This window comes from Cronobacter universalis NCTC 9529 (assembly GCF_001277175.1).
Lineage (GTDB): Bacteria > Pseudomonadota > Gammaproteobacteria > Enterobacterales > Enterobacteriaceae > Cronobacter > Cronobacter universalis.
On the sequence record NZ_CP012257.1, the window covers coordinates 3,712,083 to 3,826,358 of the forward strand.

The 114,276-nt window shown below is 57.5% G+C and carries 105 protein-coding genes and 4 tRNA genes (2 of these 109 running past the window's edge); 39 read left to right on the plus strand and 70 right to left on the minus strand.

The features are described 5' to 3' along the window. The 4 genes from rpsR to yjfP form a co-directional block, all read right to left on the minus strand. Positions 1 to 115: the 5' portion of a 30S ribosomal protein S18 gene (gene rpsR / locus AFK65_RS17080; RefSeq protein WP_000135199.1), read on the minus strand. The gene continues 113 nt to the left of window position 1, outside the view; only the first 115 of its 228 coding nucleotides appear in the window; it begins with the start codon at positions 113 to 115; its stop codon lies beyond the left edge, outside the window. A 4-nt stretch (positions 116 to 119) separates the two neighbouring features. Then, positions 120 to 434, minus strand: a complete 315-nt coding sequence (priB, locus tag AFK65_RS17085; RefSeq protein ID WP_004385309.1) for a primosomal replication protein N — start codon at positions 432 to 434, stop codon at positions 120 to 122. Between the two features lie 5 nt (positions 435 to 439). Next, complete coding sequence (gene rpsF / locus AFK65_RS17090) at positions 440 to 835, minus strand: 30S ribosomal protein S6 (protein ID WP_001216673.1); 396 nt, start codon at positions 833 to 835, stop codon at positions 440 to 442. 178 nt (positions 836 to 1,013) lie between these two features. After that, positions 1,014 to 1,742, minus strand: coding sequence for an esterase (yjfP, locus tag AFK65_RS17095; RefSeq protein ID WP_007702059.1), 729 nt, complete (start codon positions 1,740 to 1,742; stop codon positions 1,014 to 1,016). A gap of 202 nt (positions 1,743 to 1,944) precedes the next feature. On the opposite strand from yjfP, the gene bsmA reads away from it, so the two are divergent. The 3 genes from bsmA (at position 1,945) to AFK65_RS17110 (ending at position 4,742) form a co-directional block, all read left to right on the plus strand. Then, positions 1,945 to 2,253, plus strand: a complete 309-nt coding sequence (gene bsmA, locus AFK65_RS17100; protein WP_007702067.1) for a biofilm peroxide resistance protein BsmA — start codon at positions 1,945 to 1,947, stop codon at positions 2,251 to 2,253. Positions 2,254 to 2,387: 134 nt separating this feature from the next. Continuing rightward, positions 2,388 to 2,663: a YdgH/BhsA/McbA family protein gene (locus AFK65_RS17105; RefSeq protein ID WP_007702069.1), complete on the plus strand. Its 276-nt coding sequence runs from the start codon at positions 2,388 to 2,390 to the stop codon at positions 2,661 to 2,663. 147 nt (positions 2,664 to 2,810) lie between these two features. Next, the gene (locus AFK65_RS17110; RefSeq protein ID WP_007702072.1) at positions 2,811 to 4,742 is read left to right on the plus strand and encodes a methyl-accepting chemotaxis protein; all 1,932 of its coding nucleotides are present in this window, start codon (positions 2,811 to 2,813) and stop codon (positions 4,740 to 4,742) included. Here AFK65_RS17110 and AFK65_RS17115 read toward each other — a convergent pair whose 3' ends face one another. The 18 genes from AFK65_RS17115 to nnr all read right to left on the minus strand — a co-directional run bounded on the left by AFK65_RS17115 (position 4,743) and on the right by nnr (position 24,844). Beyond that, entirely contained in the window at positions 4,743 to 6,377 is a 1,635-nt protein-coding gene (locus AFK65_RS17115; RefSeq protein ID WP_007702076.1) for an isovaleryl-CoA dehydrogenase, read from the minus strand. Positions 6,378 to 6,466: 89 nt separating this feature from the next. Further along, positions 6,467 to 7,654 (minus strand): glutathionylspermidine synthase family protein, encoded by a 1,188-nt coding sequence (locus AFK65_RS17120; RefSeq protein WP_038856211.1) that lies wholly within the window; start codon positions 7,652 to 7,654, stop codon positions 6,467 to 6,469. Beyond that, positions 7,655 to 8,311 (minus strand): DUF1190 domain-containing protein, encoded by a 657-nt coding sequence (locus AFK65_RS17125; protein WP_007702084.1) that lies wholly within the window; start codon positions 8,309 to 8,311, stop codon positions 7,655 to 7,657. A gap of 21 nt (positions 8,312 to 8,332) precedes the next feature. Then, positions 8,333 to 8,731: a DUF350 domain-containing protein gene (locus tag AFK65_RS17130; protein WP_007764406.1), complete on the minus strand. Its 399-nt coding sequence runs from the start codon at positions 8,729 to 8,731 to the stop codon at positions 8,333 to 8,335. 156 nt (positions 8,732 to 8,887) lie between these two features. Continuing rightward, complete coding sequence (gene rlmB, locus AFK65_RS17135; RefSeq protein WP_007778372.1) at positions 8,888 to 9,619, minus strand: 23S rRNA (guanosine(2251)-2'-O)-methyltransferase RlmB; 732 nt, start codon at positions 9,617 to 9,619, stop codon at positions 8,888 to 8,890. Between the two features lie 81 nt (positions 9,620 to 9,700). Further along, entirely contained in the window at positions 9,701 to 12,169 is a 2,469-nt protein-coding gene (gene rnr / locus AFK65_RS17140) for a ribonuclease R (protein WP_007702092.1), read from the minus strand. Between the two features lie 36 nt (positions 12,170 to 12,205). Then, entirely contained in the window at positions 12,206 to 12,631 is a 426-nt protein-coding gene (nsrR, locus tag AFK65_RS17145; RefSeq protein ID WP_004385299.1) for a nitric oxide-sensing transcriptional repressor NsrR, read from the minus strand. 155 nt (positions 12,632 to 12,786) lie between these two features. After that, positions 12,787 to 14,085 carry an adenylosuccinate synthase gene (locus tag AFK65_RS17150; RefSeq protein ID WP_007702096.1) on the minus strand — a complete coding sequence of 433 codons (1,299 nt, stop codon included), beginning with the start codon at positions 14,083 to 14,085 and terminating at the stop codon, positions 12,787 to 12,789. Positions 14,086 to 14,187: 102 nt separating this feature from the next. Then, complete coding sequence (locus tag AFK65_RS17155; RefSeq protein WP_032805691.1) at positions 14,188 to 14,385, minus strand: DUF2065 domain-containing protein; 198 nt, start codon at positions 14,383 to 14,385, stop codon at positions 14,188 to 14,190. 62 nt (positions 14,386 to 14,447) lie between these two features. Beyond that, positions 14,448 to 15,452, minus strand: coding sequence for a protease modulator HflC (hflC, locus tag AFK65_RS17160; RefSeq protein ID WP_007702109.1), 1,005 nt, complete (start codon positions 15,450 to 15,452; stop codon positions 14,448 to 14,450). Between the two features lie 2 nt (positions 15,453 to 15,454). Next, positions 15,455 to 16,699 carry an FtsH protease activity modulator HflK gene (gene hflK, locus AFK65_RS17165; protein WP_007702112.1) on the minus strand — a complete coding sequence of 415 codons (1,245 nt, stop codon included), beginning with the start codon at positions 16,697 to 16,699 and terminating at the stop codon, positions 15,455 to 15,457. A gap of 166 nt (positions 16,700 to 16,865) precedes the next feature. After that, positions 16,866 to 18,146, minus strand: coding sequence for a ribosome rescue GTPase HflX (gene hflX, locus AFK65_RS17170; RefSeq protein WP_038856209.1), 1,281 nt, complete (start codon positions 18,144 to 18,146; stop codon positions 16,866 to 16,868). Between the two features lie 73 nt (positions 18,147 to 18,219). Further along, positions 18,220 to 18,528 carry an RNA chaperone Hfq gene (gene hfq / locus AFK65_RS17175; RefSeq protein ID WP_007702119.1) on the minus strand — a complete coding sequence of 103 codons (309 nt, stop codon included), beginning with the start codon at positions 18,526 to 18,528 and terminating at the stop codon, positions 18,220 to 18,222. Positions 18,529 to 18,628: 100 nt separating this feature from the next. Then, the gene (miaA, locus tag AFK65_RS17180; RefSeq protein WP_007702122.1) at positions 18,629 to 19,579 is read right to left on the minus strand and encodes a tRNA (adenosine(37)-N6)-dimethylallyltransferase MiaA; all 951 of its coding nucleotides are present in this window, start codon (positions 19,577 to 19,579) and stop codon (positions 18,629 to 18,631) included. Then, positions 19,572 to 21,491 carry a DNA mismatch repair endonuclease MutL gene (gene mutL / locus AFK65_RS17185; RefSeq protein ID WP_038856207.1) on the minus strand — a complete coding sequence of 640 codons (1,920 nt, stop codon included), beginning with the start codon at positions 21,489 to 21,491 and terminating at the stop codon, positions 19,572 to 19,574. The genes miaA and mutL overlap by 8 nt, the downstream gene beginning before the upstream one ends. A 9-nt stretch (positions 21,492 to 21,500) precedes the next feature. Continuing rightward, positions 21,501 to 22,847, minus strand: coding sequence for an N-acetylmuramoyl-L-alanine amidase AmiB (amiB, locus tag AFK65_RS17190; protein ID WP_038856206.1), 1,347 nt, complete (start codon positions 22,845 to 22,847; stop codon positions 21,501 to 21,503). Between the two features lie 16 nt (positions 22,848 to 22,863). Further along, on the minus strand, positions 22,864 to 23,322 hold the full coding sequence (gene tsaE / locus AFK65_RS17195; protein WP_007702130.1) for a tRNA (adenosine(37)-N6)-threonylcarbamoyltransferase complex ATPase subunit type 1 TsaE: 459 nt from the start codon (positions 23,320 to 23,322) through the stop codon (positions 22,864 to 22,866). Next, positions 23,315 to 24,844, minus strand: coding sequence for a bifunctional ADP-dependent NAD(P)H-hydrate dehydratase/NAD(P)H-hydrate epimerase (nnr, locus tag AFK65_RS17200; RefSeq protein WP_038856204.1), 1,530 nt, complete (start codon positions 24,842 to 24,844; stop codon positions 23,315 to 23,317). Before nnr ends, tsaE begins: the two co-directional genes overlap by 8 nt. Here nnr and queG point away from each other — a divergent pair. Beyond that, the gene (queG, locus tag AFK65_RS17205; protein WP_007702134.1) at positions 24,843 to 25,982 is read left to right on the plus strand and encodes a tRNA epoxyqueuosine(34) reductase QueG; all 1,140 of its coding nucleotides are present in this window, start codon (positions 24,843 to 24,845) and stop codon (positions 25,980 to 25,982) included. The two genes, nnr and queG, sit on opposite strands and share 2 nt — an antisense overlap. A gap of 269 nt (positions 25,983 to 26,251) precedes the next feature. Here queG and AFK65_RS17210 read toward each other — a convergent pair. The 4 genes from AFK65_RS17210 to orn all read right to left on the minus strand — a co-directional run bounded on the left by AFK65_RS17210 (position 26,252) and on the right by orn (position 27,308). After that, a tRNA-Gly gene (locus tag AFK65_RS17210) sits at positions 26,252 to 26,327 on the minus strand. Between the two features lie 33 nt (positions 26,328 to 26,360). After that, positions 26,361 to 26,436, minus strand: a tRNA-Gly gene (locus AFK65_RS17215). Positions 26,437 to 26,519: 83 nt separating this feature from the next. Next, a tRNA-Gly gene (locus AFK65_RS17220) sits at positions 26,520 to 26,595 on the minus strand. Between the two features lie 167 nt (positions 26,596 to 26,762). Then, a complete protein-coding gene (gene orn, locus AFK65_RS17225; protein ID WP_004385284.1) occupies positions 26,763 to 27,308 on the minus strand; it encodes an oligoribonuclease in 546 nt (181 codons plus the stop codon). A gap of 111 nt (positions 27,309 to 27,419) precedes the next feature. Between orn and rsgA the strand changes: the two genes are divergently transcribed. The 3 genes from rsgA to mscM all read left to right on the plus strand — a co-directional run bounded on the left by rsgA (position 27,420) and on the right by mscM (position 32,875). Further along, complete coding sequence (rsgA, locus tag AFK65_RS17230) at positions 27,420 to 28,466, plus strand: small ribosomal subunit biogenesis GTPase RsgA (RefSeq protein WP_007702137.1); 1,047 nt, start codon at positions 27,420 to 27,422, stop codon at positions 28,464 to 28,466. A 96-nt stretch (positions 28,467 to 28,562) separates the two neighbouring features. Then, positions 28,563 to 29,525 (plus strand): archaetidylserine decarboxylase, encoded by a 963-nt coding sequence (gene asd / locus AFK65_RS17235; RefSeq protein WP_038856201.1) that lies wholly within the window; start codon positions 28,563 to 28,565, stop codon positions 29,523 to 29,525. Between the two features lie 17 nt (positions 29,526 to 29,542). Further along, positions 29,543 to 32,875, plus strand: a complete 3,333-nt coding sequence (gene mscM / locus AFK65_RS17240; RefSeq protein WP_038856200.1) for a miniconductance mechanosensitive channel MscM — start codon at positions 29,543 to 29,545, stop codon at positions 32,873 to 32,875. A 150-nt stretch (positions 32,876 to 33,025) separates the two neighbouring features. Here mscM and epmA read toward each other — a convergent pair whose 3' ends face one another. Then, positions 33,026 to 34,003 carry an elongation factor P--(R)-beta-lysine ligase gene (gene epmA, locus AFK65_RS17245; RefSeq protein WP_007887508.1) on the minus strand — a complete coding sequence of 326 codons (978 nt, stop codon included), beginning with the start codon at positions 34,001 to 34,003 and terminating at the stop codon, positions 33,026 to 33,028. Positions 34,004 to 34,305: 302 nt separating this feature from the next. On the opposite strand from epmA, the gene frdA reads away from it, so the two are divergent. The 5 genes from frdA to AFK65_RS17270 all read left to right on the plus strand — a co-directional run bounded on the left by frdA (position 34,306) and on the right by AFK65_RS17270 (position 38,256). Next, positions 34,306 to 36,096 carry a fumarate reductase (quinol) flavoprotein subunit gene (gene frdA / locus AFK65_RS17250; RefSeq protein WP_038856197.1) on the plus strand — a complete coding sequence of 597 codons (1,791 nt, stop codon included), beginning with the start codon at positions 34,306 to 34,308 and terminating at the stop codon, positions 36,094 to 36,096. Continuing rightward, entirely contained in the window at positions 36,089 to 36,835 is a 747-nt protein-coding gene (locus AFK65_RS17255; protein WP_007702154.1) for a succinate dehydrogenase/fumarate reductase iron-sulfur subunit, read from the plus strand. Before frdA ends, AFK65_RS17255 begins: the two co-directional genes overlap by 8 nt. Beyond that, a complete protein-coding gene (gene frdC, locus AFK65_RS17260) occupies positions 36,835 to 37,230 on the plus strand; it encodes a fumarate reductase subunit FrdC (protein WP_007702155.1) in 396 nt (131 codons plus the stop codon). Before AFK65_RS17255 ends, frdC begins: the two co-directional genes overlap by 1 nt. A 10-nt stretch (positions 37,231 to 37,240) precedes the next feature. Then, the gene (gene frdD / locus AFK65_RS17265) at positions 37,241 to 37,600 is read left to right on the plus strand and encodes a fumarate reductase subunit FrdD (RefSeq protein ID WP_038856194.1); all 360 of its coding nucleotides are present in this window, start codon (positions 37,241 to 37,243) and stop codon (positions 37,598 to 37,600) included. Between the two features lie 122 nt (positions 37,601 to 37,722). Then, positions 37,723 to 38,256, plus strand: a complete 534-nt coding sequence (locus AFK65_RS17270; protein WP_032805693.1) for a lipocalin family protein — start codon at positions 37,723 to 37,725, stop codon at positions 38,254 to 38,256. Here the strand turns inward: AFK65_RS17270 and sugE are convergent. Next, positions 38,253 to 38,570, minus strand: a complete 318-nt coding sequence (gene sugE, locus AFK65_RS17275) for a quaternary ammonium compound efflux SMR transporter SugE (RefSeq protein ID WP_007702160.1) — start codon at positions 38,568 to 38,570, stop codon at positions 38,253 to 38,255. The two genes, AFK65_RS17270 and sugE, sit on opposite strands and share 4 nt — an antisense overlap. 277 nt (positions 38,571 to 38,847) lie before the next feature. On the opposite strand from sugE, the gene AFK65_RS17280 reads away from it, so the two are divergent. Beyond that, complete coding sequence (locus AFK65_RS17280; RefSeq protein ID WP_007702166.1) at positions 38,848 to 39,453, plus strand: response regulator transcription factor; 606 nt, start codon at positions 38,848 to 38,850, stop codon at positions 39,451 to 39,453. A 40-nt stretch (positions 39,454 to 39,493) separates the two neighbouring features. On the opposite strand, the gene ecnB is transcribed toward AFK65_RS17280, so the two are convergent. The 3 genes from ecnB to efp form a co-directional block, all read right to left on the minus strand. Next, the gene (gene ecnB, locus AFK65_RS17285) at positions 39,494 to 39,640 is read right to left on the minus strand and encodes a lipoprotein toxin entericidin B (RefSeq protein WP_007678873.1); all 147 of its coding nucleotides are present in this window, start codon (positions 39,638 to 39,640) and stop codon (positions 39,494 to 39,496) included. 102 nt (positions 39,641 to 39,742) lie between these two features. Then, a complete protein-coding gene (locus tag AFK65_RS21345; RefSeq protein ID WP_007702168.1) occupies positions 39,743 to 39,874 on the minus strand; it encodes an entericidin A/B family lipoprotein in 132 nt (43 codons plus the stop codon). Between the two features lie 58 nt (positions 39,875 to 39,932). Beyond that, positions 39,933 to 40,499: an elongation factor P gene (gene efp / locus AFK65_RS17290; RefSeq protein WP_004386068.1), complete on the minus strand. Its 567-nt coding sequence runs from the start codon at positions 40,497 to 40,499 to the stop codon at positions 39,933 to 39,935. A gap of 41 nt (positions 40,500 to 40,540) precedes the next feature. On the opposite strand from efp, the gene epmB reads away from it, so the two are divergent. Continuing rightward, positions 40,541 to 41,569, plus strand: coding sequence for an EF-P beta-lysylation protein EpmB (gene epmB, locus AFK65_RS17295; RefSeq protein ID WP_032804964.1), 1,029 nt, complete (start codon positions 40,541 to 40,543; stop codon positions 41,567 to 41,569). A 146-nt stretch (positions 41,570 to 41,715) separates the two neighbouring features. Here the strand turns inward: epmB and AFK65_RS17300 are convergent, their stop codons facing one another. The 4 genes from AFK65_RS17300 to AFK65_RS17315 all read right to left on the minus strand — a co-directional run bounded on the left by AFK65_RS17300 (position 41,716) and on the right by AFK65_RS17315 (position 44,911). Beyond that, entirely contained in the window at positions 41,716 to 42,069 is a 354-nt protein-coding gene (locus AFK65_RS17300; RefSeq protein WP_007702174.1) for a DUF4156 domain-containing protein, read from the minus strand. 243 nt (positions 42,070 to 42,312) lie between these two features. Further along, positions 42,313 to 43,956, minus strand: a complete 1,644-nt coding sequence (gene groL, locus AFK65_RS17305) for a chaperonin GroEL (protein ID WP_007764515.1) — start codon at positions 43,954 to 43,956, stop codon at positions 42,313 to 42,315. 49 nt (positions 43,957 to 44,005) lie between these two features. Beyond that, entirely contained in the window at positions 44,006 to 44,299 is a 294-nt protein-coding gene (locus AFK65_RS17310; protein WP_004387018.1) for a co-chaperone GroES, read from the minus strand. Between the two features lie 135 nt (positions 44,300 to 44,434). Further along, the gene (locus AFK65_RS17315; protein WP_038856189.1) at positions 44,435 to 44,911 is read right to left on the minus strand and encodes an FxsA family protein; all 477 of its coding nucleotides are present in this window, start codon (positions 44,909 to 44,911) and stop codon (positions 44,435 to 44,437) included. 337 nt (positions 44,912 to 45,248) lie between these two features. On the opposite strand from AFK65_RS17315, the gene aspA reads away from it, so the two are divergent. From aspA to yghU, 8 genes are all read left to right on the plus strand, one after another. Beyond that, positions 45,249 to 46,685 carry an aspartate ammonia-lyase gene (aspA, locus tag AFK65_RS17320; RefSeq protein ID WP_038856188.1) on the plus strand — a complete coding sequence of 479 codons (1,437 nt, stop codon included), beginning with the start codon at positions 45,249 to 45,251 and terminating at the stop codon, positions 46,683 to 46,685. A gap of 112 nt (positions 46,686 to 46,797) precedes the next feature. Beyond that, positions 46,798 to 48,099: an anaerobic C4-dicarboxylate transporter gene (locus AFK65_RS17325; RefSeq protein ID WP_038856187.1), complete on the plus strand. Its 1,302-nt coding sequence runs from the start codon at positions 46,798 to 46,800 to the stop codon at positions 48,097 to 48,099. A gap of 123 nt (positions 48,100 to 48,222) precedes the next feature. After that, positions 48,223 to 48,570, plus strand: a complete 348-nt coding sequence (gene cutA / locus AFK65_RS17330; RefSeq protein WP_007702196.1) for a divalent cation tolerance protein CutA — start codon at positions 48,223 to 48,225, stop codon at positions 48,568 to 48,570. Beyond that, a complete protein-coding gene (locus AFK65_RS17335; protein ID WP_038856185.1) occupies positions 48,546 to 50,270 on the plus strand; it encodes a protein-disulfide reductase DsbD in 1,725 nt (574 codons plus the stop codon). Before cutA ends, AFK65_RS17335 begins: the two co-directional genes overlap by 25 nt. Before the next feature lie 50 nt (positions 50,271 to 50,320). Then, positions 50,321 to 50,896: a transcriptional regulator gene (locus AFK65_RS17340; RefSeq protein WP_007702207.1), complete on the plus strand. Its 576-nt coding sequence runs from the start codon at positions 50,321 to 50,323 to the stop codon at positions 50,894 to 50,896. Between the two features lie 116 nt (positions 50,897 to 51,012). Continuing rightward, positions 51,013 to 51,088 (plus strand) — tRNA-Phe (locus AFK65_RS17345). 498 nt (positions 51,089 to 51,586) lie between these two features. Continuing rightward, entirely contained in the window at positions 51,587 to 52,549 is a 963-nt protein-coding gene (locus tag AFK65_RS17350; RefSeq protein WP_038856184.1) for a nickel/cobalt transporter, read from the plus strand. A 111-nt stretch (positions 52,550 to 52,660) separates the two neighbouring features. Next, entirely contained in the window at positions 52,661 to 53,527 is an 867-nt protein-coding gene (gene yghU, locus AFK65_RS17355; protein ID WP_007701757.1) for a glutathione-dependent disulfide-bond oxidoreductase, read from the plus strand. 50 nt (positions 53,528 to 53,577) lie between these two features. Here yghU and kduI read toward each other — a convergent pair whose 3' ends face one another. Then, positions 53,578 to 54,414: a 5-dehydro-4-deoxy-D-glucuronate isomerase gene (kduI, locus tag AFK65_RS17360; protein ID WP_007702210.1), complete on the minus strand. Its 837-nt coding sequence runs from the start codon at positions 54,412 to 54,414 to the stop codon at positions 53,578 to 53,580. A 396-nt stretch (positions 54,415 to 54,810) separates the two neighbouring features. On the opposite strand from kduI, the gene kdgT reads away from it, so the two are divergent. Then, positions 54,811 to 55,812 carry a 2-keto-3-deoxygluconate transporter gene (gene kdgT, locus AFK65_RS17365; protein ID WP_007702212.1) on the plus strand — a complete coding sequence of 334 codons (1,002 nt, stop codon included), beginning with the start codon at positions 54,811 to 54,813 and terminating at the stop codon, positions 55,810 to 55,812. Positions 55,813 to 55,863: 51 nt separating this feature from the next. Here the strand turns inward: kdgT and AFK65_RS17370 are convergent, their stop codons facing one another. Both AFK65_RS17370 and crfC read right to left on the minus strand, forming a co-directional pair. Continuing rightward, positions 55,864 to 56,715: a diguanylate cyclase regulator RdcB family protein gene (locus AFK65_RS17370; protein ID WP_007702214.1), complete on the minus strand. Its 852-nt coding sequence runs from the start codon at positions 56,713 to 56,715 to the stop codon at positions 55,864 to 55,866. 5 nt (positions 56,716 to 56,720) lie between these two features. Beyond that, complete coding sequence (crfC, locus tag AFK65_RS17375) at positions 56,721 to 59,081, minus strand: clamp-binding protein CrfC (protein WP_032804967.1); 2,361 nt, start codon at positions 59,079 to 59,081, stop codon at positions 56,721 to 56,723. Positions 59,082 to 59,644: 563 nt separating this feature from the next. On the opposite strand from crfC, the gene AFK65_RS17380 reads away from it, so the two are divergent. Continuing rightward, the gene (locus AFK65_RS17380; RefSeq protein ID WP_007702221.1) at positions 59,645 to 59,980 is read left to right on the plus strand and encodes a zinc ribbon domain-containing protein YjdM; all 336 of its coding nucleotides are present in this window, start codon (positions 59,645 to 59,647) and stop codon (positions 59,978 to 59,980) included. A gap of 712 nt (positions 59,981 to 60,692) precedes the next feature. Further along, on the plus strand, positions 60,693 to 61,289 hold the full coding sequence (gene phnH / locus AFK65_RS17385) for a phosphonate C-P lyase system protein PhnH (RefSeq protein ID WP_032804969.1): 597 nt from the start codon (positions 60,693 to 60,695) through the stop codon (positions 61,287 to 61,289). On the opposite strand, the gene yjdP is transcribed toward phnH, so the two are convergent. The 3 genes from yjdP to AFK65_RS17400 all read right to left on the minus strand — a co-directional run bounded on the left by yjdP (position 61,286) and on the right by AFK65_RS17400 (position 65,885). Further along, complete coding sequence (gene yjdP, locus AFK65_RS17390; protein ID WP_007702223.1) at positions 61,286 to 61,606, minus strand: DDRRRQL repeat protein YjdP; 321 nt, start codon at positions 61,604 to 61,606, stop codon at positions 61,286 to 61,288. The genes phnH and yjdP overlap by 4 nt on opposite strands. A 107-nt stretch (positions 61,607 to 61,713) precedes the next feature. Next, positions 61,714 to 64,029, minus strand: a complete 2,316-nt coding sequence (locus AFK65_RS17395; protein WP_038856182.1) for an ATP-binding protein — start codon at positions 64,027 to 64,029, stop codon at positions 61,714 to 61,716. Further along, positions 64,029 to 65,885, minus strand: coding sequence for an ATP-binding protein (locus AFK65_RS17400; RefSeq protein WP_007702225.1), 1,857 nt, complete (start codon positions 65,883 to 65,885; stop codon positions 64,029 to 64,031). The genes AFK65_RS17395 and AFK65_RS17400 overlap by 1 nt, the downstream gene beginning before the upstream one ends. A 540-nt stretch (positions 65,886 to 66,425) precedes the next feature. Between AFK65_RS17400 and AFK65_RS17405 the strand changes: the two genes are divergently transcribed. Both AFK65_RS17405 and AFK65_RS21350 read left to right on the plus strand, forming a co-directional pair. After that, positions 66,426 to 66,578, plus strand: a complete 153-nt coding sequence (locus AFK65_RS17405; RefSeq protein ID WP_007778465.1) for a Hok/Gef family protein — start codon at positions 66,426 to 66,428, stop codon at positions 66,576 to 66,578. Positions 66,579 to 66,950: 372 nt separating this feature from the next. Then, complete coding sequence (locus AFK65_RS21350; RefSeq protein ID WP_015742631.1) at positions 66,951 to 67,103, plus strand: Hok/Gef family protein; 153 nt, start codon at positions 66,951 to 66,953, stop codon at positions 67,101 to 67,103. 151 nt (positions 67,104 to 67,254) lie between these two features. On the opposite strand, the gene gltP is transcribed toward AFK65_RS21350, so the two are convergent. Further along, complete coding sequence (gene gltP / locus AFK65_RS17410; protein ID WP_032805695.1) at positions 67,255 to 68,568, minus strand: glutamate/aspartate:proton symporter GltP; 1,314 nt, start codon at positions 68,566 to 68,568, stop codon at positions 67,255 to 67,257. A 424-nt stretch (positions 68,569 to 68,992) separates the two neighbouring features. Here gltP and acs point away from each other — a divergent pair, with 424 nt between their 5' ends. The 4 genes from acs to AFK65_RS17430 all read left to right on the plus strand — a co-directional run bounded on the left by acs (position 68,993) and on the right by AFK65_RS17430 (position 74,445). Then, the gene (gene acs, locus AFK65_RS17415) at positions 68,993 to 70,951 is read left to right on the plus strand and encodes an acetate--CoA ligase (RefSeq protein ID WP_038856180.1); all 1,959 of its coding nucleotides are present in this window, start codon (positions 68,993 to 68,995) and stop codon (positions 70,949 to 70,951) included. A gap of 93 nt (positions 70,952 to 71,044) precedes the next feature. Then, on the plus strand, positions 71,045 to 71,359 hold the full coding sequence (locus AFK65_RS17420) for a DUF485 domain-containing protein (RefSeq protein WP_032805696.1): 315 nt from the start codon (positions 71,045 to 71,047) through the stop codon (positions 71,357 to 71,359). Further along, positions 71,353 to 73,002 (plus strand): cation/acetate symporter ActP, encoded by a 1,650-nt coding sequence (actP, locus tag AFK65_RS17425; protein ID WP_071602479.1) that lies wholly within the window; start codon positions 71,353 to 71,355, stop codon positions 73,000 to 73,002. The genes AFK65_RS17420 and actP overlap by 7 nt, the downstream gene beginning before the upstream one ends. A gap of 147 nt (positions 73,003 to 73,149) precedes the next feature. Then, positions 73,150 to 74,445, plus strand: a complete 1,296-nt coding sequence (locus AFK65_RS17430) for a Gfo/Idh/MocA family protein (RefSeq protein WP_007702239.1) — start codon at positions 73,150 to 73,152, stop codon at positions 74,443 to 74,445. Positions 74,446 to 74,478: 33 nt separating this feature from the next. Here AFK65_RS17430 and AFK65_RS17435 read toward each other — a convergent pair whose 3' ends face one another. The 4 genes from AFK65_RS17435 to soxR form a co-directional block, all read right to left on the minus strand. Beyond that, positions 74,479 to 76,125, minus strand: coding sequence for a Na+/H+ antiporter (locus tag AFK65_RS17435; RefSeq protein WP_007702241.1), 1,647 nt, complete (start codon positions 76,123 to 76,125; stop codon positions 74,479 to 74,481). Positions 76,126 to 76,263: 138 nt separating this feature from the next. Then, positions 76,264 to 77,613, minus strand: coding sequence for a guanine/hypoxanthine transporter GhxP (ghxP, locus tag AFK65_RS17440; RefSeq protein WP_007702244.1), 1,350 nt, complete (start codon positions 77,611 to 77,613; stop codon positions 76,264 to 76,266). Between the two features lie 314 nt (positions 77,614 to 77,927). Further along, positions 77,928 to 78,596 carry a glutathione S-transferase family protein gene (locus tag AFK65_RS17445; protein ID WP_007702246.1) on the minus strand — a complete coding sequence of 223 codons (669 nt, stop codon included), beginning with the start codon at positions 78,594 to 78,596 and terminating at the stop codon, positions 77,928 to 77,930. A gap of 77 nt (positions 78,597 to 78,673) precedes the next feature. Next, entirely contained in the window at positions 78,674 to 79,132 is a 459-nt protein-coding gene (gene soxR, locus AFK65_RS17450; RefSeq protein WP_004386207.1) for a redox-sensitive transcriptional activator SoxR, read from the minus strand. 86 nt (positions 79,133 to 79,218) lie between these two features. On the opposite strand from soxR, the gene soxS reads away from it, so the two are divergent. Beyond that, a complete protein-coding gene (gene soxS / locus AFK65_RS17455) occupies positions 79,219 to 79,542 on the plus strand; it encodes a superoxide response transcriptional regulator SoxS (RefSeq protein ID WP_004386206.1) in 324 nt (107 codons plus the stop codon). Here the strand turns inward: soxS and AFK65_RS17460 are convergent. Further along, a complete protein-coding gene (locus tag AFK65_RS17460) occupies positions 79,530 to 81,137 on the minus strand; it encodes an EAL domain-containing protein (RefSeq protein ID WP_144421408.1) in 1,608 nt (535 codons plus the stop codon). The genes soxS and AFK65_RS17460 overlap by 13 nt on opposite strands. Before the next feature lie 586 nt (positions 81,138 to 81,723). Here AFK65_RS17460 and AFK65_RS17465 point away from each other — a divergent pair. Continuing rightward, positions 81,724 to 82,002: a YjcB family protein gene (locus AFK65_RS17465; protein WP_004386205.1), complete on the plus strand. Its 279-nt coding sequence runs from the start codon at positions 81,724 to 81,726 to the stop codon at positions 82,000 to 82,002. A 62-nt stretch (positions 82,003 to 82,064) separates the two neighbouring features. On the opposite strand, the gene AFK65_RS17470 is transcribed toward AFK65_RS17465, so the two are convergent. The 3 genes from AFK65_RS17470 to ssb1 all read right to left on the minus strand — a co-directional run bounded on the left by AFK65_RS17470 (position 82,065) and on the right by ssb1 (position 84,527). Next, positions 82,065 to 82,409 carry a hypothetical protein gene (locus AFK65_RS17470; protein WP_032805698.1) on the minus strand — a complete coding sequence of 115 codons (345 nt, stop codon included), beginning with the start codon at positions 82,407 to 82,409 and terminating at the stop codon, positions 82,065 to 82,067. A 175-nt stretch (positions 82,410 to 82,584) separates the two neighbouring features. Beyond that, positions 82,585 to 83,631: a GGDEF domain-containing protein gene (locus AFK65_RS17475; RefSeq protein WP_007702261.1), complete on the minus strand. Its 1,047-nt coding sequence runs from the start codon at positions 83,629 to 83,631 to the stop codon at positions 82,585 to 82,587. Between the two features lie 353 nt (positions 83,632 to 83,984). Continuing rightward, positions 83,985 to 84,527: a single-stranded DNA-binding protein SSB1 gene (ssb1, locus tag AFK65_RS17480; protein WP_007702264.1), complete on the minus strand. Its 543-nt coding sequence runs from the start codon at positions 84,525 to 84,527 to the stop codon at positions 83,985 to 83,987. 230 nt (positions 84,528 to 84,757) lie between these two features. Between ssb1 and uvrA the strand changes: the two genes are divergently transcribed. The 3 genes from uvrA to AFK65_RS17495 all read left to right on the plus strand — a co-directional run bounded on the left by uvrA (position 84,758) and on the right by AFK65_RS17495 (position 88,543). Next, positions 84,758 to 87,583, plus strand: a complete 2,826-nt coding sequence (uvrA, locus tag AFK65_RS17485; RefSeq protein ID WP_038856175.1) for an excinuclease ABC subunit UvrA — start codon at positions 84,758 to 84,760, stop codon at positions 87,581 to 87,583. A gap of 90 nt (positions 87,584 to 87,673) precedes the next feature. Then, positions 87,674 to 88,186 carry a hypothetical protein gene (locus AFK65_RS17490; protein WP_007702268.1) on the plus strand — a complete coding sequence of 171 codons (513 nt, stop codon included), beginning with the start codon at positions 87,674 to 87,676 and terminating at the stop codon, positions 88,184 to 88,186. Positions 88,187 to 88,198: 12 nt separating this feature from the next. Further along, on the plus strand, positions 88,199 to 88,543 hold the full coding sequence (locus AFK65_RS17495; protein WP_007702271.1) for a hypothetical protein: 345 nt from the start codon (positions 88,199 to 88,201) through the stop codon (positions 88,541 to 88,543). Positions 88,544 to 88,571: 28 nt separating this feature from the next. Here the strand turns inward: AFK65_RS17495 and AFK65_RS17500 are convergent, their stop codons facing one another. From AFK65_RS17500 to dnaB, 7 genes are all read right to left on the minus strand, one after another. After that, positions 88,572 to 90,788, minus strand: coding sequence for a filamentous hemagglutinin N-terminal domain-containing protein (locus tag AFK65_RS17500; protein ID WP_007702273.1), 2,217 nt, complete (start codon positions 90,786 to 90,788; stop codon positions 88,572 to 88,574). 373 nt (positions 90,789 to 91,161) lie between these two features. Beyond that, on the minus strand, positions 91,162 to 91,515 hold the full coding sequence (locus tag AFK65_RS17505) for an MmcQ/YjbR family DNA-binding protein (RefSeq protein WP_038856174.1): 354 nt from the start codon (positions 91,513 to 91,515) through the stop codon (positions 91,162 to 91,164). Beyond that, on the minus strand, positions 91,512 to 91,934 hold the full coding sequence (locus AFK65_RS17510; RefSeq protein WP_007702284.1) for a secondary thiamine-phosphate synthase enzyme YjbQ: 423 nt from the start codon (positions 91,932 to 91,934) through the stop codon (positions 91,512 to 91,514). Before AFK65_RS17510 ends, AFK65_RS17505 begins: the two co-directional genes overlap by 4 nt. A gap of 127 nt (positions 91,935 to 92,061) precedes the next feature. Next, on the minus strand, positions 92,062 to 93,744 hold the full coding sequence (locus tag AFK65_RS17515) for a ShlB/FhaC/HecB family hemolysin secretion/activation protein (RefSeq protein WP_007702287.1): 1,683 nt from the start codon (positions 93,742 to 93,744) through the stop codon (positions 92,062 to 92,064). 443 nt (positions 93,745 to 94,187) lie between these two features. Then, complete coding sequence (gene tyrB, locus AFK65_RS17520) at positions 94,188 to 95,381, minus strand: aromatic amino acid transaminase (RefSeq protein ID WP_007702290.1); 1,194 nt, start codon at positions 95,379 to 95,381, stop codon at positions 94,188 to 94,190. Between the two features lie 330 nt (positions 95,382 to 95,711). Then, the gene (gene alr, locus AFK65_RS17525) at positions 95,712 to 96,791 is read right to left on the minus strand and encodes an alanine racemase (protein ID WP_038856172.1); all 1,080 of its coding nucleotides are present in this window, start codon (positions 96,789 to 96,791) and stop codon (positions 95,712 to 95,714) included. A gap of 160 nt (positions 96,792 to 96,951) precedes the next feature. After that, positions 96,952 to 98,358 carry a replicative DNA helicase gene (dnaB, locus tag AFK65_RS17530; RefSeq protein ID WP_007702295.1) on the minus strand — a complete coding sequence of 469 codons (1,407 nt, stop codon included), beginning with the start codon at positions 98,356 to 98,358 and terminating at the stop codon, positions 96,952 to 96,954. Between the two features lie 120 nt (positions 98,359 to 98,478). Here dnaB and AFK65_RS17535 point away from each other — a divergent pair, with 120 nt between their 5' ends. Continuing rightward, a complete protein-coding gene (locus tag AFK65_RS17535) occupies positions 98,479 to 99,462 on the plus strand; it encodes a quinone oxidoreductase (protein WP_007702297.1) in 984 nt (327 codons plus the stop codon). A 181-nt stretch (positions 99,463 to 99,643) separates the two neighbouring features. Here the strand turns inward: AFK65_RS17535 and pspG are convergent, their stop codons facing one another. The 4 genes from pspG to AFK65_RS17555 all read right to left on the minus strand — a co-directional run bounded on the left by pspG (position 99,644) and on the right by AFK65_RS17555 (position 103,056). Next, on the minus strand, positions 99,644 to 99,904 hold the full coding sequence (pspG, locus tag AFK65_RS17540; RefSeq protein WP_007702299.1) for an envelope stress response protein PspG: 261 nt from the start codon (positions 99,902 to 99,904) through the stop codon (positions 99,644 to 99,646). 130 nt (positions 99,905 to 100,034) lie between these two features. After that, the gene (gene dusA, locus AFK65_RS17545) at positions 100,035 to 101,030 is read right to left on the minus strand and encodes a tRNA dihydrouridine(20/20a) synthase DusA (protein ID WP_038856169.1); all 996 of its coding nucleotides are present in this window, start codon (positions 101,028 to 101,030) and stop codon (positions 100,035 to 100,037) included. 90 nt (positions 101,031 to 101,120) lie between these two features. After that, a complete protein-coding gene (locus tag AFK65_RS17550) occupies positions 101,121 to 102,401 on the minus strand; it encodes a conjugal transfer protein TraF (protein WP_038856168.1) in 1,281 nt (426 codons plus the stop codon). A 148-nt stretch (positions 102,402 to 102,549) separates the two neighbouring features. After that, positions 102,550 to 103,056 carry a cupin domain-containing protein gene (locus tag AFK65_RS17555; protein ID WP_007702304.1) on the minus strand — a complete coding sequence of 169 codons (507 nt, stop codon included), beginning with the start codon at positions 103,054 to 103,056 and terminating at the stop codon, positions 102,550 to 102,552. A gap of 110 nt (positions 103,057 to 103,166) precedes the next feature. Between AFK65_RS17555 and zur the strand changes: the two genes are divergently transcribed. Beyond that, positions 103,167 to 103,682, plus strand: coding sequence for a zinc uptake transcriptional repressor Zur (gene zur, locus AFK65_RS17560; protein ID WP_007702306.1), 516 nt, complete (start codon positions 103,167 to 103,169; stop codon positions 103,680 to 103,682). Between the two features lie 82 nt (positions 103,683 to 103,764). On the opposite strand, the gene AFK65_RS17565 is transcribed toward zur, so the two are convergent. The 4 genes from AFK65_RS17565 to AFK65_RS17580 form a co-directional block, all read right to left on the minus strand. After that, complete coding sequence (locus tag AFK65_RS17565; protein WP_004388591.1) at positions 103,765 to 103,974, minus strand: CsbD family protein; 210 nt, start codon at positions 103,972 to 103,974, stop codon at positions 103,765 to 103,767. Positions 103,975 to 104,181: 207 nt separating this feature from the next. Next, complete coding sequence (gene dinF, locus AFK65_RS17570) at positions 104,182 to 105,489, minus strand: MATE family efflux transporter DinF (protein WP_038856167.1); 1,308 nt, start codon at positions 105,487 to 105,489, stop codon at positions 104,182 to 104,184. A 125-nt stretch (positions 105,490 to 105,614) separates the two neighbouring features. Beyond that, positions 105,615 to 106,223, minus strand: a complete 609-nt coding sequence (gene lexA, locus AFK65_RS17575; RefSeq protein ID WP_007702314.1) for a transcriptional repressor LexA — start codon at positions 106,221 to 106,223, stop codon at positions 105,615 to 105,617. Positions 106,224 to 106,331: 108 nt separating this feature from the next. Continuing rightward, entirely contained in the window at positions 106,332 to 106,700 is a 369-nt protein-coding gene (locus tag AFK65_RS17580; protein WP_004388588.1) for a diacylglycerol kinase, read from the minus strand. 132 nt (positions 106,701 to 106,832) lie between these two features. Here AFK65_RS17580 and plsB point away from each other — a divergent pair, with 132 nt between their 5' ends. Continuing rightward, entirely contained in the window at positions 106,833 to 109,259 is a 2,427-nt protein-coding gene (gene plsB / locus AFK65_RS17585) for a glycerol-3-phosphate 1-O-acyltransferase PlsB (protein WP_007702318.1), read from the plus strand. A 208-nt stretch (positions 109,260 to 109,467) separates the two neighbouring features. Here the strand turns inward: plsB and ubiA are convergent, their stop codons facing one another. From ubiA to malK, 5 genes are all read right to left on the minus strand, one after another. Next, positions 109,468 to 110,340 carry a 4-hydroxybenzoate octaprenyltransferase gene (gene ubiA / locus AFK65_RS17590; RefSeq protein WP_038856164.1) on the minus strand — a complete coding sequence of 291 codons (873 nt, stop codon included), beginning with the start codon at positions 110,338 to 110,340 and terminating at the stop codon, positions 109,468 to 109,470. Then, positions 110,340 to 110,849, minus strand: a complete 510-nt coding sequence (ubiC, locus tag AFK65_RS17595; RefSeq protein WP_007702330.1) for a chorismate lyase — start codon at positions 110,847 to 110,849, stop codon at positions 110,340 to 110,342. The genes ubiA and ubiC overlap by 1 nt, the downstream gene beginning before the upstream one ends. A gap of 182 nt (positions 110,850 to 111,031) precedes the next feature. Beyond that, positions 111,032 to 111,973 carry a maltose operon protein MalM gene (gene malM / locus AFK65_RS17600; protein ID WP_007702332.1) on the minus strand — a complete coding sequence of 314 codons (942 nt, stop codon included), beginning with the start codon at positions 111,971 to 111,973 and terminating at the stop codon, positions 111,032 to 111,034. A 124-nt stretch (positions 111,974 to 112,097) separates the two neighbouring features. Beyond that, a complete protein-coding gene (locus AFK65_RS17605) occupies positions 112,098 to 113,414 on the minus strand; it encodes a maltoporin (protein ID WP_007702334.1) in 1,317 nt (438 codons plus the stop codon). Positions 113,415 to 113,457: 43 nt separating this feature from the next. Then, a protein-coding gene (malK, locus tag AFK65_RS17610) for a maltose/maltodextrin ABC transporter ATP-binding protein MalK (RefSeq protein ID WP_007702337.1) crosses the window boundary here: on the minus strand, positions 113,458 to 114,276 show its 3' portion. Its footprint extends 291 nt past the window's final position; only the last 819 of its 1,110 coding nucleotides appear in the window; the start codon falls outside the window, past its right edge; its stop codon occupies positions 113,458 to 113,460.

Sequence of the window (114,276 nt, forward strand, 5' to 3'; positions counted from 1 at the left end):
TCTTACCGCTTTCGGTGATGTAGTTTTTCAGCGTAGCGATATCTTTATAGTCGATCTCTTGAACGCCTTCCGCGGTGAAACGGCAGAACTTGCGACGACGGAAATAACGTGCCATTTGGCTAGTCTCCAGAATCTATCAATTCAATCTGCTCGGCATGCAACACCATTTTGCTCAGTCCGTTCTTTGCCTTGTGGCAACTGATGAACCCCTGAACGGTGATTTGCGTGCCGACCGTTATACTGTGAGTAACGGCCTGGTTCTCGTGCCCGCTGATTATTACAGGCATCTGACACCACGCCTGCCGGTGGAAACCGGCCTCCTCCTGCACAGAACGATGCTCAAGCACGAACTGGCAATGAGGAATTCCTGATGGGCTGACCTTACGAAGGGGTGCCCTGCACACGGTGCCGGACAACACCAGACGGTTGGCCATCAGAATTACTCTTCAGAATCCCCAGCTTCAGCATCATCAGCGGTTTCGTTAGCGAAATCATCGCGACGCTCACGGCGCTCGTCTTTCGCTTTAACCATCGGAGAGGCTTCAGTTACGGCGTGTTTGGTGCGCATAACCATGCTGCGGATAACGGCATCGTTGAAGCGGAAGGTAGTTTCCAGCTCATCGATAACTTCCTGCGGCGCTTCAACGTTCATCAGAACGTAGTGTGCTTTGTGCAGTTTGTTGATCGGGTAAGCCAGCTGACGGCGGCCCCAGTCTTCCAGACGGTGGATCTTGCCTTCTGCACCAGTGATGGCAGCAGAGTAGCGCTCGATCATGCCCGGAACCTGTTCGCTCTGGTCAGGATGGACCATAAAAACGATTTCGTAATGACGCATCGAATTGCTCCTTACGGATTATTCAGCCTCCTGTCTGGGTCAGCCGCGGCCCGGGGAGGCAAGGAACGTGATTAAAGGGCGGCTGAAAAATTGACGCGTCATTCTAATGGCGGACCATGACAAACTCAAGGGCGCTGGTAAAAAAAACCGCAATCCTGGTTTATGCGCTGCGCCTCATCTAAAGGTGACGGCGGAAAAACGCCACCGTCGGCTCCAGCGCCTCGGGCGTAATCCGGTGCTTCACGCCCGGCTGCCACTGGCAGGTCAGGTTTTTATCAAGCGCCCGTTCGCGCAGCGCGTCGGCTAAACGCTGGCTCTGCGCCGCCGGCACGACGTCGTCCTCTTCGCCATGCCATAAAAAAAGCGGGCGATCCGAAAGAGGCGACAGGCGCGTTTGCGCATCCCAGGGCGCCAGCGCGGCTCTCACCGCGTCAGCTTCAGCGGCATCCGGCGGAAAGAGCGTATGCGAAAGCGAGCTAAACCAGCCGGAGCCCATCAGGCTCGCGACGCATTTTACTTCCGGGTGCTGCGTCATGATGCCAAGCGCGGTCATCCCGCCCATCGACGCGCCGCCTACAGCGAGTCTGCCGTCCGCCACCAGTCCTTCATCGATAATCGCGTCGCGCAGCGCCGGGTATTCCGTGAGCGTCGCATGAAGGATTTGCCAGAACTGCGTCATCCGCCGTTGCGCATCGCCGCTAAAACGCGCGCCGTGGTCGGGCGCGTCCGGCATGATCACGCGAAAACCGGCCTGCGCCAGCGCGACGGCGAAATAGCTGTAGACCGTTTTGGATGAGGTGAAGCCGTGATAAAAAATTACCGTCGGCAGCGCCTTATCACCTTTCGCCGCCGGCACCGCATGCAGCGCCTCATTATCCGCAAAACGCCGGGTCGAAATTTCAATCATACTTATCTCCTGCAAAACGTCTTTCCGGCAGAGGCCCCATGATGCCGGAACCAGCGCAACGCGCGGATTTTTATCGTGTTGAGAGCCAGATTACGCTTTTGCGATTTTTCATGACCAAAACCGCGCCCTGGTCGGCAAAACCGGCACAGGGCAAGTCCTTATTCCCTTACACTTACTACAATTAATGCCTGAGGTAACGAGAATGCATATGCGACGGCTTATTCCAGTATTCATGGTAGCGACCCTGACCGCCTGTAGCGCCCTGCAGGGCACGCCGCAGCCTGCGCCGCCGGTGGCGGATCATCCGCAGGAGATCCAGCGCTACCAGACGCAGGGGCTCGTCAAAATGGGCACCGTCACGACGCTACAGTATGGGTCACCGGATGACGCGCTGCGCGATATCGCCGCACAGGCAGGCGCCGCAGGCGCAGATTACTATCAGGTCATCTCCAATGACGACACCCTGTTGCCTGGCCGCTGGCATGCGCAGGCCATTTTGTACCGAAAGTAAGCGTAAGCCGCCGTTTTATTTAGCGAAATTTACACTGCTTTGCGTGCATTGATCGTACCTGCTGCACAATAGCTTTCGGACTGCGCCGGGAACCGGAGCGCTGCATTTATCGAAAAGGTGTAAGGGAGCTGACAATGAAACGATCGCTGGCTTTAACGTCGCTGTTGTTATCGGCGGGTCTGATTACCACTTCTGCGCAGTCTGCCGAAGAGGTGAATGCCGACAGGGTCACGGGCTTAAATGAAATTGGCGTGATTTCGGTGAACGATATTTCCGGCACGCCGCAGGAGATTGAAAAAGTCATCGCCTATAAAGCGGACGAACAGGGCGCTGCGTATTATCGAATTATTCAGATGCATGAAAATCAGCGCCCTGATAACTGGCATGTGCAGGCAATTATCTATAGTTGAACGTTCTTTAGCTAAATTCTGCTTTTTATTTGGCCTTGCCATGATCTAAATCAAAATATATTGAAACAAATATTTACATTTATCCACTAAATATTAGCTCATTGCTGCCGTTGAAGGTGCGGAATACTCGCCTATAAGAGCTTATTTATGACACTTTCAATTCAACGCTGGGGACTGGGCGCGAAGCTCTCATTCCTTACGGGCGTCGCGGTAGCGGCCCTTTTTTTATTGTTCACGTTCGCATTAAGCCACAAAGCCAGCCAGCAGCTGGAAGCGCTGGCGCTTGAAGATCTGCATAACCAGACCACAAGCGTGGTGGATATGGCGCAGATGTTCGACAGCAGCCTCAATGAAGAGGTGGCAAGCTTCACGAAACTCTTCAACAGTTTTATTCCGCAACCCATCAGCCGCGATGAAAGCCAGCTGCAGAGCATCAACGGCATCAGCGTGCCCACGCTCAAGGGCGCTGACACCTCCCTGCATGAAAACAACGCGCTGCCCGATGATTTCCTGACCCGCACCGGCGCTATCGCCACGCTGTTTGTCCGAAGCGGCGATAACTTTGTGCGCGTGGCGACCTCGCTGCGTAAAGAGGACGGCAGCCGCGCTATCGGCACGCAGCTCGATACCGCAAGCCCGGCGTTCGCGCCGGTCATGAAAGGCGAAACCTACCGCGGCCTGGCGCTGCTGTTCGGCAAACGCTACATCACGCAGTACGAGCCGGTGAAAGACGCCAGCGGCCAGGTTATCGCTATTCTGTTTGTCGGGGTGGATATCACCCGCTCCTGGCAGGTGATGCGCAATAAAATCCTTAATCGCCGCCTGGGCGACAGCGGGCATTTTTACGTCATTAACCGCGCGCCGGGTAAAACCTACGGCCAGTTCCTTTTCCATTCGAGCGATGAAGGCAAACGCCCGTCATGGCCGGACGCTGTCTTAAAACCGGTGCTGACCGAGCCGCAGGGAACGCTGGAGATGGAAAAAGACGACGGTCGCACCGCCCTTCTCAGCTTTACCCAACTGCCGGGCTGGAACTGGGCGATTGTCGGCGAAGTGGATAAAGCGACGCTGCTCAGCGGTGTGACGAACATGCGCAATCAATTCCTTGCCGCGGGCGTTATCCTCTCCCTGCTGTTTGCCGCCGCCTTTGTCTGGACCGTACGCCGCTGGCTCACCACCCCGCTGCGCAACGTCATTACGCTTGCGCGTCAGTACGCCGCAGGCGATCTGCGCGAAACCATCGACACGCGTCGCCAGGATGAAGTCGGCCAGCTTATCGACGCCATTAACGGCATCGGCAACGGCTTACAGCAGATTGTGAATCAGGTGCGCGATGCCGCAGGCGATATCAGCCACGGCACCCGCGCGCTGGCGTCCGACAGCGGCGAGATTAGCGAGCAGATTAACAAGCAGGCGAGCAGCGTGGAGGAAACCTCCGCGAGTATGGAACAGCTGGCGGCCACCGTGTCGCAAAACGCCGCCAACATGGAACAGACCCAAAGCCTGGTGAAAGAGGCGTCCGACGCCGTTCAGCACGGCGGCGAAACGGTCAGCAACGCGGTCAACACCATGAACGATATTCGCAGCGCCTCGCAGCGCATCGCGGATATCACGCATGTGATCGAGTCTATCGCCTTCCAGACCAACATCCTGGCGCTGAACGCCGCCGTGGAAGCGGCGCGCGCGGGCGAGCACGGTAAAGGCTTCGCGGTCGTGGCGCAGGAAGTCCGTGCGCTGGCGGCACGCAGCGCCAACGCGGTGAAAGAGATAGAACAGCTTATCAGCGACACGCTCGCTAAAGTCAGCGAAGGCCACGCGCTCTCCGAGCAGACGCGCAACGCGATGGAAGCCATCATCAGCCGTATCGGCCAGATTAATCAGCTGGTGACGGAAATTAACCACGCCTCGCACGAGCAGTCTGCCGGTATTGGTCAAGTGAATATCGCCATGCATCAGATTGGCGAAGCCACCCATATCAACGCCGAGCGCGTGACGCGCAGCGAGCAGACCGCGCAAATACTGCGCGAGAAAGGCAATCACCTGAACGAGCTGGTGAGCCTGTTCCGCCTGAAGGCGTAATCAGCCCGCCCCGCCCGTGGCGCGCAGTAGCGCCTGCGCCAGCACCGGCTCCGCCAGCGGGCTGTCGCCACGGGTATCCAGCATCATCCGGCACCAGGCCTGCGCCAGCGGCGGCGTCAGCGAACGCAGCACCTGGGCGCCGGTCGCCAGGAAAAAGAGCTGGGTGGTCATAGCGCGTCCGGCCGCTTCATCGGGCCTGCGCAACTGCCCCGCCAGCTGTCGCCAGGCGCGGTCGAAATGCCGGTCCTGTCCTTTTACCGCGTCAAACTCATCGCTCAGCATCTCCAGAACGCCCGGCTGGCGCGTCAGCACGCGCAATACATCAAGGCACATGATGTTGCCGGAGCCTTCCCAGATACTGTTGACCGGCATTTCACGATAAAGCCGCGGCAGTTCGCTCTCTTCGCAATACCCGATGCCGCCGAGCGCTTCCATCGCCTCCGCCACAAACGGAATGCCGCGCTTGCAGACGCCATATTTCGCGGCAGGCGTAAAGAGGCGGGCAAACGCCACTTCATGCGGCGATTCGCGCTGCTCCCAGGCGCGCGCCAGACGAAACAGCAGCGCGGTCTGCCCTTCCAGCTCCAGCGCCATGCGCCCGAGCACCTGACGCATCAGCGGCTGCTCAATAAGATTTTTGCCGAACGCCTGACGCTGATGGGTATGGTAAAGCGCCACCGCCAGCGCGCGGCGCATCAGCCCGTGGCTGCCGAGCGCGCAGTCAAAGCGCGTCATGCCGCCCATCCGCAGGATCTGGCGCACGCCTTCTCCCTCTTCGCCAAGCAGCCAGCCGAGCGCGTCGAGAAACTCCGCCTCGCTGCTGGCGTTCGAGCGGTTGCCGAGTTTATCTTTCAGGCGTTCAAGGCGCACCGCGTTGCGCTGACCGTCCGGCAAAAAGCGCGGCACGAAGAAACACGAAAGACCGCCTTTCGTCTGCGCCAGCACCAGATGCGCGTCGCTTTGCGGCACTGAGAAAAACCACTTATGGCCCACCAGCCGGTACGCCTCGCCGGGGCCGCGCGCCGCGACGGGTTCCGCACGGGTGGTATTACTGAGCACATCTGAACCACCCTGTTTTTCCGTCATGCCCATGCCGATAAGCAGCCCGCGCTTCTGCGCGCCGGGCAGCAGGTGGGAATCGTAGCGATCGCTTGCCAGCGGAGTCTGCCAGTCGGCGAACAGCGGCGGCAGATGGGCCTGTAACAGCGGTGTCGCGGCAAACGTCATGGTAATCGGGCATAACGTGCCTGCTTCCACCTGCGCGTGCAGAACGAAACGCGCGGCGCGGGCGACCAGCGCTCCCTCGCGCGCCGTCGCAAGCCACGGCAGATTATGAACCCGGTTAGCGAACAGCCCCTGCATCAGCAGGTGCCACGCCGGATGAAAACGCACGTCGTCAAGACGTTCGCCGCGCGCGTCATAGCGCAACAGTTCTGGCGGATTGGCGTTCGCCAGTCGCCCTAACTCCAGCGACTCCGCCGTGCCAAGCTGCTGGCCGATGCTTGCGAGCAGCTCAGCGTCCCAGCCCGCGCCTTCGCGCAGCACCGCCTCGCGCAGCGCGGTATCGGAAAGAAACAGATTGCTGTTATTGAGCGCGACGGGCTGGTTAAACACCGTGTGGGTTTGCCAGTGCATAATCCCTCTCCTTACCTGTGACAACAGCGTTAAGTATGGAGGGAGAGGGAAAAGAAACTGCCCGTCTGCTTCACAAAAGCGAAAAGCCGTCAGCCGGCGATATAGTGAGGAATGAAGCGTGAGGTGTCTTTGGTGATAAGCGAGACATCTTCGCGAATGCCGATGCCCGCAGGCTCATCGCCGACGATCCAGCTGCCGAGCAGCGTATAGCTGTCGCCAAAGCGCGGCAGCGCCTGAAACGCCTGCCAGATAACGGGCTCGTTGCCGTAATCGCCCTCTTCGTGAGCCAGCACCTGGTCGGCGTTATCAAACAGCGTCACGTTGCCGCCTTCGCGCGAAAACAGCGGCTTGCGAACGTAGCCTGCATAGCCCGCAAGCGCCTGCGCGACATCATGCCGCTCGCGCGCGAAATCGTCGTTGAACCACGCCGGTAACAGGTTGGGATGGCCGGGAAACTGCGCCCAGAGCAGCGGCAGCAGTCCTTTATTGCTGAGAATGCTTTTCCACAGCGGCTCATACCAGCGCTCGGCGCGCTTACAGAGCAGCGGGCCGTTGTCGTCGCGCATCATCCACTCCAGCGGATAGAGCTTAAACGCCTGCCGGATGACGTTATCGTCCAAATCCGTCAGCACGCCGCCAAGTCCCAGACCGATCTCTTCGATATAGATAAAACGCGTCTCAAGGCCCGCCTGCCGCGCGCAGTCTTCCAGGTACAGCACCGTGCCGCGATCCTCGTCGGACTCCTGGCAGCAGCTGAAATAGAGCGGCTCAGGCGTCGCTATCTCCGCCAGACGCGCGATGAGCTTCTCCTGGAGGCTGTTGAATTGATCGGCATCGCGCGGGATACCCCCCTGGCGGCGCGCATCCTCCAGCCACTGCCACTGGAAGTAAGCAGATTCATACAGCGAGGTGGGCGTATCGGCGTTGTATTCCAGTAACTTTACTGGCCCCTGCCCGGTCCAGACAAAATCCATGCGCCCGTAGAGCGACGGATCCTGGTCTTGCCAGCTTTGGGCGATGGCGTCCCAGTACAGCTCAGGAATGGCGAGTTGCTCAAGCAGGCGCGCATCGCGCGCGGCACTATCCACCACGTCAAGGCACATCTCGTGCAGCTCTGCGGTAGGCGCTTCTATCTGCTCTTCAATCTGGCGCAGCGTAAAGCGGTAGGCGCGGCTTTCATCCCAGTAGATTTCATCGTCGATGATATGAAAGTGAAAGCCGTGTTCGTGCGCGATACGCGCGAGATCCGGGCGCACCGGCGTCTGATGGCGCAGCATTTAGCCTCCCCAGCTACTGCGGGAGCTGGATGAACGGCCAAAGCCGCCGCGGGAAATCGTCGTGGCGCTGCGAGTGACGAGGCTGTGGCTGCTGGCGCTGGCGCCGGAACGATTGCCGCCGCGCCAGACATAATCGCCAGACGCGTTTTGCCAGACAGGGCGCGTGTAGTAGTAGTGATAGCCGGAGCCTGAGGTGTAATACGACGACGAGGAGTCATCCAGCTCGCGCTTTTTGTCTCTGTTGCTCGCCAGCAGGAAGCCCGCCATCATCGGCACCCAGGTTTTCGCCACGCCGTCGTAATAGCAGTTATTGCCATACGCGGTGCTACAGGCGTCCCAGGTGAGCTTCGGCGGGATATCTTTTTCAAACTCGGCTTTAGCGGTATTCCAGGCGTTGGTGCAGAGATCTGCCGGGTTCCCGTCCTCACGGCACTCCTCGGGCGTCGAGTAATAGACCCCGTCGCCGTCATTGTCGTTATCGCCGGTATCCTGACAGGCTTTGAGGCCGAAAAACGCCGCGCCGCCCATGATGGCGAGGGTCAGTATTTTCGGCCCTTTGCGTTCCGGCTCCGGGCGTGGAAGAAATTTCAGATCCGAGGTGTTAGCAACCGGATGACCGCCTTTTTTCTTTCCACGTCTTTTCCTTGCTGCCGACATAGCCTTCCTTGTTATTACGTTTTACCAGGTCATGCAGGCCGCGTTCAGAATACCGCCCGCCAGCGACGCCACGCCCATAAATATTGCGGCCGCAACGTTGCGGTTAATAATTTTCTCGCTCAGTTTCGGCATGTACAAACGCACGCCGCCGTAGATTATAAGCTGGACGACGAGCGCGATCGCCCCCCAAATCAGATAGTCCGTGATGCTGACTGAGTTGATCGCCGCGCTGGCGAGCGGCACCACATAGCCTAAAATCGCGCCGCCGAAGGTAATCGCCGCCGCGCTGTTATTCTCTTTGATTAATGTCCACTCATCGTGAGCGGTAATGCGGGTGTAGATGAACATGAAACAGTTGATCATCGCCAGCCCGATAAAAAAGTAAGCGCAAAACGCCATCAGTCCGTGGAATGTCTGCACGGTTGCATCTCCTGAGTCCAGTTAGAGGTATTGATTAAACAGGCAAACAGCCTGTGGCGCTTATAGTAGCAGCGGAGTTTAGGGTTTCTGGCGCTTTAATAAAACTTTACACAGGAACTGGACGCAATAAAAAACCCTCCGCAGAGGGTTTTACGATTAGCTGCGCTGACGCACGGCTTCGAAGAGACAGATACCGGTCGCCACCGAGACGTTCAGCGAGGAGACGCTGCCCGCCATCGGGATGCTGATAAGCTCATCGCAATGTTCACGGGTGAGACGGCGCATCCCTTCCCCTTCCGCGCCCATCACCAGCGCCAGAGGGCCGGTCATTTTGCTCTGGAAGAGGGTGTGATCCGCTTCGCCCGCCGTGCCGACGATCCAGACGTTCTCTTCCTGCAACAGACGCATGGTGCGCGCGAGGTTGGTCACGCGGATCAGCGGCACGCTTTCCGCCGCGCCGCAGGCGACTTTTTTAGCGGTCGCGTTAAGCTGCGCGGAGCGATCTTTTGGCACGATCACCGCATGTACGCCCGCCGCGTCAGCGCTGCGCAGGCAGGCGCCGAGGTTATGCGGATCGGTCACGCCGTCCAGGATCAACAGGAACGGCTGCGCGTGCGCCGCCAGCAGATCCGGCAGATCGTTTTCGCCATACTGACGCCCCGGCTTGACGCGGGCGACGATACCCTGGTGCACCGCGCCATCCGCTTTTTCATCCAGCCACTGGCGGTTTGCCACCTGCACCGGCACGCCCTGCGCTTCCAGCGCGTGGATCAGCGGCAGCAGACGTTTATCTTCACGCCCTTTCAGAATAAACACTTCCTGAAAACGCTCGGGAGCGCGCTCCAGCAGGGCCTGCACCGCGTGGATGCCGTAAATCATTTCACTCATGAATGGTACTCGTTATGGGCGGCGAGCCGCCCGGTGTTAGGCAATACGTAATAAATCGGGCCTGGCTCGCAGGCCCCGCGATTACTCGTCGCGCTTTTTCTTCGCCGCGCGCTTCGCTTTGGTGGCGGCCGCGATTTTCTGCGTTTTTGCCGACGGTTTTTTACTGCTTTTCGCCGGCTTGTCGCTCTTCTCAGCGCGTGCCGCGCTGTCTTTCTTCACCTTTCCACGGCCTTTTTCGCTGCGAAACGCCTCGTTGGGTTCGAAATTCTGGCGCTTGCCGACCTGACGACGGCTGCGGTTTTTACCACCACCGCCGCCTCGTTTCTCGCGCTCGCGTGCGGTTTTACCCACGTTACGCGGCCCGCGCTCGCTGGAGATGAGCGAGAAATCGATTTTGCGCTCGTCCATGTTAACCGCTTCGACTTTGACTTCGACGCGGTCGCCCAGACGATACGTCTGGCCGCCGGATTCGCCAATCAGACGCTGGCCGACCTGATCAAAGCGGTAGTAGTCGTTATCCAGCGACGAGACATGCACCAGACCGTCGATAAAGAGATCGGTCAGGCGCACGAAGAATCCAAAGCCGGTGACGCTTGAAATCACGCCGGAGAAGGTCTGGCCGACCTGATCCTGCATGAAGTCGCACTTCAGCCAGTCCGCCACTTCACGGGTAGCTTCATCGGCGCGGCGTTCGGTCATGGAGCAGTGCTGGCCCAGTTGCAGCATCTCTTCCATGGTGTAGTGCCAGCCGCCGCTCTCGGTGGTGTTGCCTTCGTGACCCTGCTCTTTGGCGATCAGGTATTTAATCGCGCGGTGCAGCGTAAGATCCGGGTAGCGGCGAATCGGCGAGGTAAAGTGCGCGTAGGATTGCAGCGCGAGGCCGAAGTGGCCGCGGTTTTCCGGATCGTAAATCGCCTGTTTCATCGAGCGCAGCAGCATGGTTTGCAGCATCTCGTGATCGGGACGATCGGCGATGGAATCGAGCAGCTCGGCGTAATCGCGCGGCTCCGGCTTGTTGCCGCCCGGCAGCTCAAGGCCCAGCTCCGCCAGTACAGAGCGGAACGAGGTGATCGCTTCATTGGTCGGACGGTCGTGAATACGGAACAGCGCCGGCTCTTTGTGTTTCTCGACAAAGCGCGCCGCCGAGATGTTGGCGAGGATCATGCACTCTTCGATGAGCTTGTGCGCGTCGTTACGCTGGGTCTGCTCAATACGATCGATACGGCGCTCGGCGTTGAAGATAAACTTCGCTTCTTCGCTCTCAAACGAGATGCCGCCCCGCTCGGTGCGCGCCTCTTCCAGCGCTTTATACAGCGTGTGCAGCTCTTCGAGATGCTTCACCAGCGGCTGATACTGGCTGCGCAGATCTTCATCGCCCTGGAGAATATGCCACACCTTGGTGTAGGTCAGGCGGGCGTGCGAGCTCATCACCGCTTCATAGAATTTATAGCCAGTGAGACGGCCTTTGGCGGAGATGGTCATCTCGCAGACCATACAGAGGCGATCCACCTGCGGGTTCAGCGAGCACAGGCCGTTGGAGAGCACTTCCGGCAGCATCGGGACGACCTGTGACGGGAAGTAAACCGACGTGCCGCGGTTGCGCGCTTCGTTATCAAGCGGCGTCGGCGGGCGCACATAGTAGCTGACGTCGGCGATAGCCACCCACAGGCGCCAGCCGCCGCCGCGTTTTTTCTCACAGAATACGGCGTCGTCAAAGTCGCGGGCGTCTTCGCCGTCGATGGTGACGAGCGGCAGATTGCGCAAATCGACGCGCCCCACTTTGGCCTCTTCCGGCACTTCTTCTTTCAGGTGCGCAATCTGTTCTTCAACGGCTTTCGGCCAGACGTAAGGGATTTCATGGGTGCGCAGCGCCATATCCACGGCCATGCCGGTGCCCATGTTGTCGCCGAGCACTTCAACAATTTTACCGATCGCTTTGGTGCGCCGCGTCGGGCGCTGGGTCAGCTCGACAACCACGACATAGCCCATGCGGGCGCCCATCACCTCTTCCGGCGGGATCAGGATATCGAAGCTCAGACGGCTGTCGTCCGGCACCACGAAGCCGACGCCCGCGTCGGTGAAATAGCGCCCGACAATATTGCTCTGCTTCGGCACCAGCACGCGTACGATGCGCGCTTCGCGGCGGCCTTTGCGGTCTGAACCGAGCGGCTGCGCCAGCACGATATCGCCGTGAATGCAGGTTTTCATCTGCTCAGAAGAGAGATAGAGATCGTCTTTGCGTCCTTCGACGCGTAAAAAACCGTAACCGTCGCGATGGCCGATGACGGTGCCTTTTTGCAGATCAAGACGTTCCGGCAGCGCATAGCACTGGCGGCGGGTAAAGACTAACTGGCCGTCGCGCTCCATGGCGCGCAGGCGGCGACGCAGCGCTTCCAGCTGCTCCTCGCCTTCAATGCCGAGTTCGGACGCCAGTTCATCGCGGTTAGCCGGTTTTTCACGTTTGGTTAAATGCTCAAGGATAAATTCCCGGCTCGGGATAGGGTTGGCGTACTTCTCAGCTTCTCGTTCCTGAAAAGGATCGTGTGACATAGCGGTTCCTCCGTTGTCATCAGTGGCGCGAATGCGTCATTCCACCAGCAATAATTTGTAGAGCGGCTGGTTTTCCTGCACTAAATCGGCCAGCGTGTAGTTATCCAGTTCCTGAAGAAAGCGCGCCACCGCGTCGCCCAGCACCTGTTTCAGGCGACACGCGGGGGTGATGTGACAGAACGCGCTACTACAGTTCACTATAGACAGGGGCTCCAGCTCACGCACGACATCCCCAATGCGGATGGTTGCGGCTGGTTTGCCAAGGCGGATCCCGCCGTTTTTGCCCCTCACGGCGGTGACATAGCCCGCACGACTAAGCTGGTTGATAATTTTGACCATATGATTGCGGGAGACGCCATACACCTCGGTGACTTCAGAAATGCTGGTCATGCGGCCTTCCGGCAAGGACGCCATATAGATCAAAGCCCGTAGCCCGAAATCGGTAAAACTCGTTAACTGCACATCAACCTCAGAATATGGGAGGGGAAAAACGCGGTTCGCCCAGAGGGCGATATATTGATGATAAACCAGCCATATGTCAGGCGGCTAATTTATTTGAAAAAGGCGGGTAAAAACCGGGAAAAACAAAGGGCGCGTTTGCCGCGCCCCTGGTCACATTATGCGTCGAACGGATCGCGCAGGATCATGGTTTCGGTACGATCCGGACCGGTAGAGATGATGTCGATCGGCACGCCGGTGACTTCTTCAATACGTTTGATGTAATTCAGCGCCGCCTGCGGCAGGCCGTCACGCTCTTTCACGCCGAAGGTGGATTCAGACCAGCCCGGCATGGTTTCGTAAATCGGCTCGATACCTTCCCAGTCATCCGCCGCCATCGGGGTGGTGGTGACTTCGCGGCCATCCGGCATACGGTAAGCGACGCAGATTTTCACCTCTTCCAGAGCGTCCAGGACGTCCAGTTTGGTCAGGCAGAAGCCGGACAGGGAGTTGATCTGCACGGCGCGGCGTACCGCGACCGCATCCAGCCAGCCGGTACGACGGCGACGGCCGGTGGTAGCGCCGAATTCATTGCCTTTTTTGCACAGGAATTCGCCGATGTCGTCGAACAGCTCGGTCGGGAACGGGCCTGCGCCCACGCGGGTGGAGTAGGCTTTGATAATGCCGAGCACGTAGTCCACATAACGCGGGCCAATGCCGGAGCCGGTCGCTACGCCGCCTGCGGTGGTGTTGGAGGAAGTCACATACGGGTAGGTGCCGTGGTCGATATCCAGCAGCGTGCCCTGCGCGCCTTCAAACATGATGAAGTCGCCGCGCTTACGCGCCTGATCCAGCAGATCGGAAACGTCCACCACCATGCTGGTCAGCACGTCGGCAATCGCCATCACGTCGTCCAGCACTTTCTGGTAGTCAACGGCTTCAACTTTGTAGAAGTTCACCAGCTGGAAGTTGTGGTATTCCAGCACTTCTTTCAGTTTTTCAGCGAAGGTGGCTTTATCGAAGAGATCGCCCACGCGCAGACCGCGACGTGCGACTTTGTCTTCATAGGCCGGGCCAATGCCGCGACCGGTGGTGCCGATGGCTTTGGCGCCGCGCGCTTTCTCACGCGCGACGTCGAGCGCAACGTGGTAGTCGAGGATCAGCGGGCAGGCTTCGGATAACAGCAGACGTTCGCGAACCGGGATGCCACGGTCTTCCAGTTCCTTCATCTCTTTCATCAGCGCGGCAGGCGACAGCACGACGCCGTTACCAATGATGCTGGTGACGTTATCGCGAAGAATGCCCGAGGGGATAAGATGGAGGACGGTTTTTTCACCGTTGATTACGAGAGTATGGCCTGCGTTGTGACCGCCCTGGTAGCGTACAACATATTTAGCCCGTTCAGTCAGAAGATCGACGATCTTCCCTTTACCTTCGTCACCCCATTGGGTGCCCAGTACGACGACGTTGTTACCCATTTTTCAAAATCACCGTTTGCTTAAAAAAGGATTCTAACACCAGCTTTGCTGATGTTCAGCCCTTTTTGTATACAAATTTCGTCGATTTTGCCCGATTTTTATTCAGTTAATCGTTTTCCTCAACATGTAGTAGATCACAATCCCGGCAACCACAAGACCCCCGCCGAAACGGCGTAATAAAGTGTCCGGCATTTGCGCCACAGAGACGATCATCCGCCGCCATACGCGCGGAAAAAGCAGCGGGCCGAGCCCTTCAACCACCAGCACCAGCGCAAGCGCCAGCAAAACCGTTGTATTCATTGTGCGTAAAACCTGCATAAAAAAAGAGCCGGCAATCACCGGCTCTTGTTAAGGGTCAGGGCTTAGCGTGCGCTATTGGCCGGCGTTTTCATATAGCGGAAGAAATCGCTGTCCGGGCTTAACACCATTACGTCCTGATTGGAGTTAAAGCTGCTCTCGTAGGCACGCAGGCTGCGGATAAAGGCGTAGAAATCCGGATCCTGGCTGAACGCGTCGGCGAACAGTTTCGCGGCTTCGGCATCGCCTTCACCCCGCAGGATACGCGCCTGACGCTCAGCTTCCGCAAGCGTACGGGTCACTTCGTAATCCGCCGCCGCGCGCAGTTTCTCGGCCTCTTCCTGGCCCTGCGAACGGTGACGACGGGCGACCGCTTCACGCTCGGCGCGCATACGGTTGAAGATAGCTTCCGAGACTTCCGCCGGCAGGTTGATCTGCTTGATACGCACGTCAACCACTTCAATACCGAGCGCCGCCATGCTGTTCGGGTTGATCACCGGCACTTTGCCGTTGGTCTCTTCGGTCACACGTTTCGCCGCAGAAGCGATAGCGTCATCCGCCGCCGGGGTTTCGACTTCATCTTCGGTGCCCGCAGAGCCGGAGTTCAGCGCTTCGCGCACTTCAGAAGTCAGACGACCACGGGAATCGGTGACGATGTCTTTCACGTCGAGACGACCGATTTCAGAACGCAGACGGTCCGAGAACTTACGTTTCAGCAGGACTTCCGCCTGAGAGAGATCGCCGCCGCCTGTCGCCAGGTAGTAACGGCTGAAATCGCTGATACGCCACTTAATGTAAGAATCGACGATCAGGTCTTTCTTCTCTTTGGTGACGAAACGATCCGCCTGGTTATCCATGGTCTGGATACGGGCGTCCAGCGTCTTCACCGACTCGATAAATGGCATTTTAAAGTGCAGGCCAGGCTCATACACTTTCGGCTTGTTATCGTTGTCGCGCACAACTTTACTGAATTGCAGGATGATGCCGCGCTCACCCTCTTTCACCACAAAAATCGAGGTGTAAAGCACCACCAACGCGATGATGATTACCGCAATGACTGACTTACGCATCGTTATTCACTCCCTTCGCGCTGGTAATCGTTACGCTGCGCGTTGGCACGGCGTTGATCCATAATATCGCCACGGCCAGAAGACGCGCTGTTGCTCGCGCCGCTGTTGCCGCTGCCTGAGACCGGCGGCAGACGCAGCAGCGGGTTGCCGCTGTTGTTGTCGTCGCTCGCGGCAGGCGCGGAGCCGCCTTTCAGCATCTGATCCAGCGGCAGCACCATCAGGTTTCCGCCTTTATCGTTGACCAGCACTTTACGGGTGTGGCTCAGCACTTTTTCCATGGTTTCGATATACAGACGCTCGCGGGTGATTTCCGGCGCGGCTTTGTATTCCGGCAGGATCTTCGCAAAGCGCGCCACTTCACCCTGGGCTTCCAGGACAGTCTGCGTTTTATACGCGCGGGCCTCTTCCAGAATACGCTGCGCCTGACCGTTCGCACGCGGCTGCACTTCGTTGGTGTACGCTTCCGCTTCACGAATGTACTGCTGCTCGTTTTCACGGGCGGCAATCGCGTCGTCAAACGCGGCTTTCACCTCTTCCGGCGGGCGAGCAGCCTGGAAGTTAACGTCCAGCAGCGTGATGCCCATGTTGTACGGACGAATGGTCTCTTCCAGTTCGCGCTGAGTATCGCTACGGATAACGGTACGGCCTTCCGTCAGAATGCGGTCCATGGTGTATTTGCCGATAACGCCGCGCAGGGCGCTGTCGGTGGCCTGACGCAGGCTGTCGTCCGCGTTGGCGACGCTAAAGAGATAGCGCTGCGGATCGGTGACGCGGTACTGCACGTTCATCTCAACGCGCACTACGTTTTCGTCAGACGTCAGCATGATGCCGGAGGCGGCCAGCTCGCGCACGGCTTCCACGTTCACCGGCACCACTTCATCGATAAAGGTCGGTTTCCAGTTAAGACCAGGCTCAACCAGATGACTGAATTTGCCAAAACGCGTCACAACGCCGCGCTCAGCTTCTTTAATGGTATAGAACCCGGTGACGGCCCATAAGATGACCGCAGCCGCCGCGACGATACCCACAATGCGTCCGCCGACCGGGCTGCGCGGCTCCTGCGAAGAGCCGCCGCCTTTACCACCGCCAATGCCGCCCAGCTTTTTACTGAGCTTACGGAAGATATCATCCAGATCCGGCGGCCCCTGCTCGCGACCGCCTTTATTTCCCCCAGAGTTGCCGCCAGGCTTGCTGCTTCCCCACGGGTCGCGGTCCTGTCCGTTATTACCGGGCTGATTCCACGCCATGTTTATGCTCCATATTTGTTATGCGGTGATATACCTTTCGTCCTTCAGGCGGCGTGATGTTGTGCGCTTTTACAATGCTAAAAAGAAAAGCGCGGCCGCCATCATGCCGCCTGAGTCCATCCGGGTACCCCCCAAAGGGGAATATTTTCAGGCTTCGGCCAGCCGGTTAGACCACGTAGTCAACCAATGCCGGTTCCTGTTTACAGAGGCGACGCCAGTCAACGATAGGCATGCGAACCTGCAGCCCGACGCAACCGTCCTCCTCCATCCACTCTTTTTCGATCGCCTGAAGCTGGTAAAACCGGCTCCGCAGACGCCCCGCTTCCGGCGGAAGACGCAGCGCACGCTGGACTATTTCGCCGGAGAGACGTTCCGTCAGTGCCTGGAAAAGCAGTGGCACGCCCGCCCCCGTCTGCGCGGAAAGCCACACGCGGATGGGCAAATTCTCATCGTTCCTGTCGATACGCGGCTCGAAATCCTCCAGCATGTCGACTTTATTCATCACCAGCAGCGTCGGGATCTCGTGGGCGTCTATCTCTTCGAGCACGGTATTAACCGCCTCGATGTTTTCCGCCATGCGCACATCCGCGGCGTCGATCACATGCAGCAGCAGCGTCGCCTGACGCGTCTCCTGCAGCGTGGCTTTAAACGCGGCGACGAGATCGTGCGGCAGATGGCGGATAAACCCGACCGTATCCGCCAGCACCGTTTCGCCGACATCCGCGACATCTATGCGGCGCAACGTCGGGTCAAGCGTGGCGAACAGCTGATCCGCTGCATACACCTCAGCCGTGGTGATTTGGTTAAACAGGGTGGATTTGCCGGCGTTGGTGTAGCCCACCAGAGAGACGGTGGGAATATCGGCTTTGGTGCGCGACCGACGTCCCTGCTCTCGCTGCTTCTCGACGCGCTCCAGCCGCGAGAGGATCTGAGTAATACGGTTACGCAGTAAACGACGGTCGGTTTCCAGCTGGGTTTCACCCGGGCCGCGCAGGCCGATACCGCCTTTCTGGCGTTCAAGGTGGGTCCAGCCGCGCACCAGTCGCGTGGCTAAATGGCGCAGCTGCGCCAGCTCAACCTGCAGCTTACCTTCATGGGTACGCGCACGCTGGGCGAAAATATCAAGAATCAGGCCGGTGCGGTCGAGAACGCGACACTCGCACAGACGCTCCAGGTTACGTTCCTGGGCCGGGGTCAACGCATGATCAAAAAGGACAACTGACGCCCCAGTGGCTTTGACTGCATCGGCAATCTCAACGGCTTTACCTTCACCAACAAAATACTTTGGGTGCGGCGCTTTACGGCTACCGGTAATCACCTGTAATGCTTCGACACCGGCGGAAGAGACCAGGGATTCGAACTCCTGGAGGTCTTCCATATCTTTGTCTTGCGTAAAATAGATGTGTACCAGCACCGCCTGCTCACCGGCATCATAACGGTCAAACAAGCGTAAACCCTCTTAAAATACCAGCGGGGAACACAGACGAACTGGTCCCCCGACATGGAGCAACAGCCAGGCCTTACTCGGCGTCTTCGCTATCCTGAGAGGCAGCGGAAGATGGCTGTGCGTTGTTGCTGTGATGGTAGTTACTGGAACCGCCACCCGCGTTGTTGCTATGGTGAGAAACCGGACGAGACGGCACCACGGTCGAGATCGCGTGCTTATAAACCATCTGGCTGACCGTGTTTTTCAACAGGATCACGAACTGATCGAAAGATTCAATCTGACCTTGCAGCTTAATACCATTCACCAAATAAATAGAAACTGGAACACGTTCCCGACGCAGCGCGTTGAGGAACGGATCTTGCAAAGATTGCCCCTTAGCCATTCTATCTTTTCCTTATATGCTTGTTGTTTATACTCTTGAACCCTTGGGCTCTGAAAAACTGCGTAAAAATCCGCGCACGATACGGTTCAATTGTACACATTCATTGTTGCTTCGCACCAATAACCTGTAACACATCGCTGTACGCCTGTTCAGGCATTTCACTGTCGAGCCAGTGTACGCCTTCCCAACCGCGCAGCCAGGTCATTTGCCGCTTCGCTAACTGTCTCGTGGCGCAAATACCTCGATAAACCATTTCGTCGTATGAGATTTCGCCCGCCAGATAAGACCACATCTGCCGGTATCCCACGCAACGAACGGAAGGCATGTCCGTATGCAAATCTCCACGGGCAAATAACGCCCGGACTTCTGCCTCAAAACCTGAAGCTAACATCTGGTGAAAACGCTGCTCAATGCGCTGATGGAGCAGTTCACGGCTCGCCGGGGCGATGGCGAACTGATGCACCTGATAGGGCAGAGCTTCTCCTGACGTCTGCGTCAGTTCCGTTAAAGTTTTACCCGAAATGAAAAAAACTTCCAGTGCCCGGGAAAGCCTTTGCGGATCGTTGGGATGGATTCGCTGCGCCGCGACAGGGTCGATATCCTGAAGCTTGCGGTGTAATGCGTCCCACCCCTGCTCTGCTGCCTGTCGTTCAATTTCCGCTCTGATGGCCGGATCCGCTGACGGAAGCGGCGAAAGCCCTTCCAGCAGCGCCTTAAAGTAGAGCATGGTGCCGCCTACCAGCAGCGGTATGCGCCCGGCGGCGACAATCTCCGCCATCGCTTTTAGCGCATCGCGGCGGAAATCGGCCGCGGAGTAAGCCTGCGCGGGATCGATAATATCCAGCAAGCGGTGCGGCGCCTGCGACAATTCGTGCGCATCAGGCTTGGCGGTGCCGATATCCATGCCCTTATAAACCAGCGCGGAATCCACGCTAATCAACTCCACCGGCAGCGTCTGGCGCAGGCGAATGGCTAACGCCGTTTTGCCGGAAGCTGTCGGCCCCATCAGAAAAATCGCCTTCGGAAGGCCGGTATTACTTACATCATTCATGTGTCAGGGCATTCATCGCCGGTTGTAAATCAATAAGTTGCAATAAACCACCCGGCGGCGTTTTCACCATCTGCGGACACAGCCTTTCGAGCTCCGCCAGCGTCGCGATGGCTTGCGCGACGCTCCACGGTTGCGCGATGACCAAATGGCGGGCAAGCCATCCGGCAACAGCGGCATCGTCAGCGTTTGGTTGCTGCGCCAGGTAGCCTATCAGTTCAGGAATCAAGATTTGTAAATTTTGTTGGCGTAAGGGTAAAGGCACTGCACGAATTGTCACATGATGCCCATCGAGCACGGTTTCAATCCCCAGACGCGCCAGTTGCGGCTGCGCGCGCGTCATCACCTCGCGCTCATCGCCGGAAATTTTCAGACGAACCGGAATCAGCAGCGGCTGCGCGCAGGGCGCTTCATCACCTGGCAACAGCTGCGCCTGTTTGAGACAACGCTCCGCCACGCTTAAGGCCAGCAGCATTAGCTTACCGTCGCGCTCCAGTAGCGCCACGTTTTCCGACACCAGCGTCAGTACGCGTCCAAAACTGTGCGAATGCCCGTCCAGCGCAGGCACAGGCGGCACTGCTTCACGCGTCGCGGCAGTCGCGGGCGCGGCAGGCGGCGGCGTCACCGCGGGCGTCTCCAGCAATTGCTTATACAACGCGCCTTGCTGTTTCTGGTAGCCCGGCGTCGCATTCGGCCAGCCGCCGTTGCTGGCGCCGCTGCGCCCGGCGCCTGTACCGCCGCCCGCTGACGCACCGCCGGAAGCATAGCGCGGCGCGTCGCTTTCGCGAATGGTTGCGCGCTCACGCTCGCGCGGCGCCGGGTCGGCAAACTGGTTTTTGCCCGCCGCGACGCGGTTTTCCGGCTGCCAGCGCGGCGCGTCTTCGGCAGGTTCATCAAGCGAGAGCGGGTTTGCCGCCCGCTGCTGCAGCACGCTCACCACACCCTGATAGATAAAATCGTGCACCAGCCGCGACTGGTGGAAACGCACCTCATGCTTGGCCGGATGCACATTCACATCCACCTGATGCGGATCGATTTCCAGATACAGCACATAGGCAGGCTGCTGATCGATGCCGAGCTTATCTTCGCAGGCCTGGCGAATCGCGTGATTAATCAACCGGTCGCGCATCATACGGCCATTCACATAGCAGTACTGGATTTCGGCCAGCGCCGCCGTGGTGGCTTTCGGCTCCGCCACCCAACCGCGCAGCGCCAGATCGCCGTGCTGCCACTCGATAGCCAGCGCCTGCTCAAGAAACGCCGGGCCGCAAATGCTGCCAAGACGGCGTTCGCGCGGCGCATTGCCCTGCACGGCCCGATACTGGCGCATCATTTTGCCGTTGTGGCTGAGATTAATCGTCACGTCAAAGCGCGCCAGCGCGATACGCCGCACCACTTCGTCAATGTGCGTGAATTCGGTTTTCTCGGTGCGCATAAATTTGCGCCGCGCGGGGGTGTTGTAGAACAGATCCAGCACTTCCAGCGTCGTGCCGACCGGGTGCGCCGCCGGTTTGACGGTCACCTCCATATCGCGGCCTTCGGCGTACGCCTGCCAGGCTTCCTGCTGGTCGGCGGTGCGTGAGGTCAGCGTGAGACGCGATACCGAGCTGATACTGGCCAGCGCTTCGCCGCGAAAGCCGAGGCTGATAATGGCTTCGAGATCGTCCAGCGAGGCGATTTTACTGGTGGCGTGACGCGCCAGCGCCAGCGCCAGCTCGTCTTTTTTAATGCCAGCGCCGTTATCGCGAATGCGGATAAGCTTCGCGCCGCCACGCTCGATATCGATGTCAATACGCGTGGCGCCCGCGTCGAGGCTGTTTTCCACCAGCTCTTTCACGACCGACGCAGGGCGCTCCACCACCTCGCCCGCGGCGATCTGGTTCGCAAGCTGCGGCGGCAGAACCTGAATCGGCATGAACTCTCCTTACTGAATCACGGTGACCTGGCTTGTGGCGTTGTCAGCGGAGCGGGCGGTCTGCCCCGTTCCGCCGTCACCCTTTGGCGCGGCCTGGAGCGGATGCGCAATAAAGTAGTTACGCAGCCCCTGATAAATGGCTTCGGCGATTTGCTGCTGATAATCATCGCTTGCCAGCAAACGCTCTTCGCCGGTGTTGCTGATAAAACCGGTCTCCACCAGGAGCGACGGGATATCCGGCGAGCGCAGCACGCCGAGGCTTGCGTGTTCCGGCCGCCGCTTATGTAACGCGCCCACCCGCTGAAGCTGACCCAGCACGCTGGTGGCGACATCATACCCGACGCGCTGCGAATGGCCGAACTGCAAATCCAGCACCGCCTGGCTCAGGTACGGGTCCGCCTGGCTGTTAGCCAGCACGTCGCCTGCGCCGCCGAGCAGCTCCGACTGCTTCTCGTGCTGCTCCAGCCAGCTCGCCATTTCGCTGTTGGCGCGACGGTTAGAGAGCACCCAGACAGAGGCGCCGGTAGCGTCGCGGTTAGGCGCGGCGTCGGCGTGAATCGACACTAACAGGTTCGCGTTTTGCTGACGCGCCACGTCGGAGCGGCCCATCACCGAGATAAAATAGTCGCCGTCGCGGGTCAGCACGCCTTTGAACATAGGATCGTCATTGAGCAGCGTCCGCAGCTTACGGGCGATAGCGATGGTGACGTTTTTCTCACGCACGCCGCCGGGGCCGATAGCGCCGGGGTCTTGTCCGCCATGCCCGGCGTCGATAGCCACCACCACGCGATCGGATGTTGTCGCCCGGCTGACGCTGCGCCCCGGCCGCGTGACGGTATTGCTGCCGACGACGCTGGTGATACGGTCGTTATCGGTGCGAAACGGGTTACGCGCAGGCCCGGACGATCGAACGGGCGCAGCGACGGGCTCGCGCTGCGCCACAACGGGCGGCGGCGGCGGAGGCGGCGGCTCGTCGGCGTCTATCGTAAAGACGACGTTATAGCCCGCGCCCTTTTGCTGCTTCGCCGCGCGGGCTTTGCCATCTTTGGTTAAATCGACCACCAGGCGCAGCGACTGATTATCTTTCGGCTGCCCGGCGCGAATGCTTTTGACCAGGTTTTCTCCGCTGAACACCAGCGGCAAACCCTGGATCACGCCGGTCTGTTTAATATCAAGGGCGACGCTGCGCTTACCCTGCTGCGAATAGGCGTATTCAGGATCGCCCATAAAACTTAAGGTGATCCGCGCCTGGCCGTCGCCGTTGGACACCTGAATATCGGACAGCGTCGCCCCGAACGCGGGCGCGCATACCGCCAGCAGAAGCGCCACTACCCAGTTTTTCATGCGTGTGATCATCCTGTCGTCCTTGCGTTCAGGCGAGGCGGGCCAGCAGCGCGTCGCCGGCGGCGGAGACCGCTTTCACCCGCGCTTCACGCCCCTGATCCTGCCATGACAAGTGGATTTCGATATCGGGCGGCGGCAACACGCCCGCCCCCTGCTGCGGCCACTCGACAAGGCAAATGGCGTCGTCGGTGAAGTAATCGCGGATACCCATAAACTCCAGCTCTTCCGGATCGGCCAGACGATAGAGATCGAAGTGGTAGACCATTCTGTTTTCCAGCGTATAAGGCTCTACCAGCGTGTATGTCGGGCTTTTGACATTGCCCTGATGACCACACGCCTGCAGGAAGCCTCGGCTGAACGTGGTTTTGCCCGCGCCCAAATCGCCATACAGATGGATAACGGTCGCGCCGGTACAGGCACGCGCCACGCGCGCGCCAAGATCGAGGGTGGCCTGCTCTTCGGGTAAAGGTATAACGCGATTAATCATGATTCTGGTCTGTGTCTATATCCGGGTTAACAAAACGATAGAGCGTGGAAAACAGATCGGTCGCCAGCATGCCGCGCGTGCCAAAGCGCTGCGCGAGCGCATCCGCCGCCGCGCCGTGGGCCACGCCGCCTGCGCAGGCGGCGTCAAAAAGGTTAAGCCCCTGCGCCAGCAACGCGCCGATAATCCCTGAAAGCACGTCGCCCATGCCGCCCGTGCCCATGCCGGGATTGCCGGCATCGATAATGCCGCATTCGTCCTGCGGCCCTGTTACCACCGTTCCCGCGCCTTTCAGCACCACGCAACCCCCGTAGCGCTGCGCCAGCTCTCTGGCGCTAAGTAAGCGGTCACTCTCAATTTCTGCCACGCTACGGTTAAGCAGCCGCGCGGCCTCGCCGGGGTGCGGCGTCAGAATGCGATTGTGACTGGTATCGGGAGCGATTGCCAGAAGGTTAAGCGCGTCCGCATCCCACAGCATCGGTTTGTCGCACTGGCGCACTTTCGCCAGCGCCGACTTGCCCCACTCCTGCTGTCCGAGCCCCGGCCCGATAACTATCACGTCGGCCCATTCCAGACTGGCGTCGAGCGCGTCGAGGGTCAACTCATGCACCATCAGTTCCGGGCGTGCAGTCACAAGCGGCGCGATGTTTTCCGCGCGAGTAAGTACTCGCACCAGACCTGCGCCCGCGCGCAGCGCCGCCTCGCCGGTCATGCGGATGGCGCCTGCGGTGCCATGATCGCCGCCGATAATCACCAGCTTGCCGTTATCGCCTTTGTGCGAGCCTGCGCGGCGCGGCCGGAGCCAGCGGGAAAGCTGCGTGGCGTCGAAGCGCGCGTAAGGCGCCTGTTGGCCAGCAAGCCACGCCTCCAGACCCAGCGCGTGATAATGCAGCTGCCCGACGACGTCACGAGCGCGGCCGGTGAGCAGGCCCGGTTTAAGCGCGATAAACGTCACGGTGCGCGCGGCATGAATGACCGCGCCCGGCGCAGCGCCGGTTTGCGCCAGCAGGCCGGACGGAATATCCACCGCCACCACGGGCGCAGGGTGTTTATTCGCCTGTTCAATCAGCGTGGCGACGTTCTCACGCGGCGCCTGAGAAAGCCCGGTGCCGAGCAGCGCGTCGATGATCAGATCGCAGGTCTCCGGCAGCGGCGTGCGCGGCGCGTGGATTTCACCGCCTGCGTTAAGCCAGGCCTCACGCGCGGCCTGCGCCTCTTCCGGTAAGGGTTTGTCGCTCTCCAGCGCCAGCAGCGTGACTTCAATGCCCGCCGCCTGCGCCAGGCGCGCCACCACATAGCCGTCACCGCCGTTATTGCCGTGGCCGCACAGCACCAGCCAGCGCTGGCTGTGCGGATACGCCGCGCGCGCCGCCTGAAACGCCGCATCGCCCGCGCGCTGCATCAGTTCGTATAACGTCAGCCCGAGGCTGTCCGCCGCCTCGCGTTCCGCCGTACGCAGCCAGTCTGCGGGCCAGACGGAGTGTGGTATACTGGCGTCGTTTTTGTTCATCCCGTGGTCCGTCATGTCTGAACCCCTCGATCTCAATCAGTTAGCGCAAAAAATTAAACAATGGGGTGCCGAGCTCGGTTTCCAGCAAGTCGGTATTACCGATACCGATCTCAGCGCCAGCGAAGGCGCGTTACAGGCGTGGCTGGATAAACAGTATCACGGCGAGATGGAGTGGATGGCGCGTCACGGTATGTTGCGCGCCCGCCCGCACGAACTTCTGCCCGGCACGCTGCGCGTTATCAGCGTGCGCATGAATTATCTGCCCGCCAATGCAGCGTTTGCCAGCACGCTGAAAGATCCCTCGCTCGGCTACGTAAGCCGTTACGCCCTGGGGCGCGATTACCATAAGCTTTTGAGAAACCGGCTGAAAAAACTCGGCGAAACGCTGCAACAGCATTGCGCGTCGCTGAATTTTAGACCTTTTGTCGACTCCGCGCCCATCCTTGAGCGCCCGCTCGCCGAAAAAGCGGGCCTCGGCTGGACCGGCAAACATTCGCTGATCTTAAGCCGCGACGCCGGGTCGTTTTTCTTTCTTGGCGAACTGCTGGTGGATTTGCCGTTGCCCGTGGATAAGCCTGTAGAAGAAGGCTGCGGGCGCTGCGTGGCCTGCATGACCATCTGCCCTACCGGCGCGATTGTCGAGCCGTACACGGTCGATGCGCGCCGCTGCATCTCCTATCTCACCATTGAGCTTGAAGGCGCCATTCCTGAAGAGTTTCGCCCGCTGATGGGCAACCGCATTTATGGCTGCGACGACTGCCAGTTGATTTGCCCGTGGAACCGTTTTTCACAGCTCACCGACGAAGCAGATTTCAGCCCGCGCAAGGCGCTGCACGCGCCGAAGCTAATTGAACTGTTTAGCTGGAGCGAAGCGCACTTTCTGAAAGTCACGGAAGGATCGGCGATTCGCCGCATTGGCCACTTACGCTGGCTGCGTAATATCGCGGTCGCACTCGGCAACGCGCCCTGGGACGACGCGAATATCACGGCACTGCAACAACGCAAAGGTGAGCACCCACTTCTTGATGAGCATATTGACTGGGCGATTGCGCAACAAACAGACAAACGCAATGCCTGCGTGGTGCAAGTTCAGTTGCCGCAGAAACAGCGGCTGGTCAGGGTGATTGAGAAAGGCTTACCGCGCGACGCATAGACGCGTTTCGCTGTGAATAAAATTAAAAAAGTCTTGTCATTCAAAGGCCATGATTATCAAAAAGCCTCAAAGATAACATTTGGTAATAAATTATTTTTTATTAATATCAGTAAGATACAGAAAAGATGTGAACAAAATTATCATTTCTGCTTGCAGGATAACTTTATGCGTTCTGTGGATAAGTCTGTTCAGAACTGTTTAGGATAAACGTCGAAAACCCGCCGTAGCGCGCGTTATCGCTGTGGATAATTTGTACAATCGAGGAGATTTGGAGCGGGAAACGAGACTCGAACTCGCGACCCCGACCTTGGCAAGGTCGTGCTCTACCAACTGAGCTATTCCCGCTTGGGTGGTGTTGCCTTTCGGCATTTCAAATTTTGGAGCGGGAAACGAGACTCGAACTCGCGACCCCGACCTTGGCAAGGTCGTGCTCTACCAACTGAGCTATTCCCGCTTAATCTTTGTCTTTCTGGCTGCTGTTGTCGCAACCCGAAATACGTTGATTGGGTGGTGCTGCCTTTCGGCGATTTCAAATTTTGGAGCGGGAAACGAGACTCGAACTCGCGACCCCGACCTTGGCAAGGTCGTGCTCTACCAACTGAGCTATTCCCGCTCTGCGTAATTCACATTTCTGTGTCGTTACGGGAGGCGCATTATACGAGAAATGATTTCTACCGCAACCCCTTAAACGCTTTTTTTCGTGATTTTTATCTGACTGCTTTTTTATTCGCCAAAGCGATCACTTTATCAACAAAAGAGGGGCTTAGCCCCTCGTTTCCGTCACAGTTTTATAAAATGTTCGCGGTAATAAGCAAGTTCCGCCACCGATTCGCGGATGTCGTCCAGCGCCTGATGCGTGTTCTGTTTCTTAAGGCCGTCAAGCACTTCCGGCTTCCAGCGGCGCGCCAGCTCTTTCAGGGTGCTGACATCCAGGTAGCGGTAGTGGAAATACGCTTCCAGCTCCGGCATGTATTTAAACAGGAAACGGCGATCCTGGCCGATGCTGTTGCCGCAGATCGGTGATTTCCCGGCGGGCACCCACTGTTTGAGAAATTCGATGGTCGCCAGTTCCGCTTCGCGATCGCCCATTGTGCTCGCCTTCACGCGATCCACCAGCCCGCTGGCGGTATGGGTGCGCACGTTCCAGTCATCCATTAGCGCCAGCTGCTCGTCAGACTGATGCACGGCGATAACCGGCCCTTCCGCCAGAATGTTGAGGTTGGCGTCGGTCACCAGGGTGGCGATCTCGATGATGCGATCCTGTCGCGGGTCGAGCCCGGTCATTTCCAGATCGATCCAAATGAGGTTGTTTTCATTGGCACTCATGCTATTTTCCATCCGTATCGCGTCACGCTGGGGTGACAGGCAGTTAATTCATTTACAATAGCTGGTATCATAGAGGTTTTGCCCACCAGGGGCGACCAGGAGCCATTAAGATTGAGCAAAAATAAACTCTCCAAAGGTCAGCAACGCCGCGTGTCAGCGAACCATCAGCGCCGGCTCAAACAGACTCCGGAGAAAGCCGATCCCGACGACTCGCAATTAGGTGAGCCGCGCGACGGCCGCGTTATCAGTCGTTTTGGTCAGCATGCCGACGTCGAATCGTCCGACGGCGAAGTGCACCGCTGCAACATCCGCCGCACCATCCGCTCGCTGGTGACCGGCGATCGCGTCGTCTGGCGTCCGGCGAAAGAAAATGTTCAGGGCAAAGGCATTGTCGATGCGGTGCACGAGCGCACCTCGGTCCTGACGCGCCCGGACTTTTACGACGGCGTGAAGCCTATCGCCGCGAATATCGACCAAATCATTATCGTCTCGGCCATCCTGCCGGAGCTGTCGCTGAATATTATCGACCGCTATCTGGTGGCCTGCGAAACGCTGGACGTTGAACCTTTACTGGTCCTGAATAAGACTGACCTGCTTGATGAAAACGGCCTCGCCTTCGTCAACGAGCAGATGAATATCTATCGCCGTATCGGCTATCGCGTCCTGCTGGTTTCCAGCTACAAAGACGAAGGGCTGAAAGAACTGGAAGAGGCGCTGATTGGCCGCACCAGTATCTTCGCCGGGCAGTCGGGCGTCGGTAAATCGAGCCTGCTGAATAACCTGCTGGGCCTCAAGGATAATCAGATTCTGGTTAACGACGTGTCCGATAACTCCGGACTCGGCCAGCACACCACGACCGCCTCGCGCCTCTATCACTTCCCCGGCGGCGGCGAGGTCATCGATTCCCCCGGCGTGCGCGAGTTCGGCCTGTGGCATCTGGAGCCTGAGCAGATTACCCGCGGCTTTATCGAATTCCACGATTATCTCGGCCTGTGCAAATTCCGCGACTGCAAGCATGGCAACGATCCGGGTTGCGCCATCCGCGAGGCCGTCGAGCACGGCAAGATCGCCGAAACCCGTTTCGACAACTATCACCGGATTCTGGAAAGCATGGCGCAGGTAAAAACGCGTAAAAACTTTTCCGAAAGCGACGACTGACAATTACGCTTGGCGTCGTTAGAATCAGCCCCTTTTTCTGACAGGCCCGGCATGTAACCGGGCCAGGAATGACGAAACACTGGCCTGGAGGCTACCTTGTTAAACGAAATCAAACTTTCGCTGCAATATATTCTGCCCAAACAGTGGCTCACCCGCCTTGCCGGCTGGGGCGCGAGCAAACGCGCAGGCTGGCTGACCAAACTGGTCATCGATCTGTTTGTGAAATACTACAAGGTCAACATGAGCGAGGCGCAGAAGCCCGATACCGCCAGCTACCGCACCTTTAACGACTTTTTCGTGCGTCCGCTGCGTGATGAAGTGCGCCCGCTGAACACCGATCCGAACGTGCTGTCTATGCCGGCGGACGGCGTCATCAGCCAGCTGGGACGCATCGAAGGCGATAAGATCCTGCAGGCCAAAGGCCACAACTACACGCTGGAAGCGCTGCTGGCGGGCAACTATCTGATGGCCGATCTGTTCCGTAACGGCACCTTCGCGACCACCTATCTGTCGCCGCGCGACTATCACCGCGTCCATATGCCGTGCAACGGTATCCTGCGCGAAATGATCTATGTGCCGGGCGATCTCTTCTCGGTAAACCACCTGACCGCGCAGAATGTGCCGAACCTGTTCGCCCGTAACGAACGCGTCATCTGCCTGTTCGACACTGAATTCGGGCCGATGGCGCAAATTCTGGTGGGCGCGACGATTGTGGGGAGCATCGAAACCGTCTGGGCTGGCACCATCACCCCGCCGCGCGAAGGCATCATCAAGCGCTGGACGTATCCGGCGGGCGAAAGCGACGGCGCCGTCGCGCTGCTGAAAGGCCAGGAGATGGGCCGCTTTAAGCTGGGCTCAACGGTGATTAACCTGTTCGCGCCGGGCAAAGTGGAGCTGGTTGAGCACCTGCAAAGTCTCTCCGTCACGCGTCTCGGCGAGCCGCTGGCGGTCTCTGTTGACGCCGTTGTCGCAGACGTCGCCCCGGCGGTGATTTCAGCCGAAGAAGCTGAAGCCGAACGCGATGCCAACCCGCTGGTAGATAACGACCAAGACCGTTAAGACAAAGGTAAAATGACGTGCGCCTGATCCTTTACGTGCTGCTGGCCTGGAGCCTGAGCTTTTGGGCGAACGCCGCGACAGCGCCTGATGAAAAACAGATAGCGCAGGAGCTGGAGCAGGCCAAAGCGGCCAAAAACCAGCCCGATCAGGCGCAAGTGGTTGAGGCCTTACAGGCCGCGCAAAACGCGCTTGAGGAGCGAAAAGCGTCCCTTGAGCGCGCGAAGCAATACCAGCAGGTTATCGATAACTTCCCGAAGCTTTCGCAGTCGCTGCGCCAGCAACTCAACAACCTGCGCGATGAGCCGCGCCGCGTGCCGACCGGCCTTACCACCGACGCGCTCAATCAGGAGATCCTCCAGGTCAGCAGTCAGCTGCTGGAGAAGAGCCGTGAAGCGCAGCAGGAACAGGATCGCGCGCGCGAAATCGCCGACTCCTTAAGCCAGCTTCCCCAGCAGCAAACCGACGCGCGTCGTCAGCTTAACGAGATGGAACGCCGCGCGGGCGCGCCGACCGGCTCCAATGCCCTTGGCGCGGCGCAGCTTCTCAGCCAGCAGGCCGAGTCGGCCCAGCTCAAAGCCCGCGTTGACGAACTCGAACTCGCCCAGCTCTCCGCCAGCAACCGCCAGGAGCTGGCGCGGCTGCGCGCGGAGCTCGCGCAAAAGCAGAGCGAACAGCTTGATGCTTACCTTCAGGCGCTGCGCAATCAGCTTAACAGCCAGCGCCAGCAGGAGGCCGAGCGCGCGCTGGAGAGCACCGAACTACTGGCCGAAAACAGCGCCAACCTGCCTCCTGACATCGTCGAACAGTTCAACGTAAACCGCGAGCTGTCGCGCGCGCTAAATCAGCAGGCGCAGCGCATGGATCTGGTCGCCTCCCAGCAGCGTCAGGCCACCAGCCAGACCATGCAGGTGCGCCAGGCGTTAACCACGCTGCGTGAACAGTCGCAGTGGCTCGGTGTGTCGAACGTGCTCGGCGAGGCGCTGCGCGCGCAGGTATCGCGTCTGCCGGAGATGCCAAAGCTTCAGCAGCTCGATACCGAAATGGCCCAGCTGCGCGTCCATCGCCTGCGCTATGAGGATCAGCTCAACAAACAGCCGCAGCTGCGCCAGTTGCGTCAGACAGACGGCAAGCCGCTGACCGCGGAGCAGAACCGCATTCTCGACGCGCAGTTGCGCACCCAGCGGGAGCTGCTTAACTCCCTGTTGCAGGGCGGCGATACGTTAATTCTTGAGCTTACCAAGCTGAAGGTGGCGAACAGCCAGCTTGAGGACGCGCTGAAAGAAGTGAACGAGGCGACGCACCGTTACCTCTTCTGGACCTCTGACGTCAGCCCGCTCACCATCAGCTGGCCGGTGGATATCGTTCAGGATTTGCGCCGTCTGATCTCGCTCGACTCTTTCGGTCAGCTCGGCAAAGCCGCCGTGATGATGGTCACCAGCAAAGAGACGCTGCTGCCGCTCTTCGGCGCGCTGCTGCTGGTCGGCTTTAGCATCAGCTCCCGCCGTCACTTTACGGCGTTTCTGGAGCGCTCCAGCGCGCGGGTCGGGAAGGTAACGCAGGACCATTTCTGGCTGACGCTGCGCACGGTCTTCTGGTCGATTCTGGTGGCGTCGCCGCTGCCGGTGCTCTGGGCGACGCTCGGCTATGGCCTTCGCGAAGCCTGGCCTTACCCTATCGCCGTGGCGGTCGGCGACGGCGTCACCGCCACGGTGCCGCTGCTGTGGGTCGTGATGATTTCAGCCGCTTTTGCGCGTCCCAATGGGCTGTTCACCACGCACTTCGGCTGGCCGCGCAACCGCGTCGCCCGCGCGATGCGCTACTACCTGATGAGCATCGGTTTTATCGTGCCGCTCATCATGGCGCTGATTACCTTCGATAACCTCAACGACCGCGAATTTTCGGGCTCGCTGGGGCGGCTCTGCTTTGTGCTTATCTGCGGCGCGCTGGCGATCGTCACGCTCAGCCTCAAGCGCGCGGGCATCCCGCTCTATCTCGATAACGAAGGCAACGGCGATAACTGGGTCAACCGGCTGCTGTGGAACCTGCTGCTGTGCGCGCCGTTAACGGCAATCCTCGCCGCGGCCGTCGGTTATCTCGCCACCGCGCAGGCGCTGCTGGCGCGTCTGGAAACGTCTGTGGCCATCTGGTTCCTGCTGCTGGTGATTTACCACATCATTCGCCGCTGGATGCTCATTCAGCGCCGTCGCCTGGCCTTTGATCGCGCCCGCTCGCGTCGCGCGGAAATTCTGGCCCAGCGCGCCCGAGGCGAAGAAGAGCCGCACCACGGGCACAGCACCGAAGGCAGTGTGGAAGTGGAAGTCGCAGAGCTTGATCTGGACGCGATCAGCGCCCAGTCGCTGCGCCTGGTGCGTTCGATCCTGACGCTTATCGCGCTGCTGTCTGTGATTGTGCTGTGGTCGGAAATCCACTCGGCTTTCGGCTTCCTTGAGAATATTTCGCTGTGGGATGTGACCTCAACCGTACAGGGCGTTGAGAGCATTGAGCCGATTACGCTTGGCGCGGTGCTGATCGCCATTCTGGTGTTTATCGTCACCACGCAGCTGGTGCGTAACCTGCCCGCGCTGCTGGAGCTGGTGGTGCTGCAACACCTGGAGCTGACGCCTGGCACCGGCTACGCCATTACCACCATCACCAAATATCTGCTGATGCTGATTGGCGGGCTGGTCGGCTTCTCCATGATTGGCATTGAGTGGTCGAAGCTGCAATGGCTGGTGGCGGCGCTCGGCGTGGGGCTCGGTTTCGGCTTGCAGGAGATTTTCGCCAACTTTATTTCGGGCCTGATTATTCTCTTTGAGAAACCAATCCGCATCGGCGATACGGTGACGATTCGCGATTTAACCGGCAGCGTGACGCGCATTAATACCCGCGCCACTACTATCAGCGACTGGGACCGCAAAGAGATTATCGTGCCGAATAAGGCGTTTATCACCGAGCAGTTTATCAACTGGTCGCTCTCGGATTCAGTCACGCGCGTGGTACTGACGGTGCCTGCGCCGTCGGACGCCAACAGCGAAGAGGTGACGCAGATACTCTATCGCGCCGCCGAGAAGTGCTCGTATGTGATCGATAACCCGCCGCCGGAGGTGTTCCTGGTCGACTTGCAGCAGGGGATTCAGCTCTTTGAGCTGCGTATTCACGCCGCCGAGATGGGGCACCGTATGCCGCTGCGCCACGAAATTCATCAGCTGATTTTGCAGGGCTTCCGCGAGCACGGCATCGAATTGCCGTTCCCGCCGTTCCAGATGCGTCTGGAGACCCTCGACGGCAAGCGGATGGCGCGAACGTTAAGTTCAGCCGGGCGCACCACCCGCACGCCGGGAAGCATGTAACGAAAAAGGAGCCCCAAGGCTCCTTTTTTATGGCGGTAAACGCGTGGTGTAAAGGTGGGTGCGCTTCGCTTACCCACCCTACAATGGCTGATATCGATTTTCGTAGGGCGGGTAAGCGAAGCGCACCCGCCACAGGTCAGGATTGAGCCGTTACGCCCGGTCGACCGTAAAAGCGATGACTTCAGCGAGGCTCTCTGCGCCCAGCGCCAGCATAATCAAACGATCCACGCCCAGCGCCACGCCGGAACAATCCGGCAAGCCCACTTTCAGCGCTTCCAGCAGATTGTAATCCACTGGCTGCTGCGGCAAACCCCGCTGCAGGCGTTTACGGTTATCCTGCTCGAAACGCTGCTGCTGTTCGCGCGCGTCGGTCAGCTCGTGGAAACCATTCGCCAGCTCAATGCCTTTGTAGTAGACCTCGAAGCGCTCCGCCACGCGGTGATCTTCGGTGCTGATTTGCGCGAGCGCCGCCTGGCTTGCCGGGAAGTGATACACAAACACCGGACGATCTTTGCCGATATGCGGCTCAACGCCCATAGAGAACAAGAGTTGCAGGAGCGTATCGCGATCCTCTTCGGTATCCGCGATATTGCTCAGATCCAGTTTCGCCGCCACCTCGCGCAACTGGGTTTTATCCGCCGACAGCGGATCGATCTCCAGATGGCGCTGGAACGCCTGCTGATAGGAAATGGTCTCGGCGGGCTGGCACTCCAGCACCTGCTGCAGAAGATCGTCCACTTCATTCATCAGGCGGTACATGTCGTAATGCGGGCGATACCACTCCAGCATCGTGAATTCCGGGTTGTGATGACGCCCCATCTCTTCATTGCGAAAGCTGCGGCACAGCTGATACACCGGCCCGCAGCCCGCCGCCAGCAGGCGTTTCATATGGTATTCCGGGCTGGTCATCAGATAGAGATTGATCCCCTGGGAATGGCCGGGGCCAACGAAACGCGTTTCGAACGGGAACAGGTGAATATCGGTTACCGTCGCCTGGCTCATGCAGGGGGTTTCCACCTCCAGTACGCCGCGGTCCGCGAAAAAACGGCGGATCTCCGCCATGATGGCGGCGCGTTTCAACAGGTTGGGGATGGATGCGCTCGGCTGCCAGGTGGCCGTCTCGCTCATGGTACTTTCTCCGTCGTCAAACAAGGGCACGAAGTCTACTCGTATCCTGTTCGCCAGACAAATTTTGCGCATATTTTCCATCCGGCACCCCGACGTTGCGTTTTGTGAGCCACTTCAATTAACCCGACGTGTAAAACGCGTCGTACAGCCCCAAAAAATCGAACACATCAAATTTCCCCTTCGGGGGCAAGGTTATACTCACCTACCCAAAAAGGAGCAGGGGAACGCTTTACCCCCGCGCAGCCCCGAGTTTTCGCCTTTGTTACCGCGCGGTGGGAATAACTAAAACCCGGAGGAATGTCGTGCATACTTTTCAAGCCGATCTCGCCATTATCGGTGCCGGCGGCGCGGGACTGCGGGCAGCCATTGCGGCGGCCGAGCGCAATCCCAACGCTAAAATCGCACTGATTTCAAAAGTCTATCCGATGCGTAGTCATACCGTCGCCGCCGAAGGCGGTTCGGCGGCCGTTGCCCAGGATCATGACAGTTTTGAGTATCATTTCCACGACACGGTCGCCGGCGGCGACTGGCTGTGCGAGCAGGACGTGGTGGACTATTTCGTTAAACATTGCCCGCGCGAAATGACTCAGCTTGAGCAGTGGGGCTGCCCGTGGAGCCGCCGACCGGACGGCTCGGTCAACGTCAGACGCTTTGGCGGCATGAAAATCGAGCGCACCTGGTTTGCCGCCGACAAAACCGGCTTTCATATGCTCCACACCCTGTTCCAGACCTCTCTGCAATTCCCGCAAATTCAGCGCTTCGATGAGCATTTCGTCCTCGATATTCTGGTGGACGACGGCCAGGCGCGCGGTCTGGTGGCGATGAACATGATGGAAGGCACGCTCGTGCAGATCCGGGCGAACGCGGTGGTGATGGCGACCGGCGGCGCGGGGCGCGTCTATCGCTATAACACCAACGGCGGCATCGTCACCGGCGACGGCATGGGCATGGCGCTCTCACACGGCGTGCCGCTGCGCGATATGGAGTTCGTGCAGTATCACCCGACCGGCCTGCCGGGCTCCGGCATTCTGATGACGGAAGGCTGCCGCGGCGAAGGCGGCATCCTGGTGAATAAAAACGGCTATCGCTATTTACAGGATTACGGCATGGGGCCCGAAACGCCGCTCGGCGAGCCGAAGAACAAATATATGGAGCTGGGGCCGCGCGATAAAGTGTCGCAGGCCTTCTGGCACGAGTGGCGCAAAGGCAACACCATCTCCACGCCGCGCGGCGATGTGGTGTATCTCGATCTGCGCCACCTGGGGGAGAAAAAACTGCTGGAACGGTTGCCGTTCATTTGCGAGCTGGCGAAAGCCTACGTGGGCGTCGATCCGGTCAAAGAGCCGATCCCGGTGCGCCCGACGGCGCATTACACCATGGGCGGCATCGAAACCAATCAGCAGTGCGAAACCCGTATTAAAGGGCTGTTTGCCGTGGGCGAATGTTCGTCCGTGGGGCTGCATGGCGCCAACCGTCTTGGCTCAAACTCGCTGGCTGAGCTGGTGGTGTTTGGTCAGCTGGCGGGGACGCAGGCGATGGATCGCGCAATGGAAACGACATCCGCCCGCGACGACGCGCTGAACGCGCAGGCCGCGGATGTCGAAGCGCGCCTGCATGCGCTGGTACACCAGGACGGCAACGAAAGCTGGGCGAAAATCCGCGACGAAATGGGCCTCTCAATGGAAGAAGGCTGCGGCATTTACCGCACGCCGGAACTGATGCAAAAAACCATCGATAAACTTGCTGAATTGCAGGAGCGCTTTAAGCGCGTGCGCATCAGCGACACTTCCAGCGTCTTCAACACCGATTTGCTCTATACCATTGAGCTTGGCCACGGCCTGAACGTCGCCGAATGTATGGCGCACTCCGCAATGGCGCGTAAAGAGTCGCGCGGCGCGCATCAGCGTCTTGACGAAGGCTGCACCGAGCGCGACGACGTTAACTTTTTGCGTCACACCCTCGCCTTCCGCGACGCTGACGGTACGACCCGCCTCGATTACAGCGATGTGAAGATTACCACCCTGCCTCCGGCGAAACGCGTGTATGGCGCGGAATCGGAAGCGGCCGATAAAAAGGAGACGGCGAATGGCTGAGATGAACACGCTACGCATTGAAGTCGTGCGTTATAACCCGGAAACCGATAACGCGCCGCACAGCGCGTTTTACGACGTGCCCTGGGATGAGCAAACGTCGCTGCTGGACGCGCTCGGCTATATCAAAGACAACCTGGCGCCGGATTTAAGCTATCGCTGGTCATGCCGCATGGCTATCTGCGGCTCCTGCGGGATGATGGTCAACCGCGTGCCGAAACTCGCTTGTAAAACGTTCCTGCGCGATTACACCTCCGGCATGAAAGTCGAGGCGTTGGCGAATTTCCCGATCGAGCGCGATTTAGTGGTCGATATGACCCACTTTATCGAGAGCCTTGAGGCCATTAAGCCCTATATCATCGGCAACCCGCGCACGCCGGACCAGGGGCCGAACACCCAGACGCCAGCGCAGATGGCGAAATACCATCAGTTCTCCGGCTGCATCAATTGCGGTCTGTGCTATGCCGCCTGCCCGCAGTTTGGCCTGAACCCGGAGTTTATCGGCCCGGCGGCGATTACGCTCGCGCACCGTTATAACCTCGACAGCCGCGATAAGGGCCAGAAGGCGCGCATGCCGCAGCTCAATAGTCAGAATGGCGTCTGGACCTGTACGTTCGTCGGCTTCTGCTCGGAAGTCTGCCCGAAACATGTCGATCCGGCCGCGGCTATCCAGCAGAGCAAAGTGGAGAGCTCGAAGGATTTCTTAATCGCCATGCTGAAACCCGGCGCAAGGAGTGAATAATGACCTCGAAACGTAAGCCTTATGTACGGACGATGGATTCAGGCTGGTGGAAACAGCTGCCCTTCTACCGCTTTTACATGCTGCGCGAAGGCACCTCGGTGCCCGCCGTCTGGTTCAGCATCGTGCTGATTTATGGCCTGTTCGCGCTTAAGCATGGCCCGGAGAGCTGGGCCGGTTTCGTCGGTTTCCTGCAAAACCCTGTCGTCGTGTTACTGAACATCATCACCTTGCTGGCGGCGCTGCTGCATACCAAAACCTGGTTTGAACTGGCACCGAAAGCCGCCATCGTGGTGGTGAAAGACGAAAAAATGGGGCCTGAGCCGGTGATCCGCGGGCTGTGGGGCGTGACGGCCATCGTCACGATTGTCGTGCTGTTTATCGCCCTGGTCTGGTAAGGAGGATATCGTGATTAATCAACACCCGAAACGTTCAGACGAGCCGGTATTCTGGGGGCTGTTTGGCGCAGGCGGCATGTGGTGCGCGATTATCGCGCCGGTCATCATCCTGCTGGTGGGCATTCTGCTGCCGCTCGGCATGGGGCCGGAAGGCGCGTTCAGCTATGAACGTGTGCTGACGTTCGCCCAGAGCTGGGTGGGCCGTCTGTTTCTGTTCCTGATGATTGTGCTGCCGCTGTGGTGCGGGTTGCACCGTATTCACCACGGCATGCACGACCTGAAAGTCCATGTCCCGGCCGGGAAATGGGTTTTCTACGGTCTGGCGGCTATCCTGACCGTCGTGACGCTGATCGGCGTGATAACCATCTGAACCCTGTCGCCGCTTCTTCGGGAGCGGCGATTTTCTTACCGACTATTTACCTTCTCTGATGTTACAAAACCGCAGCGGCCATCTACACTTAGCAGTAAAAACAGAAGGATCCCGCCATGCGTATTCGACTACTCCCTGTTGTAGCTACCGTCGCGACCGCGGCATTGCTGGTCGCCTGCAGCACCCCTACTCCGCCGAGCGGTGTGAGGGTCGTGGAAGATTTTAACGTTAACCGCTATCTCGGTACGTGGTATGAAATCGCGCGCTTCGATCACCGCTTTGAGCGCGGTCTGGAGCAGGTCACCGCGACTTACAGCCTGCGTGGCGACGGCGGCCTGAATGTCATCAACCGCGGCTTTAACCCGGATCGCAATAAATGGCAGCAGAGCGAAGGTAAAGCTTACTTCACCGGCAATACCCGCCGCGCCGCGCTGAAAGTCTCGTTCTTCGGCCCGTTCTACGGCGGATATAACATCATTGCGCTGGATAAAGATTACCAGCACGCGCTGATCTGCGGCCCGGATCGCAGCTATTTGTGGATCCTCTCCCGCACGCCGACGATCAGTAAGCAAGTGAAAGAGGATCTGCTGGATTCCGCCACCCGTCAGGGCTTCCCGGTGGAAAAACTGATTTGGGTAAATCAACGCGCCCGCTAGTGGGTGCTGAGCTTGAGGCCAATAATCCCCGCGACGATAAGCCCCAGGCTTATCAGCCTCGCGGGGCTTGCCGACTCGCCTAACAGCAGAATGCCGGTGATGGCAGCGCCCACCGCGCCGATCCCTGTCCAGACGGCATAAGCCGTGCCGGTTGGCAGGCTTTTCATCGCCCATGAGAGCAGCACAATGCTGACGATCATCGCCGAAACGGTGATGAGGCTCGGAACAACACGCGTAAAACCGTGGGTGTATTTCAGGCCGACGGCCCAGACCACTTCCAGAAGACCTGCGATAAACAGAACGAACCAGGACATATTCAGCTCCAGGTTTTTGGGGCCGTCCCCGTTCAACATGACGCGCTTGCAGGTCGTCCCGCAAGGCCAGGTGATTAAACAGGACAATCATCCCTTCTCAATGCGCGTTTTGCAACCGCGTTTTGGCTAAACCAACGGATTCTCGCGGGTTAAGCCAGGAAATAGCCGCGATTGTGCGCGTACATCATGGGTTCAATTAGCGATAAATCTTCCTATGATGAGACACTTTCCTGCTGGCTTCAGCAGGTGCGTCTTTCTCTCCATAATGAATCCGAGCATGTATAAAATTTTACTGGTTGACCGCTGTCATTTCAGCCGTACCGGGCTCGAAAGCTGGCTCAATCACGCTGAAGATTTCGCTGCGCCGTTCCATGTGACGGCAACCGATCACTTGCTGCGCGCGCGTGAGCTTCTTATTCAATGGCAACCCAATATGGTGATTGCCGATCTTCACGGATTTATGGGAGATGTTCACCACGTAAATCAGTTCTCCTCGATTTTTGCCGCCTGCGGCAATACGACGCGTCTTATTCTGTTACAAAGCGGCGCCTCAGAGGCGCTGGACGACTATTGCTCGCAGCAAATTACCTGGCGCATTGTGAATAAAAACATTCCGCTGCGCGAGCTGGGCCAGATGATTGGCAAAGCGCTGATGTCTCGTCCGCCCTTCGGCGAGCCTAAAACCATCACGCCGCTACTGACCCTACGTGAAGAGCGTATCCTGGAGTGGTGGAGTGCGGGGATGAGTAATGAGGAGATTGCGCGCAAAATGGGGATCGCCGTAAAAACGGTTTACACCTATAAACGCAATATTCGCATGAAGCTCGGCGCCGATAACCGCTTTTCGCTGTTCGTGCCGCTGCCGGAGATGTGCGCGAGATAACGGTACGACACCAGTTGGCGCCGTACCGTCGTCTTAAAGATTACTGCGAAGCGCGAGTCGCCGCGCCAGAAATCGCGTTGCCGCCGTCCTGAATGTCTTCGCCCACGCCACGAGTGGTGTTACAGGCCGTCAACAGTGAAGAAAGGACCAGTGCTGAAAAGAGCGCCGCAATTGTTTTCTTAACCATAATCTCTTCCTTTTATAGCCTAAGTTATTTGTGTATAGCTTTTTAAGCATAGACAAAAACTGACAAGCTGGCGGAAGGAAACGATTTTTAGGAACAGAAGAACTATTTTGCCGCGCGCTCAATCGCGCCGCCGAGATGCTGAATATCTTCGCCAAAGCCGCGTGCCGTATTACAGGCGCTGACAAGCGAACAGAGCAGGAGAATCAAAAGGGGACGTAACAGCGGGGTTTTCATGGAGCGGTCTCTGCAAATATGCGGCGTGGCGACACCACGCCGCAGATAACAGTCGAAATTATTTTACGCGGGAAACGTATTCACCAGAGCGGGTATCCACTTTGATGACTTCGCCGATCTGTACGAACAGCGGTACTTTTACCACAGCGCCGGTAGACAGGGTCGCCGGTTTGCCGCCAGTGCCCGCGGTATCGCCTTTCAGGCCCGGATCGGTGTCCACGATTTCCAGCTCTACGAAGTTCGGCGGGGTCACGGAGATCGGCTGACCGTTCCACAGGGTCACGATGCACTCAGCCTGGTCCAGCAGCCATTTGGCATTGTCGCCCACCGCTTTCGCGTCCGCAGCCAGCTGTTCGAAGGTTTCGTTGTTCATGAAATGCCAGAACTCACCGTCGTTGTAGAGGTAAGTCAGGTTCATATCCACAACGTCTGCGCCTTCGGCTGAGTCGGTGGATTTAAAGGTTTTCTCAACGCGAGAACCGGTCAGCAGACGGCGCAGCTTAACGCGCGCGAACGCCTGACCTTTACCCGGTTTAACGAATTCGCTGGATTCAACGGCGTACGGTTCGCCGTCCATCATGATTTTAAGACCGGCACGAAAATCGTTGCTAGAATAAGTCGCCATAAGGCCCTCTGAAAATTGTTAACTGGTAGCTAAGCCACAAAATGGCGCATATTGTAACCCTAAATACCCCATCCCGAGAAGATTGGTTATCGCAACTTGCCGATGTTATCACCGATCCCGATGAGCTCCTGCACCTTCTCAATATAGACGCCAGTGAAGAATTGCTGGCGGGCCGCGACGCGCGCCGGTTATTTGCGCTGCGCGTACCGCGGGCCTTTGCCGCACGGATGGAGAAAGGCAACCCGCAGGATCCGCTGCTGCGCCAGGTATTGACCGCGCGTGAGGAGTTTGTCGCGGCGCCCGGTTTTACCACCGATCCGCTGGAAGAGCAAAACAGTGTGGTGCCAGGCCTTTTGCATAAATACCACAACCGCGCGCTGCTACTGGTCAAAGGCGGCTGCGCGGTGAACTGCCGCTACTGCTTCCGCCGTCATTTCCCCTATGCGGATAACCAGGGCAATAAGCGTAACTGGCAGGCCGCGCTGGATTACATCGCCGCGCACCCGGAGCTGGATGAAATTATTTTCTCCGGCGGCGATCCGCTGATGGCGAAAGATCATGAGCTGGAATGGCTGGTAGCGAATATTGAGGCGATCCCTCACATTAAGCGCCTGCGTATCCATAGCCGTCTGCCGATCGTGATCCCGGCGCGTATTACCGATGCGCTGGTGCGGCTGCTCGGCGAGACGCGTTTGCAGGTGCTTCTGGTGAACCATATCAACCATGCGCAGGAAATTGACGACGCGTTTCGCGCGGGAATGGCGAAGCTGCGCGCGGCGGGCGTTACGCTGCTCAACCAGAGCGTACTGCTGAAAGGCGTGAATGATAATGCCGCGACGCTGGCGGCGCTCAGTAATGCGCTGTTTGACGCAGGCGTGATGCCCTATTACCTGCATGTGCTGGATAAGGTGCAGGGCGCGGCGCATTTTATGGTGAGCGACGACGAGGCGCGGGCGATTATGCGCGAGCTGCTGTCGCAGGTATCGGGTTATCTGGTGCCAAAGCTGGCGCGTGAAATTGGCGGCGAGCCGAGCAAAACGCCGCTGGATTTGCAGCTGCGGCAGAATTAATTTTATCGGGAATGACGAGACGGCGGGTGCGCTTCGCTTACCCGCCCTACGCAGTAAAAGCGGCAGCGATAAAATCCCCAGGGCGGGTAAGCGAAGCGCACCCGCCTTTTTTATCTTTAAAAACGATTAACGCGTCGATATCACTTTTAGTTCGGGCACTTATACACCTGGCCGACCATTTTGCTGGATGTCGGAACAAAGCTTGAAAGCAGGTTCTGGGTCGGGCTGCTTACGCCATAAAGCACGTTGCCGCCCATGGCTGCGGCCTGGTTACGCAGATCGTTCGCCGCGCCGCGCATAGAGCCGCCCTCTTCGCCGTGCTGACCAGAAAGCCAGTTGCTCTGCTCGCCGGTCGCGGTGCCCAGTAAGCGGCACTCTTTACCTGGCTGCTCCTCAACAAAACGCACGCTCTGACCTGCGGTCGAGAGTGAGTTACCGTTGCTGCATCCCGCCAGCAGCAGCGCTGCGACAACCATTCCTGTAGTGACTTTCAAGCGCATGTTGTTCCCCATTATGAATAGCTGGTGATAGCCTGGGCTGCGTAAGCCCGGTAAGACCTTATACTAAAAAGATGACTAAAAGAAAAACCCCGGCCATTTCTGACCGGGGTTTTCTGTTTTTAATCGAATAATTCAGGTTGCAGGCAGGCGGCAAGTTCATGGATCCCAGGAGCTTACCTCAGCAAGTGACTGGGATGAATGAATGCGGCCAATGCCCCTGCGGCCTGAAGTATGAAGATTAAATTACATCATACCGCCCATACCGCCCATGCCGCCCATACCTGCAGCGCCTAAGTCGGCTTTATCTTCTTTCGGCAGATCGGTAACCATACACTCGGTGGTGATCATCAGGCCAGCCACAGAAGACGCGTACTGCAGCGCAGAACGGGTTACTTTGGTCGGATCCAGGATACCCATGTCGATCATGTTGCCGTATTCTTCGGTCGCCGCGTTGTAACCGTAGTTACCGTCGCCCGATTTAACGGTGTTCGCCACTACTGACGGCTCTTCACCGCAGTTCAGCACGATCTGACGCAGCGGCGCTTCCATTGCACGCAGTGCAACTTTGATACCGACGTTCTGATCTTCGTTCGCGCCACGCAGATCGCTCAGTTTGCTTGCTGCGCGAATCAGCGCTACGCCGCCGCCAGCAACCACGCCTTCTTCCACCGCAGCACGGGTCGCGTGCAGGGCGTCTTCAACGCGCGCTTTCTTCTCTTTCATTTCCACTTCGGTGGCTGCGCCAACCTTGATAACCGCAACGCCGCCAGCCAGTTTAGCTACGCGCTCCTGCAGTTTTTCGCGGTCGTAGTCAGAGGTCGCTTCTTCGATCTGCTGACGGATCTGACCAACGCGGCCCTGAATAGCGGACTCTTCGCCCACGCCATCGATGATGGTGGTGGCGTCTTTGTTGATAACAACGCGTTTGGCCTGACCCAGATCTTCCAGGGTCGCTTTTTCCAGCTCCATACCGATCTCTTCAGAGATAACGGTACCGCCGGTCAGGATCGCGATATCCTGCAGCATGGCTTTACGACGGTCGCCGAAGCCCGGCGCTTTCACCGCAGCCACTTTCACGATGCCGCGCATGGTGTTGACGACCAGGGTCGCCAGCGCTTCGCCTTCAACATCTTCAGCGATGATCAGCAGCGGTTTGCCTGCTTTTGCAACGGCTTCGAGAACCGGCAGCATTTCGCGGATGTTGGAGATTTTTTTGTCAGCCAGCAGGATGAACGGGCTTTCCAGTTCAACAGCGCCAGTTTCCGGCTTGTTGATGAAGTACGGAGAGAGGTAACCGCGGTCGAACTGCATACCTTCAACCACATCCAGCTCGTCCTGCAGACCGGTGCCTTCTTCAACGGTGATAACGCCTTCTTTACCCACTTTCTCCATCGCTTCGGCAATCAGTTTGCCCACGGTTTCGTCGGAGTTAGCGGAAATGGTGCCGACCTGAGCGATAGCTTTAGAGTCAGAGCACGGTACGGAGAGCGCTTTCAGCTCTTCAACAGCGGCGATAACCGCTTTATCGATACCGCGTTTCAGGTCCATCGGGTTCATGCCTGCCGCAACGGCTTTCAGGCCTTCGGTGATGATAGCCTGCGCCAGTACGGTTGCGGTGGTGGTGCCGTCGCCTGCCGCGTCGTTCGCTTTGGAGGCCACTTCTTTCACCATCTGCGCGCCCATGTTTTCGAACTTGTCTTCCAGTTCGATTTCACGCGCTACGGACACGCCGTCTTTGGTGATGGTCGGCGCACCGAAAGATTTATCCAGCACCACGTTGCGGCCTTTCGGGCCCAGGGTGACTTTCACTGCGTCTGCCAGTACGTTTACGCCGCGGAGCATTTTCACACGAGCGTCGTTACCGAATTTTACGTCTTTAGCTGCCATTTCGTTATTTCCCTTGAATTCGTACGTTCAGTTTTGTTCGCGCGTGAGATTACGCTTCAACAATTGCCAGAATGTCGCTCTCAGACATGATCAGCACTTCCTGATCGTCCAGCTTCTCGGTTTTCACACCATAGCCATCGTTAAAAATGACGATGTCGCCTACTTTCACATCCAGCGGCTTCACTTCGCCATTTTCAAGGATGCGGCCATTGCCAACAGCCAGCACTTCGCCACGCGTGGATTTACCCGCAGCGGAGCCGGTCAGAACGATGCCGCCAGCAGATTTAGATTCAATTTCTTTACGCTTGACGATCACGCGATCATGCAATGGACGAATATTCATTGATAGCTCTCCTTTGAGAAAGTCCGTATCAGTTAGGGATTGAGCCGGCCCATGTAGGTTTCCGACTGGTGCCCAGAGAGATGGGGTTGGGGTTTTCCCCCTTCAAGGGGGGAAAAGAAAAAATTTTTGGATTTTTTATCGCGAATCGCGATCCTGGTCTTCGAGGCGTTTGGGGCCGTCGTCTTTACGCTGGTACTCGCCGTCGAAAGTGTTTCCGCCCTGCGAAGAGGCGCCAAAACCGCCGCCCGGCATCCGGCCAAAGCGCAAGTGCGGCATCAGGCGCAGGGTAATGAGTTTTTGTACCGGCGGCAGTAACAGCAGCAGGCCCAGGAAATCGGTAAAGAAGCCCGGCAGCAGCAGCAACAGACCGGCAATGATCAGCGACACGCTCTTCAGCATTTCCGAAGCCGGGCTCTCGCCCGCTTCCATTTTCTGCTGCATCAGCATCAGGTTTTTAAAGCCCTGGTTGCGCACCAGCGACATCCCGATGACCGAGGTGAAAATCACCAGCACTAAGGTCAGAAAAACGCCAAAAACATGCGCCACCTGAATAAAAATGGAAATTTCAATGTAGATGTAAAGAAAGAAGGCGATAAAGGGTATCCAGCGCACCGGGTTCTCCTGTAAAAAGCAGGCGCCTTCTGGCGCCTTAGAAATAGATGTGCGAACGCATATACACTGAGATGGAGGCGCCTTAGTCAAAGTTCAATCACTTTGCACGGACATTTTTTCTGGAAATTTTTAAGCGGTGACCCATTTCACAGTTTAATAATTGTCATCAGACGCGGCCGGGAATAAGTGATCCAGGTTACTGCTTTTCGCTATCATCAGCATATGATCGTGGGCACCAGACCGATTAAGGACATAAATGTCGGTCATTTTACCTCCATAACCACATATATCCTGTGCGTTTGGTGCAATCTTAGTCAGCTTAAGTAAGAAGGTTCACATGTTAAACAACATTCGTATCGAAGAAGATTTGTTGGGTACCAGGGAAGTTCCAGCGGATGCCTACTACGGTGTTCATACTCTGCGAGCGATTGAAAACTTTTATATCAGCAACAGCAAAATCAGCGATATCCCTGAATTTGTTCGCGGCATGGTGATGGTGAAAAAGGCGGCGGCGCTGACCAACAAAGAGTTGCAGACCATTCCGCGCAAAGTCGCCGACACGATTATCGCCGCCTGCGATGAAGTGCTGAATAACGGAAAATGCATGGATCAGTTCCCGGTAGATGTCTACCAGGGCGGCGCGGGCACTTCCGTTAACATGAACACCAACGAAGTGCTGGCGAACATCGGCCTTGAGCTGATGGGCCACCAGAAAGGGGAATACCAGTTCCTCAACCCCAACGATCATGTGAACAAGTGCCAGTCCACGAACGACGCCTACCCGACCGGTTTCCGCATCGCGGTTTACGCCTCTATCGTGAAACTGATCGACGCTATCAAAGAGCTGGGCGAAGGCTTCCAGCGTAAAGCCGTGGAATTTGAAAACATCCTGAAAATGGGCCGCACCCAGCTTCAGGACGCCGTACCGATGACCCTCGGCCAGGAGTTCCACGCGTTCAACGTATTGCTGAACGAAGAGACCAAAAACCTGCTGCGTACCGCGGAGCTGCTGCTGGAAGTGAACCTCGGCGCGACCGCTATCGGCACCCGTCTTAACACGCCTGACGGCTACCAACAGCTGGCGGTGCAGAAACTCGCGGAAGTGAGCAACCTGCCGGTCGTTCCGGCGGAAGACCTGATCGAAGCGACCTCTGACTGCGGCGCTTACGTTATGGTGCACAGCTCGCTTAAACGCCTGGCGGTGAAACTCTCCAAGATCTGTAACGACCTGCGTCTGCTCTCCTCCGGTCCGCGCGCGGGCTTAAACGAAATCAACCTGCCGGAGCTGCAGGCGGGTTCGTCTATCATGCCAGCCAAAGTGAACCCGGTAGTGCCGGAAGTCGTTAACCAGGTCTGCTTTAAAGTCATCGGCAACGACACCACCGTGACCATGGCGTCCGAAGCCGGCCAGCTGCAGCTGAACGTGATGGAGCCGGTCATCGGCCAGGCGATGTTTGAGTCGATTCATATCCTGACCAACGCCTGCTACAACCTGCTGGAAAAATGCGTCAACGGCATTACGGCGAATAAAGAAGTGTGCGAAGGCTACGTCTACAACTCTATCGGTATCGTCACCTATCTCAACCCGTTTATCGGCCACCACAATGGCGATATCGTCGGGAAGATTTGCGCCGAAACCGGCAAGAGCGTGCGTGAAGTCGTCCTGGAGCGCGGTCTGCTGACCGAAGCGGAGCTAGACGATATCTTCTCCGTCCAGAACCTGATGCATCCGGCTTACAAAGCAAAACGCTATACCGATGAAAGCGAACAGTAATCCCCTTTCGCGGTACACTAAAAAGGCACGTCTTCGGACGTGCCTTTTTCGTTTAATGGATACCAAATTATAACTTTTAATTATCCAATAATTAACCATCAAGGAAGCCATCATGATAGTTGTCGAGCTTATCATCGTTTTACTGGCGATTTTTCTTGGCGCCAGGCTTGGGGGAATCGGCATCGGGTACGCAGGCGGGCTGGGAGTGCTGGTCCTCGCCGCCATCGGGGTGAAACCCGGTAATATCCCTTTCGACGTTATCTCCATCATCATGGCGGTGATCGCCGCCATCTCCGCCATGCAGGTCGCAGGCGGGCTCGATTTCCTGGTCAATCAGACGGAAAAGCTGCTGCGCAAAAATCCGAAATACATCACGATACTGGCGCCGATCGTCACCTACTTTCTGACGATTTTCGCCGGTACCGGGAATATCTCGCTCGCCACGCTGCCGGTTATCGCCGAAGTGGCCAAGGAACAGGGCGTGAAGCCCTGCCGTCCGCTCTCCACCGCGGTGGTCGCCGCACAGATAGCCATTACCGCATCGCCTATCTCCGCCGCCGTGGTGTATATGTCCTCCGTGATGGAAGGCCACGGCGTCAGCTACATTCATCTGTTGATGGTAGTGATGCCATCCACGCTCGCAGCGGTGCTGGTCATGTCGTTTCTGGTCTCCGTGCTGTTTAACTCGAAGCTTTCCGACGATCCGGTTTATCTCAAACGTCTGGAGGAAGGGTTAATCGAATTGCGCGGCGATAAGCAAATCGACATCAAACCGCGCGCCAAAACCTCCGTGTGGCTGTTCCTGCTGGGCGTTATCTGCGTTGTGGCCTACGCGATTATCAACAGCCCGAGTCTCGGTCTGGTCGCGAAACCGCTGATGAACACCACCAGCGCGATCCTTATCATTATGCTGAGCGTCGCGACGCTGATTACGCTTATCTGCCGCGTGGAAACCGACACCATTCTGAACTCCAGCACCTTTAAAGCCGGAATGAGCGCTTGTATCTGTATCCTCGGCGTGGCGTGGCTTGGCGATACCTTCGTTTCCGCCAATATCGACTGGATCAAAGCGACGGCGGGCAGCGTGATTCAGGGCCATCCGTGGCTGCTGGCGCTGATTTTCTTTATCGCCTCCGCGCTGCTTTACTCCCAGGCGGCGACCGCCAAAGCGCTGATGCCGATGGCGCTGGCGCTGAACGTCTCTCCGCTGACGGCGGTCGCCTCTTTTGCCGCCGTTTCCGGCCTGTTTATTCTGCCGACCTACCCGACGCTGGTCGCCGCCGTGCAGATGGACGATACCGGCACCACGCGCATTGGCCGCTTCGTCTTTAATCACCCATTCTTTATTCCAGGCACACTCGGCGTCGTGCTCTCCGTCTTTTTTGGTTTCCTGCTGGGCAGCGTGATGCTCTGATCCTTCCGGGGCGCTACGGCGCCCTTTTTTACTCCGCCGATCCCGCACCTGCCCTGCATCGCTAACGCGCGCTCCTCTGCCGTTGTATAGTAGTCGTTCTCACTTTTCAGACAGGAGGGCTTTATGCTGGATGACAACACCGTTACTCACGCCGCGCCAGACGCGGTCGTTGTGCTCTGTACCGCACCGGACGAAGCCACCGCGCAGGATCTGGCGGCCAAAGCGCTGGCGGAAAATCTCGCCGCCTGCGTGACGCTGCTGCCTGGCGCCACGTCGCTCTACTACTGGGAAGGGAAACTGGAGCAAGAGTACGAAGTGCAGATGGTGCTAAAAAGCGATACCGCGCGCCAGCAGGCGCTGCTGACGTGTCTTAAAACGCATCACCCTTATCAGACGCCCGAACTGCTTGTGATCCCTGTCATTCATGGAGATAAAGACTACCTCTCATGGCTCAACGCATCCTTACGCTGATCCTGCTGTTTTTCAGCGCGCAGGCCACGGCCTCACTGTTCGGCCAGCAGAACGCCTCGTCGTTCGTGCCGGCAGACCAGGCTTTCGCCTTTGATTTTCAGCAGCAGCAACATCAGCTGACGCTGAACTGGCAGATTAAGCCCGGCTACTATCTTTACCGCCAGCAAATTCACGTCACGCCCGCCAACGCGAGCGTGTCGCCCCCTGCGCTTCCCGCCGGCGAGCCGCATGAAGATGAGTTCTTCGGCAAAAGCGAAATCTACCGCGACGCGCTCAGCGTACCGGTCACAGTGGAGCAGGCGTCGCCCGGCGCGACGTTAACGGTGACGTATCAGGGCTGCGCCGCCGCCGGTTTCTGTTATCCGCCGGAAACCCGCACGGTGCCGCTGAGCGCCGTCGAACCGACAGAGAGTGTTAAAGCCGACGCCGCTACGCCTTCGGCCGCCACTGGCGAGCAAACCCGCGTTAACAGCGATGCGCCTTCCGCCACGCTGCCGTTCTCCGCGCTCTGGGCGTTACTTATCGGCATCGGCGTCGCTTTCACACCCTGCGTGCTCCCCATGTACCCGCTTATCTCCGGCATCGTGCTGGGCGGCGAAAAACGCCTTTCCACCCGGCGCGCGCTGTTGCTGGCGTTTATCTACGTACAGGGGATGGCGCTCACATACACCGCGCTGGGGCTGGTGGTCGCCGCCGCGGGCCTGCAATTCCAGGCGGCGCTGCAAAGCCCGTGGGTGCTGGTGACGCTCTCCATGGTCTTTGTTCTGCTGGCGCTCTCGATGTTCGGGCTCTTTACGCTACAACTGCCCGCGTCGCTGCAAACGCGCCTCACGCTGATGAGCAACCGCCAGCGCGGCGGCTCGCCGGGCGGCGTGTTTGCGATGGGCGCGATTGCGGGGCTTATCTGCTCGCCCTGCACCACCGCGCCGCTCAGCGCCATTTTGCTGTACATCGCCCAGAGCGGGAATCTGTGGCTCGGCGGCGGCACGCTGTATCTCTACGCGCTGGGCATGGGCCTGCCCTTGATTCTGGTTACCGTTTTCGGCAACCGGCTGCTGCCGAAAAGCGGCCCGTGGATGGAGCAGGTCAAAACCGCGTTCGGCTTTGTGATCCTGGCGTTGCCGGTATTTCTGCTGGAGCGCGTGCTGGGCGAGCCGTGGGGAGTGCGGCTCTGGAGCGCGCTTGGCGTCGCGTTTTTCGGCTGGGCGTTTGTCACGAGCCTTAACGCCACCCGCTCCTGGATGCGCGCGGTGCAAATTGTGCTGTTAGGGGCCGCATTCATTTGCGCCCGCCCGTTGCAGGACTGGGCTTTCGGCGCGCCTGTCGCAGAATCGCAGGCGCATCTGGCCTTCACCCGTATCGCCACGGTGGACGATCTCGATCGCGCGCTGGCGCGGGCCAAAGGCAAGCCGGTGATGCTCGATCTCTACGCCGACTGGTGCGTCGCCTGTAAAGAGTTCGAGAAATACACGTTCAGCGCGCCAGACGTGCAGCGCGCGCTTGATGGCGCGGTGCTGTTGCAGGCCGACGTCACCGCCAACAGCGCCGCCGATGTGACATTGCTGAAGCGGCTTAACGTGCTCGGGCTGCCCACGATTGTTTTCTTCGATGCGCAGGGCAACGAGATCCCGAGCGGCCGCGTCACCGGTTTTATGGACGCCCCCGCATTCGCAACGCATTTGCACAATCGCCTGCGGTAAACAACACTTGGGTGGGAGAAACCGTTGGGCTAAACGGAGAGGAGTAGACCGTGCAACGTGAAGAAGTGCTTGAGCAGGCCCTGCATGTCCTTGAACGGGAAGGGATTGCAAATACCACGCCGGAAATGGTGGCTGCCGCAGTCCAGTGTCCGACGGAAGAGATCCAGCGTTACTGGCCAGATCGCGACGCGCTGCTGTATGACGCGCTGCGCTATTTAAGCCAGCGTGTGGACGCCTGGCGGCGCCAGCTGATTTACAACGAAGAGCTAAGCGCGGAACAAAAACTGATGGCGCGCTATCAGGCGCTGACGGATTGCGTCCGCCAGGATCGTTACCCCGGCTGTCTGTTTATCGCCGCCTGCACGTTTTATCCGGAGGCGTCGCACCCGATTCATCAGTTAGCGGATCAGCAAAAACGCGCGGCCTACCACTATACGCATGAGCTGTTGACGCAACTCGAAGTGGACGATCCGGCGATGGTCGCCGAGCAGATGGAGCTGGTGCTGGAAGGCTGCCTGAGCCGGCTGCTGGTAAAACGCAGCCAGGCGGACGTGGATACCGCGCGTCGTCTCGCCGAAGATATCCTGCGTTTCGCCCAGTGTCGCCAGGGCGGCGCGCTGACCTGATACGCCACTAACGGGCGCATTTTTGACTGAAAATCAGCCAGTCAGCACAGATTGACTGATTTTTTATGACAAAGCCGTTGACGCCTTCGGGCCTTTACGGTTTAATGCGCCCCGTTGCCCGGATAGCTCAGTCGGTAGAGCAGGGGATTGAAAATCCCCGTGTCCTTGGTTCGATTCCGAGTCCGGGCACCACTTATTTAAAGAAACCAGCCTACGGGCTGGTTTTTTGCTTTTGGAGAGCCGGACTCTCCATCGAACTGCGTTCGATTCACTCGTCGCATCCCTGCGACTCGCCCTGCGGGCAGCGCGGTGCGCTGTGCAAAAACGCTCCAGGCGTTTTTGTCCGGTCCGGGCACCACTTATTTAGAGAACCCGCCCACAAGGCGGGTTTTTGCTTTTGGCGAGCCGGACTCTCCATCGAACGGCGTTCGATTCACTCGTCGCATCCCTGCGACTCGCCCTGCGGGCAGCGCGATGCGCTGTGCAAAAACGCTCCCGGCGTTTTGTCCGGCCCGGGCACCACTTATTTAAAGAACCCGCCCACAAGGCGGGTTTTTGCTTTTGGCGAGCCGGACTCTCCATCGAAAAACGTTCGGTGATTCGTACCCCTGGCCGCCCCCTTCCCTTTCCCGCTGCTCTCAACCACTTTCATCGTTATACTTGCCGGATGCTCATTCACGGGATAACTGCATGTCGACTGCCATCCTGAACCGCCGCTGGCAACGCCCTGGCGCGCTGCTGTTAACGCTCTGCGCGCTGGGCGTGGCGTTTTTTTTCTACAGCCACTGGGGCGCGTTTTTACAGTGGGCGTTCAGCCTGCAAATCTCGCTGCACCGTTATCTGGTGCTGTATCTATTACAGCTCAATAACCATCAGTACACCGGCGGCGTCTGGCTTATCAGCGGCGCGTTTATTTACGGCGTGCTGCACGCCATCGGGCCGGGGCACGGCAAATTTATCGTCAGCGCGTATCTCGCCACCCATCGCGAAAACCTCTTCGCGGCAAGGCTGGTGCCGCTCGCGGGCAGCCTGATGCAGGGCGTCAGCGCCATTGCGTTTGTCTTTATCCTGGCGGTGGGCTTTAACCTGGCCTCAGGCGATCTGAGCCAGAGTCGCTGGTATCTCGAAAAGGTGAGCGCGCTGCTTATCGGCGCGTTTGGGCTGTTTCTTATTCTGCGCGCCGCAAAAAGCCTGCGCGCGCCGCGCCTGAAAATCCCTTCGCTGACGCCCGCGCAATCGCGCCCGGAACACTGCGGCTGCGGCCATCACGGCGTCGGCAGGGAAAACCATGAGGGCGACTGGCGCGCCCGGCTTGGCGTTATCGCCGCTATCGGCGCGCGGCCCTGTAGCGGCGCGATAATGATTATGCTGTTCGCCAACGCGCTGGGCATGGCGAGCTGGGGAATGGCGGCGGTGATGTCGATGGCGCTCGGTACGGCGCTCTCGATTATGGCGCTGTCGCTCGGCGTACAGTATGCCCGCCACGTCACCACACGGCTCTTCGGCGCGCAAACCACGGCAGCGCAGGCGCAGCGGATCGCCGCGCTGCTGCGTATCGCAGGCGGGCTGGCGCTGCTGCTGTTCGCCGCCGTTCTCTTCCTCACCGTTATTCCTGTCAGCCCGAACGGCGACTACATCGCCGCAGGCTGTTGAGTGGGGTAATGCCACAACCGGATAACAGGCGAGTACGCCCTCGCCTGCTACACTCGAAAACGCGAACCGGACGGCCGGTTTACTTCCTTACTCATCGCGCGGGATAACATTATGTCTCAAAACGAATATCAGCCACCTGAAGTCTGGACCTGGGAACCGCAAGCTGGCGGCGCCTTTGCAAACATTAACCGTCCCATCGCGGGGCCGACGCATGAAAAAACCCTGCCGGTCGGCAAACACCCGTTACAGCTCTATTCGCTCGGCACGCCGAACGGCCAGAAAGTCACTATTCTTCTGGAAGAGCTGCTGGCGCTTGGCATCAGCGGCGCGGAATATGACGCGCACCTGATCCGCATTAACGAAGGCGATCAGTTCTCCAGCGGCTTCGTTGAGGTGAACCCTAATTCCAAGATCCCGGCGCTGCTGGACCGCTCGGTCACGCCCGCGGTGCGCGTGTTTGAATCCGGCGCGATCCTGCTCTATCTCGCCGATAAATTTGGTCAATTCCTGCCGGAAGATTACGCCGGACGCGCCGAAGCGCTGAACTGGCTGTTCTGGCTGCAGGGGTCAGCGCCCTATCTCGGCGGCGGTTTCGGCCACTTCTACCACTACGCGCCGCAGAAAATCGAGTACGCGATTAACCGCTTCACCATGGAAGCGAAACGCCAGCTCGATGTGCTGGACAGACAGCTCGCGCAGCATCGCTTTATCGCGGGCGAGTCCTATTCGATTGCCGATATCGCCATCTGGCCGTGGTACGGCAACCTGGTTATCGGCGGGCTGTATGAGGCGAGTAAATTCCTGCAGGTTGATGAATATAAAAATGTGAAGCGCTGGGCCGAAGAGGTCGCGCAGCGTCCGGCCGTCCAGCGCGGGAGCATCGTTAACCGCACCTGGGGCCCGCTCAACGAGCAGCTTCACGAGCGTCACGACGCCTCCGATTTCGAGTTGCGTACCGAAGACAAACGCGGCGCGTAAGCCACAAAAAAGCCTCGTCACTGACGAGGCTTTTTTTATGCGCGTGACCGTTAGCGCAGATCCTTCACCGCGACGTGATCCATATCGTCGAACACCTGGTTTTCGCCCACCATCCCCCAGATAAACGTATACGCGCGCGTCCCGACGCCTGAGTGAATCGACCAGCTCGGCGAAATGACCGCCTGCTCGTTTTGCACCACAATGTGCCGCGTCTCCTGCGGCTGGCCCATCATGTGAAAGACGCAGCTGTTCTCTTCCAGACCAAAATAGAAGTAAACCTCCATGCGCCGCTCGTGCGTGTGGCACGGCATCGTATTCCACAGATTGCCCGGCGCCAGTTCCGTCAGGCCCATGCTGAGCTGGCAGGTCTCCAGCACGTCAGGAATAAAGTATTTATTGATGGTGCGGCGGTTGCTGGTTACATCCTCGCCGAGATGCACCGGCGAGACATCCGCGGGCGTCACGCGTTTGGTTGGGAATGTCGTGTGCGCCGGCGCGCAGTTATAGTAAAAACGCGCCGGGTTCCCCGCCTCCACGCTCTCAAACACCACTTCTTTCGCGCCCTTGCCGACATACAACCCGTCGCGGCTGTTCATTTCATAGCGCGTGCCGTCCACGGTGATAAGCCCCGGCCCGCCGATATTGATCACCCCCAGCTCGCGACGCTCCAGAAAATAGCTCACGCCCAGTTGTTTACCCACTTCGCTGCCCACGCTTACCGTGCGGTTCACCGGCATGACGCCGCCCACGATGATGCGGTCGATATGGCTGTACGTCATGGTGTACTCGTCAGCCACAAAAATCTTCTCGATTAAAAATTCGTTGCGAAGCCCGGCGGTATCCAGTGTTTTCGCGTGATCGCTATGAATGCTTTGACGAACGTCCATTCTGACTCCTCGTGACGTTGCGGGGAACGGCGCCCCCACTATCAGGTAAACGTAAAAAACCCAACTCAATAACAGTGGATTTACATAAATTTTCGCTGTTTTTGATGCTATCAAACGTGTGAATCAATAATGTGATCAAGATAACCAAAACAGCGTTTCATTTCTATTGAATCATTATTCCACAAGAGAGATAGTAGCACCAGTTACTTCAATAGCGGGATAAGTCGCCACCAGACCAGTCTCCATTCTTATAAAGATGACGCCAGCCGCCGCTGCCTCGCCACGGCTGCCCTACGCGAAAATGCAAAAATAAGTCGATGAAAATAAATGATTTTTATCGAGGGATACTTTTGACCTTAATTCAGCCAGGGCTGAATAAAACCTCTGAGGTTTATGATGAAGATTAAAACTACGATGGAACGCATTCCGGGAGGGATGATGCTTATCCCGCTGTTACTGGGAGCGATTTTAAATACGCTGGCGCCACAAACCGGCAATTATTTCGGTTCGTTTACCAAAGGAATGATAAGCGGAACGGTGCCTATTCTCGCCGTCTGGTTTTTCTGTATTGGCGCCTCTATTGATTTACGCGCAACCGGAACGGTATTGCGTAAATCCGGCACGCTGGTACTGACCAAAATCGCCGTGGCCTGGCTGGTGGCGATGATTGCGGCGTCTTTTATTCCGGATACCGGCATCCAGACCGGCTTTTTCGCCGGGCTGTCGGTACTGGCTATCGTTTCCGCGATGGACATGACCAACGGCGGGCTATACGCCAGCCTGATGAACCAGTACGGCACGAAGGAAGAGTCCGGCGCGTTTGTGCTGATGTCGCTGGAATCGGGCCCGCTGATGACGATGGTGATTCTGGGCTCCGCCGGTCTCGCCTCTTTCGAGCCGCATCACTTCATCGGCGCGGTGCTGCCGTTTCTGATTGGCTTCGCGCTCGGCAATCTGGATCACGATCTGCGCGCATTCTTCAGTAAAGCCACGCCGGTGCTGATCCCGTTCTTCGGCTTCGCGCTGGGCAATACCATTAATCTGCGCGTAATTATGGAAACGGGCCTGCTGGGGATTGTGCTGGGTGTCGCCGTTATCATTATTACCGGCATTCCGTTGATCATGGCCGATAAATTCCTGGGCGGCGGCAACGGTACGGCAGGCGTGGCGGCCTCATCGGCGGCGGGCGCGGCGGTCGCGAACCCGGTCATTATCGCGCAAATCAACCCGGCGTTTGAACCGGTCGCAGCCTCAGCCACGGCGCTGGTGGCCGCGAGCGTCATCGTAACGGCGATTCTGGTGCCCATCATCACCGCGCTGTATGCCCGACATGTGGCGAAACAGCCGCCTGTAACGCAAGGTGCCGAAAGCATCACTACGAGCACGCTTCGCCGATAAAGGCTGCGCCAGTCGTAAAACACCCCGCATCGGCGGGGTGTTTTTTGGCGTTCAGAGCAGAAAAATCTCTTCCACCAGCGCATTGACCAGCCGCCTTGCGGAGCAGATCCGCGGCATTCCCAGCGACACGCTCTGCCAGGTTTGCGTCACCGACCAGCTGACCGGCTGGCGCTCCCCGTCATGCACCGCCCCCAGCCAGCAGAGCATATCTTTATGCTCCAGCAGGCCCGGCTGCGGCGGCGTATGCAGCCATTGCTGATAGAAATGCCGCGTATGGGGCGAGGCATTAACGCTGTGCGCCAGTCGGAGGGTCGTCTCGTCATACACGGGTTGCAACAGCGCGGTTTTGTCGCCCGGCTCGCCTAAACGCAGGGCGTCGCCGAACGCGCCCCAGCGCAGCTCTTCCAGCGCCACGTAACAGCGCCCGGCGGGCGACCAGCCGTTAAACTCGCCGTTTTTCCAGCGCGCCATAACCTCGCTGACGTGGCGCTGCGCCGCTATCGCCAAATCGCTCTGGCGTAACTGCGCTTCCAGCCGCGCGGCGCTGTGCTGATAGTGTCCTGCCGTCACCTCAAGCGCCTGTGCGAAAGGCGCGGCGGCCCCCTTCTCGCCGAGACGCTGGCTGCGGCGCGCCAGCGCCTGCGCCGTCAGGCTTAACGCCAGATGCCCGGGCGAACTCTGGCGCGAAAGCGACTCCAGCATATGCAGCGCCGCCATCTCCGGCGGCGCCACCGCAGGCCCGGCGGCGATCAACGACTTCTGCAGCCGTTCGCGCACCTTTTGATGCTGCGGATGCGAACGGCCATCGCGGGCTTCTTCTTCGCCCTTCGCCAGATCCACCATCAGTCGCCCGCGCAGCGCGCGTAAATGTCGGCCCGGCCCTTCAACCAGTGACCCGTTCATGGCGGTCAGTGCTCCACGGAAAACAGCGTCTGTATATCATCACGCAGCGCACGGGCGTCTTCTTTAATGTCACGCGCGGTACGGGCGCACTGTTGCAGCTTCTCACGCAGGGCGTTGCGCGACGTCTCGCTCTGCTGACGCGCCGCGAGGCTCTGCTGAAGATTCGCTTCAATCGCCGCCATCGCCATCTGAAATTCGGCGAAAAATGTCGCCATACCCGCCGTCACGGAGATATCCACCTGGGCGTTCATCGCCTGGCGGATCTGCGCGCAAAAACGGCTGACGTAACGGCTCAACGTCTGCTTAAGCTGCGGCAGGTTAATCACGTAACGCGAGCGCATGGCCGTACAGTCATCCCAGCCCAGATCCTTGCTGGTGATCCAGCGCGCTACGGTACCGCGCACGCCGTTATTACGCGGCGCGCTGGCGACCGGCACGCTCTCTTCTTCAATGACATCGTTAAAGAGCTGATGCGCGTTGAAATTAAGCTGGCTGCGCTGAAACACCGGCAGCGTGATATGCGCGCGAAAGCCGGTGCGGCGCAGCCCTTCCGTGACGCGCAACTCCAGCGGCGCCAGGGCGGCGCGCAGGATATCCCCCAGCGCCGTCTCCAGATCGCTGAAATGGACGGCCAGATCGCGGGTCAGATTCTCCTGAACCGACAGCAGGATCAGCTCGCAGGAGGCGCGAATTTTATGCAGCAGCATCCGCGCGTCGCTCTCCTGATCCAGGATCAGCTGTTCGCTGCCTGCGTCGAAATCGCTCCCCCAGGTCACCGCGCGGCGAACCGGACTGCTGAGCGACAGCGGCGGCACTTTGCCCGTCTCAAAATAGCTGGCGATATCCGCCAGTACCTTCTGTTCATGACCCGCAATTGTCTCCGACGCGCGCCCCAGCGCCTGAACAACCTGCTCCTGAATGGCTTTGCTGGCGTCTGCCTGGCAACGTTTTAGCTGTGCGATGTCATTATTCATTTGAGAGATACTCTCCACCAGTTGGTCATTTGCGATATCGAGCCCCTGACAGCGAAAGTCCAGGTAGTCTCGGGTGCATTGCGCAGAGTGAATTAATTTTGCGCAGGCCGAACGCAGCGCGTAGAGCGAAGCGTGCGCGTGCGCCGTGTGCAGAATCGCCCGAATGGGCGCTTCGAAAAGGGAGTCCTCCCACAGCAGATCGGCGGCGTGGCGCAGGTGCGCGATGTCGGCGAAATCGGCGTTTCGCCAGCGGCGGCCCAGTGCCGCTTCGGCGAAATCCTGCACCCAGCGCTGCTCGTCATACGGCGGCAGCGCGCCGTGCTCTGCAAGCTCCTGGCGCGCGCGGTTGGCCAGGTAGCCCCACATGGAAGAGACCGGAAAAATATGGGCCGGATCGATGGCGCCTTTCATCAGCGTGCCGGCGATCAGCGCCCGAACCTGATCTTCATCGTCGCTGTTGCGATCCAGTTGATCGAACTTATTCACCAGCGCGTAGAGCGGCACCGATTCGCCCACCGCCGCGAGCGCCATACGCACCTCTTCGTCGGAGGTGGATTTCAGCTGGGTATAATCCATCACCGCCAGTACGGCGGACGCGCGGGCAATCTGCTCCTGGAGCATCTTTTGCAGGTGCGGCTGTCCGGCTTCGTTCGGGCCGGGGGTATCCAGCAGGGTCAACTGCCCGAGCCCGCGATCCATATCGGCAAGGTGAGTGAACTCCACCTCTATCACCGGAATATGTTCAATGGCGGCGTACGCGCGAAACGGGAACGGCACGTCGAGCACGGCCGAGAGCCGCACCAGATCGTTTAAGCTTTTCAGACAGTGGAAAATTGGCTGGGCGCCGAGATAGTTTTTTTCAAACGAAGTGCCGTTAAGGATGCGCGCCAGCAGGGCGTCCATATCGCGGTCGATTTCTAGGCGCAGCGCCAGGCTGTCGCGCGAAGCGTTCTGTAACCGGACGCGTAGCGCCTGCATCAGGGTTTCTATCGGCCCGGCGTGTGTGAAATGCAGTACCGGCTCTTTCTGGCCTGGCGTGTGACGAATCAGCGTCGGCAGCGCCGTCATGGGGCGGTTGCGGTTCGGCAGGACCTCCTTGCCGACGATAGCGTTGATGGTGGTCGATTTCCCCGCCTTCATCGTGCCGACAATCGCCAGCACCATCTCTTGTTGGGTGGTTTTTCGCAGCTCGGCCTGCAGCACCTCCTGCTGCGCCTCCAGCCCGCGTAAGGAAAAATGAAGCGGATGCACGGCAGCCTGTCGACAGGTAACGTTCCCACCGTCACCCTGCACCGCCAGCGGCATTTGTTTCAGGGCGCTGAGATTATACAGCGCCAGCTGAAGTAGCCGTTCCGCTTCCTGATTCATTTCAAATACAGTCTGTGTGTGCATGAAAAATCTTCCCTTAACACAAATTAAATGACCTTTTGCCTTATCTTTTTATTAGCTCAATGCGGCTTTTATAATTACGTGTGGAAAATATCCTGCGCGTCACAACGCGACCTGACGGAAAAGTGGCGTAAAAAATGCCATACCATCGTTGTGGTAAAATATGCATGAGACGATGAGAAAGGTTTCAAACCTTCATCTACGTCAGGAAACCAAATAATCACTCTGTAAGACCAGAGGGCTGATCGATTTTTCAGAGCGAAAGAATATATCCTCACATCGGCCATTTGACAAAAATGTTCCGACTTCAGGGGATGGATTTAATAATTCAAACCAACATTAACCGCTCCAGAATAACACCGCCTGGCAATAAATCACGATATATGTTTTATGCCCGCCAGTAAAAATGTGCGGCCGCTTCTGACGCCTGCGCGTTTGCGCCGCAGACAGGCCCGTAAAACGTAAGGGTTTAGGGTATAATCCCGCCTTTGACGCGCGCCGCGTAAGCGGCCGCTTCTTGCGCAGCCCTCTTTTGCTGCCCTGTCGGTTCATTCTAAGGAGAAACCATGTCACTGCCAGCCTGCCCGCAATGCGGTTCTGAATATACTTATCTGGATAATAATCTTTACGTCTGCCCGGAGTGCGCCCACGAATGGCGCGAAGGCGAGACCCCCGCCGACAGCGACGCGCTGGTGGTCAAAGACGCCAACGGCAATCTGCTGGCTGATGGCGACAGCGTCACAATTGTTAAGGATCTCAAGGTCAAAGGCAGCTCGTCGATGCTGAAGATTGGCACCAAAGTGAAGAACATCCGTCTGGTGGAAGGCGATCACAACATCGACTGTAAAATCGACGGCTTCGGCCCGATGAAGCTGAAATCGGAGTTCGTCAAAAAAAGCTGACGGCGCCTCAGACCGCGTTTTGCCTGGGCTGGCAGCCTGCGTTGCCAGTTCCGGGCACATCAGCCGCAGTTCAACTGGACGGAGCTCTGCTCAGAATAAAATAGCGTGCTTACCCGATTTCCCCCTGTGTTTTTTATAGCCAGCCCCCTTGCCCTCCCGCCTGGTTAACGTGATTGCGCGCTTATTTTCGCGTGCATTTTAAAAAAAGAATAAGACAAAACAGAAAAGCAGCGTAAAATAGAAATCAGCAAGATTCTTTCTGTAAATACCCTTTAAAATCAATAAAATAAATAACAACTACACTTCAATGAAGTGTCGCTTAACTTTTCATCAATTTCTTTTAGGAATATTATTAAGAAATGCCCGAAAAAATATAATTTCTCGTTGCGAAATATAATTATAAAAATAACTCAGGAAAATAGAAGCCGGTCGATATCGGATTAGCGGAATATCCTTAAAGGCGAAATTAATATATTTACGAGAAAATAATCTTCTTTTTTCTTACCTGACTTAAGCCCAATATTAACATCTCTCATCGATGATTCCGTTAAAGGCAGCGCGATCGTCCCTCCCCTTTTATTGCGTCACAATTCATCTGGCTGTCATGTTTGTTTAACAGTAGGGTCATATTAGGCCGTCAGGATGTGCCGCAACCTGCATCCGGCGGCGTCTGCGACGTACCGCTGCGTTGCGCAGCAGTATGGAGATCCTGATGACATTAAATACCGCCTTTGATTCACCGGTGCACGATGCACAGCAGTGCTTTCGCCGCCTGCTAAAGGCCATGAGCGAGCCTGGCGTCATCGTGTCGCTACAGTTGCTCCGCCACGGCTGGCAGCCGCTTGGCGTTGCCACCACCAGCGTGCTGCTCACGCTTGTCGATAGCGATACCCCTGTCTGGCTTTCGCCCGCGCTGGCAAATGATATTGTGCGCTCTAACCTGCGCTTTCACACCGGTACGCGGATTGCCGATACGCCGGACGAGGCGGTTTTCGCCATCGCTGATGAAAACCTCAACCCACTCCTGCCCGATCGCCTGGCCCACGGCAGCGTGATAGCGCCGGAACACAGCGCCACGCTGGTGTTGCAGGTCAATAGCCTGAGCGGCGGGCGAATGCTGCGTCTGACCGGCGCCGGCATTGCGGAAGAGCGTATGATCGCGCCGCAGCTGCCGGAGTGTCTGATTGAACAACTGGCCGATCGCCTGCACGCCGGATCGCTCGGCATCGATCTGTTGCTGACCTGCGGCGATCGTCTGCTGGCCATCCCTCGCACCACGCATGTCGAGATCGCCGACAGCGGCCGTTAGCGATAATCGTCGTCATCCAGCCGTTGCTCTTCTTCCTCCAGGCGACGGCGCTCTTCATCCAGACGACGCTGGCGCTCATCAAGCTGCCGGTGGCGCTCTTCCAGACGTCTGCGCCGCTCGTCGTAACGCGTGCGGCTCTCATCGTTATAGCGACGATCGTCCGACGAATCGCGATCGTCAGGATGGTAAGCCTCGTTGATCGCCTCCGTTACCGAGTTAATGGTGTCGTTAAAGACGGAATCCAGGCCATCCGCCAGCGCGTGGCTGCTGGAAAGAGAGAGTGTGGCGAAAAGCAAAGCGCGAAGATGTGATTTCATAATGCCAGCCCTGTGTTTGACTGGTCTTAAAGTAAAGAGGGCGGAGAGAGGCAGACAGCGGAGGATTCTCAAATCGGGCGGCGAAGGCCGCCGCCCGTGGTGCAAGACTAGAGCTGATAGCGCGCCATCACCTGGCGGTGACGCGTTTCATCCAGTCCGCCTGACATCGCGACATCCAGCCAGTGGATTGGGTGCTTCCAGCCCTGGGTGAATTCACGCAGCATCGCGTCCACTTCCAGCGGCGAGACCGACTGCGGCATCGCCAGCATAAAGTAAATGCCAGGCAGCGTTTCGCCGCTTTCGCTGTCAGTCACCTGATAATCGGACTCGCAATGCACCCAGATGGCGCCGCCGCGCTGGCGCACGCCGTTCACAAAGGCGTTGAACGTCTCTTCGCCCGGATCGACGCCGTCGATAAACCAGCTCGGCGCATACTCGCTCTGCTCAAGGGTTTTCACCACGTTATGCACGGGGATGAAATTCTCGCGCTCTTTTTCATCTTCCGGCGGTGTGTTCAGCAGATTGGCGTCAAACACCACCGACTCGCCCATATGCTGCGGCGCTTTACGCCAGGACGGCTGGAAGACGCGCGCGGTCACCGGGCCCGTGCGCTGGGCAAAATAGTAATGCTCGTCGTGATTTTCAAAGAAACGCAGACGAACGGTGCCCCACTGCTCCTCAACCGGGCCTTCATCGGTGCTGAACTGCATATTAAGACGCGCGCCGGCTTCGCGCACGGTTGTCCAGTCTTCGCTGGCGCTGGCCGCCGTCAGCAGATCCCACAGAATGTTGCTGGCGTCCTCTTCGCGCGCGTCCATCATCGCCACCGCGTCTTTCAGGTACGCCGTGGCGCGATCGTAGGCTTTCTGGCGCATCGCCGCCTGGCCCGCCAGCATCAGCGGCGCAATCTTATGCTGGCCCTGCGGCGTGGCGCGCAGCGCCTGGCTTACGGACTCCAGTTTTTCCCAGTCTTCCTGCGCCTGCGCCACCTGAGCTTCAAACCACAGCGCCACATGCGGGAGCGCATCGCGATAGCTTTCGGCCAGCGCTAAGATGTCGTCGTAACGACGCGCATTCAGGAGTGCGGAGAGCAGATGGAACAGCGGCGCGGCCTCTTCCTGCGGGTGGCGTTTCTGCCAGCCAAGCAGGAGATCCGTCGCTTCGCCCTGCGCCTGGCACGCTTCGAGCGCGGCGCCCGCCAGCATCAGCAGTTCTTCATCGTCAGGGCGCTGCGCGGAAGCGAGCAGCAGCCACTGGGCTTCCTGCTCCGGATCGCGCGTCACGCCTTCCTGCTGGCCGCGCTCTTCCAGCCACGCCATCAGCGATTCGGCAGGCACAGGCAGCTCAACCTGCGTTTCCATGCCCGCTAACTGGCTTGCGAACTCCGCCAGCGCGGCGTCTTCATCGTGCGGGTTACGCAGTTTCGCGGCGCACTGTTTCGCCTGCATCAGGGCACGACGGGCGACCCAGGTAGCACCACGCGCCAGCGCCAGGCGGATATGGGTTTTCGCGACGATAACCGCTTCGCGCCACGCCTGCGCTTCCACGCGCTGTTCAAGGATCAGTTGCAGCGCGCTGCCGGTCTGCCAGTTGTTGTAAGCCGGATTGAGGCGAACCAGTTGCTCCACCACGCGCACCCAGCGCATGCGGTTATAGGCGGTAAGTCGATCCCACGGCAGCAGCCATTCGCGAGCGTCCTCTTCACGCCCCATCAGCGCCAGCACTTCCGCTTTCATCATCATCATGACCTGGCGGACCTGCTCGCTGCTGTTTTCCAGCTCGTCTTCATGAAGCTTATTGATGATCGCCAGCGCTTCGTCATAACGGCCGAGCAGCATCAACGCCTGCGCTTCGTTCTCTTTCAGGCCATTGACATCCTCTTCGCCTGCGGCGCGGCGCTTTTCCATCTGCTGATGCACAAAGGCCAGCGCCTCTTCAACCTGGCCTTTGTCGACCATCGCGAAGAACTGCTCTTCAGAAAGGCACAGAAAGCAGCTGCGCAGCGGGGTGATTTTCGAGAGCGTCTCCTGGCAAACGGCGATACGCTCATCCGCCCAGCCTGGGCCATCCACATTGCTGTAACAGGCGCTGAGATCCTGGGTCACGCAAATCGACTGCGGGCACTCTGCGGCGTCGGCCTGGTGAGCGCGCTCAAACAGCGCCACGACATCGCCCAGCGCCTTTTCGCCTTCGCCAAGGTTGCCGATGCGATGACGCATCTCCCAGTGGCCAACCATCACGTCAATCCACGGGTTGCCTGAGGTTTTTTTCAGCGCGCGCGCTTCCGGCAGCAGCGCTTCGGTTTTACCGGTCTGCACTTCAACAACAGACTCGATAAGCTTATTGACATGCTGCGTGATCCAGGGTTTACCGGCTTCCGCGAGATCCCGCTCATATTGCTCATACCATGCCCAGATATCCATTAGTTGCTTCCTTCTGTTGTCGGTGTAATAAGTTGCGCCGTGATGCAACTGAATGTGTCCAGCGCCTGGCGAAAGTCATACTCACGGGAATCTCCCGTAGCCAGAGCAAGAATAATTTTGAGGCTTTTCAGTAATTGCGTGGCGCCGGGCGCGATGGGTTGCCCGGCACGCCAGGCCTGTGATAAGGCCTTTACCGCAGGATTGTTAAAGTTGATGTAGAGGCGCACCGGCGCCTGTTGCTCGATTTTGCTGGCAAACTGGCGCGCCAGCATCAGCGCGGCGGTGCTCATGCGGCGATCGGCGTCGTCCTGCTCAAGACGCGCTTTAAGCTCGGCGTCACGGTTGACCACCATCACCAGCGGCAGCGTCGCCGGTTCGAAAGAGGACATTACGCACTCTTCGTCGTCGCGCAGCTGTTCGCTCCACCACGCTTCTTCTTCGGCGCTGACGTCATGCAGCGCAAAGAGCTGTTCGTTACCCGCCGAGGTGCCCACTTCCACCAGACGCGCGCCGTAGAGCGTCGCCCAGCGGCGCAGGAACGGCACGACCGCGTAGCGATAACCCAGTGCGACAGGACGGCCCGAAAGCCGGAACAACATCTCTTCAAAACCGCCCTCTTCGCTGAGCATCACGTTCAGCGTGTTGTTCTGGCGCAGCGCTTTAACCGGCAGATCGCCCTGAGAGGTCGGGATCAGCAACTCATCTTTCAGCAGATCGAAGAGACGATCGTCGCAGATGGCCGCGCCGAGCAGCGCTTCGTTATGGCGCACCAGCACGCGCCGCCAGACGGCGGGTTGCTGCTTCGCGAGATCGGCCAGGCCGTTAATCAGCGCCTCGGTGAGCGCCGCCTGCGTGGCGTACCAGGTAACATCGCGCTGTAAATCTTCGCGGCTCGCCGTCGGCGTAAGGCGATTAGATTCGATAACGCCGCCGACAAAACCCGCCCACGGCGGCAGTAGCTCGCGCGCCTGATCGTCGAGCAGCATACCGCGCAGAAACAGCGACAGATTACGGTTATCGCTGGTGCCATACGTCGCGCCATCCTGAAGCCAGAGCATGCCTACCGCGTCGCTGTCACCCGAGGGCTCTACCAGCAAAGTACAGAGCGGTGTAAACGCGCGTTCGAAGCGGCTGGCGAATTCGATATTCTGCTTCTGACGCAGCGCCGGATGCAGCGCCACGCCATCCTGCGACGCGACACGCCAGGGCGGCGTAAGGTGGTTCACCGCGGTCTGTTCTTCACCGACAAACAGCGGCTCTTTCATTAATATGCAGTAGCGGCCCAGCACATCGCCCAGCAGCTTGTTGTTGGCGAGATATAAAAACTCGTCTTTGAGATGCAGCGTGACAGTCGCTCCTGGCTCGCGCGGGCTCGCAGGGGTAACGCTATACGTTTCGCCGCTGGCGGAGGCGTAAAGCCAGCCTTCCCCCGGCGTTTTCCAGGAGGTGGTGTGTACCGTCACCCGCTCCGCCAACACAAAGGCGGAAAGAAAGCCCAGACCAAACATGCCGATAAGCCCTGTTTCGTCGTCCTGCTGGCGCAGATGGCGGGTGTAGCCGACGCCGACGGTCGCCAGGAAATCGTGGATCTCCTGCTCCGTGAGGCCGGAGCCGGTATCGTGAATAACGATAGTCCGGTTTTGCGCATCGCCCGTGACGCGGATTTCCGCAAGCCGGTCCCCGGTGCCCTCTTCCAGTCGACGTCTGACAATCGCGTCGTGCGCGTTTTGCACCAGTTCACGGATGGCGACCATCGGCGTGGAGTAAAGGTGTTTGCTGAGCACTTGCATCAACCCCGGCAGGTTCACCGGCGTTTCGTGTTGTCCTGTTAATGGCGCGCTAATGAGGTTATCCACTGTGACTCTCTTTATATTCCGGCTGTGGTTGTCGGTAGCCTGCCCGGATGGCGCATGTAGGCGCTCACTATCGCGCAGGCATAAGGGAGAGATGATAAGGGTGTACGGCGGCCGGGTATACTATCATTCCCGATAGTTTTCAGGCGTAGCCGGCGCGGCGTCACGCTTTCTCTCTGTATCAGGATACACAACGTGGGCGTTGCTGCGCGCGCAGAAAGAAAAAAGCGGCCTTTAATAACACATTAATGAAAAGCGTTATATTTCCCTGTTACAGCTTTCGTTATTCAAACGCGGAGATTTGCGAGAAAGGCTCCATAATTAATGTAAAAGCCACAAATGAATTACATCAGGCTTTTTATTTAATTTTTTAGCGAAAGGATTATTATAAGCGCGGGTGCTTAAGGCTTTCTGTCTTAAGCAAACGTGAGGGACAGAAAGAAGAAAGCCCCGGCCAATATTTCTATTAACCCGAGGCTATCCCTCAACTCCAAGCAAGTTGAGATTAGCCTCTTACTCTTCAGAATGCAAGGAGTAAAAGGCATGAAGCCACTGCATTATTTACTGGCCTGTTTATTCATGGTCTGCGTAACTATCTTGATTTTTGCATTAATGAATCAGGGTACGTTATGCGAGCTTACCATCAGAAGCGGCAGTCAGGAGGTGGCGGCTAAGCTTGCCTGTACGGGCAAGTAAGGCTCTCCCGGGCGGGGTTTCCTCGCCCGGCTTGCCAGGAGCGGAGGTCTTAACGCACCCAATCCTTTTACCCTTTCTGGTATTTATTCTTTCTGGTTTTTTAAATATTCATATTGCCGAATAACGTTACTTAATTTATAAACCAACCCAATGCAACAAACCCGGCATAAATTACATTTGAATTTTTATTCTCATTTCGAGAAGAGATCATTATGATAAGCGCCGGGTGCTTAAGACTTTCTGTCTTAAGCCGACGCGAGGGACAGAAAGAAGAAAGCCCCGGGCAATATTCCTATTAACCCGAGGCTATCCCTCAACTCCACACAAGTTGAGATTAGCCGCTTACTCGCCGAAAGGCAAGGAGTAAAAGGCATGAAGCCACTGAAATATCTTTTCGCATGTTTTGTTGTATTTTGCGTCACGATATTAATTTTCGCTTTAATTAACCACGGCACGTTATGTGAGTTAACCATAAAGCAAGGAAATAAGGAGGTGGCGGCACGGCTTTCCTGCTCTGACCGGTAACACTCTCCGGGCGGGGTTCGCTCCGCCCGACTTGCTGGCGTTGAGTGCTTAACGCACCCGTTTTTTTACCGCTTCCAGCGCATGGCTTACATCGTCGCAATAAAAAACCCCGCCAGAAGCGGGGCTTGCAAACACGCAGAGGCGCGAAGGATCAATTATTGGCGGTACTGTCGAACCGGCCCAGCACTTCCCGCTCGTAAGCCTGCGCTTTTTTGCGGTCAAACTTGTGTTCCCACTTGGCGATAACCAGAACCGCCAGCGCGTTGCCGACCACGTTCAGCGCGGTGCGCGCCATGTCGAGGATACGGTCTACGCCCGCGATAAACGCCAGGCCTTCCAGCGGAATGCCGACGCTGCCAAGCGTCGCGAGCAATACCACGAACGACACGCCAGGCACGCCCGCGATCCCTTTCGAGGTCACCATCAGCGTCAGCACCAGGATAATCTCCTGACCCAGCGACAGCTCAATACCGTAAAGCTGGGCGATAAAAATCGCCGCGATGCTCTGGTAAAGCGTCGAACCATCAAGGTTAAAGGAGTAACCGGTCGGCACCACGAAACTCGTGATAGACGCAGGCGCCCCGTAGGCTTCCATCTTCTCGATAATCCGCGGCAGCACGCTCTCAGAACTCGCGGTGGAGTACGCCAGAATCAGCTCGTCTTTAAGGATGCGGATCAGCGTCCAGACGCGCAGCCCGCACATCCGCGCCACCGCGCCCAGCACGATCAGCGCGAAGAACAGAATCGCCACGTAAACCAGAATCACCAGCTTCGCGAGCGGCCACAGCGACGCGAAACCAAAGTTCGCCACCGTCACGGAGATCAGCGCAAACACCCCCACCGGTGCATAGCGCATCACCATATGGGTGACTTTAAACATGGTTTCAGAAACAGAACGGAAGACCGTCACCAGCGGTTCACGGTGCGCGGCGGGCAGTGAAGAGAGCCCTAAACCGAACAGCACCGAGAAGAAGATAATCGGCAGCATCTCGCCTTTTGCCATCGAGGCGAAAATATTGGTCGGCACCAGCGACAGAATCGTGCCCATCAGACCGTGAGCATGGCTCTGCACCTCTTCGGTCGTGTGCTGATATTTTGAAATATCCACCGCCGCGAGCTGGGACATATCAATGCCGCTGCCTGGCTGGAACACGTTCGCAAGCGTAATGCCGATGACGATTGCAACGGTCGTGATCACTTCAAAATAGAGGATGGTTTTCGCGCCGATGCGTCCGAGCTGTTTGGCGTCGCCGACACCGGCGATGCCCACCACCAGCGTGGAGATAACAATCGGCACCACGATCATTTTAATCAGATGAATAAAAATGTCGCCAGCCGGTGAAAGGAGATTGGTCACCAGCCATTCGCGGCTATCCGTCTGATAATGGAGAAAACTACCCAGAAGAATACCCAGCACCAGGGCCAGCAGGATCTGCCAGGCCAGGCTGATTTTACTGTTTTTCATAACGACTTTACTTCCTAAATTACAGCGCCATTCCCACGCGTGCTCGAATGAGAACGACGCAAGCTGAAAGGGGTATGACAAACGTTGGGTGATATTGTGGGGTTTTTTAACGCGTTTAATCAGTACCATTTGCACGGCATCCTGCGCAACCCTTTAAGAACAGGCATATTCACTGAAAATTGCCTTAATAACCCTAATTTATCGCGTTAATCATTCATAAGTTTATGTTATTTAAGATGTTATAAAATCGAGTCAGCAAATAATACTTAATGGCAATTATTTTCCTTAAAAGATTCGTTTGATGAATTTTCATGCAGTTTCGGCAATGCGTGATCTGCCGCCCAAAAAGTAAACAAAGCTATTCGCAAGTCTGTTCTTAACTTTTGCGTGACATATCATTAACATCTAAAAGGAGAAAAAAGCCATGAGCCAAATCCATAAACACCCTATTCCCGCGGCTATCGCGGAACGCTGCCTGATTACGCCGGAACAATATGATGCGAAATATCAGCAATCCGTGCATGACCCTGACGCGTTCTGGGGCGAACAGGGCAAAATCCTTGACTGGATAACGCCCTACCAGAAGGTGAAAAACACCTCTTTCGCACCCGGCAATGTCTCGATTAAATGGTATGAAGACGGCACGCTGAACCTCGCGGCGAACTGTCTTGACCGGCATCTCAACGAGCGCGGCGATCAGACCGCCATCATCTGGGAAGGCGACGACGCCACCCAGAGCAAACACATCAGCTATCGCGAACTCCACCGCGATGTCTGCCGCTTCGCAAACACGCTGACCGATCTCGGCATTAAGAAAGGCGATGTGGTCGCCATCTATATGCCGATGGTGCCGGAAGCCGCCGTGGCGATGCTCGCCTGCGCCCGTATCGGCGCGGTGCACTCGGTTATTTTCGGCGGCTTTTCGCCGGAAGCCGTCGCCGGGCGCATTATCGACTCCAGCGCGCGTCTCGTTATCACGGCCGATGAAGGCGTGCGCGCCGGCCGTACCATTCCGCTTAAGAAAAACGTCGATGACGCGCTGAAAAATCCGGGCGTCACCAGCGTGGAACATGTGGTGGTGTTTAAACGCACCGGCGGGAATACCGAATGGCATGAAGGACGCGATCTCTGGTGGAACGAGCTGGTGGAGAAAGCCAGCGCGCATCATCAGCCGGTGGAGATGAACGCCGAAGATCCGCTGTTTATCCTCTACACCTCCGGCTCGACCGGTAAACCGAAAGGCGTACTGCATACCACCGGCGGCTATCTGGTCTACGCGGCCACCACGTTCCTGTACGCCTTTGACTACCATCCGGGCGATATCTACTGGTGCACCGCGGATGTGGGCTGGGTGACCGGGCACAGTTATCTGCTCTACGGGCCGCTCGCCTGCGGCGCCACCACGCTGATGTTTGAAGGCGTGCCGAACTGGCCCTCCGCCAACCGTATGGCGCAGGTGGTGGATAAGCACAAGGTGAATATTCTCTATACCGCGCCGACGGCCATTCGCGCGCTGATGGCGGAAGGCGACAAGGCTATCGACGGGACTGACCGTTCGTCGCTGCGCATTCTCGGTTCCGTCGGCGAGCCGATTAACCCGGAAGCGTGGGAGTGGTACTGGAAGAAAATCGGCAATGAAAAATGCCCGGTCATCGACACCTGGTGGCAGACCGAAACCGGCGGCTTCATGATTACGCCGCTGCCCGGCGCGACCGAACTCAAAGCCGGTTCCGCCACGCGTCCGTTCTTCGGCGTGCAGCCAGCGCTGGTGGATAACGAAGGCAATCCGCAACAGGGTGCCACCGAAGGCAACCTGGTCATTACCGACTCCTGGCCGGGCCAGGCGCGCACGCTGTTTGGCGATCACGAACGTTTCGAGCAGACCTATTTCTCGACGTTTAAAAACATGTACTTCAGCGGCGACGGCGCGCGCCGTGACGAAGACGGTTACTACTGGATTACCGGGCGCGTGGATGACGTACTGAACGTCTCCGGGCACCGTCTCGGCACCGCTGAAATTGAATCCGCGCTGGTCTCGCACCCTAAAATCGCCGAAGCCGCGGTGGTGGGCATTCCGCACAGCATTAAAGGCCAGGCGATCTACGCTTACGTGACGCTGAACCACGGCGAGGAGCCGTCAGCGGAGCTGTACAGCGAAGTGCGTAACTGGGTGCGTAAAGAGATTGGCCCGCTGGCGACGCCGGACGTGCTGCACTGGACCGATTCGCTGCCGAAAACCCGCTCCGGCAAAATTATGCGTCGTATTTTGCGCAAAATCGCGGCGGGCGATACCAGCAACCTCGGCGATACCTCAACGCTCGCCGATCCGGGCGTGGTGGAAAAACTGCTCGAAGAGAAGCAGTCCATCGCGATGCCATCATAACCACGCTTGCATACTGACCTTTCGACCTAACCCTCTCCCCACAAGGGAGAGGGAACAATAACAACCCCTACTTTACTTCTGGAGACTGCGATGATGAATAACGATATTTGTCAGCAGATAGAGAACAGTGCGCCTTACAGGGAGTTAATTCATAAGCGGCAACGGTTTGCCTTCACCCTTTCCCTCATCATGTTGATTATCTATGTCGGTTTTATCCTGCTTATCGCGTTCGCGCCGGGCTGGCTTGGCACGCCGCTCTCGCCCGGCAGCAGCGTGACGCGCGGCATTCCTATCGGCATCGGCGTGATCCTTATTTCGTTTATTCTCACCGGCGTGTATGTCTGGCGCGCCAACACGGAATTTGACCGGCTGAATAACGCCGTGCTGAAAGAGGTGCAGTCATCATGAAAAAGGTCCTTTTCCCGCTGCTGACTCTGCTGTCGCCCGCCGCCCTGGCCGATGCGCTGACCGGTGATGTCCAGCGCCAGCCGACCAACTGGCAGGCCATCATCATGTTCCTGATCTTCGTGGCGCTGACGCTTGGCATCACGTACTGGGCCTCCAAACGCACCCGTTCGCGCAGCGATTACTACACCGCGGGCGGCAACATTACCGGTTTCCAGAACGGACTGGCCATCGCGGGCGATTTTATGTCCGCCGCATCGTTCCTCGGCATCTCCGCGCTGGTTTATACCTCCGGCTACGATGGGCTTATCTACTCGCTGGGCTTCCTGGTGGGCTGGCCGATTATCCTGTTTTTAATCGCCGAGCGGCTGCGTAATCTCGGGCGTTATACCTTCGCGGATGTCGCCTCTTACCGCCTGAAGCAGCGTCCCATTCGCCTGCTCTCCGCCTGTGGTTCGCTGGTGGTGGTGGCGCTCTATCTGATTGCGCAGATGGTCGGCGCAGGCAAGCTTATCCAGCTGCTGTTCGGCCTGAACTATCACATCGCCGTGGTGCTGGTGGGCGTGCTAATGGTGATGTATGTACTGTTCGGCGGCATGCTGGCCACCACCTGGGTGCAGATCATCAAAGCCGTTCTGCTGCTGTTCGGCGCGAGCTTTATGGCCTTTATGGTGATGAAGCATGTGGGCTTTAGCTTCAACAACCTGTTTACGGAAGCGATGGCGGTTCACCCGAAAGGCAGCGCCATCATGAGCCCCGGCGGTCTGGTGAAAGATCCGGTCTCCGCGCTGTCGCTCGGCCTCGGCCTGATGTTCGGTACCGCCGGTCTGCCGCATATTCTGATGCGTTTCTTTACCGTGAGCGACGCCCGCGAGGCGCGTAAAAGCGTCTTCTACGCCACCGGGTTTATGGGTTATTTCTATATCCTGACCTTTATCATCGGCTTCGGCGCCATCATGCTGGTGGGCGCGAATCCGGCGTTTAAAGACGCCGCCGGCGCGCTGATTGGCGGCAACAACATGGCGGCGGTACATCTGGCCGATGCCGTGGGCGGCAACCTGTTCTTAGGTTTTATCTCGGCGGTCGCCTTCGCCACGATCCTGGCGGTCGTCGCGGGACTGACGCTCGCGGGCGCGTCGGCGGTGTCGCACGATCTCTATGCCAATGTGTTCCGTAAAGGCGCGACCGAGCGCGACGAGCTGCGCGTTTCCAAAATCACCGTGCTGGTGCTGGGTGTGGTGGCTATCCTGCTCGGGATTCTGTTCGAGAAGCAGAACATCGCGTTCATGGTAGGCCTGGCGTTCTCGATTGCGGCGAGCTGTAACTTCCCGATCATTCTGCTCTCGATGTACTGGTCGAAGCTCACCACCCGCGGCGCGATGATTGGCGGCTGGCTCGGTCTGCTGACCGCCGTGGTGCTGATGATCCTCGGCCCGACCGTCTGGGTGCAGGTGCTGGGCCATGCCGCGCCGGTCTTCCCGTATGAATACCCGGCGCTGTTCTCTATCGCCGTGGCGTTTATCGGGATCTGGATCTTCTCGGCGACTGACAACAGCCCGGAGGGCAATCTGGAGCGCGAACAGTTCCGCGCGCAGTTTATCCGTTCGCAAACCGGTCTTGGCATCGAACAGGGCCGCGCGCACTAAATCTTTCTCCCCGGCCATTACGGCCGGGGATCACACTTTTTCCCCTCCGCGGTATGCATTCTCTCCGGTCGCGCTACATTAGAAAAATGAAACGTTGTTTTTATTTTATCCATACAACATATCATGTTGCCTGAGAGGACGCTGACCATGAAAAAATACGCCCTGGTGGGAACCGGCGGGCGCGCCGGAATGTATATCGAGGCTATCGGCAAGACATTTCGCGACAGCGCGCAGATGGTCGCGTTCTGCGACACCAACCAGACCCGCATGCGTTACGCTAATCGTCTGCTGGGAAACGCAGGCGCGCAACCGGTGCCCTGTTTCGTCGCCGCGCAGTTTGAAGAGATGATCCGCGATACCCGGCCCGATACGGTCATCGTCACCACGATGGATCGGACCCATGACGACTATATCGTGCGCGCGCTTTATGCGGGCTGCGATGTCATCACCGAAAAGCCGATGACCATCGACGAAGTCCGCGCGCTGCGCATTCTTAACGCCATTGAAGAGACGGGCCGCGAAGTGCGTGTGACCTTCAACTACCGCTACGCGCCGCATCACAGCAAAGTGCGCGAACTACTGATGAACGGCACCATCGGCGAGGTGTTTTCGGTCCATTTCGAATGGCTGCTGAATACCGAACATGGCGCGGACTATTTCCGCCGCTGGCACCGGGAGAAGCGCAACAGCGGCGGCCTGCTGGTGCACAAATCGACCCACCATTTCGACTTAATGAATTTCTGGCTCGGCAGCTACCCGGCGCGCGTCTACGCCGAAGGTGCGCTGCGTTTTTATGGCCGCGAAAATGCCGAGAAGCGCGGCGTCTCGCAGTTTTATCCGCGCGCCCACGGCTATCCGGCGGCGAAGAACGATCCGTTCGCGCTGCACATGGAGGAGAGCGCGCAGCTCAAAGAGCTCTATCTGGAGGCCGAACATGAAGACAGCTACTTTCGCGATCAGAGCGTGTTCAGCGACGGCATCACCATTGAGGATACGCTGTCGGTGCTGGTGAAATACCAGAACCAGACGCAGCTCACCTATTCGCTCAATGCCTATCTGCCACAGGAAGGGCTCAATGTGGTGTTCAACGGCAGCCGCGGACGGCTTGAAATGAAGCTGGTGGAAAACTCTTACGTCAACGGCGGCGGGCTGCGTGAAGCCGAAGGGAGCCTCGACCGTTGCGATATCACGGTTTACCCGATGTTCGCGGCGCCCTGGAAGGCGGATTTCACGCTGGGCGAAGGAGGACACGGCGGCGGCGATAACGCGATGCTGGCGGATCTGTTTGGCGAGCCGGGCGACGACCCGCTGCAACGCGCCGCCGATCACCGCGCGGGCGCGATGTCTATCCTCACAGGCATCGCCGGGAATATCTCGATGCAGCAGCAGCGGCCGGTGAATTTTAGCGAATTTGAACTGGTGCGAAGGCTGGCGGGGCGGTAAAGAAAAACCGCCGGAACGATCCGGCGGTTGGGGTTATTTGCGCTCCATCAGCAGCGCTTCGAGCAAGTCCATATCGTGCAGCATTTTCTGTAGCGTCTCGTTGCTGATCTGCCGCGTGGCGCGCAGATGGTACAGCTCGGCGCGCTCCGCACGCAGCGCGGTCAGACGGAAACGGCGCTCCAGATTTTCCTCAAGCTCGCTGTTTTCCACATCGTTGCGCCCGTCGGCGCGGCGGCGCAGATTGCCCGTCACGCGCGCGGACACTTCTTTCAGCAACTGATCGTCGATGTTCTCTTCGGTATTGGCGGCCAGACGCTCTTCCATTTTCTGGATGGCGGTAATCGCCACTTCCGCCGTCACCGCGCGCGCCATCCGTTCTTCTTTGTGCGCCAGACCGTGATCCGGCGTCTCGACCTGTTGCAGCAAAATCGGCAGCAGGATCACGCCGACAAACAGCGAGAAGAGGATCACGCCTGCGGCAAGGAACACCAGCTCATAGCGCGCCGGGAACGGCGAGCCATCCGGCAGCAGCAGCGGAATGGAGAGCACGCCCGCAAGGGTAATCGCCCCTCGCACCCCGGCGAATGACGCGACCAGCAGTTCGCGCGTCGAGTACTCGCCAAACGTGAGCGGCTTTTTCTTCAGGAAACGCAGGCTAAAGCGCTTCATGATCCACAGCCACAGGAAACGCACGCCAATCAGCGCCCCGTAGATCAGGACGACATCCATGAACAGCATCCAGGTTTCAACGTTCGGATCCAGTTCGGCGGCGGCCAGCGACGTTTCCATAATCCCCGGCAGCTGGAGGCCGAGCATCAGGAAGACCATGCCGTTAAACACAAACTCCAGCATCGACCAGACGCTGTTGGCGCGCAGGCGCATCGCCAGCGGCGCGGTACGCATCACGCCGGAGCGGGTAATAGTCATCCCGGCGGCCACCGCGGCCAGAATGCCGGAGAAGCCGATATGCTCGGCAATCAGGTAAGAGGCGAACGGCAGCAGGAACAGCAGCACTATCTGCGTGGCGGGCTCATCGCCGCCCCAGCGGCTCAGCAGGCGCAGCGAGCGGCCATACAGCCAGCTTACCGCGATACCGGCGAGCAGGCCGCCAATCGCCACTTTTAAAAACTCCAGCGACGCGCCGCCCACGGTGAAGACCATCGTCCCCATCGCAACCGCCACGGCGAATTTCAGCGACACCAGGCCGGAGGCGTCGTTCATCAGCGCCTCGCCCTGCAAAATCCCCATGATTTTTTTCGGGATGCGGCCTTCGCCGACGATGCCGGAGAGCGCCACCGCATCGGTCGGCGACAGCACCGCCGCCAGCGCGAAGGCGGGGATCAGCGGAATGCCCGGCACCATCCAGTAGATAAGAAAACCGATGCCGACGACCGTGACCACCACCAGCGCCAGCGCGAGACCGATGATTTCGCGGCCGTGATCGAGAAATTCACGGGTCGGGGTTTTCCAGCCGTCGGCAAACAGTAGCGGCGGAATAAACAGGACCAGGAACAGCTCCGGATTAAAGTCGACGTGCAGACCGAACGTCGGCCAGGCGAGCAGCGCCCCGATGGCTATCTGCATCAGCGGCAGCGGGATCTGGAATGGCAGCATACGGGTGACGACCCCGGAGAGCGATACCATGAGGGTCATGATGAGGATGGTAAAAAAGATTTCCATGCGGTCTGAGCGGCTCCTTATTATCTGTGATGTAAGACTCACCTCTGATAATAGAACATTGACGCGCCGGAAAAGGAATCAGGTTGTGCCCTGAAAGCAGGAAAAAGCGGGCCGCAGCCCGCTTTGTTAAAGAAAGGTTTAGATTGCCCAGCCGCCCGCGTAGAAAGCGACCAGCGCGATGGCGATAACCACGGTGCCGATATTGAGCTTGCGGAACTCGCCCGAGACGATGCGGCCAATCACCAGCGACGCGAAACCGATCATGATGCCGGTCACGATGTTGCAGGTCAGCACGATAAACACCGCGGTAATCAGCCCCGCCATCGCGTCAACGAAATCGGCGAAGTCGATTTTCGCCACGTTGCTCAGCATCAGCAGGCCGACATACATCAGCGCAGGCGCGGTGGCGTAGGCCGGTACCAGATACGAGAGCGGCGAGAGGAACAGGATCAGCAGGAACAGTACGCCGACGGTAATCGCCGTCAGGCCCGTTTTACCGCCCGCTGCGGTGCCGGCGGCAGATTCGATATAAACCGCCGCCGGCGCCGCGCCCACCAGGCCTGAGAAGACGCTGGAGAGGGAGTCGGTGGTCAGCGCTTTGCCGCCGTCGATGATCTGGCCGTCTTTATCCAAAAGATTCGCCTGGCCCGCGACCGCGCGAATGGTGCCGGTGGCGTCGAACACGGCGGTCATCACCAGCGCCAGCACGCTCGGAATCACCACAGGATCGAGCGCGCCCATGATATCAAGGCTGCCAATCAGCGAATTGCCCTTCTCATCGCTCAGCGACGGCATGGCGAACAGGCCGGTGAATTTTACCGTCGGGTCGAAGATCAGGCCGACAATCGAAATGCCGATGATGGTCAGCAGAATGCCGCCCGGCACTTTCAGTTTCTCAAGGCCGATAATCACGGCCAGGCCAATCAGCGACATGATCACCGGGAAACTGGCGAAATGACCGAGCGCCACCGGCAGGCCGTCGAGCGGGTTTTTAATCACCAGGCCCACGCCGTTGGCGGCGATCAACAGCAGGAACAGACCGATACCGATGCCGGTGCCGTGCGCCACGCCCTGCGGCAGATTGCGAAGGATCCAGCTACGAATGCCGGTCGCGGAGATAACGGTAAACAGCACGCCCATCAGGAAGACCGCGCCGAGCGCGACCGGTACGCTGATGTGCTGCCCGAGCACCAGGCTAAACGCCGTAAAAGCGGTCAGCGAAATGGCGCAGCCAATCGCCAGCGGCAGATTCGCCCACAGCCCCATCACGATGGAGCCAACGCCAGCCACCAGACAAGTGGCGACAAACACGGCGGCAGGCGAGAAACCGGCTTTGCCGAGCATCCCCGGCACGACGATCACGGAATAGACCATCGCGAGGAACGTGGTGAGACCGGCAACAATCTCCTGGCGCACGTTACTGCCGCGCGCGGAAATTTTAAAAAAGGCGTCGAGTGAACCGCCGTTACGCGCAGAAGGCGTAGACATAATGAGACATCCCCTGAAAGTGATAGTTTTTTAAAGCCTGCGCGTGGCAAACAACCCGCTGCGGATCAAACGTTAACTCCCTGCGTTCTGTTTGTGGTTTTGGAGGGTCCACAAAAAGCAAACGTTTAACTCCACGCGCAAAAAACGGCAAAATTTATAGGCAAACGATTATCCAGCCTTAGGACGGGGATTTTCAACTGAACTTTATGGCTTTTGGCAAAAAGTTGTGCTGGCTGATGAATAATTCAGCGCAGGCTGCGCAAACGATATCGTTGATGCGCAAAAAACAGGCCTTCGGGTGAAGGCCTGCGTTATTAACTGCCGGGGATCTCCAGCGGGCCGCCTTTTTCAATCGCGCGCCGCCAGGCCGGGCGGGCCTGAAGATTGGTAAGCCAGGCGCGTAGCTGGCGGAACTCGCCGGAGTCGCTGCGCGCCAGCAGGGCGATAACCGGAAAGCTCATCTGGATATCCGCCATGCTGAAGGTCTGCCCGGCAAACCACGGATGCAGCGTCAGGTGATCTTCCATAAAGCGCGTGTGGGTGGCGAGCTGCTTATTAAGCCAGGCTTTCTGCACGCCCTGCCCGAGCGCCTTGCCGAGGGTGCGAAACCCGAGCGGAACAGGCTTTTTGCCAAGGCTGCCAAACACCAGCTTCATCAACAGCAGCGGCATTAAAGACCCTTCGGCGTAATGGAGCCAGATGCGGTACTGGATTTTCTCTTCAGCGCTTTGTGGCTTCAGGCGCTGTTCAGTGTCATACGTCTCCTGGAGGTACTCCAGAATCGCGCCGGACTCGATAATTTTCTGGCCGTTATCCTCCAGCACCGGCGACTTGCCGAGCGGATGCACCTTCTTTAGCGCAGGCGGCGCCAGCATGGTGGGTTCACGCTGGTAGCGCACCAGTTCATAAGGCAGGCCGAGCTCTTCCAGCGCGAAGAGAATGCGCTGCGAGCGGGAATTATTCAGATGGTGGACCGTCAGCATGGCGTTTTCCTTTCGCTTTTCATTGTATTAACTATAGAGAATCCGCCGCCGGCGCACCGAATTTGTTTGCGCGCCGCTTATTCGTCTTCCAGTAAACGCGCCCCGCTGCCCTGCGCGCCCAGACGGTCCTCGGGGTTGCGCAGCGGGCAATCGCGGTGCGACAGACAGCCGCAACCGATGCAGCCGTCGAGATCGTCGCGCAGCGCGGTGAGCGTTTTAATGCGCCTGTCCAGTTCCTCGCGCCACTGCGTGGAGAGCTGCTTCCAGGCCTTCGGGCTCAGGTTATGCCCTTCCGGCAACACGCCGATAGCCTCGCCAATCGTTGCCAGCGGAATACCGATGCGCTGGGCGATTTTAATGATCGCCACCTGACGCAGCACGTCGCGCCGGTAACGCCGCTGATTGCCACTGTTACGGGTGCTTTTAATCAGCCCTTTGCTTTCATAGAAGTGCAGCGCGGAGACCGCCACGCCGCTGCGCTTCGCGACTTCGCCTGGCGTAAGCAGCGATTTGATTCTGGGTGCTTTCTTTTCCATCAGGGGCTTTACCTCAAGTTAACTTGAGGAATTATACTCGCCGACCAGAAGAACGGCTAACCCAAAACAGAGGAAGAGGACGGCTTATGTCACATCAGGAAATTATCCACGCACTGACGCAATGGATTGATGAGCATATTGACCAGCCACTGAATATCGATGTGGTGGCAAAGAAGTCGGGCTATTCGAAATGGTATTTACAGCGGATGTTTCGCACCGTGATGCATCAGACGCTGGGTGAGTATATTCGCAAGCGGCGTTTGCAACTGGCGGCGCAGGAGCTACGAACGACCCGGCGGCCGATTTTTGATATCGCGATGGATTATGGTTATGTGTCGCAACAGACGTTTTCGCGCATTTTCCGCCGTCAGTTCGACCGCACGCCGAGCGATTACCGTCAAAGCGCCTGACGATTAATGGTGCAGTTCTGCCAGCCCGGCACACCCCGGGCGTCATCCTGTTGCAGCCAGGCGACAAACTCCTGACGCGACAGCGCTTTTGAGAAATGCCAGCCCTGGCAATACTGCACCCCACGCTTTAACAGCCAGCCCACCTGTTCGGCGGTTTCCACGCCCTCGGCGATAATCTTTAGCCGCAGGCTCTGGGCCATATCGATAATATGCTCCGCAATCAAATGGCTGGTGCTGTTGGTGGTTAACGTATCAATAAACGATTTATCAATTTTCAGAATATCGACATTCAGCGAATAGAGATTATGCAGGTTGGAATATCCGGTGCCGAAATCATCGATGGCAATCTCAAAGCCTGACTGACGAAACGCCTGAATAACCGGCGTAGTGCGCGGCACGTCAATAAAGCCCCGCTCGGTCACTTCAATCTTGATTTGCTGCGCCCGCACGCCGTGCTGGCTATTTTTTCCTTCGATCAACGCAATCAGACGCGACGAATGGAAATCCGAAGCGGAAAGGTTAATGGAAATATAAATTTGCGGGTGGGTCGCCAGGAAATGGCCCAGATCGTTAAATAACTCTTCTACCACATAATCAGTCACCTGCGCGATCATCCCGGTTTTTTCCGCGAGCGGAATAAACTCCGCCGGGCTCATCACCTGACCGTTATAACCAGGCCAGCGCAGCAGCGCCTCCGCGCCGACGCACATGCCATGCTTAATATCCATAATCGGCTGGTAATGCAGGCACAGCGCCCGCTTCTGCAACGCGCGCTGTAGCTGGCGGCTCGGCGAATTAAAGCGGTTACGCGTACGGGTGCCGAGAAAAACCAGAAAACCGCCCATGACAAGCCCGAGCGGCAGCATAACGGACATCTGACGCCGCCACGCCTGCCAGAACCAGGCATCGCTGGTAGAAACGACGACGGCAATCGGACGCTTGCCGGATTGTACTATCGACCAGAAACGGCCCTCTTTCTGGAAATCGGTATTTCCGGCACGCGTGAAAGACGCAAGCGTTCGCGCGTCGGCCTTTTCGCTTAATGAAAAAAAGCTGTGGGTGGCGGTGTCATAAACGCCATAAATAAGCGTAGTGTCGCTGGATAATATTTCGCTAAAAGAAAGGGGGTTTACGACCGCGACATAATTGCCTTTACGCAAATAAACCATTTTGTGGCCGGAGAAGAACGGTGTATCGCGGTAATAGTAAAAAGCGATATCCGGCGTGCGGGTATAATTGGCGGGTGACAGAATAAAAGGCTGATCGAACAGGGTCGAACATAATAATTCATCTCCCTGCGCGTAAATTAAATCTTCGATATAGATTTGTCCGCGAGAAATATCCAGCATATTTCGTTGATGCGCAGGTGAACATATTTCGCCCTGATATTTTTCGGCTTCGTTACGGGCGGCTTCAACGTGACTTAACACCAGTTCGGTACGGTTGAGCACCAGTTGCGCGAAGGCGTCCAGATGCGCGCGCGTCTCGCTGACCGCCCGGTGATGGGCGACCCAAAGCGCAAGCATCACAGGCAGTAAGACCACCATGATTATGCCTGAGATTCGCAACGCCTGACGTCGTGCCCTGAAATTCATTATGGCCTCATATCCCTGCTTTCTGTGTCACATTTATCGCCTGATGGGACACATCGCAAACAGGTGTTTACGTTGCATCAATCAGCACGCATTGGCAATAGCCATTTCCAGTTATCCGTCCACTATTTCGCGCGAAACATTAAAATTTGCCGTAAGGAAAATAGGGAATGGCTATTTAATTTTTCTTAAGTGAAATATTTGCGTTGATACCCATACTAAAAAGTCATCAGCCACTTCAGAAAGTGTTTTAAGTTAAATTAATCACGGTTGTCGAAAAAATGTACGGGCCGCGTTTTTTTGTGTCGAAATGAAAATTTATGCATCGGGAAAACCCGGCAAGAATTTTTTGAGACGCTTTCTTTTCGCACGTTTTTTATTCCGGACGGTTGCCGGTAAGCGCATTAATTTTGCGTTTTTTTTCGTCAACGCGCGGTCGCCAGACTGGCGAATAAAACAACAAATGTGATACAGTTCACACTTAGTGTGCAAGTTTACATGCTTGCCGTCACGTTAAATTTTAGCGCCGCGCCTGGCCTGCCTCTCCCCGGCCGCTCGCGCGGCAGATCGTTTTTTGAGGACAGGTTTCATGGCTACGCTTACCGCCAGCATGGTACTGATGCGCTGGCAACTTCTGGGTGCGGTTTTAATGTTTCTTGCCAGCACGCTTAATATTCAGTTTCGCAAATCCGACTACCAGGCGCTGGCGGTGATCAGCAGCGGGCTGGGTATCGCCGCTTCCTGCGTATTCGCGACAGGGCTGCTCGGCGTCAGCATCGACTTTCACGCCATCTGGCACAATATGAAAGACGTCATGGTGGAAGTAATGAGCCACACGCCGCCGGAATGGCCGATGGTCGTGACCTGATACCCCTGTCGCCTTTCATTTAAGCCCCTGCATCAGGGGCTTTTTGCTTTCTGCAACGCCGCTTACATACAGCCCGCGCAGCTGGTGCAGCGCCAGTCCGCTTTGTTCACCGCCCGCCAGAAGGCGCGGTAATAGCGCTCCTCCAGCGGAATGCCATTATCGAAAAACCAGTCGGTCAGCCATTCGACGTTCTCGACAATCCACTCATCTTCTTCGAGCCCGTCGGCGAACGTTTCATCCTCAGGATCGATAATCGAGTAGATCCCCCGGGTGTTCATCGCCTTATCCTGCCAGTGTTGCGGCAGCGTCACCGGGCGCGTTTCAAACGTAATGATCCAGTGACCGTGGCAGAGCAGATTGCCGTTACGGCTCCAGGCGGCGGTAAACGGGTTAGGTTCCTGTGACATCGCTTGCATTTCCTGTGTGAAATTCACCTGCGGGCGGCAGCTGGCGCGCACGTCAATAAACGCCGTCGCACAGGAAGGAGTCGCAAAGCATGGCACTTCGCCATCACCGGGAAAATGCTAACTAAGGAGTACCCGGGGGTTACTTTTTACCCATTTCAATTTTTAAATCAGAAAGTTAGTCCGCCATCACCAGCCGGTTCCGCCCCTGCTGCTTACCGGCATACAACATTTTATCAGCGCGATTAAGCGCTTTTTCAAACGCCTCGTCTTTGCCGAGCGCGCTGAGCGCCAGCGTCGCGGTCACTTCACGCGGATTTTTCTCTGTCTGGCCGACCCACTCCTGAATACGCCCCATCAGCCGCTCCGCCACCCGCCTGGCATCCGACAGCGAGGTATCCGGCATCAATACCAGAAACTCCTCCCCGCCCCAGCGCGCCACGATATCGCTCTCGCGCACGTTATCGGTAATGGCGCGAGCGATCCGCTGCAAAATCATATCCCCGTAGCTGTGGCCGCAACTGTCGTTGATCGCTTTGAAATGGTCGATATCCAGCAGCAGCAGCGCCACGTTTGGGTTGCCGGACTCTTTTTCGAGCAGAGCCACCTGATGCATAAAGTGGCGTCGGGTATACAGGTTCGTCAGGCTGTCACGGCTGGCGGTATTAAAAAGATCGAGTTTCATCGTGTGTGTGAATTCGACCGAACGCAGCGTGGTATACATTAGAAAACTAATCGCCATCACCGCATTGGCGATACCGATGCTGTTCAGCACCGACGGGCTTAACCCGGACGCCGTACCGGTATGATGCCGCAGGGCGTAACCTGCCGTGCCCAGCACCGCAATCGCCGCCAGAAACAGCGCGCGCCGCACCGGCACCTGCTGAAAACTGAACGAGACAATCGGGATCAGCGAAAAGACAAACAGATAAAAATTGCTCTCCCAGCCCAGCAATACTGTAGTGACAATGGCATGCGCCAGGATCTCCACGCTCATCAGGGTACCGACATACAGATACCGGTAGTGCTCTATCTCATTCAGGCAGTGGATATAAACCATCACGCTGAAAATGTTAAAAATGGCGAGCGTCGGAATGCTCATCGACAGAAACAGAAAAATCAGCCCGACGTGAATCATCAACGCCAGCCAGACGATCGGAATAATGTGTTGCCAGTACTGGTCGGTCGCCTGGCTAAGGAGTTGGTCGCGATCTCTTTCTGACATGGGCTAACCTGAACTTGGGGCATCCCTGCCGAAAACGTACGGAACGTATGAATACTTCATGAAACCTATATCGGCAGTCATCGGATGAGATTTAGCGCCGCGCCGCGTAAAAGCGCCATCCCCTTCATTTGACGACAGTTTAATCGTGCCAGCAGAGGGCTATACCGTGCGCGGACAGGCATGATGAAAGGCCCCGTGGCGGTAAACGCGTGCTGGCTGAAACGTCTGCCGCGTGTAGGCAGGCAGAAAACGTCGCACAGCCACAGCAGAAAAAGGGTAAAGAAAAAGCCCTGCCGGAGCAGAGCTTTTCAACGCTTTCTGAAGTGAGGCATTCCAGGCGGAACGCCGCGTTATCAGAACGGGATATCGTCGTCGAAATCCATCGGCGGTTCGTTAGAAGGCGCTGGCGCCTGCTGCTGCGGACGGGACTGTGCGCCGCCGCTGAACTGCGCGCCGCCACCCTGCTGCTGCGGCTGCTGAGGCTGACCCCAGCCGCCCTGCTGCTGGCCGCCGCCCATGTTGCCGCCTGCCGGTGCGCCGCCGCCCTGACGGCCGCCCAGCATCTGCATGGTGCCGCCGACGTTCACCACGACTTCGGTAGAGTAGCGATCCTGACCGCTCTGATCCTGCCATTTACGCGTGCGCAGCTGACCTTCGATGTAGATCTGCGAGCCTTTGCGCAGGTATTCGCCCGCCACTTCCGCCAGTTTCCCGTACAGCACGACGCTGTGCCATTCGGTCACTTCTTTCATCTCACCGGTCTGCTTATCGCGCCAGGATTCGGAAGTCGCCAGGCGCAGGTTCGCCACGGCCCCGCCGTTCGGCATGTAGCGTACTTCCGGGTCCTGCCCCAGATTACCGACGAGAATCACCTTGTTTACGCCTCTGCTGGCCATGATCGTGTCTCCTGAAAACATTTCTTAATAGTGTAAACATTCCATTCTACCACGTCAGCCTTCAATGTTGATAGATGCGAGACGGCTTCAGGAAATGTTCACACAGTATACACGGTTGCAAATAAATACTGGATATCCATTCAGGTTAAATTGTGTCATAATTAACCGTTTCTGGCCACCGGTTGTCCTTCAAACACCCAGGCATTAGCGTTCAAATCCAGGAAAGGTGAATGGATAAGATAGAAGTTCGGGGCGCCCGCACCCACAATCTCAAAAATATCAACCTCGTCATTCCGCGCGACAAACTGATCGTCGTGACCGGGCTGTCGGGTTCCGGCAAGTCTTCACTGGCTTTCGACACGCTCTACGCCGAAGGGCAGCGCCGTTATGTCGAGTCGCTTTCCGCCTACGCGCGTCAGTTCCTGTCGCTGATGGAAAAGCCGGATGTCGATCATATTGAAGGGCTGTCGCCTGCTATTTCCATTGAGCAGAAATCGACGTCCCATAACCCGCGTTCTACCGTGGGGACCATCACTGAAATCCACGACTATCTGCGTCTGCTCTACGCCCGCGTCGGCGAACCCCGCTGCCCGGATCACGACGTTACGCTTGCGGCGCAAACCGTCAGCCAGATGGTGGATAACGTGCTGGCGCTGCCGGAAGGCAAGCGCCTGATGCTGCTGGCGCCTGTGATCAAAGAGCGTAAAGGCGAGCACACCAAGACGCTGGAAAACCTGGCAAGCCAGGGCTATATCCGCGCGCGTATCGATGGCGAAGTGTGCGATCTCTCCGATCCGCCGAAGCTGGAATTGCAGAAGAAACATACCATCGAAGTGGTCGTGGACCGCTTCAAGGTGCGTGAAGATTTAGCGCAGCGCCTGGCCGAGTCGTTTGAAACCGCCCTTGAGCTTTCCGGCGGTACGGCGGTCGTGGCGGATATGGACGACGAAAAAGCGGAAGAGCTGCTGTTCTCCGCCAACTTCGCCTGCCCGATTTGCGGCTACAGCATGCGCGAGCTTGAGCCGCGCCTGTTTTCGTTCAACAACCCGGCCGGCGCCTGCCCGACCTGTGACGGCCTTGGCGTGCAGCAATATTTCGATCCGGATCGCGTGGTGCAGAACGGCGAGCTGTCGCTCGCGGGCGGCGCCATTCGCGGCTGGGATCGCCGCAACTTCTACTATTTCCAGATGCTGCGCTCGCTGGCCGACCACTATAAGTTCGACGTCGAAGCGCCCTGGAATACGCTCAGCGAAAAAGTGCAGCACGCGGTGCTGTTCGGCTCCGGTAAAGAAACTATCGAATTCAAATACATGAACGATCGCGGCGACACCTCCGTGCGTCGTCATCCGTTCGAAGGCGTGCTGCATAATATGGAGCGCCGCTACAAAGAGACCGAATCCAACGCGGTGCGCGAGGAGCTGGCGAAATTTATCAGCAACCGCCCCTGCGCCACCTGTGAAGGTACGCGCCTGCGTCGCGAAGCGCGCCATGTGTTTGTCGAAAACACGGCGCTGCCGACCATTTCCGATATGAGCATCGGTCACGCGATGGAGTTCTTCAATAATATGAAGCTCTCCGGCCAGCGCGCCAAAATCGCGGAAAAGGTGCTGAAAGAGATTGGCGATCGCCTGAAATTCCTGGTGAATGTCGGTCTGAACTACCTGACGCTCTCCCGTTCAGCGGAAACGCTCTCAGGCGGCGAGGCGCAGCGCATCCGTCTGGCAAGCCAGATTGGCGCGGGCCTGGTCGGCGTGATGTACGTGCTGGACGAGCCGTCCATCGGCCTGCATCAGCGCGATAACGAACGCCTGCTGGGCACGCTGATTCACCTGCGTAACCTCGGCAACACCGTAATTGTTGTAGAGCACGATGAAGACGCCATCCGCGCCGCCGACCATGTGATCGACATCGGCCCTGGCGCTGGCGTGCACGGCGGCCAGGTGGTCGCGGAAGGCCCGCTGGACGCGATTATGGCGGTGCCGGAATCGCTCACCGGGCAGTTTATGAGCGGTAAGCGCAAGATTGAAGTGCCGAAAGAGCGCGTAAAAGCCGATCCGGAAAAAGTGCTGAAGCTGACAGGCGCGCGCGGCAACAACCTCAAAGACGTTACCCTGACGCTGCCGGTAGGGCTCTTTACCTGCGTAACGGGCGTTTCCGGTTCAGGTAAATCGACCCTTATCAACGATACGCTGTTCCCGATTGCCCAGCGCCAGCTCAACGGCGCGACGATCGCCGAACCGGCGCCGTATCGCGACGTTCAGGGCATGGAGCATTTCGATAAAGTTATCGATATCGACCAGAGCCCGATTGGCCGCACGCCACGTTCGAACCCGGCGACCTACACGGGCGTCTTTACGCCGGTGCGCGAGCTGTTCGCAGGCGTGCCGGAAGCGCGTTCGCGCGGCTACACGCCGGGCCGCTTTAGCTTTAACGTGCGCGGCGGGCGTTGTGAAGCCTGCCAGGGCGACGGCGTTATCAAAGTTGAGATGCACTTCCTGCCGGATATCTACGTGCCGTGCGATCAGTGCAAAGGCAAGCGCTATAACCGCGAAACGCTGGAGATCAAATACAAAGGCAAGACTATCCATGAAGTGCTGGATATGACCATCGAAGAAGCGCGTGAGTTCTTCGACGCGGTGCCGGCGCTGGCGCGCAAGCTGCAAACGCTGATGGACGTTGGCCTGACTTATATTCGTCTCGGCCAGTCCGCCACCACGCTTTCCGGCGGTGAAGCGCAGCGCGTGAAGCTCGCGCGTGAACTCTCGAAACGCGGCACCGGGCAGACGCTCTATATCCTCGATGAGCCGACCACCGGTCTGCACTTCGCGGATATCCAGCAGTTGCTGGCGGTTCTGCATCAGCTGCGGGATCAGGGCAACACAATCGTGGTGATTGAGCATAACCTCGATGTGATCAAAACCGCCGACTGGATCGTCGATCTGGGCCCGGAAGGCGGCAGCGGCGGCGGCGAGATCCTCGTCTCCGGTACGCCGGAAACCGTGGCGGAGTGCGAAGCCTCGCATACCGCTCGCTTCCTGAAACCGCTTCTGAAATAACCCTTACGCGTCGGGTCGTCCGGCCCGACGCACCTCTCGTTTTTCCTCAATGCTTTCTGATGATGTTTCCTGTCACGCGCGTGAGCAGCGATGATTTGCGCACGTCCCTTTCTGATGCTGAATTTCACACAGATCGGGCAAACGCACGAGGACATCATGAACCACGTATCGACGCTAACGCTTTCCGGGCGAGCCTGGCTGCTGTGGCTGGCCGTTCTGCTTTCTGCCTGTAGTCTTATCGGCAACTATCAACCACGCGCGCACGCGCAATTAACTGACCTGATGGCGGCGCATTTACAACTGATCGACGATTTTACCGCGTTATCCGGCCCCCTCGACGCCGCCGCGCTGGCTGATGAAAATCGCCTTCTACGGCTGCGTTTTGCCGAAGCCATTGCCTATTCGGAGAGCCTTCGCGACCCGTTACGTACCGATAATCTGCGTCTGTTACTGATGATTTACCAGGAAGACCATGCCCGTTTGCTCAGGCAACAGCGCCCTTTTACCCCGGCGCAGGCCGCGCTCTGGCGTGACCAGGCACGGCTGGCTTATCTCGAAGCCGTCCGGGGCGAATGCAGCCGGCCCGCTTCCCCATGTCAGTAAAGGAGATGAATTATGAGCGCACTGCTTAACGCCGTAAGCCAGTTGCTGGCTTCCCCGACGTTTCAGAAAAGCGCAGCAAAGATCGTCGCGAATGAATTTCTTAGCCTGTTAAAACAGGGGCTTGACGATCGAGACGCGTTTATCAAAACCAGCGCGGAGATAACCGCGCAGGCGCTGTTAGATCGGGCGCAGGGGATGATCGATGAGGACGATCTGGCGGCGGTGTTAAATAAACAGACAGCGATCGCGCAGATCCATGCCAACAGCAGCGAGATAGCGTTGCGGACGCGGATCCAGTCGGTGGCGATGCGGTTGCTGGAACTTGCGACCGGCACTATCGCTCCCGGACTGAAATAAAAGCCCCGCCGGAGCGGGGCGGGAAAGATTAGTGATGGTGATATTCAGGTGTCGGAGCCGGGGCTGGAGCCGGAGATGGATTCGGTACCGGTGTATGGCCACCGTTATCATCCGGGTGCGGCGTCGGGACGTCATCCGGAATGTAATCGGGAGTAATCGTGCCCTGGTTATCCACGGTACCGCTGATGGTAACGCTCTTACCGTCAATCGTTGCGCCTTTTGCATTTTTCAGCGACTGAACGCTAAAGCGAATATCGCTGTTGCTGTCGATAACCCCTTTGTTCGTGACATTAGTGCCATGCCAGCTCAGCGCGTCGCCTGCTTTGATAGTCCCTTCGTTAACAAAGTTGGTCATATCTGTTTGCAGCGTCATCGCGCCGCCAGCAGTAATCTGGCCTTTGTTATAGCTGGTATCAGCCAGATAATTATGGCCATCGCCTACATTGAGCAACAGATCGCGCGTGGCTGAAATCTTGCCGCTATTATTGAACGTGCCGCTGGTACGAATATTCACGTTGTTACCTTTAATTTCACCCTGACTATCAGAGGTGAAATCATAGGCATTGAGGTTAAGATCCTGAGCGGCGGTCACTTTACCATTGCCATTGTTAAACTGGCTGTACTGGTTAATGGTCAACGATTTTGCAGAATCGATAACGCCGTTATTGTTGTTAATCTCCTGGCTGCTGCTAATCCGCAGGTCAGTATTTTTGCCTGTAGAAACGATACGGCCGGATTCGTTATCCAGCGACGCAACGGTAAGCACGTTTTCGCCAGTCAGATAGTGAGAGTGCGTGTTAGGCCCGTCACTTTCGCCAGCGTAAATACCTCCCGCCTGGTTAGCGCCTTTCCAGTTTTCACTGGCGACGAAATCGTCACTGTTTGTATTAATCAGCTTAGTGGCAGTGATTGACAACGATTTGTCGGCATTGATCAGACCGCTGTTGTTATCAATGTTTACCGTTTCGATATACATATTGCCAGCGGAAGCTATCACACCATTCTCGTTTTTAATGGCATAAACGGAAGGATCGTTATGATTGCTGTATTCGTAGCTGGCACCGAGATCGCCGCCGCTGCTAATAACACCGCTGCGGTTATCGAGCGTAAAGCCTCGCAGAGTCATGTTGCCTTTAGACTCAATCACGCCATCGGTATTATTGGTGTCGCCACCACTAACAGAAACGTTATCGCCAGTGATTTTACCGTTGTGGTTGTTCAGATCACCACGGGAGTTAATCACAAGGCCGCCCGCGTCAGAACGAATTTCACCGTTGCTGTTATCCAGTGACTCGCTGTTAATGCTGAGGGTATTGCCGGACGCGATCACGCTGTTATGGTTTTCAAGCTTACCTGCAGTGGTAATTGTAAGCCCGTCCTGCGCAGTGATATCTGCATTATCAAGACGCACGCCAACGCCCTCTTCGGTACCCAACATCGAGATTTTACCGGCATACATAGAGCCGAGCGAAGAGACATCCAGCGCTACCCCAGGCGCCTGGCCGACACCATCCAGGGTTTTTTCTACGGTACCGATCGTTCTGACGCGGTTCGCGCCTGTCACAATATTAAGGGTATTAGCCTGCAGCTCGGCATTCACTTTTACGGAGCGCGCATAAATATCCGTCATCTGCGGTTTGCCGTTATTGTTAACGTCCATGCCAGCGCCGGTGATGACGACCTGGCCTTTCTGAACGTCATAACCGGTCAGATTGCCCTTATCATCGAAGTTCGCCGTTCCTGTGGTCAGAGTGGCATGATTGGTGTTAATAAAACCGCAGCCGTCACAGGTAATACCGGAAGGGTTCGCAATAATGACCTGAGCAGACTGCCCAGCGACTTCCACCATGCCGTTTAACTGACTTGGATCGGAAGAGCGCACTTCGTTGAGGATCACCGTCGCGCTCTGCCCTGCCAGGTTCGCGTTACCGTTAATATTACCGGCCTGTTGCGTAGACGTATTCGTGGTGCTGTTGTTCAGCACCACGCCATTTTTATCAACGTTAAATTCAGAATAAATATTGTGTGAAACACCCTGGCTGCTGGCTTTATTGATATCAACAACGGTTGCGCCGCCAGCGCTGGTATGAATACCCGGTTGATTGGCTGCGCTGGTATCAGCCGTAATGGCCGCGCTGGCGTTTTGCACCATGCCTAAAGCCAGAAGCGTGGCAAAACAGACAGGGCCCATTTTAGCACGCAACTCTTTCGGGGCGCGAAAGGTTGCTCCTCTGCTGGTTTTCATTTTTCGTCCTTATGATTTCACAATAATTTATAATTGGTATTTATGCCTTGCCGATGAGTTGTTCCCTCAATGGATGGGCTTCGCAATTATAAGCCACTGGGGGATTTAAATAAGGGATATGAATTAATTTAAGATATGTGATCGCTATTATTAAGAATGGTTTTCTGACTTTTACGAAAAATTAGTCTGTGTATCGCCACTGAAATAGACCTGTTCTTTTTAAAAGCCATCCAAAAATAGACACACCTTATTTTTATTAATCAAAAAAACAGAAAAGGAAAATACTTAACGAATAATTTGCGAATTTCAAAGGAAAAAAGATCCGACCGTGCAGCAGTCTTACCTGCTGCACTTTCCGTCGTATTAGCAGCTGTTACACTGACAGCTGTTGTCGGACTTGCTCCGGCAATAGCCCCACAACCTGCTGGTATGACGCGTCGACCAGATAATAGATTTGCGAATCCGGCAATTCTCCATCCAGATACAGCGTGCTCCAGTGCGCTTTGTTCAACTGTGCGCTGGGAAATACGTCTTTATGCTCCTGGCGCAACAGTTCTGCCAGCTCCGGGCTGGTTTTTAACGAGACGGCGGGACGGTTTTTAACGTCGTGCACCATCGCGAACATCACATCGCCGACTTTAATTTGCGCCGCTTTCCACTCCTGGCGCTCACTCTGTTCCGCGCCCGGTTTGTTCATACAATAATCCAGCAAATCAGAATTCGTCATAAAGATTCTCCTTGTAGCGTCGCGACTATCCGGCGCGAGCCGCCATGGTTGCGATGTTCGCCAAGCCAAATCCCCTGCCAGGTGCCGAGCAGCAGACGCCCCTGCGTAACCGGCAACATCAGAGAAACGCCCAACGTAGAGGATTTGATATGCGCAGGCATATCGTCAGGCCCCTCGTCATCATGCTCATACTCGCCGTTATCCGGTACGGCGCTTAGAAAATAACGCTCCATATCGCGACGCACCGAAGGATCGCAATTTTCATTGAGCGTCAAAGAGGCCGAGGTGTGCTGAAGTAAAAGATGCAATAGCCCCGTATGCACCTGCGATAGCACGGGAAGCTGGCTGACAATGTCATCAGTGATGAGGTGAAAACCCCGCGGTCTGGCTTTTAATGTCAGGGTTTGTTGAAACCACATACGCTGCCCCTTAAAAATAGTGATTTTCTAAGTGTGCAGGCTGAGCGGCAAAAGGCAAAATTTCGCTGGCATTCTGTTGTAATTTTACACAGCGCGCCAGCGAACAGGCCGGAAAAATATCAAGGGATCAGTATTGCCACTGCAGGGCGAAGCCGAGCGTAAAGGGGCTGGTATGCAGTTCCTGTGGTTTCATCAGCGGCACGCCGGCAAACAGATCGTAGCCAAATTTGCCTTTCGCGCCGCGCACGCCCAGCGCTGCGCCGGCAAGTTGCTTGCCGCTCCAGTAATCGTTTTTCGAACCTTTCACTTCGCCATAGTCGAGTCCAAGGTACGGTTGCATTCCCCACTGCGGCAGGTTGAGATTAATGTCGTTGCGCAGGTACCAGCCCTTATCAGCGTAGATCGTCGTTTCGCCATCAAAACCGCGCACTGTCCAGCGGTTGCCGATGGTGAATTTATCCGGCTGCGTGAGGCGATCCGGCGACGTTTGCGACATAAAGTGCGGTTCATAGCTCATAGACAGTTTGCCGATTTTAAACGGGAACGCGCCGTCGACACCCATCGTAATGATGCGCGCCTGTGGGTCTGCGCTGCCAACATCTTCTTCAGCATCTTCCAGTTCATTAAACCAGCGCGCCGCTTTCTGGTAGCCGAGGCTGCTTCTGATCTGGCCAAATGGCAGATACGCGAGATGCTCGAGCGATAGCCTCCAGTTGCTGGTTTTGCGCCGCTGCACTTCAATCTCCACATCATTAAGCTGATAGGTGGAATCCCGACGGAAAGCTTTTAATGCCAGCGTCGTCTTCTGGCTGGCGCTGCGGTAAATCACCCGGCTGAGCTGCGCGCTGAGGTACTTTTCGATGCCGCTGTAGAGATAGCTGGAAGCGCTGTCGTGGATGGTTTGCGTATAGCGGTATTTGCTGCCATAAAATTCGAGTTTCCAGTACCCCCACGGAACCGAGTAAAACGCCGAGACGTTATCGCTGCGGCGGCCATCTTCATTTTTAAGCCCTCCGCCATAAGCGGCGTAGAACAAATCGTTAAGCGAAGTCAGATTGTCCAGATAGAAGGCAAGCCCGCTCTGGTAACGCCCCGTGTACTTACTGCCGGAGTCATCGGCCCACGCGCCCAGCCGCCAGTGTTTAGGCTGGGTACGTGCTACTTCAACCTGCGTTTCGCCAGGCTTCGTTCCCGGCAATAAACGAATATTGGCTTCGGAGCCTGGCGTGCGTTGCAGGTTCTCCAGCCCCTGTTCAAGACCGCGCAAATCAAGTACATCGCCCGGATGCTCAGGGAAATTATTCATTGCGTGAATATACTTGCCGCTGTCACCTTTAAAAACAATATCGCTAATCGTTCCGGGAAGGACTCTGAACGTGAGCGTGCCGCTCCTGAGATTCTGTTCAGGGAGCAAAACGCGCGTCGTAATATAGCCGTGCTCAATCAGACGATTTTGCACGACTTTATGGATCATTCTCAGACCATTGATGCCAACACATTTTCCCTTCACGCTGCGCGTTACATCCTGAAAGGTCATCCAGTGCGCTACCGCGTTTTTATTCTCAAGCTGAATCGCGTTAATCGGATAGCAAGGCTGCTCTTCGGGCAAATTCAGCCCTTCACTGGGCTTACCTTCCACGGTTGAAAGTAAGGATTTACTTTCCGTAGTAAGAGTTTCTCGCCGGGCTTCATCTTGCTGCTGCTGGTTTAACGCCTGTTGATTCGCGGTAACTTCACCATAAGCGGGAGAGTGAACGCCAGCCAGTACCGACAGGATCGCTATATATACGTTGGAACGACAAACAATCACTTTAATTCCTTAACCATCCCTGTTTACTGGCTGCGAGTTAATGTGCGATATACCAGCAGCGTTCATAACATGGCCAGCTGAAAAATAGCGAACAGGTATATACCGACGTCTCTTTTCCTACAAAAAAAACGTGTAAATGAAGGCGAGTAAAAAAAGTGATGTTCTTGCAGAAATCATTTTCACAATGAATATTCAAGAACGAGATAAGCCGTTAAAACATCCACTAATAAACAGCCAATGCATTATTAAGCGAACAAAATAAACAGCGGCCGGTTTAGTATCGGCAGTATAAACAAGATCCATAAAACATATTAACGTCTGCCAGAAACAGCATAATAAAATCTATTACAATTTTTTGATTAATACTTAAGAAAAGCCGCAAAATGAAGGCCGGGAAGATAGCATAAGAAAAAAGCGCTGTCATACAGCGCTTTTAACGCGTATTACATGACGGCGGCAAACGCCTGCGCCACCTGTTTCACGTTACGGCTGTTAAGGCCCGCCACGCACATGCGTCCACTGCTTATCAGATAAACACCGAACTCGTCACGCAGGCGGTCAACCTGCGCAGCACTCAGGCCGGTATAGCTGAACATCCCGCGCTGCTTGAGCAAATAATCGAAATTACGCCCGGGTACTTCCGTTTTGAGAACCTCCACCAGCGCCTGGCGCATCTCCAGAATGCGGCTGCGCATCGCTTCCACCTCGGCGAGCCACTGCGCTTTCAGCGCGGCATCATTGAGGACCGTCGCAACGACCTGCGCGCCGAAATTCGGCGGGCTCGAGTAGTTGCGGCGCACGGTGGCTTTCAGCTGGCCCAGTACGCGGGCGGCGGTTTCTGCCTCGTCACAGACCACGGACAGCCCGCCCACCCGCTCGCCATAGAGCGAGAAGATTTTTGAGAACGAGTTGCTGACCAGCGCCGGCAGGCCCGCGCTGGCGATAGCGCGGATCGCGTAGGCGTCTTCTTCCATTCCTGCCCCAAAACCCTGATAGGCGATATCCAGGAACGGGATTAGCTCGCGCACTTTCAGCACCCCGACGACGGCATCCCACTGCTCGTTTGTGAGATCCGCGCCGGTCGGGTTATGGCAGCACGGGTGCAGCAGTACGATATCGCGCGCAGAGAGGGTGTTAAGTTTTTCCAGCAGCGCCTCGAAACGCACGCCGTTGGTAGCCTCGTCAAACCAGGGGTAAGTGCTTACTTCAAACCCGGCGCCGCTGAAGATGGCTACGTGGTTTTCCCAGGTCGGATCGCTGACCCAGACGCGGGAATGCGGAAAATAACGTTTAAGGAAATCCGCGCCGACTTTCAGCGCGCCCGAGCCGCCCACCGTCTGGATGCTGGCGATACGGCCTGCGGTCAGCGCCGGGTGATCGGCCCCGAACAGCAGCGGCGCTATCGCGCTGCGGTAGTTGTTGAGCCCTTCCATCGGGAGATAAAGCGAGGCGCCGTGCGGCTGCGCGTTAAGGCGCGCTTCTGCCTGAGCCACGGCCTGTAGCTGCGGGATAATGCCCTGCTCGTTGTAATAGAGGCCGATACTCAGGTTAACTTTGTCGCTGCGGGGATCTTCTTTAAAGCGTTCCATCAGCGAAAGGATGGGGTCGCCGGCGTAGGCGTCAACATTCTGAAACACGCTTGGTTCTCCAGATTTACGGTGTAATGTGTCTTCACAATAAACCGGATAGCGCAGCAGATCGAGAGGGATGTGGCGGGTGCGCTGCGTTCAGGAACATGGCGGGTGCGCTTCGCTTACCCGCCCTACAGAAGACGCGCCGGTGTTTGTAGGGTGGGCAAGCGTAGCGCACCCATCGCCAGCCATTTAGACAGGTATGACCGTCATGTTTGTAGGGTGGGTAAGCGCAGCGCACCCACCGTCAGCCATTTAGACAAGTATGACCGTCATGTTTGTAGGGTGGGTAAGCGTAGCGCACCCACCACCAGTCACTGACGCGAATATGTGCCTTTAATCCAGGTAGCGCATCGCCACTCTGGAGGTCAATCGCGTAACAAGTTCGTAAGCACTCACTCCTGTTACTTCGGCGATACGCTCGACCGGCAATCCTTCACCCCACATGACTACCGTATCGCCCGCTTTTTCTGTCGCGTCAGGGCCTAAATCGACGCAGATCATATCCATCGCCACGCGCCCGACAATCGGCACTTCGCGGTCATTGACTAACACCGGCGTGCCTGTCGGCGCGCAGCGCGGATACCCGTCGCCGTAGCCCATCGCCACGACGCCAAGCCGCGTGTCGCGCTCGCTCACCCAGGTGCCGCCGTAGCCGACGGGCTCGCCAGCTTTGTGATCGCGCACGGCGATAAGGCTTGAAGTCAGCGACATCGCGGGCTGAAAACCAAGCTCCGCGCCCCACGGGTGGGTATCAAGCGGCGACACGCCGTAGAGAATAATGCCGGGGCGCACCCAGTCGAAATGCGACTGCGGCCAGAACAGGATGCCGCCGGAGGCGGCAATCGAGCGCTTGCCCGGTTTGCCGTGGGTAAAGCTGTTGAAGATATCGAGCTGGCGCTCGGTGGCGCCGCAGTCTGGCTCATCGGCGCGGGCGAAATGGCTTACCACGTTCACTGGCTGGCGCACGTTTTTGCAGGCCGCGAGCCTGTCGTAAAACGCCTGCGCCGCTTCCGGGCGCACGCCTAAGCGATGCATGCCGGTGTCGAGCTTCATCCAGACGGTGACGGGCTCTGAGAGCGTCGCCTGCTCCAGCGCCGCCAGTTGCTCTTCGCTGTGTACCGCGGTGTGTAGCCGTTGCGCGGCAATCGCCGGCAAATCGCCTGCGTTAAAAAAGCCTTCGAGCAAAAGAATGGGTTGGGTAATGCCGCCTTCACGCAGGCGCAGCGCCTCTTCAAGGCGCGCCACGCCGAACGCATCGGCATCAGGGAGAGTGCGGGCGGTCTCAAGAAGACCGTGTCCATAGGCGTTTGCCTTCACCACCGCAACCAGTTTACTGGCGGGCGCCAGTTCACGCAGGCGTTGCAGGTTGTGACGCAGAGCGCGGCGGTTTACTACCACAGTTGCCGCTTGCATTGACTTTCCTTGCTTATTTAAAAAGTTACCGTCAATCCCCTAAATCATTCGCGTTGCAGGAAGGCGACAAGCTCGGGAATCCCCGGGAGCTTAGTAAACTAAGTGACCGGGGTGAGCGAGCGCGGTCAACGCACCTGCGGCGTGAAGGATGACGGGGATTTTATTCGTCGTCGTACTGGGGACCCGCGTAGTTATCAAACCGCGACCACTGCCCGTTAAACGTCAGGCGCACCGTACCTATCGGGCCGTTACGCTGCTTACCGATAATAATCTCCGCGATGCCTTTTAAGTCGCTGTTTTCGTGATACACCTCGTCACGATAGATAAACATAATCAGGTCGGCGTCCTGCTCGATAGAGCCGGATTCACGCAGATCCGAGTTCACCGGGCGCTTGTCGGCGCGCTGCTCCAGCGAGCGGTTAAGCTGCGAGAGCGCCACTACCGGCACCTGAAGCTCTTTCGCCAGCGCTTTCAGCGAGCGGGAAATCTCGGCGATTTCCAGCGTACGGTTATCGGAGAGCGACGGCACGCGCATCAACTGTAAATAGTCGATCATAATCAGGCTTAAGCCGCCGTGCTCGCGGAAAATACGGCGCGCGCGGGAGCGCACTTCCGTCGGCGTCAGACCCGAGGAGTCGTCAATATACATATTGCGCTTCTCAAGCAGGATGCCCATGGTGCCGGAGATACGCGCCCAGTCCTCGTCATCCAGCTGGCCGGTACGAATACGCGTCTGATCCACGCGGGAGAGCGACGCCAGCATACGCATCATGATCTGCTCGCCGGGCATCTCAAGGGAGAAGATCAGCACCGGTTTATCCTGGAGCATCGCGGCGTTTTCACACAGGTTCATCGCGAACGTGGTTTTACCCATCGACGGACGCGCCGCCACGATGATGAGATCCGAGCGCTGCAAGCCCGCGGTCTTTTTATTGAGATCCTGATAGCCGGTATCCACGCCCGTCACGCCGTCGTGCGGCTGCTGATAGAGCGTTTCGATACGCGCGACGGTGGCCTCAAGGATCTGATCGATACTCTTCGGGCCCTCGTCTTTATTGGCGCGGTTTTCGGCTATCTGAAACACGCGCGATTCCGCGAGGTCGAGCAGATCTTCGCTGCTGCGGCCCTGCGGATCGTAACCGGCGTCGGCAATCTCATTGGCGACGGAAATCATGTCGCGCACGACCGCGCGTTCGCGCACGATATCGGCATAGGCGCTGATGTTCGCGGCGCTTGGCGTGTTTTTAGAGAGCTCCGCGAGATACGCAAAACCGCCGACGCTTTCCAGCTGTCCCTGGAGTTCCAGCGATTCGGAAAGCGTAATCAGATCGATGGGTTTGCCCATCTCCTGCAGCCGATGCATTTCGGTGAAGATCATGCGGTGCTGGCGGGTGTAAAAATCCTCGGCCACGACGCGCTCGGCCACATCGTCCCAGCGCTCGTTATCCAGCATTAAACCGCCCAACACCGACTGTTCCGCCTCCATGGAATGCGGCGGCATTTTCAGCCCGGCGACCTGCGGGTCACGAGGTTCAGTAGGTTTGTTGAAGGGTTTATTTCCTGCCATAGTGAATGGAGTTACCAAAAATCATCATCAGAGAGAATGAGGAGTGTATCTGATCTGAGTCGTTTTGTACTCAGTTTGCGCGCTCCTGCTTTCATGCCCGACACTTAACAAGGAGTTCCTATGGCGACGCGTATTGAGTTCAGCCAGCATGGCGGACCAGAAGTGTTAAAAGCGGTGACGTTTACCCCGGCCGACCCGGACGAGCTGGAAGTGCAGGTGGAAAACAAAGCCATCGGCATCAACTATATCGACACCTATATTCGCAGCGGTCTCTACCCGCCGCCAGCGCTCCCGGCGGGCCTCGGCACCGAAGCCGCGGGCGTTGTGACGAAAGTCGGCAGCGGCGTGACGCACCTCAAACCTGGCGATCGCGTCGTCTACGCACAGTCGGCGCTCGGCGCCTACAGCTCGGTGCATAACGTGCCGGCGGAAAAAGCCGTCGTGCTTCCGGACGTCATCTCGTTTGAACAGGCGGCGGCCTGTTTTTTAAAGGGGCTGACGGTCTTTTATCTCCTGCGCAAAACCTATGAAATCAAACCCGACGAGATGTTTCTGTTCCATGCCGCGGCGGGCGGCGTCGGGCTTATCGCCTGCCAGTGGGCGAAAGCGCTGGGCGCGCGGCTTATCGGTACTGTTGGTTCCGCGGAAAAAGCCCAGCGGGCGAAGCAGGCGGGCGCGTGGCAGACCATCAACTACCGCGAAGAGAGCGTGCCTGAAAGAGTGCGTGAGCTGACCGGCGGCAAAAAAGTGCGCGTGGTATATGACTCGGTGGGCAAAGAGACCTGGGAGTCGTCGCTCGACTGCCTGCAACGCCGCGGCTTAATGGTGAGCTTCGGTAACTCTTCCGGCCCGGTCACTGGCGTGAATCTCGGCATTCTTAACCAGAAAGGCTCGCTTTACGTGACCCGGCCGTCGCTAAACGGCTATCTGACCAATCGCGCCGAGCTGGAAGAAGCCAGTAACGAACTCTTTTCGCTGATCGCCAGCGGAGTGATTAAAGTGGAAGTGGCGGAGAGCCAGAAGTTCGCGCTCGAAGACGCCGCGCGCGCCCATAAGACACTGGAGAGCCGCAGTACGCAAGGTTCCAGCTTATTGATTCCCTGAAAGAATTAGGGCTTCCCGCAGGAAGCCCTTTCTTTTTTATTGTTCGCGCCGCATGTAGGGTACAGCGCTGATGAATTCGGTAACACGGCTGACATAGTGACAGATAGACTCCGCAAAGAACATGCTTTGCCGCCCAAAGCAGGCCGGAAAGTTGCGAGGTTGTGATCAACCCCGCAACTTATCAGTAACGCCAGCGATTCGTCCGGCTGTAACGTGAGGTACGACGATACTCCGGCACTTTCGGGGCCTTCACGGCGCGGATCACCCACACCACCGCCACCGCCAGCAGCAGCCACGGCAGCACTTTAATCATCAGCGCCAGTACGCCGCCGAAAAACATCACCAGCGTCGCCACCATCAGCGCGGCGATAATGCCTATAAGCGACACGCCGGTCGCCAGTAGCATCAGGAAGAAGGCGACCACAAACAGCAGTTCAAACATTCTCGTTCTCCTTAAAAACGTTATGCTCTGCTATTACAAGTTTCGTGCCAGAATTAACGCATTGAATTGAAAAGAAACGCCCCGGAATGTTATCCAGGGCGTTAGCGAAATTGACGAGATTCTGGCGAACTTAACGTTTGTCGGCCACCAGCTTAAGCGCCTGCTCCAGCACGTTAATATCCGCGCCTGGCTTGTGGGCGTTTTCGCTGAGGTAGCGACGCCACTGGCGCGCGCCAGGGATCCCCTGAAACAGTCCGAGCATATGGCGGGTGATATGCCCAAGGTACGCGCCTTTCGCCAGCTCGTCCTCAATGTAGGGATACATGGCGCGCACGACCGCCACCGGATCGGCATCCTGCACATCAAGCCCGAAGATTTCGCGATCGACCGACGCCAGCAGGCCCGGATTCTGATACGCCTCGCGGCCCACCATTACGCCATCCATATGCTCCAGGTGCGCTTTCACATCGTCCAGCGTTTTGATGCCGCCGTTAATCGACATCGTAAGCTTTGGGAAATCGCGCTTAAGCTGGTAAACGCGCGGATAATCCAGCGGCGGGATTTCGCGGTTCTCTTTCGGGCTCAGGCCAGAGAGCCACGCCTTGCGCGCGTGAATAATAAAGGTGTCGCAGCCGCCCTGCTCCGCCACGGTGCCGACAAAATCGCACAGGAATTCGTAGCTGTCCTGGTCGTCAATGCCGATACGGGTTTTCACCGTCACCGGAATGGAGACCACGTCGCGCATCGCCTTGACGCAATCGGCAACCAGTTGCGCCTCGCCCATCAGGCAGGCGCCGAAGCGGCCATTCTGGACGCGGTCGGACGGGCAACCGACGTTGAGGTTAACTTCATCATAGCCGCGCGCCTCGGCGAGCTTCGCGCAGTGCGCCAGCGCCGCCGGATCGCTTCCGCCCAGCTGCAACGCCACCGGATGCTCCTCATCGCTATAAGCAAGATAATCGCCCTTGCCATGAATGATCGCGCCCGTGGTGACCATTTCGGTATACAGCAACACCTGCGACGAAAGCTGACGCAGGAAATAGCGGCAATGGCGATCGGTCCAGTCGAGCATCGGCGCGATGGAAAAACGATGGGCGGGGAAAGCGTTACGGGATGTGGACGTCATAATAGCTAAGCGAGTCGAAGTTCGGGCTGAAAAAGGGGCGTTACTATAGCACAAACTTCAGACAGGGGCGCACTGCGCCCCTGCACATGGTCAGAAGGTCAGGCTCAGTTGCGCGCCCGCGCCCCAGGTTTCGTTTTCACCGACGATGCCGGTCAGGTCGAGATGCACGCGGTTAAATGGCGCGAAGCCAACGCCCGCGGTAAACACATTGCTCTCGTTATCTTTCACGTCAGCGCGATAACCGGCGCGCACCGCCAGCCAGTTAAGCGGACGCACCTCGGCACCGACGCCGACGAACTGGGAGTTCTCTTCGCTCTTAAAGCCTTTGGTTTCCGTCAGGTCGCCATCGGCGCTCAGCGTCACCATATCGTTATGCCAGGCCACGCCAGCGGTCACCAGCGGCGAGATCTGATAGGTATCTTTATACCCATTGACCTCTTTGGTATCGATATCGCGCGATACCAGGTTCTGCCCGCTCACGCCCACGGTCCAGTTCGGGCCGAAATCCGCCGCCACGCCGGCGTCGACGTTAAAACCGTTATCGTCGTTGCGATAGCGCGTGCTGTTCAGATCGCCGCTGTCGTAGTTATAAATCGAGGCGGTGTAGTTATAGAGCCAGGTTTTTTGCAGCTTCGGCGTAACGCCGACGGAAACCGGCACGTCGCCGACCTGGAACCGGTGCGCAAACGCCACGCCGTAATCAGAAACGATCGCCGCACGGCCAAACGCCGTAGAGGTCAGGCGATCGGTGATCGTGTCAGAACCGTTGATCGCGGCGTTAATAATCTGACCGCCGGCATAAAGATCGTCGTTCTGGATGCGGCGCAGATAGTCGATATCGCTCTGATCCACACGGGTGCTGACGCGCGCATGCGCGTAGGCTTTCGCCACAAACGCCACCGCCAGCACGTCGTTGGGGATACTTACGGCGATACCGCCCGCCGCACGCGCGCTTGCCGTTTTGCCGCGCAGGTATTCCAGCTCGTCGCCAAGCTCGCCCGCCGCCCCCTGGAACTGACGCAGCGTGCCGATCGGATCGGCGGCGATGTCGCCAGGCGTCAGGCTGTTTACTACATCGCGATAATAATCAACGCGATCGCTGATATGGTCGATCTCATCCTGAAGATTATCTTCATCGGAAATTTGCGCCTGTAACGCCGGCAAAATCACCGTAATGTCATCTTCCGGTTGTGAACGCGCCAGTAAAGCCGGGTTAATTAACGCGCCGCTGCCGTAATCGGCTGACGCCACGCCGGTGCCGCCCATCGCATCGTTACGCGCCTGCGCCCAGGTATTCGCTGCACTCGCCTGATTGACCATCACCAGAGAAAGGGCGACGGCTGCCACTGAAGGTTTGATTATATTTTTCACTGTTTACCCTGCTTATAAGCAACATGAATGACATCCTCTGTCAGCCCATGACAGAGACGATTTCTGTTGTGAAGTACGCACTACGCCAGAGGTTGAGGCTAAAAGCTCAACGGCATTGCCGGGCTCGTTTCGTGACCGCCCTCATTATTTATAGATTAGGGTTCTTAATTCGTGTAGGTAAGCCGTCGTGTGGGCCAAAAAATTGTGGCGGGTGGTCTATCCAGCGATCTGGCCGGGTGGCGGCGTAAGGGCCGTTCAGGGGATAGTAAATACGGTTTTCCGGTTTGTTCGCCTCGCCCACCACCAGCAGCCGGACTTCGCTGTCGGTATTATTAATGAACGTGTGGCAAAGCCCGGTGCCTGCCGGAAAGCCGACGCTGTCGCCCGGTTTTAGCGGCCACAGCTCACCATTGAGCCAGACATCCGGAAATCCTTCGAGCACATAGACAAACTCTTCTTCACTGCTTTCCGCATGCGGATAAGAGGTGCGACGCCCAGACGGCAGCCGCTCATGGTGAATGCCAAGCCGCGTGAGTCCTGTGCGCTTCGCCAGTGGCGCGCCGATTGACATCAACTCGTTACTGTCCGGGTAACCCGCGTCGTCATTACCTTCTACTTCCTGCCAGTGACAAATACATTCAGGTCGCTTTTGCATATAAACCTCCAGAGAACATCTCCTCAAAAGGTATAACATAGCCGGAATGTCGGCGTTTTGGCTGGTTCATGATAAAGTGATGGCTCAGACACGATTCATAGAGGATGCCGATGGATACGACGATTTCGCAGGAAGTTCTGGCGCAAGCTGAAAAGCTCTGCCAGCAACGTAATGTGCGCCTGACTCCGCAGCGCCTCGAAGTGCTGCGCCTGATGACCATACAGCCGGGCGCTATCAGCGCTTACGATCTGCTCGATTTATTGCGCGAAACCGAGCCGCAGGCGAAGCCGCCCACCGTTTATCGCGCGCTCGATTTTCTGCTGGAGCAGGGATTTGTGCATAAGGTCGAGTCCACGAACAGCTATGTGCTTTGTCATCTGTTCGATAACCCGGCGCATACCTCCGCGATGTTTATCTGCGACAGGTGTGGCGTGGTAAAAGAGGAGGCAGCGGAAGGCGTGGAAGATATCATGCATGCGCTGGCGGCCAGAATGGGCTTTGCGTTGCGTCATAACGTCATTGAAGCGCATGGGTTGTGCGCGGCCTGCGCGGAAGTTGAGGCGTGTCGCCATCAGGGACAGTGTGGTCACGACCACAGTATCACGGTGAAAAAGAAAGGGCGTTAATCAGTCAGGATGGGTGGTACATCCTTGTACCGTTGGGCAGGGCAGCCTCAGAGGGAAAATACCGTTTGAGGTGGTGGCCGGATTACCAGCGGTAATCGTGGCGGCTTTCCCAGTCAGTCACTTCCTTGTCGGCTTCATCTTTCGCATAACCGTAACGTTCCTGGATTTTACCCACCAGTTGGTCACGTTTCCCTTCGATGATAGTCATATCATCGTCGGTTAATTTACCCCATTGCTCTTTCACTTTACCTTTAAACTGTTTCCAGTTACCGCCAGCTTCATCTCTGTTCATAGACGTCTCCTTAACATTCGGTAGTGAATCAGTCTCACAGGTTCTCCTGTGGGGGTTCAGCCCGGGTCATCTTCATCATTTGCTGAACGTACTACTCATTTTAGACGTCAATTTTACCCCCGGCGGGATATTCAGAATCTTTAACCATAACGAAGCGCTGGAGCCGACAAATTTTCTTTTATCGGCGATGTGATACATCAGGAAAACTTAGTGCAAAAGACGCCCGCGACGCCATAAGTAACCGAGCGACAATCCGCGCAGCGCCAGGAAAACGGTGAGCGCCAGCCACAGACCGTGGTTGCCAAGCCGCGGCAGCGTGAGCAGCGTCAGGCCAAAACCGAGCGCCGCGACAGCCATACTGTTGCGCATCTCCGCCCCGCGCGTCGCGCCGATAAACATGCCGTCCAGCAGATAACACCAGACGCCGACTACCGGCAGGATCGCCTGCCAGAAGAGATAGGGCTGCGCCAGCGCCTGCAACGACGGCAAAGATGTTAACAGCGACACAATATACTGCCCCGCCACGGCATACAGCAGCGCGAACGCCAGCGCGACCATGCCTGCCTGTCGGCACGCCGCGCGCCAGACGCTGCGCAGTTGCGATTTATCCCGCGCGCCAAAGGCCTGCCCGGCATGCGCTTCCACCGCGTAGGCGAAGCCGTCGAGCGCATAAGCCGTGAAGGTTAACAGCGTCATCAGAATGGCGTTAACGGCGACAATATCGCTGCCAAGCCGGGCGCCAAACACGGTGACGGAGGCAAAGCAGATCTGCAACAGCAGCGAGCGCAGCATGATGTCGCGGTTAAGCTTAAGCAGCCTGCCGACGCCGCCGCGCCAGGCGGTTTTCAGCATCGCCGGGGTAATGCCGCGCAGGCGCAGCACGCGGGCCGCCATCATAAGACCAATGCCAAGCGTCGCGTATTCCGCTATCGCCGTCGCCAGCGCTGCGCCCTGGACGTTAAGGCCAAGCCCCATGACGAACCAGAGATCAAGCGCGATATTAAGCAGATTACCGACCACCAGCAGGATAACCGGCGCGCGGGCGTACTGAACGCCCAGCAGCCAGCCCAGCAGCACCAGATTAGCAAGCGACGCGGGCGCGCTGAGCCAGCGAATCTCCAGAAACCGCCGGGCCTGCGTCAGCACAGCGTCGCTGCCGCCGGTAATATGCAGCGCCAGATGAATCAGCGGTTCGCGCAGCGCGATAATCAGCACACCGGCGATAAGCGCCAGCGCCATGGGCTGCACCAGCGCGCGGGCCAGCGCCGCCGGATCGCGCGCGCCGAACGCCTGGGCGGTTAACCCGGTGGTGCTCATACGTAAGAACAGCAGCAGCATAAACAGGAAGCTGGTGGCGGTTGCGCCAACCGCGACGCCTCCCAGATACACGGGGCTGTCGAGATGGCCAATCACGGCGGTATCCACCAGGCCCAGCAGCGGCACGGTGATATTGGAGAAAATCATTGGCAGCGCGAGGCGCCAGAGAGCTTTATCGGTAGAAGTGAGAAAGGGCATATGGCGTTCCGATGCCGTTACGCGATGATGAAAAAATATGCAGACTTTAGCAGACGGGAGAGGTCATTACCGTAACCGGGGCGGGCCAGTTACGGTAATGCGGCGTCAGGCAGCCGGGAAAGGCCTCAGAGCCATTCGCCGTTACGGATCACGCCGACCGCCAGACCTTCGATAGAGAAGTTATGCTCGCGCAGATCGACAACGATCGGTTTGAACTCGTTGTTCTCTGGCAGCAGCTCAACGACATTGCCCTGTTTTTTAAGGCGTTTTACCGTCACTTCATCGTCAATACGCGCGACCACAACCTGGCCGTTGCGCACATCCTGCGTTTTATGAACCGCTAACAGGTCGCCGTCCATAATCCCGATATCTTTCATCGACATCCCACTAACGCGCAGCAGGAAATCGGCGTTCGGCTTAAACAGGCCAGGATCGACCTGATAGTGGCCTTCGATATGTTGCTGGGCCAGCAGCGGCTCACCTGCCGCGACGCGCCCTACAAGCGGCAGGCCGGTTTCTTCTTCCTGCAGCAGACGAATACCGCGCGACGCGCCGGAGACAATCTCAAGAACCCCTTTGCGCGCCAGCGCTTTGAGGTGCTCTTCCGCCGCGTTTGGCGAACGGAAACCCAGACGCTGCGCGATTTCCGCACGCGTAGGCGGCATGCCGGTCTGGCTGATGTGATCCCGAATGAGATCAAACACCTCTTGTTGCCTGGTAGTTAATGCTTTCATTCCGCCCCCTGGGTGCATATACAGTTATGCTGTGAGTATATACAGCTAAAGGTGATTTTAAAACCATAACCGGTTAAAAAAGCGCTTCTTTCGCGATTTCTGGAAAACTTATCGCAAATGCTGCCAGAGCAGCGTGACCCACACGACCAGCGCGAGGATAATCGACAGCAGGACCGCGGCGGAGCCCATATCCTTGGCGCGCCCGGAAAGTTCATGAAATTCAGGGCCGATGCGATCAACGACCGCTTCGATGGCGCTGTTGAGGATCTCAACGATCATAACCAGCGTCACGGAGCCAATCAGCAGGACGCGGGTGATCGGGTCGACATCCAGCCAGCAGGCGATAAGAATGGCGGCTATTACGGCAACCCCTTCCTGGCGAAATGCGGCTTCATTTTTCCAGGCGGCGCGTAATCCCTTCCAGGAATAGCCGGCAGCGTTAATAATTCGAGTTAACCCCGTGGTGTTGTTGGCCATGACAAGAAACCTTTTTTAAATTCAGGCGTCAATGCTAATGCGCTTCGATAAAGAAGCACCACAGAAATTCTACGGAGTTTCTGATATTCTTGCGCCGCAATTGCATTATTAACCAGAGGCTTTACATCGTTTATGTCCGGTTGGCCACGAATTTACTACAAATTACTTAATTTACCATTAAGCGTGCTGGTAAAAAGCAAGTCCATCCCGGCGGCGCCCTGCCCCGAACTTGGGCTCGATACGTCACGCCCCATCATGTATGTGTTGCCGTATAACTCGAAGGCGGATCTCCTGACGCTGCGCGCCCAGTGCCTGGAGCACGATCTGCCGGACCCGCTGGAACCACTGGTTATCGACGGCACCGAACTGCCGCGCTATGTGTTTATCCATGGCGGCCCCCGCGTGTTTACTTACTACACGCCGAAGGAAGAGTCGATCAAGCTGTTCCACAACTATCTCGACCTGCACCGCAGCAACCCGGATCTCGACGTCCAGATGGTGCCGGTGTCGGTCATGTTCGGCCGCTCGCCGGGGCGCGAAAAGGGCGAGGAAAACCCGCCGCTGCGCATGCTGAACGGCATTCAGAAATTCTTCGCGGTCTCCTGGCTTGGTCGCGACAGCTTTGTGCGTTTCTCGCCGCCGGTGTCGCTGCGCCGCATGGCGACCGAACACGGTACGGACAAGCGCATCGCCCAGAAACTGGCCCGCGTGGCGCGTATGCATTTCGCCCGCCAGCGCCTCGCCGCTGTCGGCCCGCGCCTCCCTGCGCGCCAGGATCTCTTTAACAAGCTGCTCTCGTCAAAAGCTATCGCTCGCGCCGTTGAAGACGAAGCGCGCACCAAAAAAATCTCGCACGAGAAAGCCCAGCAAAACGCCGTCGCGTTGATGGAAGAGATCGCCGCAAACTTCTCTTACGAGGCGATTCGCCTTACCGACCGCGTGCTTGGGTTTACCTGGAACCGTCTCTACCAGGGCATTAACGTCCATAACGCCGAGCGGGTGCGTCAGCTCGCCCACGACGGCCACGAAATTGTCTATGTGCCCTGCCATCGCAGCCACATGGACTATCTGCTGCTCTCTTACGTGCTTTATCACCAGGGGCTGGTGCCGCCGCATATCGCCGCTGGCATCAACCTGAACTTCTGGCCCGCCGGGCCGATTTTCCGCCGTCTGGGCGCGTTTTTTATCCGCCGCACCTTTAAAGGCAACAAGCTTTACTCCACGGTCTTCCGCGAATATCTCGGCGAACTGTTCAGCCGCGGCTATTCGGTGGAGTACTTCGTGGAAGGCGGGCGCTCGCGCACCGGTCGTCTGCTCGATCCGAAAACCGGCACGCTCTCCATGACCATCCAGGCCATGCTGCGCGGCGGTACGCGTCCGATTACGCTGGTGCCGATTTACATTGGCTATGAGCATGTGATGGAAGTGGGCACTTACGCGAAAGAGCTGCGCGGCGCCACCAAAGAGAAAGAGAGCCTGCTGCAGATGCTGCGCGGCTTAAGCAAGCTGCGTAACCTGGGTCAGGGTTATGTGAACTTCGGCGAACCGCTGCCGCTGATGACCTTCCTGAACCAGCATGTGCCGGAGTGGCGCGATTCCATCGACCCGATCGAAGCGGTACGTCCGGCGTGGCTGACCCCGACGGTGAATGAAATTGCTTCACAGCTGATGGTGCGTATCAACAATGCGGGCGCGGCTAACGCCATGAACCTGTGTTGCACCGCGTTGCTGGCCTCGCGTCAGCGTTCGTTAACGCGCGAGCAGTTGACCGAACAGCTGGATTGCTACCTGAGCCTGCTGCGTAACGTGCCATACGCCTCCGACGCCACGGTGCCGGACGCCACGGCGACGCAGCTCATCGAGCACGCGTTGCAGATGAACAAGTTCGATGTCGAGAAAGATACGATCGGCGATATCATCGTGCTGCCGCGCGAGCAGGCGGTGCTGATGACCTACTACCGCAACAACATCATGCATATGCTGGTGCTGCCATCGCTTATCGCCGCTATCGTGACGCAACATCGCCGCATCAGCCGTGAAGCGGTGCAGCAGCAGGTTGAACAGCTGTTCCCGATGCTGAAGACGGAGCTGTTCCTGCGCTGGGAAAAAGAAGAGGTGCCGGCGGTCGTCGATGCGCTGGTTAACGAACTGGCGCAGCAGGGGCTGATCCTTGCCGACGACGTCTGGCTGCAGGTGAACCCGGCGCGCTCCCGTACGCTGCAACTGCTGGCCGCTGGCGTGCGCGAAACACTGCAACGCTACGCGATCACCTTCTGGCTGCTGAGCGCTAACCCGTCCATCAACCGCGGAACGCTTGAGAAAGAGAGCCGCACCGTGGCGCAGCGCCTTTCCGTGCTGCACGGCATTAACGCGCCGGAGTTCTTCGATAAAGCGGTGTTCTCGACGCTGGTGCTGACGCTGCGCGATGAAGGCTATATCAGCGATACCGGCGATGCCGAACCGGCGGAAACCATGAAAGTTTACCAGATGCTGGCAGAGCTAATGACGTCGGATGTGAGGCTGACTATCGAGAGCGCGGCGGCGCAAGCGGGCGCGTGATCGGGTCTGATCAGTGACAGTAAAAGGCGGGGAAACCCGCCTTTTTTATTGGCGGAAAACAGTGGTAATAGCTGATAACGATGTGGATGGTGGGTGCGCTTCGCTTACCCACCCTACGTTTTATCAATGCTGCGGCCTCTTGTAGGGCGGGTCCCGCCGTCACAGCACCGCCGCTAATAACAAAAAAGCGGGTTTCCCCGCTTCTCTGTCAGAATTTTAAATAACTTAGCGCCAGGCCGATAAATACCAACAGCCCCACATAGTTATTATTTAAAAATGCCCGGAAACAGGCGTCGCGATCGCGCCCGGCAATAATTTTCTGCTGCCAGATAAACAGCGCGCCTGCGCATGCAAGGCCTGCATAATAAAACGCGCCCAGGCCGTTCAGCCAGCCCACTGCGCCCAGCAGCGCCAGCACGGCAATCTGCAGTAGCCCGATAATCAGCTTATCGTGGCGCCCGAAAAGAATAGCCGTCGACTTAACGCCGATTTTCACGTCATCGTCGCGATCGACCATCGCATATTCCGTATCGTACGCCACCGCCCAGCAGATATTGGCGAAAAACATCAGCCAGCAGCTTAACGGCAGCGACTCGCTCACCGCGCAAAACGCCATCGGAATTGACCAGCCAAACGCCGCGCCCAGCACCACCTGCGGCAGATGGGTATAGCGCTTCATAAACGGATACATCCAGGCCAGCGCCAGCGCCGCCACCGAGAGCAAAATGGTTTTCACATTCAGCGTCAGCACCAGCAAAAACGACAGCAGCACCAGAATGACGAACAGATTGCGCGCCTCTTTTTCGGTCACATCGCCGCTCGGCAGCGGCCGGTGCGCCGTGCGCTTCACATGCCCGTCGAATTTACGGTCGGCATAATCATTCACCACGCAGCCTGCGGCGCGCATCAGCCAGACGCCCGCCACAAACACCGCGAGTATCCACAGCGGCGGCACGCCGGGCGACGCCACCCAGAGCGCCCACAGCGTCGGCCAGAGCAGCAGTAACGCGCCAATCGGCTTATCGGTGCGCATCAGGCGGTGATAGGCGAGCAGCTTATTCTGCGTCAGGCTCCACTCCATTATTTTTCCTCTCCGTACAAGGGTGATGCGGGTAAAAACAGTTCGGTCAACAGCAGCGGCTTGCCGGAGAGCCTCAGCAGAGAGCGGCGCCCCCAGAGTTCGTCGCTGCGGCCCGGCTGGATAAAATCACGCGTGAGGGTGGATGAGGTAAACAGATAACGGCCCAGCGGCGTGGTGCCGAGCTGCTGCAACGCCAGTTCCGGCCCACACAGTGTAGACTCCGGCACCAGTGTCCGCCCGACCAGCCACGGCACGCCGTCGCCGCACAGCAGGATTTCGCGCAGCCAGTAGCGCGGCTCTGGGGGTAAAAACTCCCCTTCCTCCTCCAGCGCCTCAGGGCCGACGAAGCCTTCAAACAGCATCTCAACCGTCACGCGCTCGCAAAACCCCTCGAAACGGCGGGTCATGGAATCTTCCAGCATCAGCCAGTCGAGCAGCGCGCTATCCAGCGTGCTGATATCGTCAAAAAAGGACAACGCGCGCAGTTGTCTCAGCGCGGGATGGGACATGCGTGACTCTCCGGGGCCAAAAGTGGACGTATTGTAACGCAGAACCGGCAAAACGGGGGCGGGGAAACAAGGAGTACGAACAAAAGCGCAACATGGGTGCAACAGTACGTCATGCTGCGCCAGGAAAAAAGGTGCGCGCAAGCGCACCAGGTGTTGCAAACATCAGCAGCGTGGGGAGACTGTCACCCCTTGCCTTTTACGCTGCTGATAAAAGTCTGACGTGCCGTGGTGGAGCCGAGACGCTCCGCTTCATCCAGCAGTTTCAGCGCTTTATCGACATCGCCCTTCGCAACGGCTTCCTTAATGGCGCGATTGAAATAGGCCTCGGTGTCATTAAGTACCGGCTCGCGTTTCGCGGCGGGCGCTGGCGCAGCCGCCGGTGCGGCAGGGGCTGGCGCGGAATAAGCAGCGGCAGGCGCTGCGGTATTGCCGACCGTCACAGACGACGGGCCGGAAGAACCGAACAGCGGGCCGACCAGAACGCTGGATGCGGAGTTAGTGCTTACTTTCAATTTAAGCTTGCCGTCAGGCGTGTGGCGCGCCACCGGATCGGCGATATCCGGTACGGCGTTACCCACCCCTTTGGCGTAAGCCTTCGCCGGGTTGGTCATCGTGGTGGTCTTTTGCAGATCCTGCGGCGTGGTAAAGACCAGCAGGTACAGTTTCTGCTGCCCCAGCGCTGGCGTCAGCTTGATGACGCCTTCGAGGCGGTCTTCAGAGACCACGCCCGGCTCCTGATAGGTAAAGTAGCTGCTCGGGAAGTAGGCGGCAGGCGTTAAGTTCTGATCCAGCACCAGTACGTTCGGGGCGTAAATGCCGGTCTGTTTGTTCGCAAGGCTGGTAAGCGTAATGGTCAATTCGCCAATATTCGCCGGCACGCTATAGGCGGCGACTTTACCGGTAATGCCCGGTACGTTGAGGGTCTGCCCCACGGCGGCCAGATCGGTCGTCTGGGTTTGCGACTGCGCGACAGGCGTCCAGGTCAGGCGCTGTAACTCACCGGCCGGGATGGATGGCGCCGCGGCGGTGTTCTGCGGCACGATATTCACATCAGCGAAGCTGACGGCGGGCAGGCCTGCGAGCAGCCCTGCGCTTAAGCATAATGCGACGAGACGTTTTTTCATTTTTTATTACCTCGGATGGAAAGGGAAACGGTAGCCAGGCAATAGCGCGCTTCCCGAAAATCGGTACTTTTCAATGAGGGTTAAGAGGGGCTTTCGCCCCTCTTGTTACTGCAATAACGCGTGATTACCACCAGATTTCCATCTGGGCGCCGAAGGTCCACTCATCGTTGTCGCCGCGGCTGCTGTTACCGTACTGGGTGAAAGTACCAGTGCTAACCGCTTCAGAGGTGGTGGCACCGTTGGAGGTTTTCACATAACCCCAGTTTTCATCCCACTTCGCATAGGTTGCGAAGACGCGGATTGCCGGACGAGACCAGATGCTGTCGCCAGCCTGCCACTGTTGCGCGAGGGTAATTTTGTACTGGTTGTTGGTTTCATCAACCTGCTGCGATTTCACGTTGTCGTAGCCCACTTCCAGCAAGGTGCTCATGATCGGCGTCCATTTGTACATCGGGCGAACACCCACAGTCCACCAGGTGTTGCCGCGATTATTGTCGCGATCGGTGTCCTGGTACATCGCCACATACATCATGTCCCAACGATCGCCCATGGAAATTGAGCCGTGATCCAGAATACGGATCAGGCTGCCATCGTTATCCACCTCACCGCCGCGAGCCTGGCCCTTACCCTGAGAAGTCATAGAGTCGGTCGCGTACTGCACGACAAATTTGTTAAAGCCGGTGCCGATAGTCTGGGTATGTTCCGCAGTGAACATCCAGCCATCTTTGGACGCGCCTGGCTGCAGATAATAGTCGTCCGGAATATTGGTATGGCCGTAATCAACCCCTAACTCCAGTACGCCGTTCTGGTTAGTTTCAATACCAGACCAGCGAACATCAAACACATCGTTTGGTACATCGTTGTTGTAAGTACGCACCCCATTAGCATCGCGGTCTGCAAAGCCTGACGAACCGCCCTGTTCGCTGGAGCGGGTTGCCGCAAGGGCAAGTTTACCTACGCCGACATCAATATTTTCAATACCAGCGCCAGGGCCGGAGATGTCCCAGTAGTAGAAGTCGATCATATGGACGTCATGACGCTGATAGAAGCGCTTACCAGCCCAGATATTGGCGCCAGGCAGAGAGTCGATCAGGTTTTTACCGACAACGTTAAATTCGCGGACAGCTGGCGTATCAGTGTTTTCAAAGTCATTTAACTGATTAGTTCTGTAACCAATATTTGAGTCAAAGTAGAAGCTCTTGTCGCTTTCCTTCCACACTTCCTGCCCTAATTTAATTTCCGCATAGGTTTCACATTCGTTACCCAGACGGTATTTAGCGCCGGCACCGGTCGCCGTGAAGCACTGCTGTTCGCCACCACTACCGGTCCAGCCGATGCCGGAACGGGCATAACCTTTGAAGTCCACCGCAGAGGCCTGAGCGGCGAAGATGCCCGCCATCACGGCCACAGCCAGAGGGAGTTTACGCAGAGTTATCATCATTCTATCTCCTGAGATCATTGCTTTTCTTTGTAAGCGGGGGCGCTTAAACGCCCGGCTCTTTATGCAACCGACGACAGGCGGTGCCATCTTCCCGAAAAAGATGACAACGCTCCGGCGGCAAGCCGATAGCGAATGTGGCGCCCTCTTCTACCAGCACGACGTCGTTCTGGCGGTAAACCAGGTTCTGACGCAGCGCAGGGATTTGGATATGAATCTGAGTCTCATGACCTAACTGTTCGACCACCTGCACTTCGCCTTCGAGCGTCACATCGGCGATATCGCTTGGCAGGAGGTGTTCGGGGCGGATGCCAAGGGACATGTTGGCCCCCACCTGAACATGGGTACTTTCCACCGGCAGCCAGACCAGCTGGCGGTTCGGCAGCTCCACCTGCACCTGATCGATAGCGGTGGCGGTAACTTTCACCGGCAGGAAGTTCATTTTCGGCGAGCCGATAAAACCCGCGACGAAGCGATCGGCCGGGTAGTGATAGAGCTCAAGCGGCTTGCCCACCTGGGCGACGCGGCCTGCGTCCAGCACCACGATTTTGTCGGCGAGCGTCATCGCTTCGACCTGATCGTGGGTGACGTAAATCATGGTGCGTTGCAGGCGCTTATGAAGACGGGAGATCTCAATACGCATCTGTACGCGCAGCGCGGCGTCCAGGTTTGAGAGCGGCTCATCGAGCAGGAATACGGAAGGCTCGGCGACCAGCGTACGGCCAATCGCCACGCGCTGACGCTGACCGCCGGAGAGCGCCTTCGGGCGACGATCCAGCAGGTGCGCCAGCTGCAGCACTTCCGCCACCTGAGTGACGCGCTGCGTGATGGTCTCTTTACGGGCGCCCGCCAGCTTCAGGCCGAA

Excerpts from the sequence above, each read along its gene's own strand:
- yjfP (WP_007702059.1), bottom strand. The coding sequence starts at position 1,742 with ATGATTGAAATTTCGACCCGGCGTTTTGCGGATAATGAGGCGCTGCAT.
- AFK65_RS17605 (WP_007702334.1), bottom strand. The coding sequence starts at position 113,414 with ATGATGATAACTCTGCGTAAACTCCCTCTGGCTGTGGCCGTGATGGCG.
- AFK65_RS17110 (WP_007702072.1), top strand. The coding sequence starts at position 2,811 with ATGACACTTTCAATTCAACGCTGGGGACTGGGCGCGAAGCTCTCATTC.
- epmB (WP_032804964.1), top strand. The coding sequence starts at position 40,541 with ATGGCGCATATTGTAACCCTAAATACCCCATCCCGAGAAGATTGGTTA.
- kduI (WP_007702210.1), bottom strand. The coding sequence starts at position 54,414 with ATGGACGTTCGTCAAAGCATTCATAGCGATCACGCGAAAACACTGGAT.
- dnaB (WP_007702295.1), bottom strand. The coding sequence starts at position 98,358 with ATGGCAGGAAATAAACCCTTCAACAAACCTACTGAACCTCGTGACCCG.
- orn (WP_004385284.1), bottom strand. The coding sequence starts at position 27,308 with ATGAGTGCCAATGAAAACAACCTCATTTGGATCGATCTGGAAATGACC.
- bsmA (WP_007702067.1), top strand. The coding sequence starts at position 1,945 with ATGCATATGCGACGGCTTATTCCAGTATTCATGGTAGCGACCCTGACC.
- acs (WP_038856180.1), top strand. The coding sequence starts at position 68,993 with ATGAGCCAAATCCATAAACACCCTATTCCCGCGGCTATCGCGGAACGC.
- hflK (WP_007702112.1), bottom strand. The coding sequence starts at position 16,699 with ATGGCGTGGAATCAGCCCGGTAATAACGGACAGGACCGCGACCCGTGG.
- AFK65_RS17430 (WP_007702239.1), top strand. The coding sequence starts at position 73,150 with ATGAAAAAATACGCCCTGGTGGGAACCGGCGGGCGCGCCGGAATGTAT.
- AFK65_RS17405 (WP_007778465.1), top strand. The coding sequence starts at position 66,426 with ATGAAGCCACTGCATTATTTACTGGCCTGTTTATTCATGGTCTGCGTA.
- AFK65_RS17310 (WP_004387018.1), bottom strand. The coding sequence starts at position 44,299 with ATGAATATTCGTCCATTGCATGATCGCGTGATCGTCAAGCGTAAAGAA.
- lexA (WP_007702314.1), bottom strand. The coding sequence starts at position 106,223 with ATGAAAGCATTAACTACCAGGCAACAAGAGGTGTTTGATCTCATTCGG.
- ecnB (WP_007678873.1), bottom strand. The coding sequence starts at position 39,640 with ATGGTTAAGAAAACAATTGCGGCGCTCTTTTCAGCACTGGTCCTTTCT.
- AFK65_RS17420 (WP_032805696.1), top strand. The coding sequence starts at position 71,045 with ATGAATAACGATATTTGTCAGCAGATAGAGAACAGTGCGCCTTACAGG.
- soxR (WP_004386207.1), bottom strand. The coding sequence starts at position 79,132 with ATGGAAAAGAAAGCACCCAGAATCAAATCGCTGCTTACGCCAGGCGAA.
- sugE (WP_007702160.1), bottom strand. The coding sequence starts at position 38,570 with ATGTCCTGGTTCGTTCTGTTTATCGCAGGTCTTCTGGAAGTGGTCTGG.
- efp (WP_004386068.1), bottom strand. The coding sequence starts at position 40,499 with ATGGCGACTTATTCTAGCAACGATTTTCGTGCCGGTCTTAAAATCATG.
- ubiC (WP_007702330.1), bottom strand. The coding sequence starts at position 110,849 with ATGTCCCATCCCGCGCTGAGACAACTGCGCGCGTTGTCCTTTTTTGAC.
- dusA (WP_038856169.1), bottom strand. The coding sequence starts at position 101,030 with ATGACGTCCACATCCCGTAACGCTTTCCCCGCCCATCGTTTTTCCATC.
- AFK65_RS17350 (WP_038856184.1), top strand. The coding sequence starts at position 51,587 with ATGTCGACTGCCATCCTGAACCGCCGCTGGCAACGCCCTGGCGCGCTG.
- zur (WP_007702306.1), top strand. The coding sequence starts at position 103,167 with ATGGATACGACGATTTCGCAGGAAGTTCTGGCGCAAGCTGAAAAGCTC.
- mutL (WP_038856207.1), bottom strand. The coding sequence starts at position 21,491 with ATGCCGATTCAGGTTCTGCCGCCGCAGCTTGCGAACCAGATCGCCGCG.
- phnH (WP_032804969.1), top strand. The coding sequence starts at position 60,693 with ATGACATTAAATACCGCCTTTGATTCACCGGTGCACGATGCACAGCAG.
- AFK65_RS17475 (WP_007702261.1), bottom strand. The coding sequence starts at position 83,631 with ATGTCAGAAAGAGATCGCGACCAACTCCTTAGCCAGGCGACCGACCAG.
- AFK65_RS17510 (WP_007702284.1), bottom strand. The coding sequence starts at position 91,934 with ATGTGGTTTCAACAAACCCTGACATTAAAAGCCAGACCGCGGGGTTTT.
- yghU (WP_007701757.1), top strand. The coding sequence starts at position 52,661 with ATGTCTCAAAACGAATATCAGCCACCTGAAGTCTGGACCTGGGAACCG.
- priB (WP_004385309.1), bottom strand. The coding sequence starts at position 434 with ATGGCCAACCGTCTGGTGTTGTCCGGCACCGTGTGCAGGGCACCCCTT.
- AFK65_RS17370 (WP_007702214.1), bottom strand. The coding sequence starts at position 56,715 with ATGAACGGGTCACTGGTTGAAGGGCCGGGCCGACATTTACGCGCGCTG.
- ssb1 (WP_007702264.1), bottom strand. The coding sequence starts at position 84,527 with ATGGCCAGCAGAGGCGTAAACAAGGTGATTCTCGTCGGTAATCTGGGG.
- malM (WP_007702332.1), bottom strand. The coding sequence starts at position 111,973 with ATGAAAAAACGTCTCGTCGCATTATGCTTAAGCGCAGGGCTGCTCGCA.
- tsaE (WP_007702130.1), bottom strand. The coding sequence starts at position 23,322 with ATGATTAATCGCGTTATACCTTTACCCGAAGAGCAGGCCACCCTCGAT.
- soxS (WP_004386206.1), top strand. The coding sequence starts at position 79,219 with ATGTCACATCAGGAAATTATCCACGCACTGACGCAATGGATTGATGAG.
- AFK65_RS17120 (WP_038856211.1), bottom strand. The coding sequence starts at position 7,654 with ATGCTGCGCCATCAGACGCCGGTGCGCCCGGATCTCGCGCGTATCGCG.
- queG (WP_007702134.1), top strand. The coding sequence starts at position 24,843 with ATGTCTGAACCCCTCGATCTCAATCAGTTAGCGCAAAAAATTAAACAA.
- rlmB (WP_007778372.1), bottom strand. The coding sequence starts at position 9,619 with ATGAGTGAAATGATTTACGGCATCCACGCGGTGCAGGCCCTGCTGGAG.
- aspA (WP_038856188.1), top strand. The coding sequence starts at position 45,249 with ATGTTAAACAACATTCGTATCGAAGAAGATTTGTTGGGTACCAGGGAA.
- cutA (WP_007702196.1), top strand. The coding sequence starts at position 48,223 with ATGCTGGATGACAACACCGTTACTCACGCCGCGCCAGACGCGGTCGTT.
- miaA (WP_007702122.1), bottom strand. The coding sequence starts at position 19,579 with ATGAATGATGTAAGTAATACCGGCCTTCCGAAGGCGATTTTTCTGATG.
- AFK65_RS17435 (WP_007702241.1), bottom strand. The coding sequence starts at position 76,125 with ATGGAAATCTTTTTTACCATCCTCATCATGACCCTCATGGTATCGCTC.
- yjdP (WP_007702223.1), bottom strand. The coding sequence starts at position 61,606 with ATGAAATCACATCTTCGCGCTTTGCTTTTCGCCACACTCTCTCTTTCC.
- AFK65_RS17280 (WP_007702166.1), top strand. The coding sequence starts at position 38,848 with ATGTATAAAATTTTACTGGTTGACCGCTGTCATTTCAGCCGTACCGGG.
- crfC (WP_032804967.1), bottom strand. The coding sequence starts at position 59,081 with ATGCACACACAGACTGTATTTGAAATGAATCAGGAAGCGGAACGGCTA.
- AFK65_RS17535 (WP_007702297.1), top strand. The coding sequence starts at position 98,479 with ATGGCGACGCGTATTGAGTTCAGCCAGCATGGCGGACCAGAAGTGTTA.
- plsB (WP_007702318.1), top strand. The coding sequence starts at position 106,833 with ATGTCCGGTTGGCCACGAATTTACTACAAATTACTTAATTTACCATTA.
- alr (WP_038856172.1), bottom strand. The coding sequence starts at position 96,791 with ATGCAAGCGGCAACTGTGGTAGTAAACCGCCGCGCTCTGCGTCACAAC.
- AFK65_RS17445 (WP_007702246.1), bottom strand. The coding sequence starts at position 78,596 with ATGCTGACGGTCCACCATCTGAATAATTCCCGCTCGCAGCGCATTCTC.
- AFK65_RS17500 (WP_007702273.1), bottom strand. The coding sequence starts at position 90,788 with ATGAAAACCAGCAGAGGAGCAACCTTTCGCGCCCCGAAAGAGTTGCGT.
- AFK65_RS17325 (WP_038856187.1), top strand. The coding sequence starts at position 46,798 with ATGATAGTTGTCGAGCTTATCATCGTTTTACTGGCGATTTTTCTTGGC.
- AFK65_RS17105 (WP_007702069.1), top strand. The coding sequence starts at position 2,388 with ATGAAACGATCGCTGGCTTTAACGTCGCTGTTGTTATCGGCGGGTCTG.
- kdgT (WP_007702212.1), top strand. The coding sequence starts at position 54,811 with ATGAAGATTAAAACTACGATGGAACGCATTCCGGGAGGGATGATGCTT.
- AFK65_RS17490 (WP_007702268.1), top strand. The coding sequence starts at position 87,674 with ATGATTTGCGCACGTCCCTTTCTGATGCTGAATTTCACACAGATCGGG.
- AFK65_RS17125 (WP_007702084.1), bottom strand. The coding sequence starts at position 8,311 with ATGTCGGCAGCAAGGAAAAGACGTGGAAAGAAAAAAGGCGGTCATCCG.
- AFK65_RS17495 (WP_007702271.1), top strand. The coding sequence starts at position 88,199 with ATGAGCGCACTGCTTAACGCCGTAAGCCAGTTGCTGGCTTCCCCGACG.
- AFK65_RS17470 (WP_032805698.1), bottom strand. The coding sequence starts at position 82,409 with ATGTCACAGGAACCTAACCCGTTTACCGCCGCCTGGAGCCGTAACGGC.
- ghxP (WP_007702244.1), bottom strand. The coding sequence starts at position 77,613 with ATGTCTACGCCTTCTGCGCGTAACGGCGGTTCACTCGACGCCTTTTTT.
- AFK65_RS17395 (WP_038856182.1), bottom strand. The coding sequence starts at position 64,029 with ATGGATATCTGGGCATGGTATGAGCAATATGAGCGGGATCTCGCGGAA.
- epmA (WP_007887508.1), bottom strand. The coding sequence starts at position 34,003 with ATGAGCGAGACGGCCACCTGGCAGCCGAGCGCATCCATCCCCAACCTG.
- AFK65_RS17255 (WP_007702154.1), top strand. The coding sequence starts at position 36,089 with ATGGCTGAGATGAACACGCTACGCATTGAAGTCGTGCGTTATAACCCG.
- AFK65_RS17300 (WP_007702174.1), bottom strand. The coding sequence starts at position 42,069 with ATGCGCTTGAAAGTCACTACAGGAATGGTTGTCGCAGCGCTGCTGCTG.
- AFK65_RS17115 (WP_007702076.1), bottom strand. The coding sequence starts at position 6,377 with ATGCACTGGCAAACCCACACGGTGTTTAACCAGCCCGTCGCGCTCAAT.
- frdC (WP_007702155.1), top strand. The coding sequence starts at position 36,835 with ATGACCTCGAAACGTAAGCCTTATGTACGGACGATGGATTCAGGCTGG.
- AFK65_RS17555 (WP_007702304.1), bottom strand. The coding sequence starts at position 103,056 with ATGCAAAAGCGACCTGAATGTATTTGTCACTGGCAGGAAGTAGAAGGT.
- AFK65_RS17155 (WP_032805691.1), bottom strand. The coding sequence starts at position 14,385 with ATGAATACAACGGTTTTGCTGGCGCTTGCGCTGGTGCTGGTGGTTGAA.
- AFK65_RS17150 (WP_007702096.1), bottom strand. The coding sequence starts at position 14,085 with ATGGGTAACAACGTCGTCGTACTGGGCACCCAATGGGGTGACGAAGGT.
- rpsF (WP_001216673.1), bottom strand. The coding sequence starts at position 835 with ATGCGTCATTACGAAATCGTTTTTATGGTCCATCCTGACCAGAGCGAA.
- pspG (WP_007702299.1), bottom strand. The coding sequence starts at position 99,904 with ATGTTTGAACTGCTGTTTGTGGTCGCCTTCTTCCTGATGCTACTGGCG.
- AFK65_RS17580 (WP_004388588.1), bottom strand. The coding sequence starts at position 106,700 with ATGGCCAACAACACCACGGGGTTAACTCGAATTATTAACGCTGCCGGC.
- hflC (WP_007702109.1), bottom strand. The coding sequence starts at position 15,452 with ATGCGTAAGTCAGTCATTGCGGTAATCATCATCGCGTTGGTGGTGCTT.
- gltP (WP_032805695.1), bottom strand. The coding sequence starts at position 68,568 with ATGAAAAACAGTAAAATCAGCCTGGCCTGGCAGATCCTGCTGGCCCTG.
- ubiA (WP_038856164.1), bottom strand. The coding sequence starts at position 110,340 with ATGGAGTGGAGCCTGACGCAGAATAAGCTGCTCGCCTATCACCGCCTG.
- AFK65_RS17505 (WP_038856174.1), bottom strand. The coding sequence starts at position 91,515 with ATGACGAATTCTGATTTGCTGGATTATTGTATGAACAAACCGGGCGCG.
- nnr (WP_038856204.1), bottom strand. The coding sequence starts at position 24,844 with ATGACGGACCACGGGATGAACAAAAACGACGCCAGTATACCACACTCC.
- amiB (WP_038856206.1), bottom strand. The coding sequence starts at position 22,847 with ATGATCACACGCATGAAAAACTGGGTAGTGGCGCTTCTGCTGGCGGTA.
- AFK65_RS21345 (WP_007702168.1), bottom strand. The coding sequence starts at position 39,874 with ATGAAAACCCCGCTGTTACGTCCCCTTTTGATTCTCCTGCTCTGTTCG.
- hfq (WP_007702119.1), bottom strand. The coding sequence starts at position 18,528 with ATGGCTAAGGGGCAATCTTTGCAAGATCCGTTCCTCAACGCGCTGCGT.
- AFK65_RS17465 (WP_004386205.1), top strand. The coding sequence starts at position 81,724 with ATGGCTACGCTTACCGCCAGCATGGTACTGATGCGCTGGCAACTTCTG.
- AFK65_RS17460 (WP_144421408.1), bottom strand. The coding sequence starts at position 81,137 with ATGAATTTCAGGGCACGACGTCAGGCGTTGCGAATCTCAGGCATAATC.
- dinF (WP_038856167.1), bottom strand. The coding sequence starts at position 105,489 with ATGCCCTTTCTCACTTCTACCGATAAAGCTCTCTGGCGCCTCGCGCTG.
- AFK65_RS17565 (WP_004388591.1), bottom strand. The coding sequence starts at position 103,974 with ATGAACAGAGATGAAGCTGGCGGTAACTGGAAACAGTTTAAAGGTAAA.
- AFK65_RS17335 (WP_038856185.1), top strand. The coding sequence starts at position 48,546 with ATGGCTCAACGCATCCTTACGCTGATCCTGCTGTTTTTCAGCGCGCAG.
- uvrA (WP_038856175.1), top strand. The coding sequence starts at position 84,758 with ATGGATAAGATAGAAGTTCGGGGCGCCCGCACCCACAATCTCAAAAAT.
- groL (WP_007764515.1), bottom strand. The coding sequence starts at position 43,956 with ATGGCAGCTAAAGACGTAAAATTCGGTAACGACGCTCGTGTGAAAATG.
- AFK65_RS17380 (WP_007702221.1), top strand. The coding sequence starts at position 59,645 with ATGTCACTGCCAGCCTGCCCGCAATGCGGTTCTGAATATACTTATCTG.
- AFK65_RS21350 (WP_015742631.1), top strand. The coding sequence starts at position 66,951 with ATGAAGCCACTGAAATATCTTTTCGCATGTTTTGTTGTATTTTGCGTC.
- rnr (WP_007702092.1), bottom strand. The coding sequence starts at position 12,169 with ATGTCACACGATCCTTTTCAGGAACGAGAAGCTGAGAAGTACGCCAAC.